We start from the raw sequence: 114,071 nt of genomic DNA on the forward strand, positions 1-114,071 counted from the left end.
CCGCGTCCCGGCTGCGCACGCTCCTCGCCCAGGCGTCCCGCAAACTCACCGCCGACCGCGTCTTCACCTGACCCCGTACGCGCCGCGCCCGGCCGAGCACACCGCCTCGGCCGGCCGCCACGTTGTCGACCCGACCCTCGCGGCGGGCGACACCGGCACCGCCCCGGCCCGCAGACCCGAGGCACTGGGCGACCCCGGCGGACCGGGTGCGCGTCGACGGCGGCGAGCGGCTGCCGCTGAAGGGCGATCCATCGATCAGCCGCGCCGGCGGCGCCCACTCCCTCCACACGGCCGCCCACGGCGCCGAGTGGGTCCGCCGCGACGCCGGCCTCTCCCTGGCCGACACCGCCGACCCCGAGCCGGGGCTGGACAAAGTGCTGGTCGGCGTCCGGCACGTCTCGCTGAACTCCGGGGAACTCCACTTCGACACGCTTCCCGACGCCGGTGTGGGCCGGGTGCACGGCTGGGACGCCTCCGGTGTCGTCCTGCGGCCCGCCGCCGACGGCACCGGTCACGGCGGGGCCTGGGCGCAGCGGCGTGCCGTGCCGGTCGCCGAACTCGCCCCGGTTCCAGGCGGCGTTGACCTCGCCGCGGCGGCGTCGGCTGGTTCGCCGTCCAGCTCGCCGCGCTGAGCGGAGCGCACGTCGTCGCGGCGAGCGCGCGGGGCGCGGGGCTCGCACGAGGTGGTCGCCGGGCTCGACGGCCTCGTCCGGGCCTGGGAACTCCTCGCCCCCGGCGGGGTCGTCCAGAGCGTCGGCTGGTCCTCGGGGGAATCCGCGACCCTGCCCCCGTACGCGAACGCCGGTGACACCACCCTGACGGCGTTCCGCATGGGCACCGGGGTCGGCACCGGCCCCGCCACGCTGCTAGGGCTGGTCGCCGACGGGCGGCTGAGCGTGGAGGTGAGCCGGCGGGGCGCTGCTCGGCCGCAGGGTCGGCGGCAAGGCGGTGCTCGACGTGGACTGAGCCGGGCGTGCCGTCGAACGGAAGCCAGGGGCAGCGGACCCTAGCCGGCCGTCTCCGCCGTCCGCCGTGTGGCCGGGCGTTCGCTGCCCCAGACGGCGAGGGGCTGGAGGGCGTCGTTGAGGCGGGTTCCGTCCTCGGTCAGGGAGTACTCGACGCGGGGCGGCACCTCGTCGTAGGAGACGCGGCGGACGACACCGTCGGCTTCCAGTTCGCGCAGGTGGGAGGCGAGGACCTTCTCGGTGATCCCGGGGAGCAGGCGGCGCAGTTCGCCGAAGCGGCGGGCGGGGTGTTCGTGGAGCGCCCAGAGGATCAGGACCTTCCACTTGCCGCCGATCACCTCCATCGCGGCGTCGATCCCGCAGACGTGTCCGTCCGGTGCGCCCGGTCTGTTCAGCGTCGTCATGCTCCGCCCTCCTGACGTGCTCGCTCACCCCGGGGTAACCACCCACCGCGAAGTGCGTACTTGATCATCTCCGGGCCTGCGACCAGCCTAATCGCCATGACCGACACCACAGTTGAGAAGACCCCCGTCACGCTGCTGGGCCTCGGCGCGATGGGTGCCGCGCTGGCCCGTGCCTGGCTCGCCGCCGGCCACCCCCTCACCGTCTGGAACCGCACCCCGGCCCGTGCTACGGCACTCACCGCCGACGGCGCGCGGGCCGCCCGGACCGCCGCCGAGGCGGTCGCGGCGAACCCCCTGATCGTCGTCTGCCTCCTGGACGACGCCTCCGTCGGCGAGGCCCTGGACGGCGCCGACCTCGCCGGCAAGGACCTGGTCGACCTGACCACCGGCACCCCCGCCCAGGCCCGCGCCCGCGCGGAGTGGGCCCACGAGCGCGGCGCCCGCTACCTGGACGGCGGCATCATGGCGATCCCGCCGATGATCGGCGTCCCGGAGGCCGGCGGATACGTCTTCTACAGCGGCTCGCGAGACCTGTTCGCCCAGCACCAGCAGACCCTGGCCGTCCCCGCCGGCACCACCTACGTCGGCGAGAACGCGGGCTTCGCGGCCCTGTACGACGTGGCCCTGCTCAGCGCCATGTACGGCATGTTCGCCGGGGTCACGCACGCCTTCGCCCTGATCCGCGAGGAGGACATCGACCCCGTGTCGTTCGCCCCGCTGCTGGCCGACTGGCTCGTCGCGATGGCCCCGGCCGTCCACCAGACCGCCGAGCACCTGCGCGCCGGCGGCCCCACCGAGGAGGACGTCTCCAGCCTCGCCATGCAGGTCGCCGGCATCCCCACCTTCCTCGGCACCGCCGAGCAGCAGGGCGTGAGCCCGGAACTCCTCAGCCCCTACTTCGCCCTGATGCGCCGCGGCCTGACCGAAAGCGAAAGCGGCGGCAAGGAGAGCCCGACAGACCTCGTCGACCTGCTCCTCCACTGACCCGGGGGCGGGCATCGGCCCCGTCGTCACACGGCCGGATCCAGCACGATCCGGAAACGCGACGCCCGCGCGGTGGGCGCCGCATGGCGGTTTCCCTGTGGGCGCGCCCATAGCTGTTGGTTACGCTCCAGCGATGTCCAACGGGATCGCCAAGTTGGAGGAACGGCTCGGCGACAAGCTGTTCGTGCGGTCACCGCGCGGGGTGACGCAGACGGCGTTCGGCGCCCGGATCCTGCCGCTGATCGAGCGGGCCCTGGTCGCGCTGGACGCGGTGACGGCGGAGGCGAGGCGGCTCACCGAGCCAGGTGAGCGGAGGATCCGCATGGGTCTGTCGCCGCTGATCGGCTCCTATCTCGTCTCGCGGTCGTTCACCGTGCTGCGCGAGGCGAACATGCGGGACCTGCGCGAGGGGCTGCTCGCCGGGGAACTCGACGTCATCCTGATCCCCGCCGTCGCCGCGATGCCGCGTTTCGAGCACCAGGTCGTCGACGTCCAGCCGATCGTCGTCGTCAGCCCCGACGCCGCCGGGAGTGCCCCGCTCGAACTGGCGGACGCCGGTGAGGAGGAGTACATCCTGGTGCCGGACACCTGCGGGCTGACGACGTTCACCACGCGGCTCGGGCTCGGCTCGGCGATGGTGCCACGTTCCAGACTCACCTCGCCCGACGTGCCGCACCGGCCGCTCGTCGACCGGGGGCGCGAGGTGCGGATCTCCTTCGAGGCGGTGTGGAGTGCCGACTCCCCGCTCGCCGCCGACGCCCTGCGCCTCGCGGACGGACTCGCCGCGGCCCGCCGAACCCCCCATCCGGCCATATACAACGCCTATGTCCGGATTCAGCGAGATCCCCTACCGGATCCCGTCCGGGATGCCTAACGCGGCAGCACGTCGCGGTACTCGCCGTACCGCACTCCCCCTGCCGACCGAGCGAGGCATAACCATGGCGTATCCAGGACCCCGTTCCCATACGCACCATCGGCCGGCACCTCGGCCACCAGGCCCACGTCGCCCACTTCATGATCCGCAACCTCACGGCCGCCGAGCCCAGCCCGGACCCGGAGCTGGACGGGCTGATGGACTCGGCGAACCCGGAGAGGTTCCGGGGCGCGCTGCCGACCGTCGAACGGCTGACCGCGTTCCGGGACACGGTCGCCGAACGCGTCCACGCCCGGATCGGCGACATCGCCGCCGGCCGGGTCGGCGCGCCCGCCCAACTGGCCGTCGTCGGCGTCCACTTGCCGACCGCGCTCATCAACCACGAGTACCAGCACGAAATGGGGTCTCCCCTGCTCGAACGCAGTTGAGAGCTTGGGGACGGATCGGAGAGGTGCGGGCCGACAGCCTCGGGCACGCGCTGCCGCCCGACCCTGCCTCCGACCGGCTCGATCTACGCCGTGTCGACGGCTACCTCGTTCTCAACCCCTACACCTGACGGGGTCTCAGCAGGTCCCACTTCGCCGGCCAGAAGGCCGTCGCGATCAGGTCGATATGGGCGCTCCAGGCGGTCGCCGCGACGCCGTCGTCCGCGTACTCGATGGCGAAGGCCGGGCTGCACGCGCTCACCCAGCACCTCGCGATGGAACTCACGCCGCACGGGCACCCCCGACGACGTCGCCGCCACCGTCGCCTTCCTCCTGTCCGACCGCACGGCCTGGGTCACGGGCACGGTGTGGGACGCCGGCCGCGGTGAGCCGTCAGGCCACGCCCGCCGCGTCGAGGAGGAGGGTCACGGTGGGGGTGATGAGGCCGGTGAGGTCGTCGGCGCCGATGCCGGCGCGGGCGCTGGCGCCGTCGAAGACGAGCATGAGCTGGCGTGCCAGCAGGGCGGGGTCGTTCGCGCCGCCCCGCTGGGCCTCCGTCCGCAGGAAGCCTGTGAGGTTGGATTTGATGCGGCGGGCCGCCTGGCTCGCGGGGTGGTTCTCGTCCTTCAGCTCGATCTGGACGGACAGGTAGCGGCAGCCCAGGAACTCGGGGGCGCCGGCCTGTGCCTCGACCTGTTCGAAGACGTGCAGGATGCGCCGGCGGGGCGCGCGGGGGTCGTCCGGCACGGGCAGGAGCGACGTCACGAACGTCTCGGCGCGCTGTTCGAGGCTCGCCGCGAGGAGGTCGTCCTTGCTGTCGAAGAGCTGGTACATGGAGCGTTTCGAGACGCCGGCCGCTTTGCAGAGCGCGTCGATGCCGATGCCGACTCCCTGCCGGTAGGTGAGTGTGGCCGCGGCCTCCAGGAGGCGTTCTCTGGGGGTGGGCTTCACTTCTGTGCTCATTCCGTGAGGGTAACTCGATCCAGGAGGATTGCAAACCGATCGGTTTCCGCAGGGTTCGGAAGGGGCCGGTGAGGCGGACGGTGACGCGGCGGGGCCCCTCGCTCGCGGAAGGGCCCCGTCCACGCGTCAGTGGGCGATGACAGGCTCACCCTCCGACGGCGCCAGCGGCCTGTTCGGCATCAGGAACACCATGAGCGCCGCGCCGACGGCGAAGATCCCGGCACCCCACGCCAGGGTCGCGGTGTAGCTCTCGACACCGGCGCGCGCGGCGGTCAGCGGGCCGGGCTCGTGCGAGGAGAGGTAGTCGGTGGCGGCCGAGGAGGCGACGGTGGTCAGCAGCGCCGTGCTGATCGAACCGCCCACCTGCTGACTGGTGTTGATGAGCGCCGACGCGACCCCCGTGTCCTCGTGGTGCACCCCGGCGGTCGCGCCCTGGAACGCGGTGGTCATCACCCCGCCGAGCCCGAGGCCCAGCAGGACCAGGCCGGGCATGATGTCGACGGCGTACTCGCTGCCCAGGTCGAGCCGGTTCAGCAGGACCATGCCGGTCGCGGCGACCAGGAAGCTCACGGTGACGACGGCCTTCGGGCCGACCCTGGGCAGCACCAGCGACGGCGTCGTGGTCGACGCCAGGACGATGCCCGCGACCATCGGCAGGAACGCGAGACCGGTCTTGATCGGCGAGTAGCCGAGGCTGGCCTCCAGGTAGTAGGTCAGGAACAGGAAGATCGAGAACATCCCCATCCCGACGACGAACACCGCGAGGAACGAGGCGCCCCGCGTCCGGTGCAGCACGAGCCGCAGCGGCAGCAGCGGGTGCGCGACCTTCGCCTCCACCCACACGAACACCCCGAGCAGCATCACGCCGCCGACCATGAAGCCGAGGGCGACCGGGTCCGTCCAGCTCGTGGACTCGACGTGCGCGAAGCCGTAGACGATCGCGAACAGCGCGGCACTGACCACGGCCGTGCCCGGGACGTCGATCCTGGGCCGCTCGGTGATCGCGGGCTTGGCCAGCAGCAGCACCGCGCCGGCCAGGGCGACGGCCGCGAAGGCGACGTTCACGTACATCACCCAGCGCCACGACGCCCACTCGGTGAGCATGCCGCCGAGCAGCAGCCCGATCGCGCCGCCCGCACCGCCGAGCGCGCTGAACACGCCGAACGCCTTCGCCCGCTCGGACGGCTCGGTGAAGGTCACGCTGAGCAGCGAGAGCGCCGCCGGCGCGAGCAGCGCGGCGAACAGGCCCTGGGCCACGCGGGCGCCGACGAGGACTTCGAAGTTGGTGGCCGCGCCGCCGACGACGGACGCCGCCGCGAAGCCGATCAGGCCGGTCACGAAGGTGGTCCGGCGTCCGAACAGGTCGCCCAGCCGGCCGCCGAGCAGCAGCAGGCTGCCGAACGCCAGGGCGTATCCGGTGATGACCCACTGCCGGCTGCCGTCGCTGAACCCGAGGTCGTGCTGGGCCGCCGGGAGCGCGATGTTCACGACGGTCGCGTCCAGCGTGACCATGAGCTGGGCCACGCCCAGCACGGCGAGCACCCACCAGCGCATGGCGTGTGAGCCGCGCAGGCCCGAGTCTTCTGTCCCGGAGGCGAGGGCCTCGCGGTCGAGGGTGGAAGTCACTGTTTCCCTTGTCGCTGTGCGTGGACCGGATCCCGCCGGCAGGCTGGCCGACTGACGGAAACCGATCGGTTTCCACCTAGAGAAACAGATCGGTTTCCTCGACGCAAGTCGCCGCCGCTGCTACCGCCTGGGCGGCCGTGCGAGAAAACGAGGAGGTGGTACCCGTGAACGTTTCGACATGGGTGCTCTCCTCCGGGGTCACGGTCGGGCGACGGGTCGTCCGGGAGCGCCGTTCCAGCGCACTCCCTTCCGGAAGGCACGACCATGCCCCTTCACTTCACCACCGAACAGCGCCTTGACGACGGCGTCCTCGAACGCGGCTTCTCCCTCGACGGGATCCCCGGCATCCTCTGGACGCCCGCACCCTCGTCCGCGCCGGCGCCGCTGATCCTCCTCGGCCACCCCCCGCTCGGGCTGCCGGCGATGCACCCCCGCCTGGCGGCGCGCGCCCGACTGGCCGCCGCGGACGGCTTCGCCTCGGCCACCATCGAGCTGCCCGGCAGCGGCGAACGGCCCCGCCTGGACGCCGTCGACCAGGCACGTTCCGCGCTGCGCCGGGCCCTGGCGGCCGGCGAACCCGTCAGCGACGAGATCATCGACGCCCTCGTCCTGCCGCTCGTCGACAAGGCCGTCCCGGAGTGGCGGGCCACCCTCGACGCCCTCCTGACGCTCCCCGAGATCACCGGCCCCGTCGGCTACTCGGGCGGCGTGATCTCCATCGGCGTGCGCCTCGCGGCGGTCGAGCCGCGCGTCGTGGCCGCCGTGCTCTACGCCGGGAGCTACATCCCCCGCGCCATCGTCGAGGAGGCCCGCACGGTCGGCATCCCGCTGCACGTCCTGCTCCAGTGGGACGACGAGGGCAACGACCGGCAGGCGGCCCTGGAACTGTTCGACGCCTTCGGCTCCCGGGAGAAGTGCCTGAACGCCAACATGGGCGGGCACACGGGCGTCCCGGCGCACGCGGGGGAGGCGGCGGGGCGGTTCCTGGCGCGCCATATGAGGTAGGGGGTCGCGCCGGTCCCGCGTAGTCGTCGGGGCCGGCGCTGCCCGGCCGTCAGCACCTCAGCAATCGGAACGCCCTATCCAGTTTCAGTGGTACGGTGGCCACAGCGAACCGGACAGGGCTATCCAGATACACCAACCGGATAGACCTTTCCGCATCCTGCTCCATCCAGGCACCCCCCGAAAGGCCCCCCATGCCCACCATCGCCATCATCGGAGCCGGCCCCCAGCTCGGCCGGGCCATCGCCCGCACCTTCGGCACCCAGGGCTTCGACGTCGCCCTGATCTCCCGCAGCCGCGCCAACCTCGACGCCCTCGTGAGCGGCCTGGCCGAGGAGGGCATCACCGCGGCCGGATTCCCCGCGGACGTCATGGACCGCGACGCACTCACCCAGGCCCTGAAGGCCGCCGCCGACAAGTTCGGCGGGATCGACGTCCTGGAGTACTCCCCCGTGGGCACGTCCGGCTCGACCGCGCTGACCACCCCCACCGAGACGGAGCCGGAACACGTCCAGGTCCAGATGGAGTTCCAGCTGTACGGCGCCATAGCCGCGACCAAGGCGGTCCTGCCGGCGATACGGGACGCCGGCGCGGGCACGCTCCTCTACACGACCGGCGCCGGCTCGATCGACCCCGTTCCGCAGGTCGGCAACGTGAACGCGGCGGCAGCGGCGCTGCGCAACTGGGCGGTCAACCTGCACAAGGAGCTGGCGGGTACGGGCGTCCAGGCCGCGCACGTCGGCATCGACGTGTCGATCGGCACCCCGGCGGTTCCCGGCTTCCCGACAGCCCAGCCGCACGAGATCTCCCCGGTCTACTGGGACCTCCACACCACCAAGCGCGACCTGGCGGAACTGGTCTTCGGGGTCTGAGCCGTTCCACTTCGGGGGCGTGGGCGGCCAGGCTCACGCCCCCGATGCCGCACTGATGGACGACCGCCGGTGGGTTCGCCTCAGATTGCCCGAAGGAGGTAACTGGTGCTGAGTCCACTGGTGGAGCAGACGACGGTGCTTGAGGTCGCGGTGTAAGTGAAGCCCCGTGGGACGGTGCAGGCCCATAGTCCTGTCCTGGGCTGCACTACGTTGTAGAGCGGGGCAAAGCCGCTGGTGGAGCAGGTCGTGGTGTTCGTGACCGAGGTGTAGGTATAGCCGGGCGGAACCGTACAGGACAGGTAGGCGGCGGACACGTCCGACGAAGGCGAGGCCGACGCTTCAGTCGCCGCAGGGAGCACGAACCCACAGGCCAGAGCGGCAACTGCCACCATGGCCCCGCGCAGCCGGGTCATCTGTAACCTCATCTGTTCTCCCTCCCGATGGCCGTCTCCGTGGCGGACGGCTACCAGGAAGAGCCTCCTTCACAGCAGGCACTCATGTCTTCGTCATCTCCAGTGAAAACCCCGCTTCACGGGGTATGACGTTTCACTCAGATTGACAAACGGCACGTACGCGATGCCGCACCGCCGCGCGGAGGGCGGCCAGGGCCGCGAACCGTTCGGCGAGGGGGTGAACTCCCTTTCCCCTGCCAGGAAATACGTGGTGCTCCGAGGGTTGACGGGGTGGGTGAGGGGCGGGAGCCTGTTTCGCATTGTGGAGAGGGTTTCGCTATGTGAGTGGTGCGGGCCGGAAAGGACGATGTATGACGAGGACGACGACGGCCGAGGAGAGTGTGCTGCGAAAACGGGGCGGAGAGGTGAGCGGGACGGATCCCGTCGTGTTCGGGGTGGCCGCCGCACTCACGCTCGCGTTCGTTGTGGTGGGGGCCGTGTCCACCAGAACGATGGAGCGGGTGTCCGGGGACATGCTCGGCGGGCTGATCGACAACGCGGGATGGGCGTTCGTGCTCACCGCGTCGGGGTTCGTGGTGTTCGCGCTGTGGCTGGCGGCGAGCAAATACGGACGGATCACGCTGGGCGCGGAGAACGAGCGGCCGGAGTTCCGGACCGTGTCGTGGATCGCGATGATGTTCAGCGCGGGGATGGGCATCGGCCTGATGTTCTACGGCGTCAGCGAACCCCTCTCCCACTTCGACTCACCCCCGCCCGGCACCTCCCCGGCGGACCGGGCGCAGGCCGTCGAGACCGCCATGGCGATGACGCTGTTCCACTGGACGCTGCACCCGTGGGCGATCTACGCGGTCGTCGGCCTCGCCATCGCCTACAGCACCTTCCGGCGCGGCCGGCGCCAGCTCATCAGCGCCGTGTTCACCCCGCTCATCGGCGCACGCCGGGCCGAGGGTTGGCAGGGGAAGGTCATCGACATCCTCGCCGTCTTCGCGACCCTCTTCGGTTCGGCGGCCTCCCTCGGGCTCGGCGCGCTGCAGATCCGCAGCGGGATCACCGAACTGGGGTGGATGGACAGCGTCGGGACCGGACTGCTGGTCGCGGTGATCGCGGTGCTGACCGTCGCGTTCGTGGCGTCGGCCGTCTCGGGGATCGCGCGTGGCATCCAGTGGCTGTCGAACATCAACATGGTGCTGGCGCTGGGCCTCGCGCTGTTCCTGTTCGTCGCCGGGCCGACCGTGTTCGTCCTCGATCTGCTGCCGACGTCGATCGGCGCGTACCTCGGGGACCTGCCGCAGATGGCGGGGCGGACGCAGGCGTCCAGCGGTGAGGGCGTGTCGCAGTGGCTGTCCGGGTGGACGATCTTCTACTGGGCGTGGTGGATCTCGTGGGCGCCGTTCGTGGGGATGTTCATCGCGCGCATCAGCCGCGGGCGGACGATCCGTCAGTTCGTCGGCGGGGTCATCCTGGTGCCGAGCACGGTCAGCCTGCTGTGGTTCGCGGTGTTCGGCGGTTCGGCGCTCAGGCTGCGCGAACAGGGGCGGCTCGGGGACGCGACGACGCCGGAGAGCCGGCTCTTCGGGGTGCTCCAGCAGTATCCGGCGGCCACGCTGACCTGCGTCGTCGTGATGGTGCTCGTCGGGATCTTCTTCGTCTCCGGCGCCGATGCCGCGTCCATCGTCATGGGGACGCTCTCGCAGCGGGGTTCGCTGGAGCCGGGGCAGGCCGTGGTCGTGTTCTGGGGTGTGCTGACCGGTGCGGTCGCCGCCGTGATGCTGCTGGTCGGCGGGGGTGGCGGGGACGCGCTCACCGGGTTGCAGAACCTGACCATCCTGGCGGCGGCGCCGTTCACGCTGGTGATGGTCGGGCTGTGCGTCGCCCTCACCCGCGATCTGCGGCACGACCCGCTGATCGTGCGGGGGCGCCGGGGCGAGAAGGCCATCGACACGGCCGTCATCGCGGGGCACGAACGCTACGACGGCGACTTCGAGCTGCGGATCGGGCCGCCGTCCTCGCCCTGAGACACCGTCGGACCCGCAGCAGCGGCGTCCAGGGCGTACATCAATAGGTATGTTGACATAGGTGTCTCGCCATAGCTAATCTGCCCGGGTGTCCGGAATCAGCGGGGCTCCCACAAGCCCGAGCAGCGTCGACCGTGTGGCCGAGGGCCTTGCGGGATGTCTGCCTGTGCTGGACCGGGCCGTGAAGGCGCACCTTGAGGGGCGGCTGCCGTTCCCGAGGCTGCCCGAACGGCAGTTGGCGTTGCTTCAGCACGTCGCCGGGCATGACGGGGTGACGGTGCAGAGCGCGGCGGACGCGCTCGGGATGATCCCGAACAACGTCAGCGCGCTGGTGACGCGGCTGACCACGGCGGGGCTGCTGGAACGGCGGCAGGACGAGGCCGACAAACGGGTGGCGCACCTGCGGGTGACCACCGAGGCCCGCCGGCGGATCGCCGAGGTGGACGGACTCGTCACGCGGCGGATCTCGGCCGCGCTGCACACCCTCACCGAGGGCGAACTGGGCGCCCTCGGTTCGGCGCTCGGCGCCCTCGTCGCACTCGGCGAAGCGCTGCGCGACCGCGCGCTCTGAATCGCCCGCCCCACCTTCCGCACGCCCCCAACCGGCGTGCCCCTCCCCCATGTTCACGCGGCGCCCTCGCACGCGCCGCTACGTCCTGAGGACTCCTCACCCATGTCTGTCTCCGCTGTCTCCACAGCACCCGCGCCGCCCGCCCGGGACCTGCGCGCCAACCCCTGGCTGACGCTGGTCGCCGTCGCGTTCGGCCTGTTCATGGTCGGTCTCGACGGCTCCGTCGTGTCGATCGCCAACGCCGAGATCGCCCGCGATCTCCAGGCCGACACCGCCGAGTTGCAGTGGGTCACCAACTCCTACCTCCTCGCCCTCGCCGCGACCCTGATCCTCGGCGGCAAGCTCGGTGACCGGCTCGGGCGCCGCACGCTGTACCTGGTCGGCGTCGTCGGGTTCACGGCGGCGTCCGTCGCGATCGGGCTCGTCGGCTCGATCGAGGGCGTCATCGCCTTCCGTGCCGTGCAGGGGCTGTTCGGGGCGATGCTGATGCCGAACACGCTCGCGCTGCTGCGGGCGGTGTTCCCGCCGAGGAAGTTCGGGATGGCCGTCGGGATCTGGGCGATGATCTCGTCCGTGTCCACCGCGCTCGGCCCGATCGTGGGCGGCCTCCTCGTCGAGCACGTCAACTGGGAGTCCGTGTTCTACATCAACGCCCCGATCGGGGTGATCGCGCTCGTGTTCGGCCTGGTCGTGCTGCCGCAGTCCCGCAACGACGCCGCCGCCGGCGAGCGGTTCGACGTCCCCGGTGTGGTGCTGCTCGCGGGCGGTCTGCTGGCGGTCGTGTTCGGGGTCGTCAAGGGCGAGACCTGGGGCTGGACCTCGGGCGGGACGCTCGGGGCGATCGGCGGCGGGATCGTCGTCCTCGTCCTGTTCGGGTGGTACGAGACGCGGGTCGCGCATCCGCTGCTGCCGATGCGGCTGTTCCGCAGTCCGGCGCTGACCGTCGGGGTGTTCGTCACCGCGCTGAACTTCTTCATCCTGCTCGGGGTGATCTTCTTCGTGATGCTGTACCTGCAGAATGTGCGGGGGTTCACGCCCGTCGAGTCGGGGGTGCGGACGCTGCCGCTGAGCATCGCCTCGATGCTGGCGTCGCCGCTCGGGGCGAAGCTCACCGAGCGGTTCGGGCCGCGGCTGACGATGCCGCTGGGGATGGTGCTCCAGGCGGGTGCCGCGTTCACGATGCTGGCGTGGAGCGCCGACTCGTCGTACGCCACGATGTGGCCGCCGTTCATCGCGCTCGGCCTCGGGGTCGGCATGGTGATGTCGGCGTCGTCCGACGCGATCGTGGGGAACGCGCCCGTGCGGGACGGCGGCGTGGCCGGTGGGCTCCAGGCGACATCGCTGCAGGTGGGCGGGGCGCTCGGGACGTCCGTCCTGGTGTCGATCATCAGCAGCCGGGTCGGGTCCACGCTCACCGGGAAGCTCACCGACGCGGGAGTCCCGCACGAGGTCGCGGACCGGCTCGGCGAGGCGAAGGACGCGGTGGCGATGGGCGTCGCGCCCGTGTCGGACACGATGCCGGGGCAGCTCAAGGCGGCTGTCGTGGAGGGCAGTCACGACGCGTTCATGGCCGGGGTGCACACCTCCGCCGTGGTGACCGGCGTCCTCGCGCTGTTCGGTGCGCTCCTCGCCGTGACGGTGCTGCGGGGGCGGACGGCCGTCGAGGTGGCGGCGCCGGCCGGGCTCGGTGTCACCGGGTACGTCCGGGGCGACGGGGACGTCCCGGTCGCCGGTGCCGCCGTCACGCTGATCTCGCTCGGCGGGCGTCAGGTGGGGCGGGTGGTCTCCGGGGACGACGGCGCCTACCGGGTGGAGGTGCCCGGCGCCGGGAGTTATGTGCTGGTCGCCTCCGCCGAGGGGTGCGCGCCGCAGGCGTCGACCGTGGTGGTCGGCGCGGAGCCGGTGACCTGCGATGTGCTCCTCGCCGGGACGAGCGCGCTGGCCGGGACGGTCCGGGCGGACGGCGGTGCGGTCGAGGGGGCGATGGTCGTGACGGCCGACGTGCGTGGCGAGGTGATCGCGGCCGGGGTGACCGGGGCCGACGGCGGGTTCGGGTTCACCGACCTCGTGCCGGGGCCGGTGACCGTCGCGGTGAGCGCGGAAGGGTACCGGCCGGTCGCGGTCCCGGTGGACATCGCCGTCCACGGCGTCACCCGGGCCGAGGTCGAACTGACCGCCGGAGCGCGGCTGCACGGTGTGGTCACGGCGTCGGGGCGGGCCCTGCACGACGCCCGGGTGACCCTGCTCGACCCGGCCGGCAACGTCGTCGCCTCGGCCGTCACCGACACGGACGGCGGGTACGCGTTCGCCGACCTCGACGGCGGGCGGTACACGCTCACGGCGGCCGGGTATCCGCCGGCGGTCGGGCAGGTGCGCGTGGGCGGGGCCGGGGTCGACGGGTACGACATCGAACTGTCGCACCCGGAGTCGTAGGAGGCGGGGCGGCCCCTCTGCGTCGAGGGCCGCCCCGCGTTCAGGGGTTCACCAGGCCAGCTCGCCGTGCCGGTCGCGGAAGGTTCCGGTCGGTCCGTCCGGACCGATGGTGGCGAGCGCGACGATCGCGTCGGTGCCCTCGGTGACGGTCTGCGGGCCACTGTGCCCGTTGAAGTCGGTCGCGGTGTAGCCCGGGTCGGCCGCGTTCACCTTCACGTCCGGCCAGGACTTCGCGTACTGCGTGGTCAGCATGGTCACCGCGGCCTTCGACGCCGTGTAGAGCGGCGCGAGGTTGCGCGACTCGACGCGCTCGGCGTCGTGGGTGACCGCGAACGACCCCATCCCGCTCGACACATTGACGATGACGGGGTGCGCGGACTTGCGCAGCAGCGGCAGGAACGCGTGCGTGACACGGACGACGCCCACGACATTGACGTCGAACACCTCGCCGGCGTCGGCGGCCGTGATCCGGTCGGCGGGGCTGTGCGTCCCGAAGACGCCGGCGTTGTTGATCAGGACGTCGATGCCGCCCTCGCTCGCCTCGACGTGGGCGGCGGCCGCGGCCACCGACGCGTCGTCGGTGACGTCGATCTGGACGAAACGGGCCCCGAGCGCGTCGGCGGCCGCCCGGCCGCGCTCCGGGTCGCGCGCGCCGATGAGGACGGTGTGCCCGGCCTCGATCAGGCGGCGGGCGGTCTCGTATCCGAGGGACTTGTTGGCTCCGGTGATGAAGGTGATCGTCATGCGTCCACCCTCGGCCCGCGGCGAGGGGACAACCAGTGCTCCGGGTGACGGTAGGACGGCCAGTACCAGGCACGACGAGGGCCCGGCGGAGACAATGGCCGGGTGGACGAGACCCTGGGCACGGCGCTGCACCGCTGGCGCGACCGGCTTTCTCCCGCCGACGTCGGACTGGCCTCGCGGCCCGGCCGGCGTGCGGTGGGGCTGCGCCGCGAGGAACTGGCCGAACTCGCGGGGCTGTCCGTCGACTACGTGGTCCGTCTGGAGCAGGGGCGCGCCACGAGCCCTTCGGCGCAGGTCGTCGCGAGCCTGGCCAGGGCACTGCAGTTGCAGCCCCTGGAGCGCGATCACGCCTACCGGCTGGCCGGCCTGCTGCCTCCACCGGAGGGGACGGTCTCCACGCACGTTCCGGCCGGGGTCCAGCGGATGCTGGCCCGCCTCGGGGAGTTCCCCGTCGGCGTGTTCAGCGCCGACTGGACCATGCTGTCCTGGACCCCCGGCTGGTCGGTCCTGATGGGCGACCCCGGCACACGGACACCCAAGGAACGCAACCTGGCGCGGGCGGTCTTCGCCGCAGGACCCACCGGGCTCGCGTCCTGGCCGGTGCTCCAGGAGGACGACTCCCTGAAACCCGCCCTCGTCGCCGACCTGCGCACCGCCCTCGTCGGCTACCCGCGCGACCACGGCCTGGCCGGCCTCGTCGAGGAGCTGCGGTCCACCAGCGCGGAGTTCGCCCGCCTGTGGGACGAAGGCGCGGTCGGGCCGCACGTCTCGGCCCGCAAGACCGTCGTGCACCCCCAGGTGGGTGAGGTGGTCTGCGACTGCGACGTGCTCACCGTCCCCGGCTGCGACATCCGCCTCGTCGTCTACACGGTGGCCGCGGGCTCCGCCGACGCGGAGAAGCTGGAGTTCCTGCGGGTCACCAACGGCGCTCACACCTCAAGGGCCTAGTCGCGGACACCGAACGGCCCTTCCCCGGGCCGGAGTTGCGTGTCAGTTGCGTGTTAGTTGCCTGGCCGCGCGCGCCTCGTCGCTGTCACCGTGCTGAGGCGTGCCATCCCTTCAGCAGAAAGAAGGAGACATGGACTACAAACGATCCGCAGCCGGGCTGCCGCGCCGGATGCTGGCGCGATTACTGTGCTGCGTCGCGGCAGGTGCGCTCCTGGTACTCCTGGGCACCCCCGCGCACGCGGCGATCGCCGACAAGCGCAACGACTACAACAGTGACGGCATCAGCGACATCGCCGGCGTCAACGGAACCTCGGGCTGTCTGTACCGCTGGCTCGGCAACGGCAGCGGCGGATTCGCCGCCGGGGTCCAGCTCGGCTGCGGCTGGGGGCCGTACCAGCAGTCGCTGTCCGGCCCCGGTGACCTCAACGGCGACGGCGTCGGGGACCTGGTCGCCGTCAACTCCGCCAGCAACTGCCTGTACCGCTGGTACGGCAACGGCAGCGGCGGATTCGGCGCCGGCACGCAGATCGGCTGCGGCTGGGCCCCGTACATCGCCTCGCTGGCCGGAGCGGGCGATCTGAACAACGACGGTGACGGGGACCTCGTCGCCGTCAACTCCGGCAACGGCTGTCTGTACCGCTGGCTCGGCAACGGCAGCGGGGGATTCGGCGCAGGCACGCAGATCGGCTGCGGCTGGGCACCGTACTCGGGCTATGTGAGCGGCGGCGGTGACATCAACGGCGACGGGAACGCCGATCTGGTCGCCATCAACTCCGGCAACGACTGCCTGTACCGCTGGTACGGCAACGGCGGCGGCGGGTTCGGCGCCGGTGCGCAGATCGGCTGCGGCTGGGCGCCGTACCAGTTGGCGAGCAGCTTCAGCGGTATGGGGAACATCGGCGGTGGCACCGCGGGGGACATCGTGGCCATCAACTCCGGCAACGGCTGCCTGTACCGCTGGCTCGGCAACGGCAGTGGCGGATACGGCGCGGGTACGCAGATCGGCTGCGGCTGGGCGCCTTACTGGCTCGCCGCCTGACCTCTTCACGGTCCGCCGGTCACCCGGCCGGCGGACCGCTCCGACCGCACGGCATCACCGACACAAACGGAGGCTTCATCAATGAGTACCGTCACCCGTCGTGCCGCCACGGTGGCCACGGGGTTCCTCCTCTCCCTGGTCACCGCGCTGGCCACGACCACCACCGCCTCTCCCGCCACGGCCGCGGCGGCGGCCTGCCCGGGACCGGGCGCCCGCGTCAAGGCGACGTCACCGTCCGTCTTCCTCGTGGACCCGGAAGGCTTTCTGCGCCACATCCCCAACGCGACGGTCTACAACCGGCTGTACGCCGGCTGGAGCGGCATCACCACGCTCACCGACAGCGCTCTCCACAGTTGCTGGCCGTACGACTATCCGGAGCAGTACCCGCTCACCGACGCGTACTTGGTGAAGACCAGCGGCAGTTCCAAGGTCTACATCTACGACTGGGGACGGGGCGGCTACCGCTGGATCGTCAACGCGTCCACGTTCGAGGACAAGTACCACTTCTCCTGGGCGGACGTCAGGACCCAGGTGCTCGACCCGGATTCCCTCCTTCCCTCCTGGCCCTGGGACTAGCGGCCGCGAAGATCCGGCCAATGAGGACGATCAGGTGGCGGTGGGCTGTTTCAGCGGACAGGGTGGGGTGACGGAACGGGCAGTTTTGACAGGGAGTGTGTTCCGTCCCTGGTGCCTTGTTCCGGCGTCCGGACGTCTTCCACTGACCCTGGAGTAGTCATGCGACACGCTGTCTCCCGCCCGCGCACCCGGGCCCTGGCCGTCGGACTCGCGCTCGCGGCGGCCACGCTCTTACCTTCTGGTTCCGCCGGGGCTGCGGACGAGTACGAGTGGGCCGCGCTCGGCGACTCGTTCACCGCCGGTGTCTTCGTCGGCGATCCGCAGCCCCCGCTGGGGGATCCGACGCAGGACGGCTGTGCCCGGACCAGCGGCTCCTACCCCAGCGTGGTCGCACGGGGGCTCGCCGCGTCCCCGCCGGGCAAGCAGGTCCGTCTGACGAACGTCGGCTGCAGCAGCGCCGTCATCGCGAACGTCGCCAAGGTGAAGCAGACGCCGATCAGCCCGCTGGAGACCCCGCCCGGCGGCTGGCCCGCGGTGGACACGCAGATCGAGCGGGCCGGGCTCGACGCCGGGACCGATGTCGTCACCGTCGCCATCGGCGGCAACAGCCTGCCCTTCGGCGACATCTTCCCCAAGTGTCTGGAGGGCTCGGTCGAGCAGTCGTGCCGCGAGTACTTCACCAACCCGCCGGCGGGGGTGGAGAGCATCCGTGAGCGGCTGGCCCGCGTGCACCGCGAGTACGTCGAGATGCTGGCCGCGGTGCACCGGGCCGCGCCCAACGCCAAGGTGATCAACATCGGCTACCCGGCGATCATGCCGGCCGACTCCCGCGCCTGTGACATCGGGTCCCAGACGGAACTCGGCGCGACCACCCACGCCGACATCGACTGGCTCCGTGACGGCGTCCTCAAGCCGCTGAACAGGACGCTCCAGCGGGCCTCGGCGTCCTTCGGCGACCGTTACGTCGACGTCTACCCCTCCAGCGAGGCCCACGACGTCTGTCAGCCCGAGGGCACCAAGTGGATGGAGGGGATCTGCGGTGACGCCGGGGACTACTGGCCCACCACGTTCCCCGGCACCGACGTGGACTGCGCCCCCATCGGCAAGCACGCCACGATGATCCACCCCAACGCCGCGGGCCACGCCAACACGGCGATCCACGTGGAGCGCGCGGTCCGCGCCGCCCTGCGCCACGCCTGACCCACCGCCCCCGGCGCCGAAGCCCGGCGCGCCGCTGTGCTCAGCCCGGCAGCAGCGCCTCGATACGGGCGACGACGTCGGGGGCGTCCGGCTTGACGCGGGACCCGATGCGGTGGACGACCGTGCCGCCGGGCGAGACGAGGAACTTCTCGAAGTTCCACTCGACGTCCCCGGCCACCCCGCGTTCGTCGGGGGCGGCGGTGAGGATCGTGTAGAGCGGGTGCCGGCGGGCACCGTTGACGTCCACCTTCTCGAAGAGGGGGAAGGTGACGTCGTACGTGGCCGAGCAGAACTCCTGGATCTCCTCGGCGGTGCCCGGTTCCTGCTGCCCGAACTGGTTGCAGGGGAAGCCCAGGACGGTGAACCCGCGGGGTCCGTAGCGCCGGTGCAGTTGTTCGAGCGCCGCGTACTGCGGGGTTCGCCCGCACTGCGAGGCCACGTTCACCACGAGGAGGACCTGGTCCCGGTAGGGGCTCAGGTCACCGGGCTTTCCGGCGAGTGTGCGGACGGGTATGTCGTACAGGGACATGGCGGCGCGTCGCTCCCCTTGTGTCGGTGGACCGTTCAGCCGTTTCCGGTGACGTCCTGGTGGCTCTTGCGGAGGGCGGTGACGACGGCGTCGACGTCCTCGTCGGTCATGGCGGCGCCCAGGCCGATGGTGACGGAGCGGCCGAGCAGTGCCTCGCTGGTCCGCAGGCGCGGGGGACGTTCCCACTCCACGCCCCAGGGTGTCCGGCCCTCGCGTACGGCGCGGTTGGCGGTGACCGGCTGCCCCTGGTAGAGGGTGTGCGCGGGGATGCCGGCGGCGTTCAGGTCGGCGACGAGGGCGCGTGCCTGGAGGCGGGAGTCGAGGAACAGGGTGAGGTCGCCGCCCGATCCCTCCTCGTCCGGCAGTCTGCGCCAGCGGATCGGCAGGTCGGCGGTGGCGGCGCGCACCTGCCGGGCCACGTCCCGCAGGCGCCGGCACATGGGGGCCAGCCGGGGGAGCTGCGCGGACAGGACGGCCGCGGTGAGTTCGGTCATGCGCTGGTTGACGCCGACGAACGGCGGGCTGTCGCCGGTGCCCCGGGTGGCGCCCTTGGAGGTGGTGAACTGGCCGCCCTGGTCCTGGTAGCGGGCGACCCGGTCGTACACGTCGGCGTCGGCGGTGGTGACCGCGCCGCCCTCGCCGGCGGTGATGTTCTTGTCGAGCTGGAAGCTGAACGCGCCCGCGTCGCCGAGGCCGCCGACGGGCCGCCCCCGGTAGTGGACGCCGGCGGCCTGGGCCGCGTCCTCGATCACCCGCAAGCCGTGCCGCCGGGCGACCTCCAGGATGGGGTCCATGTCCGCGGCGGCGTTGCCCAGGTGCACCGGCATGACGCCCCAGGTCCGCTCGGTGACGCGCTCTTCCAGCAGCGCGGGGTCCAGGGTCAGGGTGTCGTCGATCTCGGCGAAGACGGGGATGCCGCGGGCGGCGACGACGGCGCCGACGCTGCCGACGAAGGTCACGGCGGGCACGATCACCTCGGCGCCGGCCGGTATCCCGAGGCCGATCATCGCGGCGGTGAGGGCGGCGGTGCCGGACGACACGGCGACGGTGTGCGGGACTCCGGCCGTCTCGGCGAACGCCGTCTCGAACAGGTCGGTTCGGTGGCGCAGGTCCGGCCCGTAGTAGCGGAACAGGGACCGTGACCGGATCACCTCCAGGGCGGCGGCCTCCTCTTCCTCGCCCCACAGCGCGAGGGCCCGCCAGGTCTCGTACCGCATCCCCTGCTCGCCCGTCACGCGCCGGCCTCCGTCACCGTGTCGAGGTCCGTCGCGCTGTGCGCCACCAGGAAGTCCTCCAGGAAGAGGTAGTCGAGTTTGCTCGGTCCGAAGAAGGCCAGCGCCTGTTCGGGGGTCTCCACGATCGGCTCGCCGCGGTCGTTGAAGGAGGTGTTGAGCACCACGGGTACGGAGGTGAGTTCGCCGAAGCGTTCCACCAGGTCGTAGAAGGCGCCGTTCGCCTCCGGTGTCAGGGTCTGGACCCGCGCTGTTCCGTCGACGTGGGTGATGGCGGGGACTTCCTGGCGTCTGTTGTCGCGTACGGGTGCGACGAGCAGCATGTACGGCGACTCGATGTCGAGGTCGAAGTACTCGGCGGCCCGGTGGGCGAGGACGGCGGGGGCGAACGGGCGGAACGCCTCGCGGTGCTTGACCTTGCTGTTGAGGATGTCCTTCATCTCGGCGCGGCGGGGGTCGGCGAGGATGCTGCGGTGGCCGAGGGCGCGCGGCCCGAACTCGGAGCCGCCGGTGAACCAGCCGATGAGGGCGCCCTGCGGCAGGAGTCCCGCGGCCAGCCGGGCGGGGTGTTCCACGCGCCGGTGGGGCAGGCCCGAGGCGTCGAGGGCGCGCTGGATCTCCTCGGTGGTGTAGGGGCGGCCGAGGTAGGTGTGGTGCTGTGGCCGGGGGGCGGTGCGCGGGGCCTTGGGGCCGCGTGGGCGCGGCTGTTCGCCGAGGACGTGGTGGCCGTAGTAGGCGCAGCCGACGGCGCAGCCGTTGTCGCCGGCGGCGGGCTGGGCGAAGACGTCGGTGAACGGGGTGTCGCGCAGGATCTTGCCGTTGGCGACCGAGTTGAGGACGACACCGCCGGCCAGGCACAGGCGGGTGAGGCCGGTCTCGCGGTGCAGCCAGTGGGCGGCGTGCAGGACGGCGGTCTCCAGCAGGTCCTGGGCGGCCCAGGCGAGGTCGGCGCCGCGCGCGAAGCGCTCGTCCCCCTCGTATCCGTCCAGGGCGTGTTCGACGAAGTCCAGCAGGCCGCCGTCCTTCAGGTGCAGGGTGAACCGGCCCTGGGGCAGCAGGTCGAGGTGGCGGCGGAACTCGGCCCGGTAGCGGTCGGTCCCGTAGGGGGCCAGGCCCATGGTCTTGCCGTCCTCGGTCAGGTACCAGGGGCCCTCCTCGTAGAGGGTGAAGCCGATGGCCCTGCTGACGGCCTTGTACATGAAGCCGAGGGAGTGGTCGCTGTCGCCGGCCTGGTAGACGCGGGCCTCGCGCAGGCCGTCGGTGCTCCAGTTGGTGCCGTACACCTTGGAGATCTCGGTGATCTCTGTTCCGTTGCCGACGGACAGGGTCATGGTCTCGACGCCCTGGCCCTCGAAGAGGCTGCCGGCCCCGTCGACCACGAGGACGGCGGCCTCGGGGAAGGGCGAGGGGAGGAAGGCGCTGGCGGCGTGCGCCATGTGGTGGCGGATGAGGGTCGTCCTGCTGCGGAACGGGAAGTAGCAGCTGGGCAGCAGGGTGTCGTCCGCGACGATCGCGTCCACGTCGGCGATGCGGACGCCGTGTGTCGTCAGGCAGTATCGCCAGCACTGGTTCGCCAGTGAATTCACATTGACTGCGTATTTGCGGCGGGTCAGCCGCTCCTCTTCAATACCGACGGCGATCTCGCCGTTCTCGACGAGACAGGCAGAGAAGTCGTGGTTGGAACCGCCGAGCCCCAGAGCGAGCATACTGCCGTCCTTACTCCCGTTGCAGGTCTGCGGATTTGGCGAGTACGTGATGTGTCACGCTACCCGGTCGCAACGAGTCAGTCAGCAGGCGAGTATGAGCCATCCTCAGGCCGGATCGAGTCGAGTTCCGGTCGAACGGCAACGCCCTCAGCAGGCTTCATTGCCCCTGTCTTCGGGGTGAAGTTAGGATCGTCGCCCAACGGAAGAGTCGTGCGTGAATACCACCTGGGTGCGGTGATAGGCATGGCACTGAAGAGTCATTATCGCGATGCGATGTTCGCGCATCGCGACGGGCAGAACCGTCTCAAACTCCTGATGAACGACATGGTCATCGAGGAGCAGCTGTGCCAGATGCGGTGCTCCTACTGCCTCACCGAGGACTTCAACCTCCTGATGGCGGTCCCGGACGCCCGGCTGCGCCTGACCACCGACCGGCGGGCGGACTGGCACGAGATCCTGGACGCCTATCACCGTCAGGTGGACAGCCCCATCATGCGCCTGAGCGGCGGCGAGTTCTTCTGGCTGAAAGGCTCCACCGAGTTCGTCGCGGAGTGCAGCGAGAAGTACGAGGTCGTGCAGGTCATCACCAACGGCGCCTTCCTGACGCCGCCCCGCCTTGAGGCGCTGGCCGCGCTGGGCAACGTCCAACTGTGCCTCTCCCTCGACGGCCACACGCTGGAGCTGAACGGCCACCGGCTGCCGCCCAAGCAGCACCGGCTCTTCGACGTCATCATGCGCCACCTGGACCACGCGGTGGAGCTGGGCATCCCCATCGAGATCCAGTCGGTGATCAGCGACCTCAACGCGACCGCCCAGGCGGACTTCGCCGAGTTCCTGCTGACCCGGTACGGGCGCGGTGTGATGCTCTACTTCTTCCCGGTGCGCGGCGAGACCAGGACCACCCACGCACCGCCCCTCGGCGACCATTTCGCGCCACTTCTGGAGCGGTACGACGAACTGTCGGCGGTGCTTCCCCCGCGGGCTTTCGTGGAACACATCGGGAATCAACTGCGCACCGGCGTCCGTACTCTGCGGTGTTATGCGACGGCCACCATGGTGCAGCTCTTCGGACAGGGAGACGTCTCCTGCTGCCCGTACGCCTGGCTCAAACCCATGGGCAACATAAAGCGGGAACCCGAGCTCATCCACGAACAGTTCGGGAAACACCAGCACTACGACATGTTCATGCAGCCCCGGCCGCGTTTCCCGTATTGCAAGAGCTGCACCGGACCGATCGACGTGGTCAATCTCTACCTGTTCGGCAACATCTCCGAGCAGGAAATCGCGCGCTGTGCCCCGTACGCCGGACCCCGTGCTCTGGAACGGCTACGAGAATTGAAATCGGCGTTCACTCCGGTCTTCGAACCGGCCGAGGAGCCGTCACCCCGCTGAGGTCACGAGGAGCCGTAATGATTTCCGTGGACGGGATGTCCGACGACGATTTCGCGCAGGCCGGTCTGAAGCGGCTTCTCACACTCCCGCAGCACGATCTGCTGACGCTCGCCGGGGACTGGCTCGGTGAGCTGGCGCCGTGGCGCAACCCCGAGACCCTGGCGGCGATCTCCACCACCCTCGCCGCCGAGTCCGTCCTGTCCGCCCTGTTCGTCTTCGGGGAGCAGGTCGCGGAGTCCGACGTCCGCGCCGAGGTCCCCGGCCCCCTGCTCGACCTGCTGCTGCGCACCCGGGTGCTCCACGAGGAGTCGGGGAAGCTGTCGGCCGCCTACTGTCTGGTGCGCGGAGACGGCATGTCGCTGCTGGCGGCCTGGCGGGCGGCGGGCCGCGACACCGGCTCGTACGCGCCCTGGGTCGGCACCGACTCGATGACGCTCTCCCGGCTGGTGTCGGCGCGCCGCGGCGCGCGGTCGACCCTGGACCTGGGGTGCGGCACCGGCATCCTCGGGCTGTCGGCGGCCCGCAACGGCGCCGAGGTGCTGTCGGTCGACGTCAACCCGGAGTGCACGGCCGCCGCGACGGTCAACGCCCACATCAACGGGCTGGCGGACCGGCTGACCGCCGTCGAGGGCGACATCATGTCCCTGGCGCTGGACTCCCGGTTCGACCTGGTCGTCTCCAACCCGCCCTGTCTCCCGCTGCGCCGCGGCTCGCTCGGCTGGCTGGCCGGCGAAGCGGGGCTGGACGGCCTGGAGTTCTTCTGGGAACTCCTGCGCCAGACGCCCGCGCTCCTCACCCGGGAGGGCGAGGCGCTGCTGCAGGCCGCGGCCTACGGCGACGAGCGCGGGCCGTTCTTCATCGCGGAGCTGGAGGCCGAACTGCGGCGCCTGGGGGTCTTCGGACGGCTGCTGCTGCGACCCTCCACTCCCCCGCGCTGGCCGGCGTTCGCGCCCCGCGACGAGAATCAGCAGCTCACCGGCCCGCTCGGCGACGAGGTCCGGGAGTACGTGACCCGGATCGGCGCCACCCACTACTACGGGTTCGTCCTGTCGGTGCGGTGCGACGGCGAGGGCCTGGCGGTGGGCCGCTTCCGGTGACCCGGCAGCTAGGGTCTGTCGTCACATTCCCGTCGTCCGCCCGGAGGGCGGGCCGGGAGGGGTCATGGGGGCACCTCCCTGTTCGAGCGAAGCCGAGAACTCGGGGGAGCGTGCAGCTGCAAGGCGGAGGAGGGCGTCGACGCGGTGGGGGCACCTCCCGGCCGAAGGCTGGGGGACGTCGGCGACCGACGACAACGCCTGGGGGTACCCCCTGCTCGAAGAGCTTGGGGGAGCGCGTGCCAGACCCCTCCCGGCAGACGGGAATGTGACGACAGGCCCTAGGGCCGCGCCGGACCGCGGCGCCGCCCCCGGGTCACCCGGTGACCGTCGCCGCATCGGACGGTCCGAGCCAGCGCGCCCCGAGTTCGGCGCGTTCCAGGGCCGCGACCGCGTCGGCCACCTCCGGCAGCGTGAGGTGCGTGGTGTCGACCAGCCGGACGCCGGGTATGTCGGGGACCTCCGCGTCGAGGTGACGTTCCGCCAGCCGGCCCTCCACGAACAGCCGGCCGCCCGCGTCGTTCTCGATCCGGGTGGCCAGCGCCTGCGCGTCCGCCCGCAGACCGTAGTAGACGGCCCGCGCGCCCAGTTCCTCGAACACCTTCTGGAAGCGTTCGTAGGCGCGGCCCGCGAGGACCACCCCGGTGACGATCACGACGCGGGCCCCCCACTCCCGGTAGACGGGCAGGGCCGCGCGCACGGTCGCGGCCATCAGGTCGTACACCTCCTCGCCGCCGTTCCAGGGGTGGACGATGGGGTCGCAGTCCATGACGGCGGCCGGGACGCCGTAGCGCGTCACCAACTGGTGGCCCAGCCGGGTCTTACCGACGCCCGGGGCGCCGGTGATCACCACGGCGCGCATCAGCCGGCCTCCTCGCGGACCGTGCCGACCAGGCGGAAGCCCAGGTGGGGGATCTTCAGGAGTTTCGCGCCGGAGTCGATGTCGAGGAACTTCTGTTTCAGGACCGAGGTCACCTTGTTGACGTCCTCCCCGCCCGTGGCCTCGGTGAGTTCTTCGCGGGAGACGATCTGGCCGGGCCGGTCGGACAGCAGGCGCAGCAGCCCCGCCTCGGCGTCGGTCACGGGCAGCGACTTCGCGGCGGAGTTCAGCGAGCCGTTCGCGAGGGTGAGCACCTGGGTGTTCTCGGGCGGCGTGACCGTCTTGAGGTAGCTCAGGGTCTCCACGAGCCTGGGCCGCCGCAGCGGGCTGGCCAGGGTGAATCCGTAGCCGGCGGTGACCGCCGCCAGGACCTCGGTGGCGGACACGCTGTCCAGGACGGCGACGGCGTAACCGCCCCGGCGTTTGAGGTCGGCCACGGACAGGTCGTCCGGGCGGGCGGCTGCGACCCGGTGGAAGGAGACCAGCAGGGCGCCGGGCGGCGGGGCGTGACCGGTCGCGGGGTCGGTGACGTGCAGGGTGAGGCCCACCTCGGCACATGCCTCCGCAAGCACCTCCACGTCTTCCGGTGTCAGGGACTGAGCCAGTGCGTACATGGGGAACCCTTCGCAGGTCGGCGGGCCGCGGTCGCTTGTCGGGAGAGCGGGAAAGTCAGGGGCGCATCAGCCAGATCCGCTCGGCGGCCGGGAACCCGGCGCCCTCCGCCAGGCGCACGCCGTGCCGGTGGACGCGCCGGACGATGCCCTTGCGGACCTGGATGCGGTAGGCGCCCAGCGCCTCGCGCTTGGTGAGCGCCGCCTCGTCGTCGACGGGCAGCAGCTCGGGGCGCAGTGCGCCGAGTCCCTGCTCGGCCAGGCGTTCGCCGAGGTTCTTCGCGGTCTCCTCCGCCGGGGAGAACAGGGAGTAGGGCTGGTCCTCGTAGAAGGCGACGCGCGCCGTATCGAGCCGGCCGGTGCGGGCCAGTTCCAGCACCGCTTCCCGGCAGGCGACGTGGTCGACGTGGCCGCCGACGCCGAGCGGCGCGTAGACCGGGCCGGGGCCGTCCAGCAGGGGGGCGAGGCGTTCGGTGAGGGCGTCGAAGAGCCTCGGTTCCTCGCGGGCGGACGCGTCGGACCAGGCCGGGTCGGTGAAGAAGCGGTCCCGTCTGAGGTCGCGGTCGGCGGCGTCGACGAACCCCAGCAGCTCGACCCGGGCGCGCAGCACACGGGCGGCGACTCTCTCCTCGTCCAGCAGCAGGCGTCGGGTCAGTGCCGGGCGTTCGGCGTAGTAGGGGTCCTTGGTCCAGGTCTCGACGCTGAAGACGTCGAGGATCCGGGCGCTCTGCCGGGCCACCGTGGCGCCGAGGGCCAGGGCGGCGTCGTCCGGGTGCGGGGACACGATCACCGCGGATCCGGTGGCGGGCGGGGCGGGGGTGAGCGGGGGTGCCATGAGCAGCAGTCCGTGCCGGCGCCACCGGGCGATGGTCTCGCGGTCCGCGGCACAGAACCCGTCGAGGGGGCGGCTGCCGTCGCAGCGGGACAGCAGGGCGGCGTCGCGGTCCGGCAGGTGGGCGTGTCCCTCGACCTGACGCCCCATGAAACGGAGCTTCCCGTCCGCTGTTTCCACGTGCGGCAGGGCCGTCGGGGACCAAGTGCCAGGAATCTCCGTCATGTAACTCCGATAACTCCGAGCCCGCGGTGACGAATCACAGACGCCATATGGCCGGAGCATACAGATCGCCGCCGGGCGCGCCCAGAGCCCGTTCCGAAGCGGCAGAAAATGGGGGGACGGGTGGCCGAAAATACCTTGCCCGGGTGATCATCATTACCTTCGGGAAGCACCGGGACGATAGATTTCCGGTCATTCATTCCGGTTCCGAGATCATTTCCGGGAAGCCTCCTCCGGGCCCGGCGGCGGCCGGGTTCGCGCGGGCGCGGGATCGGCGAAGTTCCCATGTCAGAACCTCCATCTCCGGAGGTGCCGCGAGCGGCCCACCCCGGCCCGAACGGTGAACGTGATCAAGGCGCCGGCGTGGTCACACACGGACACAACGCAGGGAATTGGCCACGTCTACGGCCTGGTTTCGGACGCGCCATTGCGCCGGGGATCTTCTGCTGTAGCCTCAAAGTGCGATTTGACCTGTCGGACGACTTAGAGGACGAGGCAGGGGAATGGAGACTCGCGTACTGCTTGTTCAACAAGGAGTCTGGGGGAATTCCGCGGCCTCCATGCCCCTGGCGATCGGCTACCTCAAGGCATATGCCGAAGCGGACGACAGAATCCGCCGCCGCATGGACATCTCCATCCGGAACTATCCGGGTGACGCCGGCCTCAACGCCATGGCCCGGGACCTGATCCGGGACGGCTGTCCCGACATCCTCTGTTTCTCCGTCCTCGGCTGGAACTTCCGCGCTTTCGGAACCCTCGCGGAGACCTTCAAGCAGATGAACCCGCAGGGCTGGGTCGTCTTCGGCGGCAACCACGTCGCCTACCAGGCCGAGCGGGTCCTGCGCATGTTCCCCCAGGTCGACGTGGTGGTGAACGGCGAGGGGGAGCTGATCTTCCGGGACCTGCTGAACGGCTACCTCGACGGCGCCCAGCGCGGCGCACTGCACGAGATCGGCGGCATCTCCTTCCGCGAGGCCGACGGGAACCTGGTCACCACCCCCGAACGCGAGCGCATTCAGGACCTGGAGATCCTACCCTCCCCCATTCTCACCGGCGCGATACCGCTGGCCGGCGACAAGGGGGGTTTCCGCTACGACTACGCGTTGCTGGAGACGAACCGCGGCTGCCCCTACAAGTGCTCCTTCTGTTATTGGGGAGGTGCCACGGGGCAGAAGATACGGGCGTTCTCCCGGGAGCGGCTGCGCGAAGAACTCGAACTGCTGGGCCGGCACGGTGCGGAAATCCTGATGCTCGCCGACTCCAATTTCGGGCTCCTGCGCCAGGACGAGGAATTCCTGGACGATATGCTCCGGGTGCGCCGCAAATACGGTTTCCCGAAGCGGCTGGAGACTTCCTGGGCCAAGAACAAGTCGCCCGGTTTCTATCGCATCATGGAGAAGATGAAGCAGTCCGGGATGCACAGCGCCTTCATCCTGGCCCTGCAGACGATGGACGACTCCGTGCTGGATCTCATGCGCCGCCGGAACATGAAGCTGAACGACTGGGAAAGCCTCGTCGCCTGGCTGACCGAGCACGGCATCACCCCGTATCTGGAGTTGATCTGGGGAGCGCCGGGTGAAACGGTCGCCTCGTTCCTGGACGGTTATGACCGGGCGGCCCAGCACACGCCGTTCATCGCGGTCCATCCGCTGATGCTGCTGCCGAACACCGAATACCACGACAAGCGCGAACAGCACGGACTGGTGACCGTGCGCGGCGAGCAGGACGACTTCGACTACGTCCTCTCCCACAAGACGATGACGCTCGCGGACAACGAGCGCATGCTGCGCTTCATCTGCTGGAACCGGGTCCTGGCCCGGAGTCTGTTCCTGCACAACATCTGGGTCGCGCTGCGCGGGCTCGCCGGAATCCCCCAGTCGCAGGTGCTCCTCAGCTTCTCCGACTGGATCGAGAAGAGCGAGGACCACGAGGCGAGGGAACTGCACGCGGTGGCCAAGCCGGCGAGTTCCGCCAGTGAGCTCGTCGACCCGAACGTCTGGCGGCTGCTCACCAAGCGGCTGCTGCGGCGGTGGTGGGAGGAGGCCATGCGTCCCGTCCTGCCCGAGGACCTGCTGCCGGTCCTCGACGAGGTGTTCCGCTACGACCTGCTGTGCCAGCCGGTCCGCCTGCTGCGCGACGGGTCGGGTCCCGAGGAGGACCTGCCGGTCGTCACCAGGTACGACGAGAGCTGGTACCTGCGCGGCGACACGGAGTTCACCCACCCCGTGCCCCACCTGATCGCCGCGCTGCGGCGCGGGGAGACGGTGAGCACGGAGCCGGAGCGCCACACCGAGGACTTCTACTACCGGACCGGGTTCGGCGGAGACCTCCAGCACTACTTCCGCATGGACCGCTTCCGCGGGCTGACCGGGCAGCAGCTCGACGCACAGTTCACCAAGGTTTGACCGAGACCTTCACCACGGGAGACGAGAGACGATGGACCGCGCCGGGCTGATTCGCGAACTCCACGAGATAGCGGCGGGCATGACCAAGGGCGAGCACCGGCCGGCCCCCCAGGAGGGCGACGCCAGTCTCGTGGACCAGTACGGGTTCAGCTCCCTCGACGCCCTGGAGTACCTGCTGATCCTCGAGGAGAAGTTCGATGTCGTCTTCGAGGACGAGGACCTGACGGAGGAGACGCTGTTCTCCATCGAGGGCCTTGCGAGCTACATCCTCCAGCAGAAGGCCGGCGAAAGCCCCTCCCTGACGTGACGGCCACGACACCGGCGGCCGGGGAGGTCGCGGTCAGCGTGGTCGTCCCGACCCGTGACCGGACCACCCGGCTCCTGCTCACGCTGACGGCCCTGGGACACCAGACCCTGGGCCGTGAGCGGTTCGAGGTCGTCCTGGTCGACGACGCGCCGGAGCCCGGTGCGGTGGAGCAGGTGCTGTCCGCCCTCCCCGAGGCCCTTCCGGCAGGTCTGCCGGTGCGGCGGGCCGCCACGGGCGGGGGCGGGGTGGCCTGCGCCCGCAACACCGGGGCCCGTCTGGCGCGCGGGGAGCTGCTGCTCTTCCTCGACGACGACACCGTGGCCTCCCCGGAACTCCTGGAGGCGCACCTCGCGGCCCACCGGGGATCCGGTGCCACCGTGGTGCACGGCGCCGTCACCGACCTGTCCGCGTTCGCGCTGACCCCCGAACCCCGGCCCCTGCGAGGTCCCCTGCAAACGACTTTGACCGGTGCCCGGGGCCGCACGATCGAGCCCGCCGACATCGCCGGCCTCGCCTCGGCCGTCCCTCTGCTCGGCCCGCGCCGTTCGTTCATCGAGCGGACCGCCCGGCAGGTGACGCGGTCGCCCGCGTACGCCCCGCTGCGCTGGCTGAGCTGCGTCGGCACCAGTACCAGCGTCCGGCGCACGGTGTTCGAGGGGGTCGGCGGCTTCGACGAGCACTACGGGCAGTTGTGGGGCGGCGAGGACCTGGAACTGGGGCTGCGGCTGGCCGCCGAGGGCGCCTCCTTCGACCTGCTCGACGCGACCGCCTACCACCTGCCGACGGCCCGCCGGGACACCGGCGATCTCCTGCCGAGGTTCTGGCGGCGGGTCGCCGACCGGCACGGGGACCCGCGCCTCGCGGACGTCGGTCCCTTCCTCGCCGGCCGGCTCTCCCTCGACGAGCTGGCCGCGCGGCTCGGTGCCCTGGCCCCCGGGAGGGCGGTGTCATGACGCACCCGACGGCAGGCGCGGTGATCGTGGGCGGTACGGCGCCGCGGTCGCTGGAGGGCCTGCGTTCCCGGCGGGACCTGTCCGTCCTCGCCGCCGGAACGTCCCTGCCCGCCGCCTTCGTCGAGGTGCTGTCCGCGGCGCTTGACCGGCTGCCCGCCGCCCTGCGCGGCGGTGTCCCCGTGGTCATGGCGGCCACGGACTACTGCGTGTCGGCCACCTCCCAGTACGTCGGCCGGTGTGTGGAGGCGGAGGCGGGGGGCCGCAGGCTGCGGCCGTCCGAGGCCATGACCCCGGAGCCGGCGCAGTTGCTCCAGGAACTGGCGGAGGTCAGCGGCTGGACCGGGACGGGCCATGTGCTGATCAGCCCGCGCGCGGCCACCCTCCAGGCGGTGCGCTGGGCGTGGGGCGCCATCGCCGGAGGGCTGCACGAGGCGATGGTCGTGTGCGAAGTCGTCCGCGCCGCGCACGAGGACGGCTACCGGGTCGCGGCCGTCGCGGTGACCGCCGCCGACACCGCCCACGCTCCCCGTGGCGGCCCGCCCGGCGGATCGTCCGTGGTCGTCTCCGGCACCGGCCTCGTCACCGCCTTCGGCGACGGGGGCAGCGCGTTCTGGCAGGGCCTGCTGGACGGCCGGCGGGCGCTGTCCGAGGTGACCCGGTTCGACGCGTCCCGGTTCCGCAGCCGGACGGTGTGCCAGACGCCGGTGGAGGCGCCCCCCGGACGCCCGGCACGCCGTGCGCTGCTGGAGCGGGCGCGCGCGGAGGCGCTGCGGGAGGCGGGGCTCGACGCGCTGCCGGCCCGGACCCTGCTGGTGTCGGCCGGGGTGGTCCCGCACCTCCCGCAGGTCGCCGACGCCCCCCGCATCGACGAGATCGCGGTGGAGCCCGACTGGGACGCGGACGGAGCGGGCGTCGCCCCGGCGGACGCGGTGCTGATGGCCCACGCCTGCGCGTCGGGCGCCTTCGGGCTGGCCATGGCACGCGAATGGCTGCTGTGCGGGCTGGCGGACACGGCCGTCGTCACCGGGGTGTCGTCCCTCAACGCCTACGACTACGCCTGCCTCGACGTGCTGCGCGCGACGAGTACGACCGCCGCCCGCCCGTTCGACGAGGACCGCTGCGGCGTCACCGTCGGGGAGGGCGCCGGGGTGATCGTGCTGGAGACCGCCGAGCGCGCGGCGGCCCGTGGGCGGACGCCCCTGGCGACGCTCAGCGGGATCTCCTGCCGGGTGGCGGGGCAGGGCATCAGCCGGCTCAACGCGCACATCGGCGCCGCGTGCATGCGCGACGCGCTGGCCATGGCCGGCCTCACCGCCGTCGACTACGTCCACGGTCACGCCCCCGGTACCCGGCAGGGCGACGAGGCCGAGCTGCTGGCGCTGGACCAGGTCGGCGCCGAGCACGACTGGCGGGGCGTGCCGGTCAGTTCGTACAAGGGGGCGGCCGGTCATCTGCTGCACGCCTCGGTGTTCCCCGGCGTGGTGGCGGCGGTCCGTGCCCTGCGTCATCAGGTGCTTCCGGGAACCCCCGGGCTGCGCAAGCCCCTCGACGCGCGGCATGTGCGGGTGCTGCGCGAACCGGAGCCCTGTGACGGGATTCGTTCCGTGCTGGTGAACAACTTCGGGTTCGGCGGCAACAACGCCGCTCTCCTCCTGACGGGAGGCGCGGCCGGGCGCAGGGAGTGGGGTACGGATGGCTGACGCGGTGCTGATGACACCCCGGGAGATCCTGACCGGGTTCTCGAGTGTCAACAACCAGAACGTCCTGATCAACGACGAGGAGTACCTGCGCCTCGACCCGGCGATGCGCCTCTTCTACGAGAAGGTCCGGGAGAACCTGGGGGTGGCCTGCATCGCGGGCCACCTGAGGGGGTGCGGGTACTCGGTACGGGCGTTGAACCTGCACGGCCGCAACCCCAGCGACGAGGTGATCACCGACCTGATCCGGCGCGAGAAGCCCAAGTTCGTCGGCATCAGCATCATGTACGACCTGCACATCGTCGACGCCGTCCGGCTCCTGCGCTGCGTCCGGAAAGCCGACCCCTCGGTGTTCGTCGCGATCGGCGGCGCGTTCTGCACCTACAACGCCAAACTCATCGCCGAACGCATCCCGGAGGCGGACTGTGTGGCCTTCGGCGAGGGCGAGTTGACGGTCGAAGGGCTCATGGAGTGCCTGGCGGCCGGCCGTGACTGGCGCGGGGTACCCGGGCTGTGGTTCTGGCAGGAAGGCCGCGTCCGCAGCAGTGGCCCGCCCAAACTCCCCGACCTCACCCAGGAACCCTGGCCGGCCCGGGACCTGCTCGTCCACCACCGCGAGCACGGCATCCCCACGCCGGTGGCGTCGACGTACACGAGCCGGGGCTGCCACGCGAAGTGCACCTTCTGCTATGTGCCCCGGGCGCCGGGTGTCGTGACCGGCAACGCCTGGCGGGTCCGCTCGCCGATCGACGTCGTGGACGAGATCGAGTACCTGCAACGGGAGTTCGGCACCCGGTTCCTGTGGTTCAACGACGACAACTTCGGCGGCGCCTTCCAGGACGGCTACCACCACGCCGTCGGCTTCGCCGAGGAGATCCTGCGCCGTGGCCTGGACATCTCCTTCCACTGCGAGTTCCGCGTCGACACCGGCCTCGTCGACCGGGAGGCCCTGAACACCCTGCGCAGGGCCGGTATGGCCTCCGCTCTGCTCGGCATGGAGACCGGGGCTCCGGCGATGGCCAAGCGGTTCCGCAAGGGGACCATGGTGGAGTACAACTTCGACGCGGCCCGGCTGTTCAAGCAGGAGGGCATCGAGCTGGAACCCGGCTGGATCATGGTCGAGCCGGGGACGACGCTCGACGAGCTGTGGGAGAACCTGAAATTCATCGTGGCCGCCGACATCGCCGTCAGCGAGAACCCGTTCTCCTTCATCAGCCGCGCGATCGCGCTGCGCGGCACGGAGATGTACGACAAGATCGCCGACCCGACCCCGCCACGGCTCCCGGGCGTCGAGGGGCCGGCCAGGGACGTCCTGCTGGAGGCGCGCCGGGAGTACCGGATCCCGGATCCGCGGGTGGAGGACGTGTGGGCGGCCTGGAGCAAGGTGAGCGCGGAGGTCGCCGACCGCAAGGAGGAGCTGCCCTTCGTCGCCCAGCTCATCGTCGACGCGACCAGGGCGCGCAGGTCCCGGGGGGAGCAGGGGCTGCGTCCGCTGCTGAGCCGGCTGCGCGGGTGGGCGGACGGTCTGCCGGACCTGCTGGTGGCCTTCCTGAACGTCGGGCTGCTCCTCGCGGACGAGAACCCGCCGAGGCTCGCCGAGCGGCTCGAGGCCGAGTTGCGCACGCTGGTCGACGCCTACGACCGCAGGGCCCTGGGCGAGACCTACCAGGTGTTCGTGGACGAGACCAAGAGGCTGTGCGGAGAGCAGGTCATGGCCGGCTGACCCGGCCGGTGTCGGCACGCGCACGTGAAGACGAGAGAGGAGACCGGTCATGGCGGATGTGGTCCTGCTGACCCCCCGGGAGATCCCCACCGGCGCCGCGAGCCTGAACAACCAGAACGTCCTGATCAACGACGAGGAGTACCTGTCCCTCGACCCGGCGATGCGGCTGTTCTACAAGCGCGTCCGGGAGAACCTGGGGGTGGCCTGCATCGCGGGCCACCTGAGGGGGTGCGGGTATTCGGTACGGGCGTTGAACCTGCACGGCCGCAACCCCAGCGACGAGGTGATCACCGACCTGATCCGGCGCGAGCGGCCCAAGTTCGTCGGGATCAGCATCATGTACGACTTGCACATCGTCGACGCCGTCCGGCTGCTGCGCTGCGTCCGTGAGGCCGATCCGTCGGTGTTCGTGGCGATCGGCGGGGCGTTCTGCACGTACAACGCCAAGCTGATCGCCGAGCGCATCCCGGAGGCGGACTGCGTGGCCTTCGGCGAGGGCGAGTTGACGGTCGAGGGCCTGATGGAGTGCCTGGCGGCGGGCCGCGACTGGCGTGGGGTGCCGGGGCTGTGGTTCTGGCAGGAAGGCCGGGTCCGCAGCAGTGGCCCGCCCAAACTTCCCGACCTCGCCCAGGAGCCCTGGCCGGCCCGGGATCTCCTCGTCCACCACCGTAAGAACGGCATCCCCACGCCGCGCGCGTCCACGTACACGAGCCGGGGCTGCCACGCCAAGTGCACCTTCTGCTACGCGCCTCGGCAGCCCGGTGTGGTGGACGGGCCCTGGCGGGTGCGGCCGGTGGAGGACGCGGTCGACGAGATCGAGTACCTGCAACGGGAGTTCGGCACCCGGTTCCTGTGGTTCAACGACGACAACTTCGGCGGCGCCTTCCAGGACGGCTACCACCACGCCGTCGGCTTCGCCGAGGAGATCCTGCGCCGTGATCTGAAGCTCACCTTCCACTGCGAGTTCCGCGTCGACACCGGCCTCATCGACCGGGAGGCGCTGCGCACCCTGCGCAGGGCCGGCATGGACCTGGCGCTGCTCGGCATGGAGACCGGGTCGCCCGGCATGATGAAGCGGTTCCGCAAGGGGACCACCGTCGAGTACAACTTCGACGCCGCCCGGATGTTCAAGCAGGAGGGCATCGAACTCGAACCCGGCTGGATCATGATCGAACCGGGGACGACGCTCGACGAGCTGTGGGAGAACCTGAAGTTCATCGTGGCCGCCCGGGTGCACGAGAGCGAGAACCCGTTCTTCCTGATCAACCGGGCCATCGCGCTGCGCGGCACGGAGATCTACGAGAAGGCCACGCGGTACGAGGAGCCCGACATCCCCGGTGTGGAGGGCGTCGCCCGGGAGGTGCTGCGGCACGCCCGCCGTGACTACCGCGTCGAGGACGAGCGGGTGGAGCACCTGTGGACGGCCTGGAGCCGGGTCTCCTCGGAGATCAACGACCGCAAGGAGAACGAGGTCCCGTTCCTCGCACAGAGCATCGCGGACGCCGTCCGGGCCCGGCGCGGCACCGGCGCCGAGTCCCTGCGCCCGCTGCTGAGCCGACTGCGCCACTGGGACCAGGGGCTCGCCGGGCTGCTGATCGCCTTCCTCAACGCGGGGCTGCTGCTCGCGGACGAGAACCCGCCCTCTCTCGCCGACCGGCTGGAGGCCGAACTGCGCGCCATGATCACCGCGTACGACCGTGAACGCCTCGGCCACACCTTCCCGGACTTCGTCGCCGAGACGGCGCGGGCGTGCGGCGAGCACGCCCTGGCCCAGGTGAGGGGCTGAGGCGATGAAGCGCGTCCGGTACGCGGCCCTGGGCTGCGGCAGGGTCTTCCAGCGGTACCACCTGCCCTGCGCCGACGAGCGGGACTCCATGGAACTGGTGGCTCTGGCCGACACCGACGTCGAACGGGCCCGGTCGCTGACGGCGGACCGCCCGCAGGTGTGGACCGGCACGTCCGTCGACCGGCTCATCGAGGAGACGCGGCCGGACCTGATCAGTGTCTGCACGCCCAACGACGCCCACGCCGGGCCGGTGCTGGCGGCGCTGGACGCCGGCGTCGCGGTGCTGTGCGAGAAGCCCCTCGCGGCGACGGTGGAGGAGGCGCGGCGGATGGCGGCGCATCCGGCGGCCGGGAAGCTGCTGGGGGTGAACATGCCGTTCCGGTTCCATCCGCTGCTGGAGGCGTTCGCCGAGGTGGCCCGGACCGGCGCGCAGCGCGTCGACTTCGCCTTCGCGACCCCCGGCAACCGGGTGTGGCGGGCCTGCACGCCCTGGTACACCGACGCGCGGCGGGCCGGCGGCGGCGCGCTCCTGGACCTCGGGCCGCACGCCCTCGACCTTCTGATGACGGTCTTCGGGCCGCCGGAGGTGGAGGCGTGCGAGGTGGACGCGCCGGGCGTGGAGGAGCGGGTCCGTCTCGACCTGTCGTTCCAGGGCCTGCCGGCGACGCTGCGCATCGACCGGGCCGCACGCCGGCTGGAGACCTCGGTCACCGTCACCACGGCGGACGGCGACCACGTCCTGGACCTGCGCCGGGGCGAGCTGCGCCGCGCGGACGACACGGTCGAGTCGACCGGCGACCGGGCCGAACTCGCCGCGATCTCGGCCTACTTCGACCTGCTGACGGGCGCCCCGGCCGCGCATCCGAAAGTGACCGCCCAGGACGCCCTGGACGTCCAGCTCGTCGTGGAGTCGGCCTACCGGCGCGCCGAGACCGCGCCGGCGCCCCTGGCGCAGGGTGGGTGACGGGCGGTCAGCTCAGGAAGCGGGTCACTTCGGCGCAGAAGCGCTCCGGTTCGGTGCGGTGCACGTAGTGGCCGGCGTCGATGGCCAGCAGCCGTCCCCGGGGCACTGTTCCGGCGACCTCGGCCAGCAGGGAGCGGGGTACCGGGCTGGAGAGTCCGCCGCTGATCACCAGGGTCTCGGCGGTGACGTCGGCCAGGCGCCGCCACCATCCGGGGTCCGCCGTGCGCAGGCCGTCGATGACGGGGCGTACGGCGGCGGTGTCCAGTTCTCCGGCCCGGGTCAGCTTGAGGAAGTCCCGGTACAGCTCGATGACGTGCGCCTGTCCGTGGGCCGGGTCGGAGCGCGCCCGCAGTCGTGCCTCCGCCGCCGTGTTCCGGGGCGGCGGAGGCGTGTCCTCGATGACCAGCCTGCGGACCCGGGAGGGGTGGCGTTGGGCGATGAGCCAGGCGACGTGGCCGCCCATGGAGTGGCCCACCAGGTCCGTCTCGTCGAGGTGGTGGTGGTCCAGCAGGGCCAGCACGTCCCGGTACATCAGCTCGAAGGTGTAGGTGTCGGCCCGAGGGCTGCGCCCGTGTCCGCGCAGGTCCGGTACGAACAGCCGGCGTCCCCGGGGCAGCAGCGCGGCGGCGAGCCGGTCCCAGGTCCGGCCGGTGTTCCCCAGCGCGTGCAGCAGGACCGCCGGTCTGCCCGCCGGGTCGCCGGTGACCCGGCAGTTCAGCGTCAGCGGTGCCTCGCTCGTCGTCACGCGGCTCCCCGTCCTTCCGTCCTTCCGTCCTTTCGTCTGTCAGGAGCGTGAACTGGTCACGAGGTAGTCGACGATGGCCGTGACCGTCTGCTGGTGCCAGACCAGGTTGGCCGGCAGCTTGCGCTCCAGCAGCCGTTCCAGGCGGCGGCGGATGACGATGGCCATCACGGAGTCCAGGCCCGACTTCAGCAGCGACCGGTCGGGGTCGAGTTCGGCCGGGTCCAGCTTCATCTCGCTGACGATGACGGAGACGGTCTGCTCGTGCAGCAGGGCCCGCAGCTCCTCCTCCGACAGGTCCCCGGACGGCCGGGTCCCGGCCGCCGCCCCCTCCCCCGTCTCCCCCGCCGGGGTCTCGTCGTCGAGATCGCGCAGCAGGCCCGTGCGGCGGCCCCCGTCCGGGAGCGGCACGGTGCGCAGCACCGCGAGGGACGCGGCGCCGGTCCGCCCGGCGAGGTCCCAGGCGGCGCCTGCCTCGGGTGCCGTGATGTCGCCGACGCCGTGTGCCTGGAGTTCGGCGTCCACCGCCGCGTTGGCGGCCATGCCCAGGCCCCGCCAGGACGTCCACGCCAGGCTCATGGTGCCGGTGGCGCCGAGGGTGTGGGCGTATCCGGCGATGGCGTCGAGGAAGGCGTTGGCCGACGCGTAGGCGGCCTGGCCGGTGAGGCCCAGGTACTGTCCGCACGACGAGAAGTGGACGAGGAAGTCCAGTGTGCCCGGCGGGAACAGCCGGTGCAGGGTGAGGGCGCCGCCCGCCTTGGGCCGCATCACCGCCGCGAGCGCGTCGGCGTCGAGCCGGTCGACGAGCTGGTCCTGGAGCACGCCGGCCGCGTGCACCACCCCACGGACCGGGGGCATGCCCAGCGCGTCCGGGGTGAGTGCGGCGGCCGCCGCCTCGGTGTCGGCCAGGTCCAGGGACAGCACCCGCACGCTCACCCCGAGGGCTTCGAGCCCACGGACGGTCGCGACGCGGCGCGCCTGGACCGGGTCGGTGACGGCGTCCCACTCCGCGCGGGGCGGCAGGGCGCCGCGGCCGGCGAGCACGAGGCGGCGGGCGCCCCGCTCCACCAGCCACCGGGCGATCTCCCCGCCCAGGCTGCCCAGACCGCCGGTGACGAGATAGGTGCCGTCCGGCCGGCACCGCAGCGGCGGGCGCCGCGCGTCCGAACTCGCGGATCGCGCCAGCCGGTTCGCCCAGGCCCCGCCCGCGCGGACGGCGACGACGTCCTCGCCCGGGTTCGCGGCGAGCACGCGCAGCGCGGCGGCCAGGTCGCCCCGGGTGGGCCGTGGTCCGAGGTCGACCGTGCCGCCCCACAGCTCGGGGTGCTCGCCCCCGACGACCCGGCCGAGCCCCCACCGGGTCGCCTGGGCCACCGCCTCCAGCCGGTTGGCCTCGCGGACGCCGCACGTCAGCGACCACAGCCGTGCCGTGCCGGGCGGCCAGGTGCCCAGGCTCCGCGCCGCCGACGCGAGCTGCCACGCCTCGCGCACGGCACGGTCGGCCGCCTCGCTCTCGCCGGCCGGACGGTCCGTCAGGGGCAGCACGAGCACGTCCACGGGGCCGGGGGCCCGCGCGCGCAGGGCGTCGAGGCCGTCCGGATCCTCCGCCGCCAGGCAGGGGACGCCGCGGGCTTCGGCCGTGGCCCGCAGTGCCGCCGTCAGCTCGGTGTCCGCGCCGACCAGGACCAGGGGCCGGGAGGGGCGGGGGGTGTCGGAGTCGTCGAGCGGGAGGGGTTTCCACTCCGTGCGCCACAGGAGTTCCCCGGGCGGCGCCGCACGCGTCTCGGCTCCGCCGCCCGCGTACCGGACCCCGGTCAGCGCGGCGACGGTCCGGCCGCCTTGTGCCGTGATCCGCACGCTCATCGAGTTCCCGCCGTCGACGTATGCCTCAAGGCGGGCGCGGGACGGGGGTGCGCCCGTGGTCCAGACGCGGGCGGCGCCGGCCACCACCCGCAGTTCGGCGGGGCCGGGGAAGGCGACGGCCGCCATGGACAGGGCGGCGTCGAACAGCGGGGCCCAGGTGGACGCCGCCTCGTCGGGCGCGGCGATGTCCGCGCGCAGGCCGTCCGGGATCTGCTCCAGTCGGTCCATGCGCCAGGGGAAGGCCATGCTCGGCACGCCGACCGAGGCGAGGGCGGTGGTGATCCAGTCGGGAGGGAGCGGTGTCCCCGGTCCGGTCGCGGGCGGCCTGAGGGGTGGCGGTGTGGTTCCGCCGGGTACGGACGCCACGGCGTGGGTCAGTGAGGACCGTTCGTCCCCGTCCGGGGCGGGCTCCTTCGTGTCGGCGGTGCGGGACAGCAGGCGGATCACGCCGTCCTGCGCGATCACGTCGACGTCCTGGGCCGTGGACAGGGTCAGCGGCAGCTCGAAGGACACGTCGGACAACGCGCTCCCCGCAGCCGCGTCCAGGAAGGTCTGGAGGACCACGGCCGCCGGGACGATCTCCGCGCCGTGGATGGTGTGGCTGCCCGGGTAGGGCCGGGAGGCCAGGTCGACGCGGGTGCGCCAGAGGTCGAGCGGCGTGGCCGCGGCCAGCGTGGTGCGCGGGCCCAGCAGGGTGCGGCTCGCCGGGTCGTGGCGTCCCCGGTCGGCCCGGTGGACCGGCAGGTCGCGCCAGTAGCGCTGGCGCCGCCAGCTGCGGACCGGCAGCGACAGGGGCGGGACGTCCGGGGCGGCGGGCCAGTCGAGGGGGACGCCGTGGCAGTGCAGCAGCCCCGCGTTCAGCAGGAGGTGCCGCCGTTCCCCGGTGTCGCGGCGCAGGGAGGCGGCGAGGCAGTGCCGGTCGGCGCCGGCCTCGTCAAGCGTCTCCTGCACGGAGTGCCGGACCACCGGGTGGGCCGACACCTCCAGGAAGGTGCGCAGTCCGTCCTCGGCCGCCGCGGTCACGGCGCCGGTCAGCCGTACCGGGCTGCGCAGGTTGGCCGCCCAGTAGGCGCCGTCGCGGGCGGCGGGGTCGCGGGGGTCGTCCAGCGCGGTGCTGTAGACGGGGATGCGGGGGGCGTGCGCGGTGAGGTCGGCCGCGGCCTCGGCGAGCTCCTTCATCAGGGGCTCCATCTGCGGGCTGTGGAAGGCGACGTCGCTGTCGACGCGGCGCACCAGCAGGTCCGGGTCCGTGGCCAGCTCCCGGGCCAGGGTCTCGATCTCCGTGACCGGGCCGGCCAGCACGGTCGTGGTGGGCGAGGCGAGGACCGCCGGGACGACGCCGTCGGTGCCGGTGAGCCGTGCCGCGGCCTCGTCGGCGGGCAGGCCGACCATCAGCATGCCGCCGGCGCCGGCCACCCGCCGCAGCAGGACACTGCGCCGGCACACCAGGCGGGCGCCGTCCTCCAGCGACAGGATCCCCGCCGTCGCGGCGGCCGCGATCTCCCCCATGGAGTGGCCGATGACAGCGGCGGGCCGCACCCCGAGCGACGTCCAGACGGCGACGAGGCCCATCTGCACCGCGTAGATCATCGTCTGGGCCACGTCCACGCGGGTGACGTCGCCGGCCTCGATCAGCTCCCGGGCCGTCGCGCCGAACTCCTCGGCGAAGACCGGCCCGATCCTGTCGATCACCTCGGCGAACACGGTGTCCGTGGCCAGCAGTTCGCGGCCCATGCCCGGCCACTGGGCGCCGGTCCCGGAGAAGACCCACACCACGTCGGCCAGGCCCTCGTCCGTCACCGCCGCGTCGGCGATGCCGGGTGCCGGGTCGCCGGCGGCGAAGTGGCGCAGCCTGTCGGCCAGTTCCGTGTGGTCGGCGGCGACGACGGCGGCCCGGCGCTCCAGATGGCTGCGCCGGGTCGCCAGGTGCTGGGCGACGGAGGCGAGCGGCACGCCCGCGCCGGGTCCGTCCAGCCAGTCGGCGAGCTTGGCGGCGTCCTCCCTCAGGGCCGCTTCGGAGCGGGCGGAGAGGGGGAAGAGGCGGGGCGTCTCCTGGGTCGTGGTCAGCGGAGCGTTCTCAGGGGACGCCGGTGCTTCTTCCAGGACGACGTGGGCGATGGTGCCGCCGTAGCCGAAGCTGGAGACGCCCGCCCGGCGGGGGCGCTGCCCACGGGGCCACGGGGTGCGCTCCCGTGTCACCCGCAGCCGTGACCGCGCCCAGGGGATGCGGGGGTTGGGGGCGGAGAAGTGGACGCTGGGCGGGATCTCCTCATGGACGAGCGCGAGGATCGTCTTGATCATCCCGGCGATACCCGAACCGGCCTCCAGGTGCCCGATGTTGCCCTTCACCGAGCCGATGAGGCACGGGCTGCCGGCCGGCCGGCCCGCGCCGAAGACCGCGGCGAGGGCGCCGGCCTCCAGCGGGTCGCCCGCGACGGTTCCGGTGCCGTGGGCCTCGACGTAGTCGACGGTCCCGGGGGCGATGCCACACCGCGCGTATGTGCTGCGCAGCAGGTCCGCCTGGGCCTCGCCGTTGGGCGCCATGATCCCGGCGGTGCGGCCGTCCTGGCTCACCCCGCTGCCGCGGATCACCGCGAGGACCCGGTCCCCCGCCCGCTCGGCGTCCGCGAGGCGCTTCAGGACGAGGACGCCCGCTCCCTCGCCCCGGCCGTAGCCGTCGGCGTCGGCGTCGAAGGGTTTGCTGTGGCCGTCCGGTGAGGTGGCGCCCGCGCGGGCGAGGGTGACCGAGAGGCCGGGCGCGATCATGAGGTTCACGCCGGCGGCCAGCGCCACCTCGGACTCGCCGGAGAGCAGGCTGCGGCACGCCAGGTGGACGGCGACCAGGGAGGCGGAGCACGCGGTGTCCACGGCGAGGCTGGGGCCGCGCAGGTCGAGGCTGTGGGAGATCCGGTTGGCGGTGGCGCACAGGGCGGCGCCGATGCCGGTCCAGGGTTCGATGCGGGGCAGGTCCTCGAGGAGCCGGCGTCCGTAGTCGTCGGAGCCGACGCCCACGAAGACTCCGCAGTCGGTGCCGCCGAGGCCGAGCGGCGGGAGTCCGGCGTGTTCCAGGGCCTCCCAGGCCAGTTCGAGCAGGAGCCGCTGCTGGGGGTCCATCAGTTCGGCCTCGCGCGGCGCGATGCCGAAGAACTCCGCGTCGAAACCGGCGATGTCGGTGAGGAAGCCGCCCCGGGTCGGGGTCTCCCGTACGGCGTCCGCGTGCTCGTGCCCGGTGTCGGCGTACGGGGCCCAGCGTTTCGCGCCGTCGCCGATGCCGTCCCGGCCCTGGACGAGGAGGTCCCAGAAGGCGTCGGGCGAGTCGGCGTCGCCGGGGAACCGGCAGCTCAGTCCGACGACCGCGATGGGCTCCCCCGGCCCGTCCTTCGGGGCCGTCACACGAGGCTCCCCTCAGCGCCGGTGGCATGCCAGGCAGGGGGTTCCAGGACCGTGACCACGGCCGCGGTGATCATGATTCCGGGGCCGGCGCTCATGAGCAGGAGGTGGTCGCCGGCGTTCAGCTGTCCGTCCTCGACGAGGTGGTTGAGCTGCAGTCCGACGTCGGCGGCGCCCGCGTGGCCGATGTCGCGGAAGAAGTCGACGGCGCCCAGCGAGGCGTCCAGGCCCATCGGCCGCAGGTGGCTGTCGAGGAAGTCGGTGGTGCCCGCCCCGAGGTGGAGGACCTTCGAGAGGTCCGCGACGGTGATGCCGGCCTCGCTCGTCACCTGCTCGACCAGTTTGGCGCCGCTCGTGCCGTACTCCTGGCCGATCTCGGACGCCTTGGGGCCCAGTTCCTCGACCATCGCCTCCAGGTGCTCGTTCATGTCGAGCGGGCGCCCGGTGGTGACCGCCGGAGGGAAGATCGGCTCGTGTCCGCGGTTCAGGATCTCGAAGTGGGGCAGCGACACCGACTCGACGGAGCGCAGCGCGGCCCAGCCGGTCTGCTTCGACAGGACGACCGCCGTGGCCGCGTCGGCGAGCACCGCGTCGCGGTGGGCGTACCACCGGTCGACCGAGGGGGCGCCGAAGTTGTCCGCGCCGCTCACCACGGCGCCGGTGCGCGACGGCGCGCACAGCAGGTACTGGGTGGCCATCTCCAGGGCGGCGAGGAACGCGTTGCAGCCCTGTTCCACCGTCAGTGCCGGGACGGGTGAGCCGAGGGTGGAGCGCAGGATGTAGTGGGGGGCCGACCAGCCGTCGGGACCCTGGTGGTAGGCGCAGGAGTGGACGAGGATGTCGATGTCCTCGGGGCCGAGGCCCGAGCGGTCCACGGCCTGCCGCACGGCCGCCACCGCCATGTCGGGCGCGGAGGTGCCGTCGGCGACGGCGATGTTCCGCCAGCCGCAGGACTCCATGCGCTCGCGGTCGTAGGCGCCGCGCCGGACGGCTTCCGCGACGCTCACCCTCGGCGGGACGAACGCCCCGGTCCCGGCCAGGAAGATGTTCTCTGTTCTCACTCTCACATGTCCTCACTGACCGGTCCGGGGCCTGATGACCTTCCCGGTCTCGGTGGTCGGCAGTTCCGCCCTGGAGGCGAAGACGTGGGGGATCCAGGACGGCGACAGCCGTTCCCGGCAGAAGCGCTCCAGCTTGTCGAGGTCGACCGTCTCCGGCGTCACCGTCGCGCTGATGCGCTGTCCGAGGACAGGATCGTCCACCCCGGACACCAGACAGGCGGCGACATCCGGGAAGGCGAGCAGGACGGCTTCGATCTCCTCGGGGCTGATCTTGGCGCCCGCGACGTTGATGCTGGTGGACAGGCGCCCGGCGAGGACGAGGTCCGGTCCTTCCCAGCGGGCCAGGTCGCCGGTGGTGAACCCGCCGCGCAGCGGGGTCGCGTCGACGGCGTCGCCGGTGGCGTACCCGAGCATCATCGACGGCGATGTGACGGTGACCAGTCCCGTCGCGGCACTGTCCTGCCCGGGAACCGGGGAGAGTTCGACCCGGACGCCGGGCAGGAGGGGGCCGGGCCCGCGGGCGCCGGGTTGCCGGGGGGCCGGGCGGCTCACGCAGATCGGGCCGGTCTCGGTGGTGCCGTAGACCTGGCCGACGTGTCCGCCGAGCCGGGTGGCGACCAGTTCGGCGGTGTGCGCGTCCAGGGCCATGCCGGCGGAGAGGTACCCGATCGCTGGGCCGTCGTGCGGGCGGGTGCGGGCGGCCTTGGCGAGCAGCCGCAGCATGGGGGGCACGCCGATGAACAACGTGACGTCCCCGGCGGCGAGTTGGCGCAGCAGCAGGCGCGGTTTGTCCGGGGTGGTGTAGCGGACGGGTGCGCCGGCCAGGGGCGCGGCGAGGGTGCACAGGCCGAAGCCGTACGCGTGCTGGAGGGGGACGGGGCACAGCAGCCGGCTCTGCGGGCCCAGTCCCAGGGCCGTCCGGTAGTGCTCGGCCTCGGCCAGCAGGGCGGCGGCGGAGCGCAGCGCGACCTGGGGGTGGCCGGTGGTGCCCGAGGTGATCTGGGCCGTCGCCGCGTCCGCGAAGGCGGCCTTGGGGGCGGCCCTTTCCCGGGTGGCGCTCAGTGTCCTTCCGCCCCAGGTCGCGGCCGTGACCGGGAGGGCCGGGGCCGTGTGCGGGGCCGAGAGGAGGTCGAGCGGGCAGCGTTCCTGGATCCGCTGGAGTTCCCACGGTGTCAGCCGGCGCGAGAGCGGTACCGCGACCGCGCCGGTGGCGATGGTCGCGAACACGTCGCAGGCGAACTCGGCGGCGGGCCAGGCGACGGTTCCCACCAGGGTGCCCGGCCCGGCGCCGGCCTCGCGCAGGGCACGGGCCCGGACGTCGACGCGCTCGGCCAACTCCGTGGCGCTGGTGGTCCCGTGGTCGTCGCTGATCAGCGGCGCGTCCCCGGCGCGGGCGCCCTGGGCGCGCAGCAGGGTGAGGAGTTGTGCGCGGGCGGCCGTCATCCGAGTTCGGTCAGCGCGCGTCGCAGCGCCCCTGCCGCCTTGTCGAGGATGTCCCCGGTGTGCGCGGTGCTCAGGAACCACGGCTCCAGCGCGTTCGGGTGGAAGTAGACGCCCTCCCGCTGGGCGAGGGCCTGGAAGCGGCGGTGCCGGGAGAAGTCGACGGCCTCGGCGAGGTCGCGCAGGCTGTCGCCCTTCTCCAGCGGTTTCCTCAGCAGGGCCACGCCCATCAGGGAGCCGACCCGGCTGATGTGCACGGGCCGCTTCTCCACGGCGAAGACCTCGCGCACGGCGTCCTCCGCGCCGGCGCCGATGGCCTCCAGTTCGTCGTAGAGGCCGGGCAGGGCGCGGATCTTGGTCAGGACGGTGACGACCGCGCGCAGGGCCGCGTGGTTCCCGGCGTAGACGCCCGCGTGGTGCGCCTCGTTCGTGGCGAGCATCCGCATCGCCGTCTTCCGCCCGCCGAACGCGGCGACCGGGAACCCGCCGCCCATCACCTTGGACAGGACGGTGAGGTCGGGCTCGACGCCGTACAACTCCTGCGCCCCGCCCCGGGCGACCCGGAAGCCGGTGATGACCTCGTCGAAGATCAGCATCGCGCCGCTGCGCGCGGTCAGGTCGCGCAGCAGCTGGAGGAAGCCGGGTAACGGGGGGATCACCCCGGCGTTGACCAGGACCGGTTCCAGGATGACGGCCGCGATGCGGTCGCCGTCGCGCGCGAAGAGCTCTTCGACGGCCTCGGCGTCGTTCCACGGCAGTTGCGCGGTGTGGGCCAGGGCCTCGGGGATCATGCCGGGCGCGCCCGGGACGACGTCCGTGGGCCGGGTGCCCTGGATCTGGAGTGTGGTCTTGCCCGCGCGCAGGACGGTCTCGCTCCAGCCGTGGTAGTGGCCCTCGAAGGTGACCACCAGGGAGCGGCCCGTGGTGGCGCGGGCCAGCCGCAGTGCGGAAGTGACCGCCTCGGTGCCGGAGTTGGCGAACCTGATCTGTTCCACGCCCGGCACCAGTTCGGCCACCAGGGCGCCGGCCTCGGCGTCCAATTCGTGCGGCAGGCCGGTCATATGGCCCCGGGTGAACTGGTCGGCGAGAGCGCCGGCCACGTCGGGGTCGGCATAGCCGAAGAGATTCGGACCGTAGCCCATGTTGAAGTCCACGATCTCACCCTCTTCGACATCGCGGATCAGGCAGCCTTCGGCGCGTCGTACGACCAGGGGGACGGGGACGGCCGCAGCCCTCATGCTGCTGCTGACGCCACCGGCGATGACTTCTTTGATGTCCTCCAGGCAATCAGCGTTCGTCCGACGTTTGGCGTCCATGGCACCCACTGAAATCCTCCAGCTTCGTCGGCCTGATCCGGCCTCACAGAATGCCGCAGGGATTTCGGGGCCGAAAGCGGTCGGTGCCGGTTTGGCCGGATCACGGGGGTGATCGGCCTGTCTTGGCTGGCAGTATCGGACGGGTTGATCGGCGTGTGTCACGGAGGGGGAATGTGATGTCTTCTCGGGCCGTCGCCGTGGTCACCGGGGCGGGATCGGGCCTCGGATCCGCGATCGCCGTCCGGCTGGCCGAGACCCATGACCTGGTGCTGTCCCATCTGACCTCGGACGCCGGGCTCGCCGAAACCGCCGGCCGGGTGTCGGCGGCCGGCGCGGACGTCGTCGCCACCGTGGCCGGGGACCTCACGCGCGAGGAGACCGTGGACCGTCTCGGCCGGGCCATGGACTCCTGCGGGCCGCGCCTGGACGTCCTGGTCTGCAACGCCGGGGCGTACACGTACACCCCCTGGCAGGAGACCACGTGGGACGACGTGCGCGCGGCCGTGGACGTCAATCTGCTGGCGCACATCGCCTGCGTCCGGGCCGCCACGCCCCATCTGGTGGCGCGCGCGTCCGGCCGGATCGTGGCCGTTTCCACGGTGCTCACGCGGATCGGGCGCGTGGAACTCGCCCCGTACATCGCGGCGAAAGGAGGATTGGAGGCATTCGTGCGCGCGCTGGCCCGGGAACTCGGTCCGCACGGCATTACAGTGAATTCCGTCCGCCCGGGCTCTATCGAACTGAGTTCCGAGCAGCGGTCCCATCCGGATTATCTTTCCTGGAGGCAGCGGGAATTCACCCGGCAATGCATCAAACGCCATGGGCGCCCCGAGGACGTGGCCGCGGCCGTTGCGTTTCTTACTTCTCCCGGAGCCGGTTTCATCACGGGCCAGAGTCTGACCGTCGACGGCGGCTGGGATCTCCACTGACCTGCGCGCGCAGGCCGATCCGAGGAACCATGACGCGAATGTCGCACGAACAGGAACCGCACTCCACGACCCGGGTACTGCTGGTTCGGCACGGCCAGTCGCACGCCAGCGTGAAGAAGCTGATCGCCGGGGTCCGTACCTGTCCCGGTCTCACCGAGCAGGGGCGTGAACAGGCCGCCCGGCTCGCGGCACGGCTGACGGCCGAACCGGCGCGGCCGCACGCGCTGCTGACCAGCCCGGTGCGCAGAGCCCGCGAGACCGCCGAGATCCTGGCGGACGGGCTGGGGTCCGGGACGCCGGTCGTCGAGCCGGAGGCGCGGGAACTCGACTTCGGGGCGGCGGACGGGCTGTCCATCGCCGAGTACGAGCGGGTGCACGGGGCGTTCGACATGACCGCGTATCCCGACCGTCCGTTCGCGCCCGGCGGTGAGACGTGGAACCGGTTCCGGACGCGGGCCGGCCGTGTCGTCGACGGGCTTCTCTCCCGGCACCGGGGTCAGACGGTGCTTGTGGTGTGTCACGCGGGGTTCATCGTGGCGGCGATGTCCGCGTTGGTGGACGCTCTGCCGCCGGTGCTGTTCACGGATTCGACGCCTGCCGCGACCTCGGTCAACGAGTTCGTCCACGACGGGTCGGGGTGGCGGCTGGCCCGGTTCGACGACGCGCGCCACCTCGAACCGGCCGTGTGAGGCGGGCGGGGCGGATTCACTGCTGCGGGCCGCGCTTGCGTTCCATCATGTGGCGGCCCAGCGCCTTCTTCCGCTTCCAGCTCCGCAGGAGTTCCGCGTTCAGCCGCGCGTCGCTCCGGGCGGCGATCCGCTCGTTCTCGCGGAGCAGCTTGTGGTAGTTCTCCAGCCGCCGCAGGGGCAGTTCGCCCTCCTCGACGGCCGCGAGCACCGCGCATCCGGGCTCGGCACCGTGCGAGCAGTCGGGGAAACGACAGTCCCGGGCAAGGGACTCCACGTCGGTGAATGCCTGGGCGACGCCGTGGTCCGCCTCCCACAGGCCCACTCCGCGCAGTCCCGGGGTGTCGATCAGGACACCGCCGCCCGGCAACGGCAACAGGTCGCGGGTCGTCGTCGTGTGCCGTCCCTTGCCGTCGCTGTCCCGCGTGGCGTCGACCCGCTGCGCGTCGGCTCCCGTGAGCGCGTTGGCGAGGGTCGACTTGCCGGCGCCGGACACGCCGAGGAGGGCCGCGGTGCCGTCGAGGAGGGCCGCGAGGGCGTCCATGCCCTGTCCCGTGGCCGCGCTGACGGCCAGCACGCGTGCTCCGGGGGCCGCCCGCTCCGTGTCCTCGACGAGGTAGGACCGTGTCACCGGGTCGGGCACCAGGTCGGCCTTCGTGAGGACCACCACCGGCTGCCCGCCGCTCTCCCACGCCAGGGCGAGGAACCGCTCGACCCGCCCGAGGTCCAGCTCGTCCGCGAGCGAGACGGCGATGAGCACCTGGTCGATGTTGGCCGCCAGGACCTGACCGTCGGAGCGCTGCGAGGAGACCGCCCTCACGAACGCCGTGCGCCGCGGCAGCAGCACCCGGACGACCCCCTGCTCCGCGTCGAGCGCCACCCAGTCCCCGGTACAGGGGGCGAGCAAGGGATCGGCGGAGGCCACGGGCCCGACGCCCGCCCTCCCGATCACCACCCGCCCGTCCTCGGCCGTCGTGACGATCTCGCAGCTCCCCCGGTCGACCCGCACCACCCTGCCGGGCCGAAGTCCGCCGGCCTCATGCGGAGCGAAGTCGGCGGCCCACACGTCGGTCCAGCCGTACCGGCCGAGCGGATGAGAGGCAGTGGACGCGGTCAAGCTCGCCCCTCCAGAGGGGTGTTGAGGGCAGCGGAACCGGCAAAGGGTGTGCACCGGCGTCGGGGGCGCAGTCTAGTCCCCGCGCGCCGGGCATACGACGGGGCGAGGGGCCCCGCGAGGGCCGTCTGCGAGGGTGCGGCGGCGGTCTCCGGCCACCGTGTCCCACACGGACAGGTCGCACCTCTCCACAGGGTCACGGTTCAGGTCGCCCGGGTCAGGCGCCGGGCTGGACCGGGCCGATGAGGGTGCCGGTGGCGACCCTGAAGGTGCCATGGGCGAAGGAGGTGCCGGGAATGACACCGTCGGGAGTCCTCAGAGTGAACGACGCCTCGTCCGCCGGTACGGTCTGACCGAAGTTGGGGACCTGGATGTCGAAGTGGACGGGGCGGCCAGGGCCGAACGTCACGCTGGCAGTCTGGTCGCCGTAGCGGCCGGCAGTGATCGCCAGAGGCGTGCCGTGGTCGGAGAAACGTACGTCCGTGGGAGAGCCGGCCAGGGTGCAGGGCGCGTACCCGCGAGGAGCGGTCAGGGTCACCCGGAAGTGGATGTGCCCCGCGCTGGACTGGTCCTGGGCGATCTTCGCCAGGTGGTTCGCGGGTCGGCAGGCCGACGGTGCGGTGGATGTGTGGGGTGCGGCCTGAGCAGTGCCGATGGCGCCGGCGGTCAGCAGGGCGGTGGCCGCTGCGGTGACAAACTTGCGGTTCATGTTCATGCCGGACTCCTCGCTACGGTGTCGTGGTGCCCTACACGTACCCGGCGCCGTGGAGGGCAGTGTCTCAAGACCGTCACGAGCGGGTATTTCCCGGCAAAGCACCGCTATTGCCGGTGGCCGCGGCCATCGCCACGCAAGGTTCCCGGGGCATGAGGCGTGGCGTGCCATCGTGCGGCGCCGGCCGGAGACGACAGGCGTCAGACTTCGGTCGGCGTTCCTCCTGCGAAGCAACGGACTGGAAGGTGGTGCGACCCGCCCTGACCGCGCCCCGTCCGAGGACAAATGGCCGTACTCATTCGGTGCTGGGCTGCACCACAGAGCAGGTCCTCTTCAAGAATGCCTCCAGGGCCCGTGCCGGGGCTTCCAGAAGTGCCTCGCCCTCCGGGGAGCTGAGGGTGACGCAGACGACGCCTCGGCCGTTGCGCAAGGACGGCCACACACGGACGTCACCGGCACCGGTGCGCCGGCGCAGCCCGGCGGCGAGGACATCCCGGGAGAACACCCCTTCGACGGTCTCTTCGGCTCCGGTGCGGAAGGTGGCCTGCACGGCGTAAGAATCGGCCGTGCCGTACCTCAGCACCGCCGGTACCGGCAAGGAAGACTCGACGGAGACGACCGGACGCCAGTGCAGTTCGCAACTCACTCTCCTCGGCGTCGGCGCGGATGGAAGGGCCCGATGCCGTCGTGCGGTCCAAGTTCACCGCTCACCACTCCCTTCGTCGAAGTGGTCCGTCGTGGCCGCCCCCGCCCTGCGGAGCTTGCCGCGCTGCTTGCTGCTGCGCCTCTCCACTGCCTCGGCCATGAGGCCCACGCTCTCGGCCGCCTCCCGCTCGGTGTAGCCGAGCGCCCGCAGTCCCATCGCCTCTTTGAGCTTCGGGTCCTGGATGCCGGCAAGGGCTCTGGAAGCCTCGTCACGTACGACGGCCCTATGACACGGATCAGCGGTACGAGGGTCGGGAAGCTGGATCAGGGTCTCACCCCTGTCGCGGGGTACTCGCGCCGGTCGGCGGCAGAAGACCTTGGTGCAGATCATCGGGCGGGTCCGGTTCCGGCGGGATGCCGGGTTCGGCTGCGCCCGCGGCCTGCTCCCGCCCGCGATCCGTCGGCAGGCCGACACGCCACGAGATCGAGGGAGGGCCCGGGACGCAGGAGCGGCAGTGGATCACCGCTCAGGAGAACGTGGCCGGCGGTTGGTCCCACGGTCAAAGGAGCCGGATCGCCATCAGACCCGCGCGGGCCTTCACCCAGAGCAGACCGTGCGAGGGCAGGAAGCCCAGCACAAGGGAGTCGGAGCCGGTGTCGACATCGGTACAGCGGTCCCGGTCCAGGTCGAAAATCCGAACAACCCCGTCGGTCAGCGCGACGATCACGTACAGGCGGCCGTCCCAGCGGCCGACCGCCACGTCCACTCGGCTTGGCGCCTCCCGGTCCGCTGCCCAGGACCAGAGGAGGTCCCCGGTCCCAGGGTCCCAGACCCCGACGCTGCCGTTGACCGCGACGACCACGACGATCCGCCGCCCCTGCCAGGTACCCCATACAATCCGGTCGGACCAGGCGTACTCACCATAGGCACGGTCCAGGAATGCGTCCCCGACGAGCACTACCCCCATGCGGCCGGCGCCGTCGGCAAGCCGGGTCACCACGCGTGAGCCCCTGCCCTCAGCCGGGACCCGACCCCAGACGGTGAAACCGTCGTCGACCCGGTACATACGGCGCCCGTCGAGCTCCCACGCCCTGGTCAGGCGGTCCAGCACGACCGGCTCGCTGCCCGGGGCTCCCGTGTCCGCCAGCAACTGGTGCGGCTCGCCTGCGAACCGGTAGACCCGGCGGCTGCCAGCACGCCACACGTAGCCTTCGCCCCAGCGGTCGCCGACGACGACGGCCGGCCGCCCACCCCACTCGGTCGCGTGCAGGTGCTGGACTCTGGGGGCCGCCCCGGTCAGAGGAAATGTGAAGGGCCACCCGCCGAGAACGCTGCCGGTACGAGCGTCCCGCAGCCAGACTCCGCTGGTCCAGGCCCGCGCGGTGAACACGTACGGCTCGCCGCCCGCGGTCGTGACCGCCATCAGGTCGTCCGGCGCGCTGAGAGGGACGGCCGCACGGTACCGCTGCGCCAGGGCGCGGGGTCTGAGACGGATGGCCGCACGGTACCGCTGCACCAGGGCACGGGCTCGGGGGCGGTCGGCTGCAAAGCCTATGAGCACGCCCAGGTCCCACGCCCGAACTGCGCCCTCGCTGTCGGCGACGAGGAGCATGCTGCTGTCCTCGGTGGCGTGGACGACCATGAACGCCCGGCACAGGCGGATCGGCCCGATCCTGGCGAGTGACTTTCCCGATCCGCCATCGAGTATGTCGATCCGGTCGTCGGAGCTGCCGCGCACCACCACAGTCCCGTCCCGGTAGGGCCCGGCGGTCAGAGCAAACGTCTCGGGCCTCCACGGATTCTCGAAATGGAGGCCCGGGCCGAACAGCCGTACCGGGTTTCCGTCGGCGAGATCCCAGGCGTCCACTGTCCCGGCGGGCCCGCTGGCCAGTATGGTCTGACGGCCCTTCACCTCGGCGACCGAGACGCTGGTCAGTCTTCGGCCGGTCCTCAGCGGGCCGATCACCTGTACCCCCGTCTCCAAGGAGCAGACTCTGATCTCGTCCCCGTACGAAACCACCGCCACCGGCGTCCCCTCCCGGACGGCGGCGGCCGTGGCTTCTATCACCTTGTTCGCAGGGCCGGGCACCCGCACCATGCGCACGTCGTCCGGGTCGGTCACGGAGCAGACGGACAGCCAATGCCGTCCCCTCAGTGCGACCATCCACGCCGTGGCACCCCGGACCAGCAGCGCGACAGCTCGGTGAGGGACGGTGGACGACGGCCGGGGGCCGGGCAGTTCTTCACCCGTGGCCAGGTCCCACCGGCGGACCCTGCCCAGGAGATCGCACGCCACCACCACCGGCCTGCCGTCCACCGGCACGACCCCGACGGCAGCAGCCGGGGCACCGAGGCGACCGAGTTCGCGCGACGGATATGAGGTCTCCCACTGCGTCCAGGGCACGGTCCACGGCCGGTCCACAGGCACCCGCTCGACCGCGCCGTTGAGCCAGTCCATCCCCCGTTGGCGAGCAGCCATCTGCAGATAGCTCAGCCGGTCCGGGACGGGGGCAGCGGCCATCCGTGCCTCAACCTGCTGGAAGGCGTGCACCGTCTCCCAGCCGCGCTTCGACCGGACGAGGTGCAGCACCGACGCGATGCGTACGTGATCGGCGCAGGCCAAGAAGCCGGGCTCGACCATCACCCCGTCCAGCCGACCGCCCCGGGCGGCGTGTGCGGCCAGGTTCCGCAGTACATATGGGTGGGCGGCCGACCATTCGGCGCCCTCTTCCGGGCCAGAAGCCGGGACCAGCGCGCGCAGGCAGTCCGCGATCGCCCGCTGGTCGGCTACCGCGTCCCGGCCGAGGCGAAGGTAGTCCGCGAATGCCTGGTGGTAGAGCCGGTAGACGGACCGGCCCGCCTCCAGCGCCTCGATCACGTAGCTGCCGCCCGCCGACAGCAACCACCTGATGTCGTCGTCCGTGTAGGTTCGGCCGGAGACGGCTGAGGCCAGCGGAGCCCATAGCCCTTCCCAGGGCAACCCGGCCCCCTCGGCATAGGCCAGTGGCCGCAGCAGGTCACGGGCCCGTTCGGTGTCGGGCCCGAGCCGCTCGATGTCCGCCCGCAGCACATCGTGCAGTTGGCCGGGCCTGGCCCACTCGTCGCCGGTGACGTCCACCGGTGTGGCCGAGGCCGCGAACAGCCGTGCGTAGACGTACGCGATGAGGAAAGTACGGTCGGCCCGCACCGCCACCGCGCGGGCCGCCTCGGCCGCCGCCACCGGGTCGGCCCGGTAGGGCGAGCCGGGCTCCGCGCGCACATACTGCTCCACGTAGTCCGCCACGTCGTCGCCGGAGAAGTAGCTGTCGCTGTCGAGGTCCACATCGGTGCGCGGGACACTCTCCCCGAACAGCGACCGCAGGTGCGGCCGCCCGCCGACGACCAGCCGGACGTCGGACCGGCCCCCGAGCACGGCCAACTGGATCAGCAGGCCGCCGGTGATCTCCGAGGGCTCCGCGGCTTCATCCAACGCGTCCACGACGACCGTGAGCCGCTCCCGCCGCTCCCGCAACACCGATAACAATGCGGCCGCGTCCGTCATCTGGGTCCCCACGGCCTCGGCCATCTCGGCCACGACGTCCGGCAACGTCTTACCCCGCGCATGCACGGCGACGTCGACCACCCCCACCGGCAGCATGCCCGCCTCCGCGCGGAAGCGGGCCGACGTGCTCCGGCGCATCAGCGGGTCCGAGAGCGTGACGATCCTTCCCAGAAGGGCCGATTTCCCCGAGCCCGGGCCACCGGTGACGAAGACGAAGCCCCGCGGGACCTCGGCGGCGGTGAGGTGGCCGACGACGGCCGCGGTCGCGGCGTCCCGTCCGGTGAAGTACCAGCCGTCACCCCTCTCAGCGCCGCCGCGGGCCTTGGCCATCCAGTGCTCGGGGTCGGCGACGAACCGGCGTTGCTCCTCGACGGTCAACTCGTTCGGCAAGCCGGGTACGTACCGCGGGTTGGGCAGAGCCGGGCAGGGGCCACCGACCCCGACGACGTGCAGCCGGGCCCGCTGGGCGTGTCCCGCCGCGGCCAGCCGAGCGTTGACCGCCTCTACCAGCGCCTCGCTGAACAGGTACCGCTGCCGGGGGCCGCCGAGGGCCTCGTCCCCCAGCGCCGCGCCCAGCGCGGCTGTGAAGGCGCCTTCGTCGGCCTCCTCCACCCGGCGCGAGGCGGAGATGAGCCAGAGCCCGGACAATCCGTCGGTGGACGTCCCGACCGCCGCCGAACCCGCCGCCCGAAGCACGGCGAGCAGCGAGTCGTCGGCCCCGTGCTCGCCGTAGCAGGCGTCCAGCACGACCATGGCGGTGGTCACCGGCGAGGCCACGATCAGCCGGGCCAGGTCCTCGGTCGGCACCGCGGTGGTCAGGAACCGGCCCGGATCCGTCTCCCGGGTGCACAGGTAGTGCCGCCCGTCTTCGGCGCTGGTTCCGTGGCCGGAGAAGTAGAGCACGAGGACGTCCTCACTCGTGCGAGTCCCGTCCTTCAGCCATCCCTCCAACTGCCCGAGCAACCGGGCCCGGGTGACATCAAGGCCATCGCTCACGGCTGGTTCGCTGCCCAGTCCACCGAAGAGTTCTCGTACGCTTTTCAGGTCGTCCGGCACCGAAGGGAGCTTCGACAGATGCTCGTACTCCTCGACGCCGACCGCGAACAGAAAGCGTCGGCGCCCATCTGTCGGGTCAGTCGACCGCGTCGGCGACCGCACGCCCTACCTCCGCCGAGGCCAGATACCGCGTCACGTCATGCGCCCGCAGGCCGTTGCGTATGACGTGGTCCTCCACGCGCCGTCCGAAGACCGGGGCAAGGTCCTTGACCAAAGCCACCGTGTCCTCCAGACCTGCCACGTTGACCCAGCGCCGTACGGCGGCCGGCCAGACTCCTTGGCCAGCCTCGGACGGCGGCTCAAGGCGGTCGAGGACCAGATGCGGGATGCCGAGCGGCGAACCGACCGTGAGGAGCAGTTCGGTCGTCGCCCCGTCGACGTTATGCAAAGCCTCGTAGGCCACGACCGAACCGAGGGAATGCCCGATCACGATCCGAGTGTCCGGACCGAGCGCAGCGACGATCCGGGCCTGGACGCGCTTCCGTATGCCTGGGACGTACAGGTATCTGCGCAGGTCCTTGAGAGCGGCGATGATCACGCGGCGGGGCACGGCAGACCAGAATGTGGACCGGGACAGGGACGCCAGCGCCCGCTGTACGAGCTGCGGTGAGTAGATTTTGGTGAGGGAGTCCGGGCCCGGGACGCGGTCGGGTTCGTACGCTGCCGCAGCGCGCCACCACAGCGTCAACAGTTCCTGTTCGAAGCCCGGTTCGATGTCCGCGGGGCCGTATGCCGGGACCATGCCCGCGTCCTTGCCGCCCGGGCGGAGCTCATCGGCGTAGTACACGCAGTCCAGGTCGACACGCTCCAGATCCACCAGGCCGACGGCGCCCGCCCGCGTCAACCCTTCGCGTAGCGCGGGCAGCCACGTTTCGCGCAGCCGCCCGGCACTGGATCCGTACTGCCCGATGCCGTGCACCGCCACAATCTCGGCCACGTTTCCCCCATACCGGTCTCAGTCGGCATCAAGCCTCGCCAGGAAGTCCAGTGCCACGGCCGAGGTCACCTCGGCGGCACGGCCGTCGTAGCCCTGCGGGTCCGGGTCAGTGTAGACGTGCCCCTCACACCTGTGACGGTGGATTCCCATGTCCGCCTTGCGCATCCGCAGGCATCATCCGATTCATCCACCAACGGCACCGGCGGCGCGCACGTCAGCTGATACCGGCTGCCATTTATGACCTCTACCCAACTACGAGACGTCGTCGAGCGGTTGATCCAGGCCCAGCAGTGGCAGACCAGTGATCCACTCTCGGGCAGCCGTCACTGACGAGCGTGCGCGGAAACCCAACTGTTGGACTCGGCACCCCACACATGCCGCGAGAAGCTGCTGTCCGGTGGGTTGTCGTCTTCGTCAAGGTCTTCCAGGAGTTCGGGCCGCTCCTCCTCGTTCATCACCTCGTAAACGGAGGAAAAGTGCCGATCCACCCGGGTGGGGTCGAAGACCTAACCGATGCCGACGCCTCAGTTCTGGTGGACGTCGCGCGCCGGAAAGGTGCTGGTGTCGATCGTCACGCGCTCCCCGGTGGCCAGGGTGAAGGAGACCGGGTGGCCGTAGGGAATCTCCACAGCCCGTCCATACCCGTTGGAGTGCGGCTCGGTCATGAGGGTGACCGCCTTCTTGAAGGGGTCGGCGAGCAGATAGACATCGATGCCGTAACGTCCGTACTTGCGGACGTTACGCACGTAGTCCTTCTCGTCGTCCGGCTCGGAGGCCACTTCGACGACCGCGAGCACGTCGAGGCAGGAGTAGCTGTTCTTCCGGCGATCGGCGTCGAGTCCGATGACGGTCAGGTCAGGGGCCGCGTCGTTCTCTCCGGGGAAAGTGATGAGGACGTCCCCGAAGACCCGCTCGCGGGCGATGCCGGCGCTCTTGACCGCGTCCTTCACATCGGAGACAGTCCAGTCCTGTTCCGGACTCTGCGGCGTCATGATCACTCTTCCGTCGAAAATCTCGACCTTGTACCCCTCCGGGACAGCACCCCGCTCGATCAAGTCATTCATGACGCTCACGGCGGCCTCACCTCCTGCGGGCATTATGACCGACGCGGCGGGAAGAAACAGATGTTCTACACGGCATGCCCTGGCCTCGGCTGCGTCCCCCGCTCCCTCGGGGAGACCTGTCGCGCGCCTGCCCGTGCTGAACGCCACGCAAAGTCGCCGCACATACGTCTGACCATGCCGTGTTACGCATTCGAGATATCCAGCTGATTCGACGCTGCTCTACAGCCCTTTACCGGTCCTCAGCAGGCCCACGAAGCGTGCACCGTCGGGACCCTGTTGCATGCCTCGCTCACCCCGTCGGGCGGACCCTAGCGTTCGAACAGGCCGATCCCGTTGGGTACCGGGCGTTCCGCTCCTCCTGAGGGATGGTTCAAGACCGTTGTCGTGGTGTGGCCCGGCTGTCTGAGGACCATCGTCGTGGAGCCGCCGCCGTCGAGGCTGAAGCCGTCGCGTGCGCCTAAGTCCCGTAGGAGGGAGGCGAGTTCGGCGATCGTGAGGCCGGTGCGGTAGTGCGGGCTTCCGTCCAGGGCGAGCAGCAGGACGCGGCGGCCTCCGTTCGAGACGCCGATCGCTGTGCGGACAGCGCGGGCGGTGTCGTTCAGGCCCGGGAGGGGGTGGCCGCGGGTCAGGATCGGGTAGCCGCCGAGGGCGAAGCGGTAGGAGGGGTGGCGGACGGCGAGGGAGTAGCGGATCTTCAAGTGCCGGCCCGGGGTCAGGGCGCGGAGTCGGCGGGCGCCCGCTTCGCGGCCCAGCAGGACGGTCGTGTCCGGGGGGATGGGTCCGGAGCCCGGGGTCGGCGAGGTGGCGGTGACCCGGCCCGCGCGGACCGTCACCTCGAAGGTGTCGCTCGTGCAGGGGGCCGCCCGGTCCGTGTCGGAGCCGCAGGCGGCCCGTGTGCGCGGAAGGTCGCCCCAGCGCGAGGTGTACGCGCCCGCGGAGTTCTCCGGCAGGGCGTACTGGTTGAGGCCCGACAGCGCGAGGCCGGTGTCCGTGGTGGCGCTGAAGTCCAGGGTGTCCAGGCGGACCCGTCCGTCGAGGCCCACGCCGACGACGGCCCGGCCGCTGGTGCCCGGCGGGAGCGCGGGGCCGAAGCGCTGGGCGTCGGGGACCGCGCCCTTGAGGAACTCGCCGTCCGCGACGGCCGGGCCGGCGCTCGCGCCCGTCGCGGGGACGCCGGGATGCTGGGTCTCGGTGATGTGGAAGAAGTCCCCGTTCACCCCGGCCAGGGCGCGCTGGGCGTCGGCGAGCCGGGAGACCGGCGCCCGCGCCGCGACCGCCCCCGGGTACAGCAGGCCGAGCCGTACCCGCGGGCCGGTCAAGTCGACGCTCAGGACGTGGGCGCGGGCCGGGCCCGCCGCGCCCCGGACGTCGTACACGCGGTAGGTCACCCCCGGCGCCACGGCGGCGCCCGCCGGATCGGCGTTCGTGAGCGACGCGCCGGTCAGCGCGGCGCAGACCGTCAGGACAGTGATCGGACGCCTCACGCATCGCCTCCCGCTCGCCCGCCGCACGCATCCTGTTACGGCGGCGGCGCGTTCACCGGCGGAACGGGAGACGGCCCACGCGAACGGGTGAGGAGGAGACGCCTGTACGGGCCGTCCGGCACACTCCGGCGAACGGCGTGCGGCGTCTCGACGGCAGCCCCTGTCGCCCCCGGGAGGACGGTGGCGCGAAGGCCGGGTCCGGTGTGCGTACCGCGGCGTTCGGCCCGCTCGTCAGTCGGGCGGCTCCAGATCGCGCAGCCGCAGGTGCAGTTCCGTCAGGAACCGCGTCTGCGCGTCGCGCGGGTCGAATCCGCTGACCTCTCTGATGCGCTGGAGGCGGTAGCGGAAGGTGTTGGGGTGCAGGTGCAGTTGCGCGGCGGCGGCGTTGGTGTCGCCGAAGTGGTCGAGGTAGCAGCGGAGGGTGGCCAGGAGTTGGGTGTGCTGGTGCCGGTCGTGGTGTTCGAGTGCCGAGACGGCGCCGCCCAGGCTCTCGCCGTCCTGGCGGAGGGCGCCGCGCAGCCGGGAGAGGGCGTACAGCAGTTGGACGTCCTCGAAGGCGGCGACGCGGGGGGCCGTCGGGTACTGCTGTTGCAGGGCGGTGATGCGGTCGGCGTGGGAGCGGGCGGACGGGATCCGGCCGGGTTGTGTGACGGTGGTGCTCACGGCCAGGACGACGCGCTCGCGGAGCGCCGCGCGGTCCCACAGGTCCCGGGCGATGGCCGCCGAGCGGGCCTTGGCGTCGGCGTCGTCCGTGGACGTGGGCCAGGGCAGCACCGCGTAGGTGACGCGGTCGTGCCGGACGACGAGGGCGCGGGGGTGTGCGGTCGTCAGGTACAGGCGCAGCATGTCGGAGGGGACCGTCTCGTGCGCCGGCCGGCTCTGCGCGGCGGCCAGGACGGTGACCTTGGCGGCGGACAGTCCGAGGCGGGCGGCGGCCTGTTCGGCGTCCGGTGTGCCGAACAGGAGGGCCTTGAGGTCGTCCTGTTCGGTGGTGCCCTGTCCGTCGCGGCTCATGCGGACGGCGATCGTCTGCGCGGCGGCGCGGAAGTGCGCCGCCCGCTGCGGGTCGAACGGGGTCCGGGTGCTGGCCCACAGGTAGCCGAGGTGCGGGCCGTCGTGCTGGACCCGGCAGGCCATCCGGGGTTTGGCCCGGTCGGAGGCCGGATCGAGGAAGACGGGGTCCGGGGAGGCGATCAGGCGGGCGATGTCCCCCCGGGAGCGCAGGACCTCGACGAGCCAGGGCTGGGCCTGCCGTTCCAGGATTCCGGACACGCGTTCGTCGTCCGCGGTGTGCTGGCCTTTCGACCAGGCGAGCACCCGGAACTCGGTGTCCTCCAGGACGATCGGGACGTCGAGGAGTTCCCCGGCGGCGTCGATGACCGAGAACAGGTCTTCGCGCCGGCCGGCCGCGCTGTCCGGGCCCAGTCGGGACATCTCCCCCACCTCCGCAGGTCCGGCAGCCATCGTAGGCGTCCTGGGCGCGGGCCCGGCACTCAGCCGGCGAGCCCGAGGAAGCGTGCGGCGTTGCCCCTGCGGATCGCCGTCCTCTCCTCGTCGGAGAGGAAGTCGCTCTCGTGCACGACCCGGCCCGCGGGCCGTTCGCCCAGCGGGTAGGGGTAGTCGCTGCCGACCATGACCTGGCCCGCGCCGTAGGTGTCCACCAGCAGGCGCAGGGCGCGGGGGTCGAAGACGACGGAGTCGACGTGGAAGCGGCCGATGTAGTGCGACGGCGGGTGCGCGGAGGTGCCCACCACGTCGGGGCGGCCCCGCCAGGCGTTGTCCATGCGGCCGAGCCAGAGGGCGAAGGAGCCTCCGCCGTGCGCGAAGCAGATCTTCAGCCGGTCGTCGACGCGGTCGAAGACCCCGCCGAGGGTCATCGCCAGGAGCGACAGGTGGGTCTCGGCGGGCATGGCGGTCAGCCACCGCGCCATCCAGCGGCGCAGCCGGGGCGAGTCGTCCATGTCCCAGGGGTGGACGAAGACCGGGACCTCCAGGAGGGCGCAGTGCTGGAGGAAGGTGACGACGCCCGCGCTGTCCAGGTCGTCGTCGCCGACGTGGTTGCCGATCTCGACTCCCCGGTGTCCGTTGGCCAGGCAGCGTTCCAGTTCGCGGCAGGCCGCGTCGGGGTCCTGGAGCGGCACCTGGCAGAAGGGGACGAGGCGGTCGGGGGCGGGGGCGACGATGTCCAGGGCCAGGTCGTTGAAGATGCGGGCGATGCGGGCCGCTTGGGCGCCGCTGCGGCCGTAGTGGAAGAACGCCGGTGTGGGGGAGACGACTTGTGTGCGGATGCCGTCGGCGTCCATGTCCTTCAGGCGGGCCGACGCGTCCCAGCACTCGGCGCCGATCTTCCGGAACTCCCGGGACCCGAGCATGATCATCGCGTCGGTCTCCGACTCGATGCGCAGCCAGGGCGGCCGGGGTCCGGCGTCGGCGCGCAGGTCGGGCCAGCCGCGGGGGACGTAGTGGGTGTGGACGTCGATGATGTCGGGCACGGGGTCATCCCTTCCCGGGGTGTTCGGCCCCGCAGGAGCCGCAGGTGCGGGCCTGCCGGTCGGCGTAGAAGGCGGCGAAGACCGGGGGCAGGTCGGCCACGATGTCGGTGACCTGGAGTTCCACCTCGTGGAGGAGGGCGTGGCAGGCGGGGCAGTACCACTGGAACCTCTCCAGCGTGCCCGGTTCGCGGACGCGTTCGATGACGAGGCCGATGCTGCCGGCTTCCGGGCGCTGCGGGGAGTGCGGCACGTTCCCGGGCAGCAGCCACGTCTCGCCCTCCCGGACGTGCACGGACCGGGGCCCGTCCTCGGTCATGACGTCGACGTACATGGAGCCGCGCAGCTGGTGGAACCACTCCTCGTACGGGTCGACGTGGTAGTCGGTGCGCTCGTTGGGGCCGCCGACGACCTGGACGACGAAGTCCGCGCCCAGGGCCATGGTGTGGTTGCCCACGGGCGGCTTGAGCAGGTGGGCGTGGTCGTCGATCCACTGCTGGAAGTGGATGACCTCGGGGAGGGCGGTCATGACGTGGCTCCTTGCAGGACGGCGACGGCCTGGATCTCGATGAGCAGGTGCGGGTGGGGCAGTTGGTGGACGGCGACGGTCGTGCGGGTGGGGCCGTCGGTGTCGAAGTACTCGGCGTAGACGTCGTTGTAGCCGCCGAAGTCGTTCATGTTCACGAGGTAGGTGGTGACCTGGGCGATGTCCTCCAGGCCGGCGCCGACCGACCGCAGGATGGCGCGCAGGTTCTCGATGACGGCGCGGGTCTGGGCCCGGATGTCGAGGGTGGTGGTGCCCAGGGCGTCGGCCTCGGCGCCCGCGAAGGTGTTGTCCGGTCTGCGGGAACTGGTGCCGGAGACGAAGACGAGGTCACCGACGACCTTGACGTGCGGGAACCGTCCCCGGGGCGCGGCCTGCCCGGCGACGACGCGTGCGGTGTCCATCAGCGGCCCTTCAGGGTCACGGTGCCGAGTCCCGCGATGTCGCAGGAGGTGACGCCGGGGGTGAGCGGCAGGGCCGCGGTGGCGGCGCCGGCCAGGACGATCTGCCCGGCGGCGAGGGGGATGCGGCGCCTGCGGCAGATGCCGAGCAGGGCGTGCAGGGCGTGCAGGGGCGCTCCGAGGATCGCCGCGGTGGATCCGACGGCCTCCGCCTGCGGGGTGCGCAGCCGCACCGCCTTGTTCGCGACGTCGGTGAGCGGCCGCCAGGGGCCGACGGCGTACCCGGCGGCCGAGGTGTTGTCGGCGACGACGTCGGTGACGGTGAAGCGGAAGTCCTGGTAGCGGGAGTCGATGATCTCGATGGCCGGTGCGACCGCGTCCACGCACGCGGCGATGTCGGTCGCGGGGTCGTCGGGGTCGACCGGGCGGCTCAGCCGGAACGCGACTTCGGGTTCGGCCCGGGGGTGGATGAAGCCGGACAGGTCGACCTCGGCGCCGTCGCCGACGCGCATGGCGTCGGTCAGGCGTCCCACGATGATCTCGCAGACGCCCATCTGCGCCATCTTGGCCTTGCTGGTGAAGCCCAGTTTCACGCCGGTGAGCCGTTCTCCCCCGGCCTGCCGCAGGCCGAGCAGGGCTTCCTGGACGGCGTAGGCGTCGTCGAGGTCGAGGGAGTGGGTGTCGGCGAGGCTGGGAACGGGGGTACGCAGGTGAGCGGCCGTGCGCAGGCTCAGGGCCAGTTCCAGGCGGTCGGGGGTGCTCATGCTGTTCCTCCTGCCTGGGCGGGCGTGCGGGCCAGGTCCAGGGCGATGTCGGTGAGAAGGTCCTCCTGGCCGCCCACCAGTCCGCGCCGGCCGGCTTCCTGGAGCAGCAGGCGGGAGTCGAGCCCGTGCCGTGCGGCCACGCGGGCCGCGTGCAGCAGGAAGCTGGAGTAGACGCCCGCGCTGCCGAGGGTCAGGGTGTCGCGGTCGACCTGGACGGGCCGCTCCCGCAGGGGCCGGACCAGGTCCTCGGCGGCGTCCTGGAGGGCGAACAGGTCGCAGCGGTGGTCCCAGCCGAGCAGGTCCGCCACGGCGACGAACGGCTCGGCGGGGCAGTTCCCGGCGCCCGCCCCTTGTCCGGCGAGCGCGACGTCCACGCGCAGTGCCCCGTACTCGACGGCGGTGACGCTGTTGGCGACGGACAGCGACAGGTTCTCGTGCGCGTGGATGCCGATCTGGGTGTCGTCGGCGAGGACCTGGCGCAGGGCGTCGACGCGTTCGGCGACGTCGGTCATGGTCAGCCGGCCGGCGGAGTCGGTGACGTAGACGCAGTGGGCTCCGTAGGACTCCATCAGCCGTGCCTGTTCGGCGAGTCGGGCCGGGGCGGCCATGTGGCTCATCATCAGGAACCCGGCGACGTCCATGCCGTTGTCGCGGGCCCAGGCGATGTGCTGCGCGCTGATGTCGGCCTCGGTGCAGTGGGTGGCCACGCGCACGCTGCCCACGCCGAGCGCTCGGGCCCGGCGCAGGTCGGCGATGGTGCCGATGCCGGGCAGCAACAGGGTGGTGAGGACGGCGTTGTCGATGACCTCGGCCGCCGCCTCGAGCCATTCGTCGTCGGTGTGGGCCCCGAAGCCGTAGGCGGCGCTGGAGCCGCCGAGGCCGTCGCCGTGGGCGACCTCGATGGCGTCCACGCCGGCCCGGTCGAGCGCGGCCACGATGGCGCGGACCTGGTCGGTGGTGTAGCGGTGTCCGACGGCGTGCATGCCGTCCCGCAGGGTCACGTCCTGGACGTAGAGGTTCACTCGCTGCTCACCCATCCTCGGAGTTCGGCCATGCGCTCGGCCGTCCGCAGGGCGGCGGAGGTCATGATGTCGAGATTGCCGGCGTACTCCGGCAGGTAGTGGCCGGCGCCGAGGACCTGGAGGAAGCAGGTGACCTGCGTGCCCGTCACGTGCCGGCCGAGGTGCGGGATCCACACCTCCCGCAGGGCGTCGAACTGCACGTCCTGCACGAGTTCGTAGCCGGGCACGTACTCCTGGACGTCCCGGACCGCCTGCCGCACCGAGTCCTCGACGGCCCGCAGCGTGCCGGCCGAGGTGTCCTCGACGACGCAGTAGACGGTGTTGCGCATGGCCACCGGCGGGTCGGCCGGGTTGAGCACGATGACGGCCTTGGCGGTGGCCGCGCCCGCGACCTCGCGCAGCGCCCGCGCGGTGGTCTCGGTGAACTCGTCGATGTTGGCGCGGGTGCCGGGCCCGGCGGACCGGGAGGAGAGGGAGGCCACGATCTCGGCGTAGGCCACCGGGGTCACCCGGGAGACGGCCGCGGCGACGGGGACGGTGGCCTGCCCGCCGCAGGTGACCATGTTGACGTCGTCGGCGCCGAGGTGCTTCTCCAGGTTCACCGAGGGGACGGTGAGCGGCCCCGACGCGGCCGGTGTGAGGTCGACGAGCAGCTTGCCGTGGGCGCGGCAGACGTCGGCGTGCCGGGCGTGGGCGCCGGCCGAGGTCGCGTCGAACACGATCCGGACGTCGGCGAACGCGTCCATCGCCAGGAGACCGTCGATGCCCTCGGACGTAGTGGCCACGTGCAGGCGCTCGGCGCGGGCCAGGCCCTCGGACGCCGGGTCGATGCCCACCAGGGCCGCCATGCTCAGGGTCTGCGACTGCCGGATGACCTTGATCATCAGGTCGGTTCCGATGTTCCCCGAGCCGAGGACGGCGACCTTGACGCCGTCGTCCCGGGTGGTGCTTGCGGTGCTCATGCGCGGTCCTCCGTGCGGGGCTCGATCAGGGCCTCGACCGTGCCGAGGCCGTCCAGTTCCAGGCGGTAGCGGCCACCGCCGGTGATCTCCGCCATCGGTCCCAGGGCGCCGGACATCACCACGTCGCCGGCGCACAGGGGCCGGCCCCGGCGGGCCAGTTCGCGCGCCAGCCAGGTGACGGCGACGACCGGGGAGCCGAGGCAGGCGTGCCCCGCGCCGAAGGAGACGGGCTCGTCGTCGCGGTACAGCGTCATCCCGACCCGGGCCAGGTCGAGCCCGGCCAGGGTGTGCGGGACGGTGCCGAGGACGACGGCTCCGCTGGAGGCGTTGTCGGCGACGGTGTCGGTGATGGTCAGGTCCCATCCGGCGATGCGGGAGTCCACGATCTCGACGGCCGGCAGGACGAAGGCGGTGGCCCGCAGGACGTCCGCGACGGTGGCGCCGGGCCGGTCGAGGTCACGGTCGAGGACGAAGGCGATCTCCCCCTCGGCGCGCGGCTGGATGAGGCGGTCCAGGGCGAGGGGTTCGCCGTGGGCGAGGACCATGTCGTCGAAGAGCGTCCCGAAGTCGGGTTCGAAGACGCCGAACTGCTCCTGCACGGCGGGCGCGGTCAGGCCGATCTTGGCGCCGACCCTGCGCGCTCCGGCGGCGAGCCGTGCGGAGGCGAGGCGGCTCTGCACCTCGTACGCGGTGTCGACGCCGGTGGCGCCGAGCAGGTCACGGACGGGCGCGCAGGGCGTCCGGGTGGCGGCGGCGCGGGTCAGGCGGGTGACGGCGGCCTCGACGGCGTCGTCTCCGGGCGGCGGGGTGGGGATGGCCGGCTCGGTGCCGGTGTCGGTCGTCATAGCTGCACGCACACGTTCGTGGGTTCGGTGTAGAAGTGGAGGGAGGAGGCGCCGCCCTCCCGGCCGATGCCGGAGAGCCCCGCGCCGCCGAAGGGCGAGCGCAGATCGCGCAGGAACCAGGTGTTGACCCAGGCCATGCCGACGTCCATGTGCTGGGCGACGCGGTGGCCGCGGCGCAGGTCGTTGGTCCACACGGCGGCGGCGAGGCCGTAGTCGGTGTCGTTGGCCAGCGCGATGGCCTCCTCCTCGGTGTCGAAGGGGACGAGCGCGGCGACGGGGCCGAAGATCTCCTCGCGCACGGGCCGGTCGGCGTTGGTCAGCCCGGTCCACAGGGTGGGTTCGATCCAGGCGCCGCCGTCGAGGTCCGGGCCGAGGTCCGGGGTGCCGCCTCCGGTGACGGCCTTGGCGCCGGCCTGTTCGGCGAGGTCGTAGTAGCGCAGGACCTTGCGCCGGTGCTCCTGGGAGATCAGCGGGCCGGTGGTGGTGTGCTCGCTGTAGGGGTCGCCGAGCCGTAGCCGCGCGGCCCGTTCGGCGAGGCCGTCGACGATGTCCGCGAACACGGACCGCTGGACGTAGACCCGCTCGGTGCACAGGCACACCTGGCCGGTGTTGGTGAACACCGACCGGGACAGCCCGTCGAGCGCTTCGACGACGTCGACGTCGTCGAAGACGATCGCGGCGTTCTTGCCGCCGAGTTCGAAGGAGACCGGGCGTACTCCGGGCGCCGCCGCCCGCATGACCTGGGTGCCGGTGGCCGACGATCCCGTGAACGTGATCCCGTCGACGCCCGGGTGGGTCACCAGGAACTCGCCCGCCGAGCCGGGGCCGAAGCCGTGCACGACGTTGTAGGCGCCGGCGGGCAGGCCGGCGTCGGCCAGCACGTCGGCCAGCAGGGACGCGGTGGCCGGGGTCTCCTCGCTGGGTTTGACGACCACCGCGTTGCCGCAGGCGAGCGCGGGGGCGACCTTCCAGGTGAGCAGGAGCAGCGGCAGGTTCCAGGGCACGATCACGGCGACCACGCCGAGCGGTTTGCGCACCGCGTAGTTGAGGGCCCGGCGCCCGTCCGGCAGGTCGGTGAGGTAGGAGTCCTGGCCGGCCGCGGCGACGATGTCGGCGAACGTGCGGAAGTTGGCGATCGCGCGGGCGACGTCGAGTTCGCGGGCCTGGGTCACGGGTTTGCCGGTGTCGCCGACCTCGGCGGTGACGAACTCCTCGAAGCGCTGCTCGATCAGGTCGGCCGCCCGGCGCAGCAGCGCGCAGCGTTCCCGTACGGGGGTGTGCGCCCAGCCCTCGGCGAGGGCGCCGCGCGCCGAGCCGACCGCGCGGTCGACCAGGGCGCGGTCCGCCTCGTGGACCCGGGAGAGGGGGGTGCCGGTGGCCGGGTCGGTCTTCGTGAAGCAGCGTTCCTCGTCGGGTTCGACGAAGGTGCCGCCGACGAAGTTGCGGATGACGGGCAGGGGGTCAGTGGACACGGGGTGCCTCCTGAGGGTCGGGGTCGCGCGGCGCGGCGGGCGCGTCCCGGCGCATCACGTGGCGGACCTTGAGGGCGTAGACCAGGAGCAGGGCGAGGGTGAAGCCGGAGCCGACCCAGGCGGCCCGCGCCATCACGGGCACCACCGCGGCGGTCGAGGCCACCGCCAGCACCCCGGCGATGCCCGCCCAGGCCGTCCAGGCGCCGCCCCACACCGGCAGGTCCCGCTGTGCGGCCGGTGGGGCCGCGCGGCGGAACACGAGGTAGGACGCGAGGATCAGCAGCCACACCAGCAGGACGGAGAAGATGGCGACGGAGACCAGGAGGTCGAAGACGCCGGCGACCTCGAAAGCGGCCAGCAGGGCCGCCGCGACGATGCCGGCGGCGGAGACCACCAGGGCCCGCACCGGGACCCCGCGGCGGCTGAGCCGGGCCACGGCGGCGGGGGCGCACCGGTCGTGGCCCAGGGAGTGCAGGAAGCGGCTGGCCGCGTACAGCTGCGCGTTGGCCGAGGAGACCGCCGCGATCAGCACGATCGCGTTGGTCAGCGAGGCGGCGGCCGGGATGCCGACCTGGGTGAAGACGTGGACGAACGGGCTGCTGTCGACGCTCCCGTCACCGCCTGCGACGTCCCGCCACGGCACGAGGGTGACGATGAGTCCGATGGCCAGGACGTAGAACAGGCCCAGGCGCCAGACGAGCGCGCGCATCGCGGTGCGGACGGCCCGCGCGGGGTCGGCCGTCTCCGCCGCCGAGATGGAGACGGTCTCGAATCCCACGAAGGCGAACATCACGACGGACAGCGCGGTCCAGACGGACGTGAGCCCGTTGGGCAGGAAACCGCCGCCGGGGGTGAGATGCCCCAGGCCCGTGGCCGGGGTGTGCGGGAGGCCGACGAACACCAGCAGCAGTCCGGCCGCGATGAACACCACCACCGCGGTGACCTTCACGCTCGACAGCCAGAACTCCGCGAAGCCGAAGGAGCCGACGCTGACCAGGTTGACGCCCAGCACCAGGGCGGCGACGGCGGCGATGAGCAGGGCCATCGGGGCCTGCGGCCACCAGTGGCGGAGGTAGATCGCCGCGGCCACCACCTCGCCGCCGATGGCGACCGTCGTCCCGGCCCAGAACAGCCACCGGACGACGAAGCCCGCCCACGGGCCGAGATAGAGGTGGGCGATGGTCCCGAAGGTGCCGCGCACGGGGTGGGCGATGGTCATCGCCCCCAGCACCCGGGCGATGACGGCGACGAGGACCGCGCCCGCGAGGTAGGAGAGGATCACGGCGGGGCCCGCTGTGCCGATGGCCGAACCCGATCCGAGGAAGAGGCCGGTGCCCAGGGCGCAGCCGAGGCCGATCATGGTGGTCTGGCGGTGGGTGAGCGAGCGGACGAGTTCGCCCGCGGCGGCCGGCGGTTGTGGCGGAAGGGGTGTCGCGTTGTCCGTCTGGGTCACCTGGCCTCCGGTACGGCGTGGGCCAGCGCCTCGGCGGCCCGCCAGCAGTCGTGGAAGGTGGAGTAGAGCGGTACCGGTGCCAGCCGGATGATGTCCGGTTCGCGGGCGTCGGCGATGACACCGTGCTCGTGGCGCAGTGTGCGGGCGAGGTCGGCCGCGCCTGTGCCGCCGACGCGCAGGGACAGTTGGGCGCCCCGGCGCCGGGGGTCTCTGGGGGTGATCAGCGTCAGCGGGCGGGTGGGGGTGAGCGCGTCGAGCAGCCCTTCCAGGTATCCGGTCAGCTTCTCGCTGCGGGCCCGCAGGGCCGTCATGCCGACGGTGTCGAACAGTTCCAGCGAGGTGCGCACCGGGCCCATGGCGAGGATCGGCGGGTTGGAGATGGCCCACGCGTCGGCGGTGGCCGGTGGCCGGGAGACCGGTTCCATCCGGAACCGGGTGGCGGCGTCGGTGCTCCACCACCCTTCCAGGCGCTGGACATCGCGGTCGGTGACGTGGCGCTGGTGGATGAAGACCCCCGCGAGCGCGCCGGGGCCGGAGTTGAGGTACTTGTAGGAGCACCAGGCGGCGAAGTCGACGTCCCAGTCGTGCAGATGAAGGGGGACGTTGCCCGCCGCGTGGGCGAGGTCCCAGCCGACCGTCGCGCCCGCGGTGTGCCCGGCCTCGGTGAGGGCGGGGATGTCCATCAGCTCGCCGGTGAGGTAGTTGACGCCGCCCAGCAGCATCAGGGCCACGGTGTGTCCCTGCCGGTCGAGGAAGTCGACGACGTCCTCCGTGCGCAGGCAGTCCTCCCCGGCGCGCGGGCGCAGCCGGACGACCGTCCGGTCCGGGTCGAGGCCCCGGAAGCGCGCGTGGCTGCGGACCGCGTAGCTGTCGGAGGGGAAGGCGCTGTCCTCGATCACGATCCGGGTCCGCTCGCCCTGGGGGCGGTAGAACGAGGCCATCAGCAGGTGCAGGTTCACCGTCAGGGAGTTCATGACGACGGTCTCGTCGGGCAGTGCTCCGACCAGGCGCGCGGCCGGTTCGGTCAGCAGGCGGTGGTAGCCGAACCAGGGGCGTGCGGCGTCGTGGTGGCCTTCGACGCCGTAGCGGCTCCAGTCGGCGAGGTCCTGCGTGAGGTCCGCGAGGGTCGTCTTGGGCTGCAGGCCGAGGGAGTTGCCCGCGAAGTACGCGGTGTGGGTGTGCCTGCCGCCGTCGGCGGGCGGTATGTGGAACAGCTCGCGGTGCCCCGGGAGGGCGTCGTCGAGCTGCTGGGCCTCGGTTTCGGAGGCGGTGGGTCGCGCGAGCAAGGCAGTGCCCTTCTGGGAGTGGTGCCGGAGGGCCGGCGCGGGGCGGAGGCGGCGCGCGTGGGGCCGGAGACGGTCGTGAACGGGCGCGGCGAGTTCCACGGGAGAGTCGGCCGAGGGGGTCAGCGGCAGCGGACCGCGGTCACCCGTGCTGTCACGGCAGCAGCCGGTCGGTGGTCTCCTCGCGGGACTTCTTCAGGAAGGCGACGAAGTCGCTGCCGCCGGTTCCCCTGGCGGTCTCCTGGTCGCGCTGGAACCGGGTGATGTAGCGGCCGGTGATGCCGATGTGCTGGGCCCGGAGGCGGGCGAGGGCGTCGACCGCCGCGTTGTACGCGTCGCCGAGCGAAGGGTGGGTGGCGCGGTGGTCCTCGACGTAGGCGCGGACCGACGGGCCGGCCTCCAGGTCCTCCAGGAAGCGGCGGTGCGGCGCGGGCATGTAGGCGCGCATGCCGGTCAGGAATCCCGCCGTCGCCTGGTGCGGGTGCGGGATGTCGAGTCCGGCGTCGAACGCCTGGATGAGGGAGCTCTGCGCGGCGCTCCCGCCGGCCAGCACCAGCGGTTCCCGGTCCACGCCCTCGAAGCGCAGCCCCGGCGCGGACCAGCCGGTGAGGAAGGGCCGGACGCGGTGGTAGAAGACGTGGTGGTCGCACCAGCGCTCGACGTCGAGGAACGCGCCGGTCACCTGGTCGACGACCGCGCGGACGCCGAGCAGCGCCTCGGTGAGCGCGGCCGGGTCCTCGTCCGCCGCCGCGTGCTGGGCCCGCACGAGGAGGGGCAGCCCGGGGGCGCCGGCGAGTTCGACGCCCACCGTGGCCAGGTAGAACCACTTCTCGTCGACGCCGCCGAGGAACGTCACCTGGGTGTCGATGTTCGACATGCTGAGCGGTTCGTCCGCGTCGATGCGCCGCCAGTTGTTCAGGACGACGGAGGCGTGGGAGATGATCGGCGCCCGGTCCAGGGTTTCGGCGAGCGTGTGGAGCGGTCGCGCCACCGGTGCCGGGAGCGTGTCCGCGGGGGTGTCGGTGGCCCACACGTAGGCGTTCGCGAGCGAGCACAGCAGCAGCATGGCCCGCTCCCGCTCCCCGCCGGCGCGCAGCCGGTCCGGCGCGAGGAGGGGCAGCGACTCGACCGCCGTGCGCATCCGGCCCGTCATGATCAGGGCCGCGATGTTCCGCCCCAGCCGCTCCCACGGCGCGTAGTACGCCGGCAGCTCGTCCACCGGGTCCTCGGCGGGCACGAACCCGTGCACGGCGTCGATGGCGTACTCGCCCAGCGCGGCCACCCGGGGCCGGATGCGCGTCGTCTCAGGGATCACTGCGGTTCCTCCTCGTGCTTGTCCACGAGGTTGCCCGTCCCGCGGGGCGGGGCATATGGGCGGCGGCACGAACTCGGCGCCCTCTGATTGGGCTCCGGCACCATGACGCCGCGACGGCCCCGCCCCTCAGGGCGCTCTGCGCGCCCCGCGTCCGCGGCTCATGCCGGTTCCGGCACCACCGCGACGGCGCAGGCGGCGTGGTGGAGCGCGGTGTGGGCGACGCGTCCGAGCTGGAGGCCGAGGTGTCCCGGGTGGCGGTGGGCGCCGACGACCAGCAGGTCGGCGCCGTGCGAGGCGGTCAGCAGGACCGTGCGCGCGGGGCCTTCGGCGGTGTGCCGGGTGAGGGTCAGGTCCTCGGGCATGTCCTTCAGCGACTGGTCCAGCACCTCGGACGCGTGCTGCTCGTGCAGCCGCGCGGGTTCCCCGGCGAGCAGCGGGTGGTCGGTCGACTCGCGGGCCGGGCAGCGCCAGGCGCGCACGGCGTCCAGGGTGGCGTGGCGCAGCCGCGCTTCCCTGACGGCGAAGTCGAGGGCCGCCGAGTCGGGGCCCCGGTCGCCGATGCCGACGACGACCCGGCCCGGCCCGTCGGACACGGCCCGCTCGCCGCGCACCACGATCACCGGGCAGCCGGCGCGGGCGGCGACGGTCAGGCTGACCGAGCCGAGCAGCAGTTCCGCCAGTCCGCCGCGCCCCCGGGTGCCGAGCACCAGCAGGGCCGCCTCACGGCCTTCGCGGACGAGCGCGTGCTCGGGTTCCTCGGGCAGGACGTCGACGGAGATCTCGACGCCGGGCCGGCGCAGCGCCGCGCGCCGCTCGGCCGTGCGCAGGACGTCCTCGGCCGTGACCGTCCCGCCGGGGCCGGCGTGATCGCGGGCGAGGGCGGAGCCCTCGTAGCGCTCCCAGAGGCAGGCGTGGACCAGGCGCAGCGGGGCGCCGCGCAGGGCCGCTTCGTCGGCCGCCAGGTCGACGGCCCGCAGGGCGGGCTCGGAGCCGTCCACGCCGACGACGACCGGGGGTGCCATCGCCCTCACCTCCCCGCGCCCAGGTCGAACACGATCCGGGCCCTGACCTCGCCGCGCAGCACCTCGCCGATGGCGTCGTTGACGGCGTCGAGGGGGCGGGTCTCGTAGATGACCTCGGTGCGGCCGTCCGCGTGCAGCCGGAAGACCTCGGCGAGGTCCTGGCGGGTGCCGACGATGGAGCCGATCACGCTCGTGCCGTTCAGGACGGTGTCGAAGACCGGCAGCCGGACCGTGCCGTGCGCGGGCAGGGCGACCATGACGAGCTTTCCGCCGCGCCGCAGTCCGGCGTTCACGGCCTCGAAGGCCGCGTCGTCCACCGCGAGGGCGATCGCCGCGTGGGCGCCGCCGTGCTGTTTCAGCGTCTTGCCGACGTCCTGTTTGCGGGCGTCGATGACGAGGTCGGCGCCGAGGCGGGCGGCGAGGTCGAGCTTGTCGTCGGTGACGTCGATCGCGGCGACGGTGGCTCCGGCGATCTTGGCGTACTGCACGGCGAGGTGGCCGAGCCCGCCGATGCCGGACACCGCGACGAGCTGGGCGGGCCGTACTCCGGCGACCTTGAGGGCCTTGTACGTGGTGACGCCGGCGCAGGTCAGCGGGGCGGCGTCGAACGGGGAGACGCCCGTGGGGACGGGCTGGGCGAAGTCGGCGTGGGCGAGCATCTTCTCGGCGTGGCCGCCGTCGCAGCCGTACCCGGTGTTGACCTGCTGCTCGCACAGCGTCTCCCAGCCGGACAGGCAGTGCTCGCACCGTCCGCAGGCGTGCCCCAGCCAGGGCACGGCGACCCGCTGTCCGACGGCGAGCGAGGTGACGCCCTCGCCCAGCGCCTCGACCAGGCCGACGCCCTCGTGCCCGGGGACGAACGGCGGGGCCGGCTTGACGGGCCAGTCGCCGTGCGCGGCGTGGATGTCGGTGTGGCACAGCCCGGACGCCTCGACCCGCACGCGGACCTGGCCGGGGCCGGGCTGCGGGTCGGGGCGTTCCTCGATGACCAGGGGCTCGCCGAAGGCTCGTACGACCGCTGCCTTCATGGGGGTTCCTCTTCTCGGGGTGTCAGTCGTGGGGGACGACGGCGACGGGGGCGGGGCAGTGGTGGAGGGCCGCGTGGGTGACGTGGCCGATGTGGGTGCCGAGGGGGTTGTGGCGGGTGCGGCGTCCGACGACGAGCAGGGACGCGTCGCGGGCGGCGGCCACGACCTGGACGGCGGGGTTGCCGTAGCGGACCTGGTCGGCGACCCGGACGCCGGGGAAGTCGTGCCGCCAGGGCCGCAGGATCTCGGCCAGCTTCTCGGAGTCGGCGCGCAGGAGGGTTTCGTGCAGCTGCGGGTCGGCGGGGGTGCCGTAGGCGACGTACGGGGGCGGGTTCCAGGCGTGCATGACGCGCAGGGCGCCGCCTCGGCGGGCGGCGGCCTCGAAGGCGAAGTCGATGAGGGAGCGGTCGGGGCGGTCGGTGTCCAGGCCCAGGACGACGGGGCCGGTGGCGGGCGGCGTGTCCTTCACGGCCTTGACGGACACCACGGGCCGCTCGGCGTGGGCGATGACGGACAGGCCGACGGAGCCGGCCAGGAAGCCGCCGAGTCCGCCGAGCCCGCGTGAGCCGAGGACGAGCAGTTCGGCGTCGCTCGCGGCCTTGATCAGGGCGTCGGCGGGGTTGCCGGTGACCTGCTCGGTGCTCACCTCGATGCCGGGGTGGCGTTCGCGGACGGTCCGCGCGGCGTCCCGGGGGATGCGGTCGGTCCAGTGCTGGTGGGTCTCGGGGCCGAGCAGGGGGGCCTGCGCCATCGGCGCGGGGACCGGTTCCCAGACCTGGACGAGCTTCAGCGGCAGACCGAGCAACCCTGCCTCACCGGCGGCCCATTCGGCGGCGGCGAGGCTTTCGGGGGAACCGTCGAGACCGACGATGACGCTACGGGACATGACGTCCGCCTCCTTGTGGGCGCGGTGGGCCGGGAGAGGGCGCCCACCGCGCGGTCCGGTGTCCGGCGCGGCCGTCCTGTGCGGACGGGCGTTGCCTGCGCCTCTCACTCTTCTCGTCCTGCTCGGGGTGCGCCGGATGCCGAACGTCCGCGGGCGGGGGCCTAACGGCCCTGTCCGCCGGGGCCGTTCGGCGCGCGCGTGCGGCCGTACCGAGGCGGATCATGAGCAGCGTCCGGCGGAAGGCGGGCGATGCTCCAGGACACGCGCGTCCCCCGATGGCTCCGGCCGGCGCCCGGTCTCGTCACTCTGCGGGGCTACCGGCGCGCGTGGCTCGGCGGGGACCTGCTCGCCGGGGTGACGGTGGCCGCGGATCTCGTGCCGCAGGTCATGGCGTACGCGGGGGTGGCGGGGCCGGCGCCGGTCGCGGGGCTGTGGGGGATCCTGCCGGCGCTCGCGCTGTCCGCCGTGTTCGGCACCTCGCGGCTGCTGTCGGTGGGGCCCGAGTCGACGACCGCGCTGATGACGGCCACCGTGGTGGCGCCGCTCGCGGCCGGTGACCCGGCGCGGTACGCGTCGCCGGCGGCGGCTCTCGCGGTGACGGTCGGGCCGCTGTGCCTGGCCGCGCGGGCGGTCCGGCTGGGTTTCCTCGCGGACCTGCTGTCGCGCCCGGTCCTGGTCGGCTGTCTGACCGGCGTCGCGCTGATCATGATCGTGGACCAGTTGCCGAAGCTGACCGGGGTGCGCGCCTCCGGCACGGAGTTCTTCCCTCAGCTGTGGTCCTTCGTGCGCCGGGTGGCGGACGTCCACCCGGCCACCGCCGTCCTGTCCGCCGTCGCGCTGGCGTTCCTGTTCCTGGCGGCCCGCGGCGCGCGGCCGGTGCCGGGGCCCTTGTTGACGGTCGCGCTGGCCACGGCCGCCGTGGCGCTCTTCGGTCTGGACGAGCGGTACGGCCTGGCGGTGATCGGTGAGGTTCCGTCCGGTCTGCCGGCCCCGGCCGTCCCCGCGCTGGGCGAGCTGCCGCACCTGGTGCTGCCCGCGCTAGGTGTGCTGCTGGTCGCCTACACGGACTTCGTGCTCACCGCGCGGGCGTTCAGCGACGGGCCCGGCATCGATGCCGACCAGGAGTTCCTGGCGCTGGGCGCGGTCAACCTCGGCGCGGGCGCGCTGCACGGGTTCCCGGTGTCCAGCAGCGCGAGCCGTACCGCGCTCGCATCCTCGGCGGGCGCCCGCAGCCAGGCGTACTCGCTGGTCGCGGGGGTGGTGGTGCTGGCCGTCCTGCTGTTCCTCGGTCCGCTGCTGACCCGGATGCCCTCGGCGGTGCTCGGGGCGCTCGTCGTGTACGCGGCGGTCCGGATGATCGACCTGGCGGGTTTCCGGCGGCTGGCCTCCTTCCGCCGCCGTGAGCTGCTCCTGGCGCTGGGGTGTCTGGCCGGGGTGCTGGTCCTGGACATCCTGTACGGGGTGCTCGTGGCCGTGGGGATGTCGGTGGCCGAGCTGCTGAGCCGGGTGGCGCGTCCGCACGACGCCGTCGAGGGGCTGGTGCCCGGGGTGGCCGGCATGCACGACGTCGACGACTATCCGCAGGCGCGCACGGTCCCCGGGCTGCTGGTGTACCGCTACGACTCGCCGCTGTTCTTCGCGAACGCGGAGGACTTCCGGCGCCGGGCGCTGGCCGCGGTGGACGAGGAGAGCGGGCCGGTGCGCTGGTTCGTCCTCAACACGGAGGCCAATGTCGAGGTGGACATCACCGCGCTGGACGCCGTCGACGAGCTGCGCCGTGAACTCGGCCGCCGGGGCGTGGTGTTCGCGCTCGCGCGGGTCAAGCAGGATCTGCTGGCCGGCCTGCGGGCGTACGGGCTGGCGGAGTCGGTCGGCGAGGAGCGGATCTTTCCGACGCTGCCGACGGCGGTGGCCGCCTACCGTGCCTGGGAGGCGGCTCAGTAGGCGGGCACGCCGTGCTCCCGGAAGCGGTCGCGGACGCGTTCGGTCAGCTCCGGGGACGGGGGCGGGGTGTCGCGCAGCGGGAAGGGGATGCCGAGGGCGTCGTACTTGTGGGCGCCGAGCTTGTGGAAGGGCAGGACGTCGACGCGGTCGACGCGGGTGAGGCCGGCGACGAAACGGGCCAGGCCCTCGACGGCGTGCGGGTCGTCGGTCCAGCCGGGGACGAGGACGTAGCGGATCCACATCGGGACGCCGAGGCGGTCCAGGCGGGTCGCGAAGGTGAGGGTGGGGGCGAGCCGGCCGCCGGTCAAGCGCCGGTACGCCGTGCCGTCGAAGGACTTGACGTCCAGCAGGACGAGGTCGGTGCGGGCGAGGAGGGTGTCGTCGGCGCGGGCGCCGAGGAAGCCGGAGGTGTCGAGGGCGGTGTGCAGTCCCAGGGCCTTGCAGCGGCGCAGGATCTCACCGGTGAAGCCGAGCTGGAGGAGGGGTTCGCCGCCGGTGAGGGTGACGCCGCCGCCGGCGGCGGTCAGGAAGGCGCGATGCTCCTCGATCCGCGCCATCACCTCGTCGGCGGTCGTCTCCCGGCCGTCCCGCAGGTGCCAGGTGTCGGGGTTGGCGCAGTACAGACAGCGCAGAGGACACCCGGAGAGGAAGAGGACGAACCGGGTCCCGGGACCGTCGACGCCGGTCGACAGGTCCCAGGAGTGGATCCGGCCGGTCGTGTTCACAGCGACCCGTGGAAGGTGCGGCTGATCACGTCGAGTTGCTGCTCGCGGGTCAGGCGGACGAAGTGGACGGCGTATCCGGAGACCCGGATGGTGAGATCCGGGTACTTCTCCGGGTGGGCCATGGCGTCCCGCAGGGTGGCCCGGTCCAGGACGTTGACGTTCATGTGGAAGCCGCCGGCCGCCGTGTAGGCGTCGAGGATGCCGACGAGGTTCCCGGCGCGTTCGGCCGGGTTGTGGCCCAGGGACTCGGGGGTGACCGTCGTGGTGAGGGAGATGCCGTCGCGGGCCTGCTCGTAGGGGAGTTTCGCCACCGAGAGCGCGGAGGCGGCGACGCCGTGCCGGTCGCGGCCGTTCATGGGGTTGGCGCCCGGCGCGAAGGGCTGTCCGGCGCGGCGGCCGTCGGGGGTGTTGCCGGTGTGTTTGCCGTAGACGACGTTCGAGGTGATCGTCAGGACGGACTGGGTGTGCTCGGCGTCCCGGTGGGTGGGGTGGCGGCGCACCTTCGCCATGAACGACTCGACCAGGCCGACGGCGATGTCGTCCGCGCGGTCGTCGTTGTTGCCGTACGCGGGGAAGTCGCCCTCGGTGCGGAAGTCGACGGCGAGGCCGGTGTCGTCGCGGAACACCTTCACGCGCGCGTGCTTGACGGCCGACAGGCTGTCCGCGGCGACCGAGAGACCGGCGATGCCGCAGGCCATGAAGCGGTGCACGGGGTGGTCGTGCAGGGCCATCTCCAGGCGTTCGTAGGCGTACTTGTCGTGCATGTGGTGGATGACGTTCAGGGTGTTCACGTACGTCCCCGCCAGCCAGTCGAGGACCTTGTCGTAGGCCGCCGCCAGTTCCTCGTACTCCAGGTACTCCCCCGTCAGCGGCGGCGCCGGGGGCGCGACCTGTTCGCCGGTCATCTCGTCGCGGCCGCCGTTGACGGCGTACAGGAGGGCCTTGGCGAGGTTGACGCGGGCGCCGAAGAACTGCATCTGCCGGCCCACCGTCATGGCGGAGACGCAGCAGGCGATCGCGGTGTCGTCGCCGGTGTGCGGGCGGGTGAGTTCGTCGGACTCGTACTGGACGGCGCTGGTGTCGAGGGAGACGCGGGCGCAGAACTCCTTGAAGGCGGCGGGCAGCCGGGGTGACCACAGGACGGTCAGGTTGGGTTCCGGGGCGGGGCCGAGGTTGTGGAGGGTCCGCAGGAAGCGGAAGGAGGTGCGGGTGACCAGGGTGCGTCCGTCGGTGCCCATGCCGCCGATCGACTCCGTCACCCAGGTCGGGTCGCCGGAGAAGAGGTCGTCGTACTCGGGGGTGCGCAGGAAGCGGACGATCCGCAGCTTGATGACGAAGTCGTCGATGAGTTCCTGGGCGCCGCTCTCGTCGAGGACGCCGTCCGTCAGGTCCCGCTGGAGGTAGACGTCGAGGAAGGTGGAGGTGCGGCCCAGGGACATCGCCGCGCCGTTCTGCTCCTTCACGGCGGCGAGGTAGCCGAGGTAGAGCCACTGCACGGCCTCGCGGGCGGTGGCGGCGGGGCGGGTGACGTCGCAGCCGTAGCTCGCGGCCATCTGGGTCAGCTCGGCCAGTGCCTTGATCTGTTCGGCGAGTTCCTCCCGGTCGCGGATGACGTCGGGGCTGGAGGGGCGGGCGTCCAGCAGGGCCCGTTCCGCCTTCTTCGCCCCGGTCAGCCGGTGCGTGCCGTACAGGGCCACGCGCCGGTAGTCGCCGATGATCCGTCCGCGTCCGTAGGCGTCCGGCAGGCCGGTGATGACGCCGGCCCGGCGCGCGGCGCGCATCTCGGGCGTGTACGCGTCGAAGACGCCGTCGTTGTGGGTCTTGCGGTAGGTCCCGAAGACCTTCGTGACGAACGGGTCGGGGGTGTAGCCGTACGCCTTCAGGGCGCTCTCGACCATGCGCAGGCCGCCGGCCGGCATGATCGCGCGCTTGAGGGGGGCGTCGGTCTGGAGGCCCACGATCAGCTCGCGGTCGCGGTCGATCCAGCCGGGCGCGTGGGAGGTGATCGTCGAGGGGGTGGCGGTGTCCACGTCCAGGACGCCGCGGGCCCGCTCCTCGGGGAACAGCGCGCTCACCTTCTCCCAGACGGCGCGGGTGCGGTCGGTGGGGCCGGTCAGGAAGGCCGCGTCGCCCTCGTAGGGGGTGTAGTTGGCCTGGATGAAGTCGCGTACGTCGATCCTCTCCCGCCAGCCTCTGCCCGCGAAGCCCCGCCAGGCCGTCCGGTTCTCGTCCGCCGTGGTCACGGTCATCGCCGTTCCTCTCCTCGTGCCCGGTGTTCCCGGCTGCTCCTCGATGCTCGCCGGTCGCGATCAGCGCGGGGAGTGCCGGACAGGGTGCGGAGGGGGGCCGTTCGGCCCCGACTGCGCATGTGACCCATGCCACATGCGGTTTCTGTCAGGGATCGGGGCGCTGTCCCGCTCAAGTCACCGGGAACAAGCGAACCGACAGGAGCGAGTCATGACACACCGCATCGTCGTCCTCGGGGCCGGCTACGCCGGGGTCCACGTGGCCGGCACCCTGGCCCGCCGGCTGTCCCCGGCGGACACCGAGATCACCGTGGTCAACGCCGAGCCCGACTTCGTCCAGCGGATGCGGCTGCACCAGCTCGCGGCGGGTCGGCGGATCAAGGCGCCGAGGCTGGCCGACGTCTTCGCGGGCACGGGGACGCGGCTGCGCCTGGCGCGGGTCACCGGCGTCGACCCCGAGCAGCGGGTCGTCGCCCTGGCCGACGGGGGCGAACTCGGCTACGACACGCTGGTCCACGCGCTCGGCAGCCACGGCGACGTCGAAGGCGTCCCCGGTGCGGCCGAGTACGCCTTCGACGTCGCCGCCCGGCCCTCGGCGCTGCGGCTGCGCGAGCGTCTGGACAGCCTGGAGCGGCGGGGCGGAGCCGGGCACGTGGTGGTCGTCGGGGACGGGCTGACCGGCATCGAGACCGCCACCGAGGTCGCCGAGTCCCGGCCCGGTCTGTCGGTGGTGCTGATCGCGCGCGGGGAGCTTGGTGCCCGGCTCTCCGCCGGGGCCCGCGGCCATCTGCGCCGGGTCTGCGACCGGTTGGGCATCGCCGTCGTGGAGCACGTTCGCGTCGAGAGCGTCGAGGCGACCCGGGTGCGGTGCGCCGACGGCACCCTCCTGCCGTCCGACGCGACCGTGTGGGCGGCCGGATTCGCGGCCGGCACCGTCGCCGCGGCCGGCGGGCTGACGGTCTCCGAGAACGGGCGGATCCTCGTCGACCGCACCATGCGGTCGGTCTCGCACCCGGACGTCTACGCCGTCGGCGACAGCGCCTACGCCCTCGGCGACAACGGCCGGCCGCTGCCGATGTCCTGCGCGTCGGCCGGTTACACCGGACGGCAGGCCGTGGCCTCGATCGTGGGGCACCTGACCGGCCGCGAGATCCCGCACACCACACTGGGGTACCTGGGCAATCACATCAGCCTCGGACGACGGGACGGGATCCTCCAGATGGTCGACGACGAAGGGCAGGCGACGCCGACGTACGTGGGCGGCCGCAAGGCGGCGCGGGTCAAGGCGGGCATCCTCTCCCTGTCGCTGTGGGCCGGCGCGCACCCGACCTTCGGCCTGCCCCGGCGCAGGCACCGCGTGGCCGTCGCCTCCGCCGTCGAGACGTTCGCGTAAGCACCTGGAGTGGTTCGTGTGAACAGCGCCATGACCGATCTCTTCGAGGCCGGCCGCACCCGGCTGGCCTCGCTGGCCTACCGGCTGCTGGGGTCCGCCGCCGACGCCGAGGACGTCGTCCAGGACGCGTTCCTGCACTGGCAGGCCGCCGACCGGGAGCGGATCGAGGTGCCGGAAGCCTGGCTGACCAGGGTCGTCACCAACCTGTGCCTCGACCGGCTGCGTTCGGCGCGGGCCCGGCGTGAGCGCGCCGTGGGTGTCTGGCTGCCCGAACCACTCCTCGCCGGTGATCCGATGCTCGGTCCCGCCGACACGTTCGAGCAGCGTGAGTCGGTCTCCCTGGCCGTGCTGACGCTCATGGAACGTCTCTCCCTCCTCGAACGGGCCGTCTACGTCCTGCGCGAGGCGTTCTCCTACCGGCACGCCGAGATCGCCGGGATCCTCGGCATCACCGAGTCGGCGAGCCAGCAGCACCTCCACCGGGCCCGCGCCCGCGTCGGCGCCGCACGTCGTGGCGCGGACGCCGTCGACCCGGCGTCCGCCCGCAGGATCGTCGAGGAGTTCTTCACCGCCGCCGCCTCGGGCCGCACCGAACGGCTGGTGGCCCTGCTCACCGACGACGCGACCGCGATCTCCGACGGCGCCGGACTGGCCGGGAAGCTGCTGCGCTTCGACTCCGCACGGCGCGTCGCCGCCGTCGCGCGGGCCGGTTTCACCTCCACCGCCGCGAAGCGGCGCCTCGTCGGCGGTCCGTCCGCCGTCCACTACGCCCTCGTCAACGGTGCCCCCGCCCTCCTCTTCGTCCCCGGCGACCGGGTCGTCGGCGCCGTGACGTTCGACCTCGCGGACGGCCGGATCACCACCATGCGCGGCATCGCCGCCCCCGCCCGCCTCGCCCGGCTCTCCGAGTTCTGGCGGCAGCACGTACCGGACACGCCGCTCGTCGCGCGGTGGTGATCCGGCGCCGGCCGCCGTCGATGCCAGGCTCCGGCGGGAGAGCGCCGCACCCGTCTTCGGCAGTCCGGCGCTCGGCGTGTCGTCGGCGTCGAGACGGTCGGGAGCCTCCAGCAGGGCTCGTGTCTCGTCCAAGGTCAAGCCGAGCGGTTTCCTGCGGTGGATCACCATCAGGCGGGCCCCGGCGAGCACCCCGCGTCCCGCAGGGGAGACGCGTGCGCGAGTCCATGGTGCCCGGCGCCGCCGTCCGTCCGCCGTGATGCTTCGCCCTCGACCAGAGCCCCGGCCTGACGCAGGGGTGTGCCCGACCACGACAGGTGACGCTTCCTTGTCCTCGTCTGCCGTCCCCCGCCGTCCTCGTCTGCCGTCCCCCGCCGCCCGGCTGCGGACCTCTGGCCGGCGAGATCACCGTCATGGCGGTCACCGTCGCGTGCGTCGTCGCCGCCCACAACCTCGCCGTCGGCGTCGTCTGACTCGGCGGACACGCCGGCCCGGGGGCGGGCTCAGTCGCGGGGCGTCTGTGCCCGGCGTGGCGTCTGGGGTGACATCGCGGCCGCCGCCTCCGCCTTGGCGTCGTTCACCGCGGCGGCGGCTTGTTGCTCGGCGCGGTCGGCGGCCGCTGCGGCGTCGAGCGAGACCGCCGGGCCCGGGTCCAGTTCGGGCACCCGGCTTTCGGGCGACGTGCCGGCCGCCTCGGCGGTGGCCGCTTCCTCAGATCGTGCGGCCGTCGGCTCGTCGCCGAACGCGCGGGTGACGGTCCGCACCGCCTCCGTCAGCTCTCCCGGGATCACCCAGAACGTGTTGTTGTCGCTGCGCGCCAGGTGCGGAAGCGTTTCGAGGTACTTGTAGGCCAGGACCTTCGGGTCGGCGTTGTTGCGGTGGACGGCCTGGAAGACGAGCTCCACCGCCTTGGCCTCGCCGTCCGCCTGAAGGATCATGGCCTGCTGCCTGCCCTGCGCCTCCAGGATGTCCTTCTGCTTCGTGCCCTCCGCCGTGAGGATCTTGGCCTGCCGCTCCCCCTCGGCGTGCAGGATCGCCGCGCGCTTGTCGCGCTCGGCCCGCATCTGCTTCTCCATCGCCTCCTTGATGGTGGCCGGTGGGTCGATGGCCTTGATCTCCACACGGTTGACCCGGATGCCCCATTTGCCGGTGGCGTCGTCGAGGACCGCGCGGAGCCGGGAGTTGATCTCCTCGCGCGAGGTCAGCGTCTCCTCCAGGTCCATGCTGCCGATGACGTTGCGCAGCGTGGTCACGGTGAGCTGGTCGATCGCCTGCAGGTAGTCGGCGACCTCGTACGCCGCCGCCCGCGGGTCCGTGATCTGGTAGTAGAGCACGGTGTCGATGTTCACCACGAGGTTGTCCTCGGTGATCACCGGCCGGGGATCGGAGGAGTAGACCTGCTCGCGCACGTCCAGTTTGGTGTTGATGCGGTCCGCCACCGGCACCACGAAGTTCAGGCCGGGTTGCAGCGTCCGGCGGTACCGGCCGAACCGCTCGATGTTGTAGCGGCGCGCCTGCGGGACGATCCGCACCGTGGAGGCCGCGAAGAAGGCGACGACGACGGCCGCCACAAGGGCCAGGACGACAAAGGGGTCCACAGTGCCTCCGTTTGCTGTGTGCTCAGCCGTTCACGGAAGGAGCTCGCGGGGGTAGACGACGGCTGTGGCGCCGTCGATCTCCATGACCTCCACCACCGCTCCGACGGGTATCACCAGGCTCTCGTCGAGGGCGCGGGCGGACCACTCCTCGCCGGAGAGCCTGATCAGGCCGCGGGTGGCGGTGACCTCCCGCACGACCTCGGCCCGCTTGCCGATCAGCGCGTCACTGCCCTCGCGTGTGAGGGGTTGCTGTGCCATGTACCGCAGTCCGATGGGGCGGACGACGACGAGACCCGCCGCCGCTGCCACCCCGAACGCGACGAACTGGCCGAGAACGCCGATGCCCACGCCCGCGACCACTGCGGCGACCAGCGCGGCGCCCGCCAGCAGCCCGAGGACCAGTGTCAGGGCGAAGAACTCCGCGACACCCAGTACCCCGGCGGCGAGCAGCCACACGAACCACGGCATCAGAGCGCCCTCCTCACAGGAGCGGGCCTTCCCCTCCAAGCTACCTGCCGTGACGCCGGGCAGAACAGTGCAGAACCGTCACGGGTGCCGTGGGCGTCACGTTCGGCGCGGCCCCGCCCAGCTCAGCTCAGTTCGGCGAAGGTCTCCACCGCGTGGGTCTTGCCGGTGACCACGATGACGTCGCCCTTCTGGACGACCGTCTCGGCCGTGGCGTAGGTGAAGTCCTCGCCGGGGCGTTTGATGCCGACCACGGTGACGCCGTACTTGGTGCGGACCCGGCTCTGGCCCAGCGGGATGCCGGTGGCGATGTCCGGGGCGAGGGTCTTCACCAGGGCGTAGTCGTCGTCGAACTCGATGAAGTCGAGCATCCGGCCGGTGACCAGGTGGGCGACGCGTTCGCCCATCTCGTGTTCGGGCAGCACGACGTGGTGGACGCCGAGGCGTTCGAGGATCTGGCCGTGCTGACGGCTGATGGCCTTGGCCCAGATGTTGGGCACCTCGGCTTCCAGCAGGTTGGAGGCGATGAGGATGCTGGCCTCGATATCGGTGCCGATGCCGACGACGGCGCTGGTGAACTCGTGGACGCCGAGCTGGTGCAGTACCTCGGGTTCGGTGCAGTCGGCGATCGCCGAGTGGGTCAGGCCGTCGCTCATCCGCTGGACGAGGCGGGCGTCGGTGTCGATGCCGAGGACGTCCCAGCCGCGCCGCATCAGCTCGTTGGCGAGGGAGGAGCCGAAGCGGCCCAGGCCGATGACCGCGACCCGCTGGTCGCCGGCGGTCTGGGCGTGCTGGTCGGCCAGGCGCTTGCCGCGGCGCCGTCGCAGGGAGTGCAGGTGATTAACCAATGACGGGTCGCTCCTCGGGAAGTTCGTAGCGGCGTTTGCGCTCACGCAGGGCCAGCGACGACACCAGGGTGACCGGGCCCAGGCGGCCGATGAACATCAGCAGGATCAGGATGAGCTGACCGGCGGCCGGGAGGTCGGCGGTGATGCCGGTGGACAGGCCGACGGTGGCGAAGGCGGAGACCACTTCGAAGAGGACCTGTTCGAAGGGCAGGGACGTGGTGCTCAGCAGGGCGAGCGTGGCGGTCATGACCAGCCCGACGCCGAGCAGCGCCACGGTCAGGGCCTGGCGCAGGACGTGTGGGGCGAGACGGCGGCCGAGCACCGAGGAGGTGGGCTCGCCCCGCACCTCGGCGATGATCGCGACGGCCAGCACCGCGAACGTGGTGACCTTGATGCCGCCGGCGGTGCCCGCGCTGCCGCCGCCGACGAACATCAGCATGCAGGTCAGCAGGAGCGTGGAGGCGTGCATCGCCCCGATGTCCAAGGAGTTGAAGCCCGCGGTCCTGGTCATCGTGGAGTGGAAGAACCCGTTCAGCAGCTTCTCGGGCCAGTCGTAGGCGCCCAGGGTGCGGGAGTTGGTCCACTCCGGCAGGCAGGTGAACACCGTGCCGACGACGAGCAGGACGACGGTGGCGGCCAGCGTCAGCTTCGTGTGCAGGGTCCAGTTGCGGCGGCCGGTGGTGCGGCGGCGGTTGCGGTGCCGCAGCAGCTCCAGCAGGACGGGGAAGCCGAGACCGCCGAGAATCACGGCGACAGCGACGGGCAGGGTGACCCACGGGTCATCGGCATAACCGGTGAGGCTGTCGGCGTGCAGGCCGAACCCGGCGTTGTTGAAGGCCGACACGGCGTGGAAGTAGCCGAGATACACGGCGTCGCCGATGGAGTTGCCGTAACCGAAGCGCAGGCGCAGGGAGAGGGCCGCGCCGGTCGCGAGTTCCACGATCAGCGTCGTGCCGGCCACCCCGAGCAACACCCGGCGTACGTCGCCGATGTCCAGGCTTTTGGTCTCCGCCTGCGCGGTGAGCTGCAGCCGCAGCCGCAGCTTCCCGGAGACCAGCAGGGCGAGCAGCGAGGCCATGGTCATGATCCCGAAGCCGCCGACCTGGATCAGCGCGAGGATCACGCCTTCGCCGAAGCCGCTCCAGTACGTGCCCGTGTCCACCACCGCCAGACCGGTCACGCACACGGCCGAGGTGGAGGTGAACAGCGCGGTCACCACACCGGTGGCCGTACCGTCCTCGGCGGCGACCGGCAACGCGAGCAGACCGGTCCCGAGCACGATGACAGCGGCGAAAGCCAGCACGACCGTACGGGCGGGGTGTGCCGCGAGCAGCGGCCGGCGCACACGCGCGGAACGTCCTGCCACCGGCTGCCTTCCTCTGTACGCCCAGTCCGTCAAGGGTTGGTATGGACTTCGTACGGAGCCCGTCAAACCCCGCGCGGCCGTCACCCTACCCTGCGGTGGCGCACCCGGACCGGCCGGCCGAGGCGCGCTCTCGCCGTCGTCCGGGTTCAGCTCGTGCCCTCGGCGCCGGCGGGGTCGGAGGCGGTGCGCTGGTAGATGTCGGGGATGCCGTCGGCGTCCTCGTCGCGGGTCTCCGCCTCCCACAGGCGGCGGTAGATCCCGTTGCGGCGTTTGATCAGCAGCGTCGCGACGCCTGTGGCGATCAGTGAGCCGAGCAGGACGGCGGCCTTGATGTACTCGACGTCGGCGGGGGTGGTGAAGGCGAGCTCACCGATCAGCAGGGCGACGGTGAAGCCGATGCCGGCCAGGACCGCCAGGGCGAACACGTCCGCCCAGGCCAGGTCCGGATTGAGGCGGGCCCGGGTGAAACGGGCCGCCAGGTAGGTGCCGGCGAAGATCCCCACCGTCTTGCCCACGACCAGGCCCAGCACCACGCCCAGCGGCTCCGGGCGGGTGAAGACCTCGCCCAGAGCCTCGGCCGACACATTCACCCCGGCGGCGAACAGCGCGAACAGCGGCACCGCCACGCCGGCCGACACCGGCCGCAGCAGATGCTCGGTCCGCTCCCCGGGTGAGGTGTCCTCGGTCTCGTCCGGTGTGGTCCGCAGGATCAGGCCCATGGCCACACCGGCGACCGTCGCGTGCACGCCACCGTTGTACATCAGCGCCCAGATCACCACGCCGAGCGGTACGTACCACCACCAGCCACGCACCCGGAGGCGCTGCAGCAGATAGAAGACGACCAGTCCGGCCACGGCTCCGGCGAGGGCGGCGGGGTTCAGGTCACTGGTGAAGAAGACGGCGATGACCAGGATCGCGCCGAGGTCGTCGACCACCGCCAGGGTCAGCAGGAAGGCACGCAGGGCGGACGGCAGATGGGTGGAGAGCACCGCGAGAACCGCGAGCGCGAAGGCGATGTCGGTGGCCATCGGCACCGCCCAGCCCTGACCGCCGCCCCCGCCGATCCCGGTGGTGGCCAGATAGACGCCGGCGGGAACCGCCATGCCGCACAGGGCCGCGACCACGGGCAGGGCCGCGGTGGCCGGGGTCCGCAGCTCGCCCACGACCAGCTCGCGCTTCAGCTCGATCCCGGCGACCAGGAAGAAGACGGCCAGGAGCCCGTCCGCCGTCCAGTGCTCCACCGAGAGGTCCAGGCCGAGCGCGGGTATGCCGAAGTGGAAGTCGCGGATCTCCTCGTAGGCGCCGCTCCACGGGGTGTTGGCCCACACCAGTGCCACCACGGCCGCTGCCAGGAGCACCAGGCCGCCGACCGTCTCCGTGCGCAGGGCGCGGGCCACCCGGGCCCGTTCCGGCCAGGGCAGCAGGCCGAGGAACACTGAACGCTCACGCCGGCCGTCGCGCATTCGGGGAGACCTCCACAGCATCGGGTTTCAGGCACACGTGTCCCTCGACGCCGACCAGACTTCCCGGCACACCCCGCGCCGCTTGACGCGTTCTTCACACCCTGTCCACGGCCCGCCGCGGATATGCGGATCAGACGCCTCCGGACCCCGCACCTCGCCGTGATCATCGTCACGGCATCGATCAGGTTTCGCCGGCCGGTCCACCAGCCCGGCCCCGATCACCGCGGTCCGGCCGCATCGCCGTCTCACGCGAGCCCGGGCGGTCGCGGGACCGCCCGGGCTTTCTCTCTCCGACGCCGACGCCGGTGTCAGCCTCAGCCTCAGCCGGTGATCTCGACCTTCCCGTTGGCCTCAGCGGGCGTCGTCGGCGCGGGCTGCGCGCCGCCGGCCTGCCCGGTGATGCCCTTCAGCAGCTCGGCGAGGTCGACTCCGGTGGTGGACCCGAGCAGTTCGAGGCCCTGGGCCACGTTGTCGGCGACCGCACGGGGCAGCCGGCCGGCACCGTCGGTGGAGATCACCGTCATCTTGTCGATCGCGCTGAGCGGCTCGGACGCCTTGGCGACCACCTGCGGCAGCACCTCCACCAGCATCTGCAGCACGGCCGCGTCGCCGTACTGGGCGAACGCGTCGGCCTTCTTCCGCATCGCCTCGGCCTCGGCGGCCCCCTTCGCACCGATGGCGGCGGCCTCCGCCTCGCCCTCGATGCGTACCGCCGCGGCGAGCGCGGCGCGCCGCGCCTTCTCGCCCTCACCCGTCAGCCTCGCCCGCTCAGCGGTTGCCTCGGCCTCCTTGACCAGCGCGACACGGCGGGCCTCCGCCTCCTGCTCGGCCTGGTAGCGGGCGGCGTCGGCGGGCTTGCGGACCTTGGTGTCCAACTCGCGGTCGGTCAGCGCCGCCTGGCGTTCGGCGACCTTCTCCTGCTCGCTGAGCACTTCCTGCCGACGGGCGGCCTCGGCCAGCGGGCCGGCGGCGGCCGCACGGGCCGCGGCCTCGTCGGTCTCGGCCTTGATCTCGGCCTGCTTCAGCGCGAAGGTCCGCTGGGCGACGGCGATCTCCTCCTCGGCCTTCAGCCGGGCCTGCTCGGCCGCCCGCCGGGCGACGGCCTCGGCGATGTCGGCCTCCTGCCGGGCGCGCGCCGCCTCCGGGCGCCCCAGGTCCTCCAGGTAGGAGCCCTCGGTGGTGATGTCCTGGATCTGGAAGGCGTCCAGCACCAGTCCCTGCCCGGACAGGCTCGCCTCCGCCTCCTCCGCGACCTGCCCGGCGAACGCGGCCCGGTCACGGATGATGTCCTCCACCGACATCCGGCCCACGATGGCCCGCAGCGCTCCGGAAAGCACCTCCTGGGTGAAGCCGACGATGCCGTCCTGCTGCATCAGGAACCGCTGCGCGGCGGCCCGGATCGAGTCCTCGGTGCCGCCCACCTTGACGATGGCGACACCCTCCAGGTGCGCCTTGACACCGCGCAGGGTGACCGCGCCCCGGACCGCGATCGGGATGTGCCGGGAGGACAGGTCGAGGGTGAACTTCTGCTGCACGAACGGCACGACGAACACCCCGCCGCCGACCACGACCTTCTGTCCGCTGTTGTCGGTGAAGACGTGGCCGGTCTCCGGGTCGGTGGCCTTCTTGCCGCGCCGGCCGGTGACGATGAACGCCTCGCTGGGGCCCGCCACCTTGTAACGGGTGACCACGACGAGGCCGAGCAGGACAAGGAGTACGAGGACTCCTGTCACGGCGATGACCACTGCACTCATGTTGTCTTTCCCCTCAGCCCTCCCAGGGGACGGCAGATCGATATGGGTTCGTCGGATGCGAGAGCGCCGGTGTATCGGCTGTTGCGGCGCTCGGTGTGCGGCACGGTGTGGTGGGTCAGCGTTCGACCGGGCGTACGGAGACCGCCGTCTGCGACAGCGTCCGCTCCTCCCAGATCTCGGCGCCTCGCGGCACCGGGGCCGGACTCCTGGCCGCGAGCTTCACCGGTTGCCCGGCCAGGCGGACCAGCACCTCGCCGTAGCCGTCGGCCGGAATGGCCGTCACCACGCAGCCCGCGGCGCCGATCAGGTCGTCGTCGCGCGGTGCGGCACCGGCCCGGTCGTTCAGCAGCGTGCGGCTGAGGCGGTACGCGAGCCAGCCCGTGACCGCCCCGGCAGGCACGCCGACCGCCGTGGCACCGACCGCGCCGAGCCCGGTGGTGCCCATGACGATCGCGCCGCAGAAGCCGAGCATGGACACGAAGCCGGCGATGACCGGGAGCGACAGCCAGCCGTCGAAGAGGCCGTCAAGAACACCGTCGAGAACGAGGGACAAGACCAGGAGTACGACTCCTGCCATGCCGAGACCCAGAAACCAGGTCATCCGCATTCACCGCCTCTCTCCCGTTGTCACCGTGCCGGTGACCGCATGCTCACACAGGGGCGAGGCCAAAACATTGCCTGGTTCCGGCAATCTTTACGCTCGCTTGATGCCGGTCTCCGCACAGCTTCCGTGAACCGCCACGGCTCGGTTGAGGACTCGCCGTCACGCGGTGCGGACGGCCGCCCTGCGGGCGGTGTCGTCCACAGTCCCCCTCCAAGAGCCCCCGTCAGCAGATGCGCGGCAGTTGCTCCCCGAGCGGCATGTCGACGATGCGGCGGGCGCCGACCAGGGTGCGCAGGGTGACCCGGCCGGCGGGCCCGTCCGGCAGGACCTCGCCGACGCGGACGGCCTGTGCGCCCTCCGGGAGGGAGCGCAGGGCGGTCAGCGCGTCCTCGGCGGCGTCGGGGGCGACGAAGGCGGTGAGGCAGCCCTCGTTGGCGACGACGAGGGGGTCGAGGCCGAGGAGGTCGCAGGCGGAGGCGACCGGCCCGGGGACGGGGACGGCCCGTTCGTCGATCTCGACGGCGACCGAGGAGGCGTGGGCGATCTCGTTCAGGGCGGCGGCCAGGCCGCCCCGGGTGGGGTCGCGCAGGGTGTGGACCGCGGGTCCCAGCGGGGCCAGGGCGGCCACCAGGCGGTGCAGGGGGCGGGTGTCGGAGGCGATGTCGCTCTCGAAGCCGAGCCCTTCGCGGGTGCTGAGGACGGTCGTGCCGTGCAGTCCGACGGGCCCGGAGAGCAGGACGGCGTCGCCGGGGCGGGCCAGGGCGGCGGAGGGGTGCAGCGCGCTGTGCCGGCGGCCGACGCCGGTGGTGGTGACGAACAGCTTGTCGGCGGCGCCCCGGCCCACGACCTTGGTGTCCCCGGTGACCACGGGGACGCCCACGTCACGGGCCGCCTTCCCCAGCGACTGCATGACGGCCCGCAGGTCGGCCAGCGGCAGCCCCTCCTCGATGACGAGGGAGACGGTCAGCGCGAGGGGCTGGGCGCCGCGCATGGCGAGGTCGTTGACGGTGCCGTGGACGGCGAGGCAGCCGATGTCCCCGCCGGGGAAGAACAGCGGGCTGACGACGAAGCCGTCCGTGCTGATCACCAGGTCGCGGTGGTCCGGCAGGAGCGCGGCGTCCTCCAGGGGACCGTGGCCGCCGCCGGTCGCGGGCAGGATCAGCCGGTCGAGGAGTTCGGCGGTGAGGCGTCCGCCGGCGCCGTGGCCGAGGAGGACGACCTCGTCCTCGTGGCGGGGCGCCGGGCACTCGATGGTCATGGCTGGCTCCTGACGCGTCCGGCCGCGTGGTAGGCGGCGCAGGTGCCCTCGGACGACACCATGGGCGCGCCGAGGGGGTGGCGGGGGGTGCAGCGGGTGCCGTAGGCGGCGCAGTCCGTGGGCAGGCGGGCGCCGGTGAGGATGGCGCCCGCGATGCAGGACGGGTCCTCGGCCGGGCTCAGGTCGCGCACGGCGAAGCGGCGGGCCGCGTCGAACCGGGTGTACTCCTCGGTGAGTTCGAGCCCGCTGGCGGGCAGGGTGCCGATGCCGCGCCAGGCCCGGTCGGTGACCTGGAAGACGGTGCGGACGGCGTCCTGGGCGGCGGTGTTGCCGGTGCGGCGCACGGCGCGCGCGTACTGGTTGGCGACCTCGTGGCGGCCGGACTCCAGCTGGGTCACGGCCATCAGGACGCCTTCCAGCAGGTCCAGCGGTTCGAAGCCGGTGACGACGATCGGCACCCGGTAGCGGGCGGCGATCGGCTCGTACGCGCGCCAGCCGGTCACCGCGCACACGTGTCCGGCGGCGAGGAACGCCTGCACCTCGCAGTCGGGGTCGTCGAGCAGCGTGGTCATCGCCGGGGGCACGAGGACGTGGCTGACCAGCATCGAGAAGTTCGTGAGGCCGAGGCGGGCGGCGTGCAGGACGGCCGTCGCGTTGGCCGGGGCGGTCGTCTCGAAGCCGACGGCGAGGAACACCACCTCGCGGTCGGGGTGGCGGGCGGCGAGGCGGACGGCGTCCATGGGGGCGTAGACGACCCGGACGTCGGCGCCGCGGGCCCGCAGGGACAGCAGGTCGGTGCCGGTGCCGGGGACGCGCAGCATGTCGCCGAAGCTGGTGAGGGTCACGCCGGGGCGGGCCGCGATCGCCATGGCCCGGTCCAGGGTCTCCAGCGGGGTGACGCAGACCGGGCAGCCGGGGCCGTGGATCATCCGCATGCCGGCGGGCAGGAGTTCGTCGATGCCCTGGCGGACCAGGGTGTGGGTCTGGCCGCCGCACACCTCCATGATCCGCCAGGGGCGGGTGGCGGTGGCCCGCAGCTCGTCCAGCAGGTGCCGGGCGAGGGCGGGGTCGCGGTACTCGTCGAGGTACTTCATCCGTGTCCCCCAAGGGGCGGGGCGCCGTCCGTCGAGGTGCGCACGATCCTCAGGTCGAGGAAGTGGGTGGAGCAGGAGATGCAGGGGTCGTGGTTGCGGATCGCCCGCTCGCACAGGTCCGTCAGCTCCTCGTCGCCGGGGTCGTGTTCGCTGACGGCGCGCTGGGCGACGCGGCGCAGGTCGGCCTCGATCGCGCCCTGGTTCTGCGCGGTGGGCGGGATCATGCGGGCGTCGGTGACGATGCCGCGGGCGTCGAGTGCGTAGCGGTGGTAGAGGAGGCCGCGCGGGGCCTCGGTGGCGCCGTGCCCGGTGCCCGCGACGGGCGGGACCTCGGTGGCGGGGTGGGCGGGAGGCTCGTACGCGGTGATGATCCGCAGGGCCTCCTCCAGGGCGTACACGACCTCCACGGCCCGGACCAGGATGGAGCGGTAGGGGTTGCGGCACACCGCGCCCTCCCGGGGGTCGCCGAGGCCCGCCGCGACGGCCGCCTGCCGGGCCAGGGGTGACAGGAGGTGCCCGCTGACGGCGAACCTGGCGAGGCTGCCGGTGAGGTGGGTACGTCCGTCGAGGCGGGAGTGCAGGGCGGTCGAGTGCGGCACGTGGGTCTCGCGGACGCGCTGGGTGAAGTCGCGCAGCGGGAAGGAGCCGGTGGTGCCGTCGGCGCGCAGGACGGTCGGGGTGCCGGTCTCGATGGCGTAGGTGCCGGAGGCGGCCAGGGCGAGGAGGTCGGCGTCGGTGCGGGCGTCGGGGAAGTCGAAGCCCGCCACCCAGCGGACGATGTCCAGGGCATCGTCGAGAGCGCGTTTCAGCTCGGGTTCCAGTGCGCGGAGTTCGCCGGGGGCCGGGGCGCGGTGGAAACCGCCGAGGCGGACGTTGACGGGGTGGATCGCGCGTCCGCCGAGCAGTTCCATGAGGGAGTTGCCCGCCTTCTTCACCCTGAGGCCGCGCTCGACCTCGGTCCGGTGGGTGCGGGCGAGGTCGACGGCGCCCGCCCGGCCGAGGAAGTCGGGGGCGTGCAGCAGGTGGATGTGCAGGGTCTGGCTCTCGATCCACTCGCCGCAGTACAGCAGTCTGCGCAGGGCGCTGATCCGCGGGTCGACGCGCACCCCGCAGGCGTCCTCGACGGCCGCGCACGCGCTCATCTGGTAGGCGACCGGGCAGATCCCGCACACGCGGGCGGTGATGTCGGGAGGTTCGGTGTAGGAGCGGCCCCGCAGGAACGCCTCGAAGAAGCGGGGCGGTTCGTAGATCTCCAGGCGTGCCTCGGTGACCGTGCCGTCGTGGACGCGCAGGCTCAGCGCGCCCTCGCCCTCGACCCGGGACAGGGCGCCCACGTGCAGGACACGCGATCCTCGGTGTGTCACGGCTTCAGCTCCTTGTCGAAGGCGGCGGCGTTGAAGGTGTGCAGGAAGCGTCCGACGGCGTCCTCGTCGAGTCCGTCGCGGCGCAGCAGCGGGATCAGCGCGGGCAGGTTCACCGTCGCGGCGGGTCCGAAGCAGCCGAAGCAGCCGCGCCGGTAGGCGGGGCACAGCGCGCCGCACCCGGCGTGGGTGACGGGGCCGAGGCAGGGGGTGCCGTCGGCGACGGTGACGCAGACCGTGCCGCGCCGCTTGCACTCGAAGCAGACGCTGTGGCCGGGGATGTCGGGTTTTCGTCCGGCGAGGTACGCGGTGATCACTTCGAGGAGCTGGCGGCGGTCGATGGGGCAGCCGCGCAGTTCGAAGTCGACGGGCACGTGGGCCGAGACGGGTGTGGAGGTGGCCAGGGTGGCGACGTACTCGGGGTGGGCGTAGACGACGCGCCGGTAGTCGTCGACGTCGGCGAAGTTCCTGAGGGCCTGGACGCCGCCGGCGGTCGCGCAGGCGCCGATGGTCACGAGCCGGCGGGAGGCGGCGCGGATCGTGTGGATCCGTTCGGCGTCCTCGGGTGTGGTGATCGAGCCCTCGACGAGGGTCAGGTCGTAGGGGCCCGGTTCGACGGCGCTGCTCGCCTCCAGGAAGTGGGCGACCTTCACCTCTCCGGCGAGGGCGAGGAGTTCGTCCTCGCAGTTGAGGAGGGTGAGCTGGCAGCCGTCGCAGGAGGCCAGTTTGAAGACGGCGAGCGTGGGTGTGCGGCGTGTGGTCATGTCACAGCTCCCTCACCGACAGCAGGGGTTCGGCCCGGTCCCAGCCGACGACGGGGCCGTCGCGGCAGATCAGCAGGGGGCCGAGCTGGCAGTGGCCGCAGTGGCCGGTGGCGCAGCGCATGTTGCGCTCCAGGGAGACGCGTACGCGGTGCGGGGGCACGCCGAGGCGGGCGAGGTCGCGGGCGGTGGCGCGGATCATCGGTTCGGGGCCGCAGACGAACGCCCAGGTGCGCTCGGGGGCGAAGGGGGCCCGGTCCAGGAGCCGGGTGACGACGCCGACGTCGCCGTCCCAGTGCGCGTCGGGCCGGTCGACGGTCACCGCGGTGTACGCGGTCCGCCAGCGCGCCAGGTCGTCGCGGGCGATCAGGTCGCCCGGGGTGCGGGCTCCGACGAGGACGCTGATCCGGCCGTACCCGCCGGGGTCGGCGAGCGCTTCGAGGACCAGGGGGCGCAGCGGGGCGAGGCCGATGCCGCCGGCCACCACGAGGACGTCCCGGCCGCGCGCCCGTTCCAGTTCCCAGCCGGTGCCGTAGGGGCCGTGCACGCCGAGGACGTCTCCGACGCGGGCCGCGCACAGTCCGGCGGAGACCGCCCCGACGGCGCGGACGGTGTGGGCGAGTCCGCCGGTGGACTGGACGGAGCTGACCGAGAGGGGGATCTCGCCCCGGCCGAAAGAGTGCACCATCGCGAACTGGCCCGGCGTGAACTCCGCGAGGGCCGCGCCGACGGGTTCGAGCCGGAGCGTGACCGTGTCCGCCGTCTCGACGCGCCGGTCGGTCACCAGGTGCGGCACGGGCAGGCCGCTCATGGTGTGCCCCCGGTGTTCGGCGGGCGGCGCCCCGCTCGCGTGCCCGGTCATCGCCGTGTCTCCGTCCCGGACTCGGCGTGCAGCGCGGCGACTTCCTCGGTGAGGTCGATGCCGGCCGGGCACCAGGCGACGCACCGGCCGCAGCCGACGCAGCCGGAGCTGTCGAACTGGTCGTGCCAGGTGGACAGTTTGTGGGTGAGCCACTGCCGGTAGCGGGCCCTCGGCGAGGCCCGGACGGGCCCCTCGTGCAGGTGGGAGAAGTCCAGGTCGAAGCAGGAGTCCCAGCGCTGCCAGCGCTCGGTGTGGTCGCCGGTGAGGTCGGTGACCTCCTCGGTGGTGACGCAGAAGCAGGTGGGGCAGACCATGGTGCAGTTGCCGCAGGTCAGACAACGGTCGGCGACGTCGTCCCAGCGGTCGGCCGCCAGGCTCCCGCCCAGTAGGGTGCGCAGGTCGACCGGGGGCAGGGCGCGGCCCATGCGGTCGCGGGCGGCGTCCACGGCGCCGCGGGCACTGGCCTCGGTGACGAAGTCGGCCCTGCGGTGCGGCAGGGCGTCCAGCAGCCGGGCGCCCTCCTCGCTGCCGGCGCGCACCAGGAAGCGGTGCCCGTCGTCGTCCACGATCTCGGTCAGCGCGAGGTCGTAGCCGGGGTCGGCGGCGGGGCCGCCGCCGGTGGAGACGCAGAAGCAGGTCGCGCCGGGCTCGGTGCACTCGGCCGCGATCAGCAGGGCCCGGCGCCTGCGCCGGCCGTACCCGGTGTCCGGGTGCCGGCCGCCGGTCAGGACCCAGTCCTGGATGGCGATGGCCCGCAGGTCGCAGGGGCGTACCCCGAGGAAGGCGTACGCCGGGGCCTCGGGTTCGGCGGCGGTGAAGGTCACGTCGCCCTCGGGGGTGCGGTCGGCGCTCCACAGGCGTTCGCGGGCCGGGTGCAGCCAGGACTTCCAGGACTGCGGTCCCGCGCTGTGCGCGAAGACGGCGCGGTCCTCGCGGCGCACGAGGCGGTAGCGGCCGGCGTCGAGGTCGACGCCCCAGCCGTAGGGGAGCGCGGCGGAGGAGGTCAGTTCGGCGAGCACGATCGCGCCGTCGCGGACGGTGGGGCCGACGACCGTGCGGCCTTGTGCGACCAGGGTCGCGACGAGCACGCCGAGACCGTCCTCGTCGATCACGGCGGGGGGCGCGGTGGCGGTCATGTCGGTCCCTTCCTTTCGTCGTCCGAGTGGTTTCCCGCGTCCCAGGCCGGTACGCGGGCGGGTGTCTTCGGGAGGGGCCGACCGGCCCCGGCGGGCGGCAGGGGTTCCCCCAGTTCGCCCTCCACCGCCCCCGCCATGGCGCGCAGCACGTCGAGCGTGCGGTGCGCCTCGGCCTCGTCGACGAGGGTGATCGCGAAGCCGACGTGGACGACGACGTACGCGCCGACCTCGGCGTCGGGGACGCAGCTCAGGCACGCCTCGCGGCGGACGCCGCCGAAGTCGACGGTGGCCATGCGCAGTCCGGCGTCGTCGTGGATCTCCAGGACGCGCCCCGGGATGCCCAGGCACACGGGTCCTCACCTCCTTCCGGTGAGCCGGGCGGCGGCGATCGCCGCCTGGCCGTAGCTGATGCCGCCGTCCCCGACCGGGACCTGGGAGCCGACCAGGACCCGCAGGCCCTGGGCGCGCAGCCGGCGCCGTACGCCGGTCAGCAGCAGGCGGTTGACGAAGCAGCCGCCGCCCAGGCACACCGTGCGCGGTGCCCCGTCCGCGACGGCCCGCGCGACGAGGTCTACGGTGACGGCGGCGAGGGTCAGGTGGAACGCGGCGGCCAGGCGGGGTACGGGTTCGCCGTCCAGGCGCCGGCGCAGCAGGTCGGTGAGGGTGGCGGTGGAGTCGTACACCCACAGGCCGCCCGCGCGTACGACGCGGTGGGCGAGCGGCAGCGCGTGCTCGTCGCCGGCCGCCGTCTCCAGCAGGGCGGCGGCCTCGCCCTCGTAGCCGGCCGTGTCGGCGAGGCCGAGCAGGCAGGCGACGGTGTCGAAGAGCCGTCCGGCGCTGGAGGCGCGCGGGCAGTTGACGTCCCGGGCGACCATGGCGCGCACGCCGGCGGCCTCCCGGGGGTCGAGGCGACCGGTGAAGGCGGCGGTGAGGGGGGCGTCGGGCAGTGGTGTGCCCAGTGCCTCGGCGCCGAGCAGGTGGCCGAGCGCGGTGCGGGTGGGGTGGCGGACCGCGGCGTCGCCGCCGGGCAGGGGCGCGGTCGCGAACCGGCCGGCGCGGTGGTAGCCGGTCAGGTCGGCGACCAGGATCTCGCCGCCCCACAGGGTGCCGTCGTCGCCCAGTCCCAGGCCGTCGTAGGCGACGCCGAGGAAGGGGCCGCGCACGTGGTGTTCGGCGGCGCAGGCGGCGATGTGGGCGTGGTGGTGCTGCACCGGGGTGCGGGGCAGCGGTTGCCGCAGCGCCCACTGGGTGGAGAGGTAGCCGGGGTGCAGGTCGTGGGCCAGGAGGCGGGGCTGGACGCCGGTGAGGCGGCGCAGGTGGTCGTACGACGTCAGGAACGCCTCGTAGGTCTCCGGGCCGCTGAGGTCGCCGGTGTGCGGGCCGAGGTGGGCGCGGCCGTCGGCGGCGAGGGTGAACGTGTGCTTGAGGTGGGCGCCGGCGCCGGCCACCGGTGGGCTCGCGGGGAGCGGCAGCGGGGCGGGGGCGAGGCCCCGGGCGCGGCGCAGGGTGATCCGGGTGCGGCCGGTGAACTGGACCACGGAGTCGTCGTGGCGGGAGCGGATGGGCCGGTCGTGGGTGAGGAAGCCGTCGGCGAGCGCGTCCAGGGTGCGGCGGGCCTCGGCGTCGTCGACGGCGATGGGGGCGTCGCCGAGGTTGCCGCTGGTGACCACGAGGGGGCGGGCCAGTTCGTCGAGGAGGAGGTGGTGCAGGCCGGTGGTGGGCAGGAACAGGCCGATCCGGTCCAGGCCGGGGTGCACCCCGGGGGCCAGGGGCGGCGGGCCGTGCGGGCGGCGCCGGGCGAGCAGGACGACGGGGCGCTCCGGGGAGGTCAGGGCCTGCCGTTCGCCGGCGCCGACGCGTGCCAGCCGGGTCGCGGCCCCCAGGTCCCCCACCAGCACCGCGAACGGTTTCGCCGGGCGGTGCTTGCGGCGGCGCAGCGCGGTCACGGACCGCTGGTCGCCCGCGTCGCACACCAGCTGGTAGCCGCCGAGTCCCTTGAGGGCGACGATCCCGCCGTCGCCGATCGTCCGCACCGCCGCGTGCAGCGCCTCCTCGCCGCGCAGCGCCTCCCAGGCCAGGCGCGGGCCGCAGGCGGGGCAGGCGACGGGTTCGGCGTGGAAGCGGCGGTCGGTGGGGTCGGCGTACTCGGCCGCGCAGTCCGGGCACATCGGAAAGCGCCGCATGGTGGTGCGGATCCGGTCGTAGGGCAGGTCCTCGATGATCGTGGCGCGGGGGCCGCAGTCGGTGCAGTTGACGAACGGGTAGCGGTGGCGGCGGTCGGCGGGGTTCCTGAGGTCGTCCAGGCAGGCGGCGCAGATCGCCGCGTCGGGCGGGATCTCGCGGGTGGTGGTGCCGGGGCGGGCGGGCGTGCTGCGGCGCACCTCGAAGCCGGGGGCGGGCGCCGGGCGGCGGGCGCTCTCCGTCAGCAGGACCTTGCGGACCCGGGCGAGCGGCGGGGCCTCGTGGCGCAGGCGGGCGGCGAACCGCCGCACGGCGTCCGGTGGTCCGGTGACCTCGCCCTCCACGTGGCCGTCGACGTTGGCGACCCAGCCGTCGAGGCCGAGTGCGGCGGCGGTGCGGTGGACGAAGGGGCGGAAGCCCACGCCCTGGACGGTGCCCTCGACGTGGAAGCGGCGTACGGTCATGGCCGCCGCCTCGCGACCTCGTGCGCGATCGCCTCGACGAGGGCGGGGACGGCGGCCTCGACGGCGGGTGACAGGCCCCTGCCGAAGGAGCCGTCGGCGCCCTCCACCGCGTACACGACCAGGTGGAGCGGGAGCCGGTCCAGGATCCGGGCGAGTTCGACGGCCTCGCCGAGGCCCAGCCCGTGCGAGCTGGTGGCCGTGGGCGGGGCCAGCCGGCCGCGGTCGAGGGCGATGCGGTGCACGCGGCCGGGGGTGCCTGGGTGGGCGTGGGCGGCGTCGACGACCACGGCGAGGGCGGCGTCCTCCCACAGGCCCATCAGCCGTGCGGGGTCGCCGTCGCAGGTGGCGAGGACGGTTCCCGGGGGCAGTGGCCGCACGCCGGCCCGCTGGCGCAGCCGGGCGACGACGGCCCCGCCCACTCCGTCGTCGCGGCGGAAGTCGTTCCCCACGCCGATCACGACGGCGGGTCGGGTCTTCGTCATGGCTCCCACGGTGGGCGCCGCCGCGTGGGCCCGGCAGGGGCCGAACGGCCCGGGGGCGGTGGCCGGTGGTCCTGTGCGGTGCGGTGTCCGGGAAGGCGGACGTGCGCCTTCCGGCCGTCCGGGGGCCGAGGGCCGTACGGCCCTCCCGAACGCGCCGGTCGGCTCTCGCACACCGGGCGGGCCGCGCCGAGGCTGGGGACGGACCGAGGGCGCGGCGGTGTCGTCGACGCGGGCGCCCGCCGCCGGAGCAGGCCGACGATCCGCGGGCCTGTCTCCACGGGCCGCACGCCGTGCCGCGGCCGCGTTTCGCGCAGGAGGAAGAGAGCCACGTCTCGCTCGCGTCTTGAGGAGATCTCATGAACGTCCCTGTGCTCGACTGCTCCGGCCTGGTGCGGCGCTTCGGCGGACGCGCCGTCGTCGACGGTGTGAGCCTGAGCGTCGCGCCCGGTGAGACGTACGGGCTGCTCGGGCCGAACGGCGCCGGGAAGACGACCACGATCAGAATGGTGTGCGGGCTGCTGCGTCCCGACGCGGGGACCGTGCACGTGGCGGGCCGGCCGGTGACCACGGCCGCGGGGCCCGCGAAACGGCTCATCGGCTTCGTCCCCCAGGACGTGGCCCTGTACCCGGACCTCAGTGTCCGGGAGAACCTCCGCTTCTTCGGCCGCCTGTACCGGCTGCCGCGCCGGGTCCGGGAACGGCGCGTCGACGAGGTCCTGGACCTCGTCGAACTGCGTGAGCGGGCCGGTGACCGGGTCGACTCGCTCTCCGGCGGCATGCGCAGACGGCTCAACATCGGCGCCGGGCTGGTGCACGCGCCGACGCTGCTGGTGCTGGACGAACCGACGGTCGGCGTCGATCCGCAGAGCCGGCACGCGATCATGGAGAGTGTCACCCGGTTCGGGCAGCAGGGCATGGCCGTCCTCTACACCACGCACTACATGGAGGAGGCCGAACGCCTCTGCGACCGCGTCGGCATCATCGACCGGGGCCGCCTCGTCGTGGAGGGCGCTCCACGCGAGTTGGTGTCGCTGGTGGCCGAGCGGGACCGGGTGCGGCTGACGGCCGTGGGGGACCTGGCGGCGTACACCGAGGCGTGCCGCGCGTTCGCGCGCGTCGGGGGCGTGGCCCGCACCGGTGAGCGCGGCGAGGTCGTGGAGCTGGTCGTGGAGGACGCCCGCAGTCTGCTGCCCGGCCTCATCGCGCTGGCCCACGACAACGGCGTCGACATCCGCGGTGTGGAGATCGACGAACCCGATCTGGAGACGGTCTTCCTCCATCTGACCGGCACCGCCCTGAGGGAGTGAGCGCTCGTGCGTGTCGTGTTCGCCATCACGGCCAAGGACCTGCGCCAGCGGCTGCGTGACAGGTCGGCCTGGGTGATCGTGTTCCTGGCCCCGGTGCTGATCTCCGCGCTGATGGCCCTGGCCTTCCAGCACAACTCCGAGTTCCGCGCGGACCTCGGAGTTGTGGACCTGGACCGGGGTCCGGCCGCGGCCGGGCTCGCCCGAGCGCTCGGCGGTCCGCAGCTCGCCGGTACGGTCCGGGTGCGCCGGTACGACGACGCGGGCGCGGCGCGGCGGGCGGTGGACGCGGGGCGGGTGCACGCGGCGATCGTGGTGCCCGAGGGGTTCACGGCCTCGGTGCGCGGTGGCGGCGCGTCGCCCGTGACGGTGTTCGACAGCGTCGACTTCGGTCTCCAGGCGCAGCTCGCGCGCGCGGTCACCGAGTCGTATGTCGCGCAGGTCGACGCCGACCGGCTGTCCGTGGCGACGGCGGTGGCGGCGGGTGCGCCGTCCCGGGACGTCGCGCGGCTGGCCGCCGAGGCCGCCCGGCTGCGGCTGCCGGAACAGGCCCGGCCGCGGGGGCTGTCCGACGATCCGCTGAAGGTCATCAGCTACTTCGGGCCGAGCATGGGCATGTTCTTCGTGCTGTTCACGGTCGGGTTCGGGGCACGCGGCTATTTCGTCGAGCGGGATCAGGGCACGCTCGACCGGATCGCGGCGGCGCCCGTCGGGCGTGGCGTGCTGCTGGTCGGCAAGTCGCTGTCGGCCTTCGTGTACAGCCTGGCGGGCCTCGTGAGCGTGACGGTCGTGTCGTGGCTGGCCTTCGGTGCCCGCTGGGCCGACCCGTTCGGGGTGGCGGTCCTCGGTGTGGCCATGGCGGTGGCGGTGGTGTGCCTGACCGCGCTCGTGATCGCGCTCGCCCGGTCCGAGCGGCAGGCCGAGGGGCTCGCGTCGATCACGGTGTTCGCGCTCGCCCTGCTCGGCGGGAACTTCGTCTTCGCCGCGAGCAGCACGCCCGCGATACGCCGTCTCGCGCTGTTCACGCCCAACGGGTGGGCCCTGCGCGGGTTCACCGACCTGGGCACCGGGGTGCGCGGCTGGGCCGCGGTCGGGGCTCCGCTGCTCGGCATCGCCGCGTTCTGCGGGGCCGTCGTGGCCGTGACGGCCGTGCTGCTGCGTCTGAGGAGGCCGCGATGACCGCGTTCGCCGTGACCTGGGCCACCGTGCTGCGGACGGTGCGCGACCGCACGGCCCTGTTCTTCATGGTGCTGCTCCCGGTGGCGATCATCGTCGTGCTCGGGGTCACGATCCGCGGGTTCGACGAGTTCCGGGTGGGGCTGGTCCCGGCCGGGCGACCGGGTCCCCTCGCCCAGGAGCTCACCTCGGACCTGGAGCGGGCGCCTGGCCTGCGGACCCGGGGGTACGCGGACGCCGCGGACGCGCGCACCGCGTTGCGACGGGCCGAACTGGACGCGGTGGTGCTGGTGCCCGCGGCTCTGGACGAGGAGGTCCGGGCCGGCCGCGAGGTCACCGTCACCGTGCTCGTCGAGCCCTCCGGCAGCACCGGGCACGCCGCCGTCTCCTCCGTGTCGGCCGTCGTCGCCGCGCACGCCGCGCGGCTGCAGGCCGCGCGCTTCGCGACCGAACAGGCCGGCGGCACCTTCGACGGGAATCTCGCCGTGGCCCGCCGTACCGGACACACCTCCGTCCCCGTCACCGTGCGTACCCGGACGGTCGACGGGCAGAGCGAATTCCTGCCGCTGGGCTACAGCTACAGCACGCCCACCATGCTGGTGCTGTTCGTGTTCATCAACGCCCTGGGGGGCGGCGCGGCCATCGTCGGGACCCGGGGGACGGGCGTGTACGCCCGTGCCCTCGCGGCTCCGGTGCCCACCGGTGCCCTGGTGCTCGGCGAGACGGTCGCGCATCTGCTGCTGGCGCTGGTCCAGTCCGTGGTGATCGTGGGGGTCGGTGCGGTCGCCTTCGGCGTCGGCTGGGGCGACCCGCTCGCCGCCGCGGTCCTCGTGGCCTTGTGGGCGCTGGTCGGCACGGGGGCGGGTGTGCTGGCCGGGGCGCTGGCGCGGACTCCGGAGCAGGTGCACGCGGTCGGTCCGGCGTCGGGGATCGTGCTGGGCATGCTGGGGGGCTGTATGTGGCCCCTGGTGCTCGTCCCCGGCTGGCTGAGCACGGCCGGTCACGCGGTGCCGCACGCCTGGGCGGTGGACGCGTGGACGACGCTGCTCTCCCATGACGGGGACCTGGCGGCGATCCTGCCCGACCTGGGTGTCCTCGCCGCCTTCGCGGCGGCGCTCCTCTCGCTCGCGGCACTGGCGCTGAGGCGCCGTCTGACCTCGGTGCCGGCGAGGTGACCGGCCGTATCCCGCCCGGCGTGCGCGAGGCCGCCGGGTCTTCTCGTCAGGAGGCACATGTCATGCAACGCGTGGTCGTCGTCGGTGTGGACCGGTCCCTGCGTGCCCGTGACGCCGCCGGCTGGGCGGCCGGTGAGGCGGTCCGGCGCTCGCTGCCCCTGCGGGTGGTGCATGTGACGCCCCCGGGCGGGCCCGAGGGGGCGGACGGGTGGCCGCACCACCCGGAACAGGCGGTGGCTCTTGTCGCGGCCGAGCTCACCGCGCGGCATCCGGGTCTGGCGGTCGAATGCCGGTGGCCGACGGGTGTCGCCGCCCACGTCATCGGCGCGCACGCCGCGGCATCGGACCTGATCGTGCTCGGTCTGCGCGGTGAGGGCGGCCGGGCCGGGCTGGCCCTGGGGTCGACGGCGTCGGCCGTGGCCGCGACGGCCCGCTGTCCGGTGGTGCTGGTGCCGAGCCGGCCCGGCGACGCGGAGCCACCCCGTCGTCAGAGCCGGATCACCGCCGCTGTCGATGCCCGTGATCCGGCGGAAGGGGCCCTCGGTTTCGCCTTCGACAGCGCACGGCTGCACGGAGCCTGGCTGCACACCCTGCACGCCGAGGCGGGCCCGGGCGGGAAGAGGGAGCGTGTCGCGTACGCCGACCGTTCGTCCCGCAAGGGCAGGCTCCTGGCGCACACGGTGCGCCCCTGGCAGGAGAAGTACCCGGATGTGCGGGTCTGGGAGGACGTGGCGCTGTGCGGCCCGGTGACCGCTCTGGCCGACGCCTCGCGGGGCACCGGACTGCTGGTGCTGGGGAGGCGGGCCGGCGCCCGCGGGCTGGGCCCGGTCGCGGACGCCGTCGCGCGGCGCACGAGGTGTCCGCTCGCGGTGGTGCCCGGGTGACGTCCGTCGCGGGCGGGCCGGCTGTTCCCGTCGCCGTGCGGGGAGGCGGCGACGGTCGCGGCCGGACGGGAGCGGCGCCGGAGGACGGGCAGCACCGGCCGTGAGAGGGCCGTTCGCCCCGCGGAACAGTCCGATCGGCCCTGCCGGGCAACCCCGTGTCGTGGTGATGGTGGGTGGGAAGCCGCCTTCCGGCGCGTGCGGCGCCGATGTCCGAGGGGTCCCGGTCGTGCGGACCGACCGAGCCGCTGGTTCCTCACCGCTCGGGGTGCGGCGGCACGTCCGTGCGTTCGTGCACCACGACTTCTCCCGAAGGGAGCGCGCACCATGACCGAGCACACCTCGCAGGCGTCACCGCCCCCGGTCCGACCGGTCCATCCGGTCCAGGTCAGCGCCGTGCCCGAGCCCGGGCTTTCGCGCTGGCTGTGGCTGGTCAAGTGGCTGCTGGCCCTCCCCCACTACGTCGTCCTGGTCCTGCTGTGGACGGCGTGCGTCGTCGTGGGCGTGGTGGCGTTCTTCGCCGTCCTGTTCACCGGCCGCTATCCACGTCCCCTGTTCGACTTCACCACCGGGGTGCTGCGCTGGAGCTGGCGGGTGGGCTACTACGCCTACGGCGCCCTGGGCACCGACCGCTACCCGCCCTTCACGCTCGCCGACGTCCCCGACTACCCCGCCCGGCTGGACGTGGCCTACCCGAAGCACCTCTCACGCGGCCTGGTCCTGGTGAAGTGGTGGCTCCTGGCCCTCCCCCACTACCTGGTCCTGGGCCTGCTGTGCGGAGGACCGCGCCCGGCCTGGATCCCGGGCGGCCTCCTGTCGCTCCTGGTGCTCTTCGCCGGGGCCGCCCTGCTGTTCACCGGGGTGTATCCACGCGGCATCTTCGATCTGGTCATCGGCCTCAACCGGTGGGCGGTCCGGGTCGTGGCCTATGCCGCGCTGCTCACCGACGTCTACCCGCCGTTCCGCCTGGACCAGGGTGCAGCCGAACCGCGGACCCACGCGGCATCCCCCGGGTGAGCCCGCCCGGCGAGCACCGTCCGACCCGAGTGCCGGGCCCGTGCTCCGTCCGAGGGCCGACCACGACGACGGTGTCCTCGACCGGTCTCGCACGGGCCCGGCACCGGGGCGGGACCACCTGCCCGCCCCTCTTACCGGATGCCGCCGCAACGGCCTGCGCCGGTCCCTGTGCCGGCGCCGTCCCACGGAACGCTTCCCCTTCCCGCTCCGTCGCACCGACCGGCCCGGGGCGAGGAACGCGGTGGGAGGGTCCTCCCTGGTGCGGAGCCTCGTCGCCGCCCGTCTCGCGGGATCGTCCCTCACTCTCGCGCCGCGGACACCACCGCACAAAGATGCCGACCGGCTCTCTCCCCCTGGGCCGACAGGCCCCACCCGCACGGGCCTGTCGGCCCAGGCGGGAGGGCCCTCGGACGCCACAGGTGTCGCGACCAGGGGCGACGTGTCATGCGCGGCCGGTGGCGGCCCGGACGACGGCCGTCGTCACCTCCGCCGTGCGCGGCCGCCGGGCCTGCTCGCGCGGGAACACGGCGGCCAGGGTCTCGGCGGGCCGGCGGCGTGGGGTGGGCCATGCCTGCGAGGTGTGACCGAGCCGGAGGATCAGCTGGGGGATCTGGTCCCCTGTCAGCCGCTCCTGCACCTCCGCGCGCCGGGCGGGGAATTCCAGCGGCTGGGTGTGGAAGGCGGCCATGACCCCGTGGACCGCCGCGCACAGCAGGACCCGCTGAAGCGCCTGTCCCGCCCGCAGCCATTCCGCGCGGGTGTCGTGGACGGTGGACAGGACGACGACCGTGCCGGAGCGTTCGCTCCAGCGCCGCACCCCGTTGTCGCACTCGACCCGGCGGCCGGCGTAGTCGCGCCCGGAGAGGAGTGTGCGGTCCGGGTCGGTACGGCACGCCTCGTAGGGCACTCGTTCCCGCCACGGCCGCCGGGCGGGGCCGGCCTCCCCCGACACCTCGGCCACGTGTCCGGGGGCCGCGCGGTGCGCGGACTCCGCGTCCCGCACCGCACGGGCGAGGATCCTCAGCCTCGCCGGGTCGTCGATCGTCTGCAGCAGGGCGCCTTCCGCACGGGCCTGGTCGCGCAGTTCTTCGACGAAGGGCCACGGCAGGGGCTCGGGACCGAAGGGCCCGCGGTGTGTGTGGCGGAGGGTCATCGCCCGTTCCCACGCGGTCACCTCGCGGGTCACCGCCGCGTGTGCGCCCCAGCGCACGCGGGCCAGGAAGTCCGGGCGCGTGAGGTCCGGAAACGGGGTCACGACGGGCTGGAAGCCCAGGTGCCGTGCGGCGACCCGCACGTTGAACAGGGCCGCTCCGCAGCTGATGACCATCTGCCGGCCTCCCGGATCGGTCAGGGGAAGCCGCCGTCCGGGATCGGCGTGCAGTTCGAAACCGTGGTCCCCGCCCTCGTCGACGAAGGACCAGGGCTGCGTGTTGTGGACCGAGGGCGCGCTGCCGGCGGCGCGGGCCAGGTGGAAGGCCGCGTGACCGGGGCTCGTGAGGGCAGGGGCTTCGTACGGCGCTGACATGACGTGCCACCCTTCCGTTGACCGTCTCCAGCGTCCCGGCCCGCCGGGTCTGCCGGGTAGGGCCGAGCGGCCCGGTGTCAGGGCCCTCGCGGTCCCGCCCGTGCGACCGGGCGGCTGTACGGCCGGGCCTTCTCTCCGGTCCGGCTTCCGAACCGCACGGCATCGCGGCGGCCCGGTCCCACCGGCGCGCGGTCCCGTCGAGCACATGGGGCGGGCGTCCTTCTCGGGGCCGTCACCTCGGCGAGGCCGGCTCAGGCGTGCGGGACGACGGCGACGGGGCATCCCGCGTGGTGCAGGACCGCGTGGGTGACCGCGCCCAGGCAGGGCCCTCCGCGGCCGTCCCCGGTCCGCCGGCCGACGACGAGCAGGGCGGCGCCGGCCGCGGCGCGCACGAGTTCCGCCGCGGCGTCCGCCTCGACGACCGTCTCGGTCACGGGCACCGTCGGGAACTTCTCGCGCCACGGCCGCAGCGCCGCGGCCACGGCCCCCTCCTCACGGGCGCCCGGATCCGCGGGCGCCGGACCCGCGAGGCCGCGCGCGGTGTGCCTTCCCGCGCGCCAGTACGTGTGGACGACCCGCAGCCCGGTCCCCCGGCGCCGGGCGGACGCGAAGGCGAACTCGACCGGTTCGCCCCCGGGGCACGGCAGGTCCAGCCCGAGCACGACGTCCCGGTACGGCAGCCCGGGTATCTCCTCCGGCGAGACCCCGTCCGTCGCCGGGAGGTGTTCGGCGGCGAACGTCGTCCCCGCGCGGACGAGCACCACGGGAGCCGTCGACCGGGCCAGGACCCGGTGGGAGACCGACCCGACGACGAACCCCCTCAGGCCGCTCAGCCCACGGGAGCCGAGCACCAGCAGATCCGCCTGGCGCGCTTCCGCGACCAGGGTGTCGACCGCGGCGTCCGGCACCAGCCGTTCGACGATCCGCAACCGGGGGTGCGTGGTCCGGATGCCCGAGGCGACCCGGTCGACGGTGCGGTCGGCCCGCTCACGCCCGGCGCCGGAGCCGGCCGGGTTCAGGGGGCGCGGCCACACGTGGACGACCCTCAGCCCGACGCCCCGGCGCAGGGCTTCCCTGGCCGCCCAGTGTGCGGCGGCCAGGCTCTCGGCCGATCCGTCTACTCCCACGGTCACGTGACGAGGCATGGCGGGCACCTCCTGGCCCGTTCTCCGGCCGTGCGCCGGGGCTCTCCGGCCGTACGCCGGGCGTGGACCCCGGCGCCCCCGGCGACTGCCGGGCTCGCGCGGCGCACTCCCGGCGGCGTCGCAGGTCCAGCGCGTCCCGCAGGACGCTCAGCGTGAAGGCGACGCCCGCGGAGGTCACCGCGAGCAGCCCGTACCGCCTGCGGCACACCGGCCACGGTGGTCCGTGCACGGCGCTCCTCCTCTCGGCCGGCTCTCTCCAGACGACCACGGACCCGGGCCGCACCACAGGGGGCCGCCCGGTCCACCCCTGGTGCCGGACGGCCCCTGCCCCGCCCGGCGGGGGAACAGCACACTGGGCACAGTCCGCTTCCCAGGCCCACCGGCTCCGTGGCGCGGGGCGGGGAGGAGTACCGATGTGGTCCGCAGCGCTCAGTGTCCCGGCGGCACAGTCCCTGGTCTCGGCGGCCGTGACGGCGCCGTCCCTGCACAACACCCAGCCCTGGCGGTTCCGGCTCTCCCCTGACGGCACGGCGTTCGATGTGCGGGCCGAGGCCCACCGCGGGCTGCGGCACATCGACCCGACGGGCCGTGCCCTGCACCTCTCCGTCGGCTGCGCGGTGCTCAACCTGCGGGTGGCCGTGGCACGCGTCGGCCGGGTGCCGGTGACCCGGCTGCTTCCCTCGCCCGGCGAACCCGATCTGCTCGCCACCGTCCGGCTCGGCGGACCGGTGCGGGGCATGGTGGCCGCGCGGCTGTACGAGGCGCTGTGGCACCGGCACAGCAGCAGGCTCCCGTTCTTCGACGTGCCGATCCCCACGGCGGTCCTGACCGAACTCGCCGAGGCCGCGCACAGCGAAGGGGCCATGCTGAGCCGTCCCGGCCCGCGCGACACGGACCGGCTGCTGCGGCTCACCTGGGACGCCGAGCGCCGCAACACCGCCGACGCCGACCGTGCCGTCGAGAGCCGCCGCTGGGTGCACGGACCGGACGGGGGGAGCCTCGGCCTGCCGCCCGGCGTGCTCGGGCCGCAGGACTTCCGGGAGCGGATTCCCCTGCGCGACTTCGGCGCCCACCGGCACCCGGCGGACCTCGCCGCCCGCCCCTTCGAGAAGTGCCCGTCGCTCGCCGTGCTGTCGACCGCCCACGACCGGCGGGCCGACTGGCTGCGGGCCGGTCAGGCCCTGGAACGCGTCCTGCTGACGGCCACCGCCCACGGGCTGCGCGCCTCTCTGCTGCACCAGGCCCTCGAATGGCCCGACCTGCGTGAACAGCTCCTTCCCGGCACGGACGGCCACAGGGCCCACGCGCAGATGGTGATCCGGCTCGGCTACGGTCCGCAGGGCGCCGCGACTCCGCGTCGTCCGGCCGGGCGGGCCCTGGACTCCGGCGTTCTGGCGGTCGCCCGCTGAGCCGCCTCGTCCGGCCCGCGCCGCCCCGGATCGCCCGCCGCCGTCCGGTTCCCGGGCTCGCGCGCCGTCCGCGGGTCGCGCGTGCGTACACCGGTGGCCGCGCTCACGCCGGCGCCTCGATGCCGAGGGTGGCGAGGAGGCCGCGGATCCGCCGCTCGATCTCGTCCCGGACGGGCCGGACCGCCTGGACGTCCCGCCCGGCGGGGTCGTCCAGCTTCCAGTCCAGGTAGCGCTTGCCCGGGAAGCAGGGGCAGGCGTCCCCGCAGCCCATCGTGATGACCACGGCGGGGTGCACCGCGCCGGCGGGCGCGGAGCCGGCCGAGCGGACCTCGGCCTCGTTCCCGGCGAGGTGGGTGAGGAAGGCGGCGGCCATCTGGGACCGGCCGGCGTTGTGGACGCGGACGAACAGCACGGACGGGACGGCGGGAGTATTCATGGGGCAACAGCGTTTTCTTCGTCGGGTCGGGCGGATTCGGCGGGCCGCTGCTCGCCGTGCGGAGTGGCGACCTCGTCCCCGGTCGCGGACGCCATGGGCCCGAAGGCGACGGCGAACAGGACCGGGCCGGTGCCGCCACCGGCGCCACGTGCGTCCGGCCGCCCGGACGGGCCCGGAGACCGGCCAGGCCGGTCCTGCGGCAGCGCCCGGTTCGCCCCCGCGGTTGTCCGGCGGAACGATCGTGCGCCGACCACCGCACAGCACTCGGACCGACACGGCGTTCGTGAGGGCAGCGCCACCGATGGCCCCCGGTGATCCGGGCGGGCATGTATGCGGCCACCTCTCGCGGGCCGGGACCGCCGGCTGCGGGGCGGCCGGGGGGCCAGGGGCGGGTGTCGCGGCAGGGTTGAGGCGCGCCCCTGGAGATGAGGCCGGGCAGGGGCGGCCGGGCACAGTGGCCGGTGAGTCGGCCGGCCGTCGCAGACCGATGTCGCGGCTCGCTCGGTGGCCCGGGTCCCGGCGCCGGCCGCCACGCCCGTGACACCGGGATCACGCGGGTTCCCTCGTGGGCACGGCAGGGGTCCGCAGCAGGGCGCAGAGCTTGGCCAGGGTACCGGGGAGCACCCAGTGGTACACCCAGGTGCAGCACCTTCAGGTGGTGGGAGAGGGTCGGCTGGGAGACGTCCAACGGGCCGATCAGGTCGCACACGCACGCCGCCCCGAACGCCTGCTGCGGCACCACGGGGTGCTGAACTCCGGGGAACAGGCCCTCTCCCTTCGGACCCTCCCGTCACGCCGGAAAGGCGGCAGAATCCCCTGTACGCCTTCGGAATGCCGGCGTTGCCCGTGACCCCGTCCTTGCGGCCTCTCGTCAGCCGCCCGGTGGACGGGACGAACTCACCGCACATGAAAGCCGTGGGCCGCAGGCACCCGCTGCCCCCGGCCCACGGGGCCGGCGTGAGTCGCCGCCGGCCGTCGGTCACCGCTGGATGCGCAGCGGCACCGTGTCCTCGATCACCGGCCGTCCGTCCTTCGGGGAGTTCCAGTACGCGGTGAGCTTCCCGGCGCCGGAGCGGGTGGCCTTGTAGGGGACCGTCACGTCGAACGTGCCGCGTGTGCCGGTGCCGGAGGTGGCCGTGACCAGGACGTCGGCCGCGGTGCGCTTGGCCGCGTCGGTGAGCTTCAGCCTGAGTGTCGCCTCGAAGGTGTTGGCGCTCCCCCGGATCCGCAGCGGTGTGCGGACGGTGTCACCGATCAACGGCGACTCGACGAGGATGAGCGGCGCCAGGTCCTCGAAGTCGGCGCGGCCCACGGGGTGGTCGAGGACGATGCCCTCGCCGCCGAAGGCCGTCACCGGTTCGCCGTCCAGTTCGAAGCTGACTTTCCGGATCGTGGGGAAGCGGGTCGCGGTGAAGACGACCTGGGCGAGGCGGGCCCGCATGGAGAGCGTTCCGCCGCCGTCGTCGTAGCGGCCGGAGAGGTCGATCGTGGCCACGTGTCCGCGCACCGCGATCGAACGGAGCCGGGTGCCCGCCGGGATGGAGGTGGTGCGTCCGTGGTCGCGTTCGTAGCGGTCGGGGCCGGCGAGGAGCGCGCGCAGGGAGCCGGCCGCGGTGGCGGGCGTGGAAACGGTGCGCGGGGCGGGTGAGACCTGTTCACCGTGCAGGAAGTACACCGAGGTGCGCACCCGGCGCTGGGCCGCTTCGGGGGGTGCCGGCGTGGCGGGGCCGCCTGGCGTCCCGGTGGCACCGGGACATGCCGGTCCGCTCCGGCGGGGCGCGGTGCCCGCGTTCCCGGACGTTCCCCCGGTGACACCGTCCGTGCTCCCGGAGGACGTGCTCGCGGTGCTGTCGCCGCACGCCGTCGCCAGGGACGCCACCAGTACGGTGGCCGTGGCGAGGAGCAGTGGGCGGCGTGTCCGGCGTGGCGGACACGCGGTCGGGCGCGTGACGCTCATGGCAGCCTCCTCCCTGCCTCTCCAGCCAACACCGCCCGCGGGGCGTGTCCCCAGTGCCGCACGGGCAGCGGAGGCTGGGCCGTACGGCCTCTCTCGTGAGGACCCGTCGCAGGGCGGGAGGGCCGTACGCCCCGTACCGGGTCACGGCGGTGCGGGCCCAGGATCGGCACAGCGGCACACCGCGGCTCGTTCAGCCGCGTACACAGATGTCGAGGTGAGGACATGGACGTGCTGGTGGGATACGCGACCGCGCACGGCTCCACGCGGGAGATCGCCGAGCGGATCGCGTCCGGAATCCGCTCGGCGGGCCTGAGCTCCGAGGCCCGGCCGCTGGAGACCGTGGACGACGCGGACGCGTACCGGGCGTTCGTCCTCGGCAGCGCCGTGCACAACCAGGCGTGGCTGGTGCCCGCCCGGGATTTCACGTTCGACAATCTCGATCTGCTCACCGCCCGCCCGGTATGGCTGTTCAGCGTCGGGATGCCGGACGCGCTGCGCGGACCGTGGCGGGGGCTGGGGCCCAAGGAGACACCGATGATTCTCGCGGCGCTGCCCGGCGATCTGTCCTGCGCGGAACACCGGCTGTTCACCGGCGTCGTGGCGCGTACCCAGTTCCCGCGCACCGGGCGGCTGCTGTTCCGGCTGATGGGCGGCCGGTTCCGGGACTACCGGGACTGGGCCGCCGTCGACGCCTGGGCTTCGGAGATCGCCCGGGAACTGGTGCGAGGACCGGCGCGGGGATGAGGGCGGCGGGGGGCGCAGTGGACGGCCGTGTCCCCCCGGGGAGGCGGCACGCACCGTACGGGGAGGGTCCATGACGGAGAACCGGCCGATCGAGCTGGCAGGCATGATCACCGCGCTGCGCCGGTCCCTGGAGGAGGCGCAGCGGGACGGGGAGCGAACCGGCGGGCCCCGCTTCCGTGTGGAGGGGATCGATCTGGAGACGACCGTGCAGGTCACCAGGGACGCCAAGGCTGTGGGCGGGGTGAGGTTCTGGGTGGCCGGCGCGGAGGCGGGCGCCGGCCGGAGCGACTGCGCGACCCAGCGGATGACGATCCGGCTGAGCATGGCGGACCCCGCCCTGATCTCCGGTCCGGACGGTGGGTTCCATGACCTCCCCTGAGCTGCGGCGGGTCGCGGTCGTACGGGCGGAGCAACGGCAGTCCACCGGTTACCTGGTCGCACCGGGGCTGGTGCTCACCGCCGCGCACTGTGTCGGCCGGATCGGCACCTGGGCCGAGGTACGGGTGCTGCGGCCCGGCACCCTGCCGGGCGGTCTGCAGGCGAGCGCGGCCGCGCGGTTCCGTGTCATCGCGCTCAGCGACGGCTTCCGCGGCACCGGGGTGGACGGGTTCGCCCTGCTGGGCGCCGAGAAGGAGGACCCCTTCAGGCTGGGCAGGACTCCGCCGGTCCGGTGGGGCCGGCTCACCGGCGACGAACCGCTCACGGCACAGGCGTACGCCTTCCCGGTACTGGCCGTCGAGGATCACCGGCAGAACCTGGAACACGCGTGGGGGCGCCTGATCCCCGGCTCGGGCACGGTGACCGGGCCGAGCCGGCCCGGCTGGTACCACGTCTTCCAGGTCACCAGTGGCTCCTTCGCCGGCGAACGGTGGCACGGGGCGTCGGGAGCCGCCGTCTTCAGCGAAGGCAGGCTGCTCGGCCTGCTCGGCGCGTGCGTGCCCGAGGAGCGTGGGCGGCTCAAGGTGATCCCCGTCCAGTTGCTGAGCGGGCAGGACACGTTCCTGCGCGCGCTGGCGGAGGGTGGTGCCGAGCACGTGGTGTTCGAACCGGTCTGGAGGGGGCAGCAGGTGCTGGAGCATCCCTATGACCCGTTGCCCGACGACCCGTCGGCAGCGGATCTTCTGCTTCCCCGCTACAGCGTGGTGGACTTCTGCGGACGCGAGGAAGAACTGCGTGAGCTGACGGAGTGGTGCACGGCCCCGGCCCCGCACGCGGTGTCGGTACGGCTCGTCACCGGTGACCGCTCGATCGGCAAGACCCGCCTGGCGCGGGAGCTGTGCGGCCGGATGACCGGCCTGGGCTGGGTCGCGGGGCTGCTGAAGCCGCTCGAGGAGCGTGTCCTTCGCCTGATGGGCCTGGACGAGGATCTGCTGGTCGTGGTCGACGACGCCGACGCCAAGGTCGGCCAGCTCGACGCCCTGCTGCGGCACAGGGGCGGGGGCAAGCAGGTGCGGCTGTTGGCGACCGCCCGGCACGAGGGCCACTGGTGGGCCGACTTCCGGCGCCGCTACGGCGATGTGGCGGAGGAGGAGCCGTACCGCCTCCGCTCGCCCGACGCCGGGGAACGCCAGGACATCTACGAGCGCGCGTGCCGGGCCTTCCTGCTCAGGGACGCCCGGTGGCACGAGGGCGACGGCCTGCCGCACGCGTCCGAGGACCTTTCCGCCCCGGACTTCGCCGGCTGTCTGTTCGTCCTCATCCTCGCCATGACGGACGCACGGCGTTTCCTCGACCCCTCGTGGGGCCTGGAGAGCGCGGCGCTGTCTCACGCGAAGACCCTCTACGCGCAGGTGCTCGATCTGGAGCGGGAGGACTGGCTCAAGAACGCCGCGCGGGCAGGTCTGCCGGCGGACCCGGTCCTGCTCGAAAGGGTGGTGGCGGTGTCCAGCATGGCCTTCGCCGGCGGGACCACAGCGGGCGAGCAGGAGAGCCAGGCCGCCGAGCGCCTGCGGATGGTGCCGGATCTGCGGGACGCCTCGGAGGAGCACCGCCGCCGGTTCGTCCGCTACTTCCAGGAACGCATCGACGGATACGGCGCGCTGCGCCCGCTGCGCCCCGCGCGGCTCGCGCAGTACCTGGTGGCGAACACGGTCCGCGCCTTTCCGGATCTGCTGTCCCAGGCGCTGGACGTGGACCCGCTCCACCAGCCCGAGGTGTGGGCCAGGCAGGCGCTGGCCACCCTCCAGGTGATCAGCCCCGCGGCGTTCGCCGACGATGCGCGGGAGCCGTCGGACACCACGCTCCGTGAAGCGCTGCGCGTCGCGGTCGAGAAACACGCGCCCGCGCTGGTCGGCCTGGTCCGTGCCACCCAGGAGACCCCCGACGGCACCACCACCAGGTCGCTGGCGGCCGCCCTGGAGACGATCTTCCGGAACCTGCCCGCCGGAGAGTTCACCGCCGCCGCCGCTCAGGAGCTGGAGGAATCGTGCCCGGACGCCCTCCAGTCGCTGGCGATCGTCCTTCGGCGGAAAGCGGTCGAGTTCTACTCG

Annotated in this window: 101 protein-coding genes and 2 pseudogenes (2 of these 103 only partly in view); 40 read left to right on the plus strand and 63 right to left on the minus strand. The window is 72.7% G+C overall.

Annotation, left to right across the window (positions count from 1 at the left end):
* The 3 genes from IAG44_RS01010 to IAG44_RS43120 form a co-directional block, all read left to right on the plus strand.
* On the plus strand, positions 1–71 hold the 3' end of the coding sequence (locus IAG44_RS01010; protein ID WP_187745226.1) for an NADPH-dependent F420 reductase. Its footprint begins 706 nt before the window's first position; 71 of the gene's 777 nt are visible here — the last part of the coding sequence; its start codon lies off the left edge, out of view; its stop codon occupies positions 69–71.
* Between the two features lie 135 nt (positions 72–206).
* Positions 207–632: an MDR/zinc-dependent alcohol dehydrogenase-like family protein gene (locus IAG44_RS43115; protein ID WP_246561350.1), complete on the plus strand. Its 426-nt coding sequence runs from the start codon at positions 207–209 to the stop codon at positions 630–632.
* Between the two features lie 51 nt (positions 633–683).
* Positions 684–1,010: an MDR/zinc-dependent alcohol dehydrogenase-like family protein gene (locus tag IAG44_RS43120; RefSeq protein ID WP_246561352.1), complete on the plus strand. Its 327-nt coding sequence runs from the start codon at positions 684–686 to the stop codon at positions 1,008–1,010.
* On the opposite strand, the gene IAG44_RS01020 is transcribed toward IAG44_RS43120, so the two are convergent.
* On the minus strand, positions 1,007–1,369 hold the full coding sequence (locus IAG44_RS01020; protein ID WP_187745227.1) for a winged helix-turn-helix transcriptional regulator: 363 nt from the start codon (positions 1,367–1,369) through the stop codon (positions 1,007–1,009). The genes IAG44_RS43120 and IAG44_RS01020 overlap by 4 nt on opposite strands.
* Positions 1,370–1,465: 96 nt before the next feature.
* Here IAG44_RS01020 and IAG44_RS01025 point away from each other — a divergent pair, with 96 nt between their 5' ends.
* The 3 genes from IAG44_RS01025 to IAG44_RS43125 all read left to right on the plus strand — a co-directional run bounded on the left by IAG44_RS01025 (position 1,466) and on the right by IAG44_RS43125 (position 3,655).
* Entirely contained in the window at positions 1,466–2,353 is an 888-nt protein-coding gene (locus IAG44_RS01025; protein ID WP_187745228.1) for an NAD(P)-dependent oxidoreductase, read from the plus strand.
* Positions 2,354–2,486: 133 nt separating this feature from the next.
* A complete protein-coding gene (locus IAG44_RS01030) occupies positions 2,487–3,227 on the plus strand; it encodes a LysR family transcriptional regulator (protein ID WP_187745229.1) in 741 nt (246 codons plus the stop codon).
* 140 nt (positions 3,228–3,367) lie between these two features.
* Positions 3,368–3,655 carry a hypothetical protein gene (locus IAG44_RS43125; RefSeq protein WP_246561354.1) on the plus strand — a complete coding sequence of 96 codons (288 nt, stop codon included), beginning with the start codon at positions 3,368–3,370 and terminating at the stop codon, positions 3,653–3,655.
* Between the two features lie 118 nt (positions 3,656–3,773).
* Here IAG44_RS43125 and IAG44_RS44655 read toward each other — a convergent pair whose 3' ends face one another.
* From IAG44_RS44655 to IAG44_RS01050, 3 genes are all read right to left on the minus strand, one after another.
* Complete coding sequence (locus IAG44_RS44655; RefSeq protein ID WP_187745230.1) at positions 3,774–3,914, minus strand: hypothetical protein; 141 nt, start codon at positions 3,912–3,914, stop codon at positions 3,774–3,776.
* Between the two features lie 131 nt (positions 3,915–4,045).
* The gene (locus IAG44_RS01045) at positions 4,046–4,615 is read right to left on the minus strand and encodes a TetR/AcrR family transcriptional regulator (RefSeq protein WP_187745231.1); all 570 of its coding nucleotides are present in this window, start codon (positions 4,613–4,615) and stop codon (positions 4,046–4,048) included.
* Between the two features lie 126 nt (positions 4,616–4,741).
* Complete coding sequence (locus IAG44_RS01050) at positions 4,742–6,169, minus strand: MFS transporter (RefSeq protein ID WP_187752440.1); 1,428 nt, start codon at positions 6,167–6,169, stop codon at positions 4,742–4,744.
* Positions 6,170–6,505: 336 nt separating this feature from the next.
* On the opposite strand from IAG44_RS01050, the gene IAG44_RS01055 reads away from it, so the two are divergent.
* The 6 genes and pseudogenes from IAG44_RS01055 to IAG44_RS43130 all read left to right on the plus strand — a co-directional run bounded on the left by IAG44_RS01055 (position 6,506) and on the right by IAG44_RS43130 (position 13,547).
* Positions 6,506–7,246 carry a dienelactone hydrolase family protein gene (locus tag IAG44_RS01055; RefSeq protein WP_187745232.1) on the plus strand — a complete coding sequence of 247 codons (741 nt, stop codon included), beginning with the start codon at positions 6,506–6,508 and terminating at the stop codon, positions 7,244–7,246.
* 191 nt (positions 7,247–7,437) lie between these two features.
* Complete coding sequence (locus IAG44_RS01060; RefSeq protein ID WP_187745233.1) at positions 7,438–8,115, plus strand: SDR family NAD(P)-dependent oxidoreductase; 678 nt, start codon at positions 7,438–7,440, stop codon at positions 8,113–8,115.
* Between the two features lie 763 nt (positions 8,116–8,878).
* Positions 8,879–10,543 (plus strand): BCCT family transporter, encoded by a 1,665-nt coding sequence (locus IAG44_RS01065; protein WP_187745234.1) that lies wholly within the window; start codon positions 8,879–8,881, stop codon positions 10,541–10,543.
* A gap of 136 nt (positions 10,544–10,679) precedes the next feature.
* On the plus strand, positions 10,680–11,114 hold the full coding sequence (locus IAG44_RS01070) for a MarR family winged helix-turn-helix transcriptional regulator (protein WP_187745235.1): 435 nt from the start codon (positions 10,680–10,682) through the stop codon (positions 11,112–11,114).
* A gap of 102 nt (positions 11,115–11,216) precedes the next feature.
* A pseudogene (locus IAG44_RS01075) lies at positions 11,217–12,773 on the plus strand (MFS transporter); the annotation flags it as partial.
* A 6-nt stretch (positions 12,774–12,779) separates the two neighbouring features.
* Entirely contained in the window at positions 12,780–13,547 is a 768-nt protein-coding gene (locus IAG44_RS43130) for an MSCRAMM family protein (protein ID WP_246563477.1), read from the plus strand.
* 48 nt (positions 13,548–13,595) lie between these two features.
* Here IAG44_RS43130 and IAG44_RS01080 read toward each other — a convergent pair whose 3' ends face one another.
* Positions 13,596–14,291 (minus strand): SDR family NAD(P)-dependent oxidoreductase, encoded by a 696-nt coding sequence (locus IAG44_RS01080; protein WP_187745237.1) that lies wholly within the window; start codon positions 14,289–14,291, stop codon positions 13,596–13,598.
* A 102-nt stretch (positions 14,292–14,393) separates the two neighbouring features.
* Here IAG44_RS01080 and IAG44_RS01085 point away from each other — a divergent pair, with 102 nt between their 5' ends.
* From IAG44_RS01085 to IAG44_RS01100, 4 genes are all read left to right on the plus strand, one after another.
* Positions 14,394–15,239 (plus strand): helix-turn-helix transcriptional regulator, encoded by an 846-nt coding sequence (locus IAG44_RS01085; RefSeq protein ID WP_187745238.1) that lies wholly within the window; start codon positions 14,394–14,396, stop codon positions 15,237–15,239.
* Between the two features lie 130 nt (positions 15,240–15,369).
* On the plus strand, positions 15,370–16,278 hold the full coding sequence (locus tag IAG44_RS01090) for an FG-GAP repeat domain-containing protein (RefSeq protein WP_187745239.1): 909 nt from the start codon (positions 15,370–15,372) through the stop codon (positions 16,276–16,278).
* Positions 16,279–16,359: 81 nt separating this feature from the next.
* A complete protein-coding gene (locus IAG44_RS01095) occupies positions 16,360–16,854 on the plus strand; it encodes a hypothetical protein (RefSeq protein WP_187745240.1) in 495 nt (164 codons plus the stop codon).
* A 159-nt stretch (positions 16,855–17,013) separates the two neighbouring features.
* Entirely contained in the window at positions 17,014–18,054 is a 1,041-nt protein-coding gene (locus tag IAG44_RS01100; protein WP_187745241.1) for an SGNH/GDSL hydrolase family protein, read from the plus strand.
* 40 nt (positions 18,055–18,094) lie between these two features.
* Here IAG44_RS01100 and IAG44_RS01105 read toward each other — a convergent pair whose 3' ends face one another.
* From IAG44_RS01105 to IAG44_RS01115, 3 genes are read right to left on the minus strand one after another with little or no spacing between them, the layout of a single operon-like run.
* Positions 18,095–18,583, minus strand: a complete 489-nt coding sequence (locus IAG44_RS01105; protein WP_187745242.1) for a glutathione peroxidase — start codon at positions 18,581–18,583, stop codon at positions 18,095–18,097.
* Positions 18,584–18,618: 35 nt separating this feature from the next.
* A complete protein-coding gene (locus IAG44_RS01110; RefSeq protein WP_187745243.1) occupies positions 18,619–19,818 on the minus strand; it encodes a DegT/DnrJ/EryC1/StrS family aminotransferase in 1,200 nt (399 codons plus the stop codon).
* Positions 19,815–21,521 carry a carbamoyltransferase family protein gene (locus tag IAG44_RS01115; RefSeq protein WP_187745244.1) on the minus strand — a complete coding sequence of 569 codons (1,707 nt, stop codon included), beginning with the start codon at positions 21,519–21,521 and terminating at the stop codon, positions 19,815–19,817. Before IAG44_RS01115 ends, IAG44_RS01110 begins: the two co-directional genes overlap by 4 nt.
* A 273-nt stretch (positions 21,522–21,794) precedes the next feature.
* On the opposite strand from IAG44_RS01115, the gene IAG44_RS01120 reads away from it, so the two are divergent.
* On the plus strand, positions 21,795–22,913 hold the full coding sequence (locus IAG44_RS01120; protein ID WP_187745245.1) for a radical SAM protein: 1,119 nt from the start codon (positions 21,795–21,797) through the stop codon (positions 22,911–22,913).
* Between the two features lie 35 nt (positions 22,914–22,948).
* A complete protein-coding gene (locus tag IAG44_RS01125) occupies positions 22,949–24,010 on the plus strand; it encodes a methyltransferase (RefSeq protein ID WP_187745246.1) in 1,062 nt (353 codons plus the stop codon).
* A gap of 313 nt (positions 24,011–24,323) precedes the next feature.
* Here IAG44_RS01125 and IAG44_RS01130 read toward each other — a convergent pair whose 3' ends face one another.
* The 3 genes from IAG44_RS01130 to IAG44_RS01140 are packed head-to-tail and all read right to left on the minus strand — an operon-like array spanning position 24,324 to position 26,480.
* A complete protein-coding gene (locus IAG44_RS01130) occupies positions 24,324–24,869 on the minus strand; it encodes an ATP-binding protein (protein ID WP_187745247.1) in 546 nt (181 codons plus the stop codon).
* Positions 24,869–25,501: a winged helix-turn-helix domain-containing protein gene (locus tag IAG44_RS01135; protein WP_187745248.1), complete on the minus strand. Its 633-nt coding sequence runs from the start codon at positions 25,499–25,501 to the stop codon at positions 24,869–24,871. Before IAG44_RS01135 ends, IAG44_RS01130 begins: the two co-directional genes overlap by 1 nt.
* Positions 25,502–25,556: 55 nt before the next feature.
* Positions 25,557–26,480 (minus strand): PIG-L deacetylase family protein, encoded by a 924-nt coding sequence (locus tag IAG44_RS01140; protein ID WP_187745249.1) that lies wholly within the window; start codon positions 26,478–26,480, stop codon positions 25,557–25,559.
* A gap of 575 nt (positions 26,481–27,055) precedes the next feature.
* Between IAG44_RS01140 and IAG44_RS01145 the strand changes: the two genes are divergently transcribed.
* From IAG44_RS01145 to IAG44_RS01175, 7 genes are read left to right on the plus strand one after another with little or no spacing between them, the layout of a single operon-like run.
* A complete protein-coding gene (locus tag IAG44_RS01145) occupies positions 27,056–28,957 on the plus strand; it encodes a KedN5 family methylcobalamin-dependent radical SAM C-methyltransferase (protein WP_187745250.1) in 1,902 nt (633 codons plus the stop codon).
* A 31-nt stretch (positions 28,958–28,988) separates the two neighbouring features.
* Entirely contained in the window at positions 28,989–29,264 is a 276-nt protein-coding gene (locus IAG44_RS01150; protein WP_010360135.1) for an acyl carrier protein, read from the plus strand.
* Positions 29,261–30,217, plus strand: coding sequence for a glycosyltransferase family 2 protein (locus IAG44_RS01155; protein ID WP_187745251.1), 957 nt, complete (start codon positions 29,261–29,263; stop codon positions 30,215–30,217). Before IAG44_RS01150 ends, IAG44_RS01155 begins: the two co-directional genes overlap by 4 nt.
* Positions 30,214–31,917, plus strand: coding sequence for a beta-ketoacyl synthase N-terminal-like domain-containing protein (locus IAG44_RS01160; protein WP_187745252.1), 1,704 nt, complete (start codon positions 30,214–30,216; stop codon positions 31,915–31,917). Before IAG44_RS01155 ends, IAG44_RS01160 begins: the two co-directional genes overlap by 4 nt.
* Positions 31,910–33,637, plus strand: a complete 1,728-nt coding sequence (locus tag IAG44_RS01165; RefSeq protein WP_187745253.1) for a B12-binding domain-containing radical SAM protein — start codon at positions 31,910–31,912, stop codon at positions 33,635–33,637. Before IAG44_RS01160 ends, IAG44_RS01165 begins: the two co-directional genes overlap by 8 nt.
* Before the next feature lie 49 nt (positions 33,638–33,686).
* Positions 33,687–35,423 carry a B12-binding domain-containing radical SAM protein gene (locus tag IAG44_RS01170; RefSeq protein WP_187745254.1) on the plus strand — a complete coding sequence of 579 codons (1,737 nt, stop codon included), beginning with the start codon at positions 33,687–33,689 and terminating at the stop codon, positions 35,421–35,423.
* A 4-nt stretch (positions 35,424–35,427) separates the two neighbouring features.
* On the plus strand, positions 35,428–36,387 hold the full coding sequence (locus IAG44_RS01175) for a Gfo/Idh/MocA family protein (protein WP_187745255.1): 960 nt from the start codon (positions 35,428–35,430) through the stop codon (positions 36,385–36,387).
* Positions 36,388–36,394: 7 nt separating this feature from the next.
* On the opposite strand, the gene IAG44_RS01180 is transcribed toward IAG44_RS01175, so the two are convergent.
* Genes IAG44_RS01180 through IAG44_RS01200 form a run of 5 tightly spaced genes read right to left on the minus strand, consistent with a single transcriptional unit; the run spans position 36,395 to position 46,199 of the window.
* Positions 36,395–37,132 carry an alpha/beta fold hydrolase gene (locus IAG44_RS01180; protein WP_246561358.1) on the minus strand — a complete coding sequence of 246 codons (738 nt, stop codon included), beginning with the start codon at positions 37,130–37,132 and terminating at the stop codon, positions 36,395–36,397.
* A 39-nt stretch (positions 37,133–37,171) separates the two neighbouring features.
* Positions 37,172–42,385, minus strand: a complete 5,214-nt coding sequence (locus IAG44_RS01185) for a type I polyketide synthase (protein ID WP_187745256.1) — start codon at positions 42,383–42,385, stop codon at positions 37,172–37,174.
* Positions 42,382–43,443 carry a ketoacyl-ACP synthase III family protein gene (locus tag IAG44_RS01190; protein WP_187745257.1) on the minus strand — a complete coding sequence of 354 codons (1,062 nt, stop codon included), beginning with the start codon at positions 43,441–43,443 and terminating at the stop codon, positions 42,382–42,384. Before IAG44_RS01190 ends, IAG44_RS01185 begins: the two co-directional genes overlap by 4 nt.
* Positions 43,444–43,455: 12 nt before the next feature.
* Positions 43,456–44,886: a class I adenylate-forming enzyme family protein gene (locus tag IAG44_RS01195; RefSeq protein ID WP_187745258.1), complete on the minus strand. Its 1,431-nt coding sequence runs from the start codon at positions 44,884–44,886 to the stop codon at positions 43,456–43,458.
* Complete coding sequence (locus IAG44_RS01200; protein WP_187745259.1) at positions 44,883–46,199, minus strand: aspartate aminotransferase family protein; 1,317 nt, start codon at positions 46,197–46,199, stop codon at positions 44,883–44,885. Before IAG44_RS01200 ends, IAG44_RS01195 begins: the two co-directional genes overlap by 4 nt.
* A 197-nt stretch (positions 46,200–46,396) precedes the next feature.
* On the opposite strand from IAG44_RS01200, the gene IAG44_RS01205 reads away from it, so the two are divergent.
* The gene (locus IAG44_RS01205) at positions 46,397–47,128 is read left to right on the plus strand and encodes an SDR family NAD(P)-dependent oxidoreductase (RefSeq protein ID WP_246561360.1); all 732 of its coding nucleotides are present in this window, start codon (positions 46,397–46,399) and stop codon (positions 47,126–47,128) included.
* Positions 47,129–47,166: 38 nt separating this feature from the next.
* Positions 47,167–47,817 carry a histidine phosphatase family protein gene (locus tag IAG44_RS01210; RefSeq protein ID WP_187745261.1) on the plus strand — a complete coding sequence of 217 codons (651 nt, stop codon included), beginning with the start codon at positions 47,167–47,169 and terminating at the stop codon, positions 47,815–47,817.
* A 16-nt stretch (positions 47,818–47,833) separates the two neighbouring features.
* On the opposite strand, the gene rsgA is transcribed toward IAG44_RS01210, so the two are convergent.
* The 24 genes from rsgA to IAG44_RS01330 form a co-directional block, all read right to left on the minus strand.
* Complete coding sequence (rsgA, locus tag IAG44_RS01215) at positions 47,834–48,931, minus strand: ribosome small subunit-dependent GTPase A (RefSeq protein ID WP_187745262.1); 1,098 nt, start codon at positions 48,929–48,931, stop codon at positions 47,834–47,836.
* A gap of 214 nt (positions 48,932–49,145) precedes the next feature.
* Positions 49,146–49,643, minus strand: a complete 498-nt coding sequence (locus IAG44_RS01220) for a DUF4232 domain-containing protein (protein ID WP_187745263.1) — start codon at positions 49,641–49,643, stop codon at positions 49,146–49,148.
* Positions 49,644–49,935: 292 nt separating this feature from the next.
* The gene (locus tag IAG44_RS01225) at positions 49,936–50,286 is read right to left on the minus strand and encodes an SsgA family sporulation/cell division regulator (protein WP_187745264.1); all 351 of its coding nucleotides are present in this window, start codon (positions 50,284–50,286) and stop codon (positions 49,936–49,938) included.
* A gap of 54 nt (positions 50,287–50,340) precedes the next feature.
* Positions 50,341–50,502: a hypothetical protein gene (locus tag IAG44_RS01230; protein WP_187745265.1), complete on the minus strand. Its 162-nt coding sequence runs from the start codon at positions 50,500–50,502 to the stop codon at positions 50,341–50,343.
* A 343-nt stretch (positions 50,503–50,845) separates the two neighbouring features.
* Complete coding sequence (locus tag IAG44_RS01235; protein ID WP_187745266.1) at positions 50,846–54,985, minus strand: caspase family protein; 4,140 nt, start codon at positions 54,983–54,985, stop codon at positions 50,846–50,848.
* A complete protein-coding gene (locus IAG44_RS01240) occupies positions 54,960–55,820 on the minus strand; it encodes a hypothetical protein (protein ID WP_187745267.1) in 861 nt (286 codons plus the stop codon). The genes IAG44_RS01235 and IAG44_RS01240 overlap by 26 nt, the downstream gene beginning before the upstream one ends.
* Positions 55,821–55,838: 18 nt before the next feature.
* Positions 55,839–55,985, minus strand: a complete 147-nt coding sequence (locus IAG44_RS01245; protein WP_187745268.1) for a hypothetical protein — start codon at positions 55,983–55,985, stop codon at positions 55,839–55,841.
* A gap of 359 nt (positions 55,986–56,344) precedes the next feature.
* A complete protein-coding gene (locus tag IAG44_RS01250; protein ID WP_246563501.1) occupies positions 56,345–56,884 on the minus strand; it encodes a Uma2 family endonuclease in 540 nt (179 codons plus the stop codon).
* 308 nt (positions 56,885–57,192) lie between these two features.
* Positions 57,193–58,368 carry a phosphodiester glycosidase family protein gene (locus tag IAG44_RS01255; protein ID WP_187745270.1) on the minus strand — a complete coding sequence of 392 codons (1,176 nt, stop codon included), beginning with the start codon at positions 58,366–58,368 and terminating at the stop codon, positions 57,193–57,195.
* A 231-nt stretch (positions 58,369–58,599) separates the two neighbouring features.
* The gene (locus IAG44_RS01260; protein ID WP_187745271.1) at positions 58,600–59,802 is read right to left on the minus strand and encodes a PucR family transcriptional regulator; all 1,203 of its coding nucleotides are present in this window, start codon (positions 59,800–59,802) and stop codon (positions 58,600–58,602) included.
* Between the two features lie 59 nt (positions 59,803–59,861).
* Entirely contained in the window at positions 59,862–60,860 is a 999-nt protein-coding gene (locus tag IAG44_RS01265; protein WP_187745272.1) for an amidohydrolase family protein, read from the minus strand.
* Between the two features lie 4 nt (positions 60,861–60,864).
* Positions 60,865–61,386, minus strand: coding sequence for a 3-hydroxyanthranilate 3,4-dioxygenase (locus tag IAG44_RS01270; RefSeq protein ID WP_187745273.1), 522 nt, complete (start codon positions 61,384–61,386; stop codon positions 60,865–60,867).
* On the minus strand, positions 61,383–61,805 hold the full coding sequence (locus IAG44_RS01275; RefSeq protein WP_187745274.1) for a RidA family protein: 423 nt from the start codon (positions 61,803–61,805) through the stop codon (positions 61,383–61,385). Before IAG44_RS01275 ends, IAG44_RS01270 begins: the two co-directional genes overlap by 4 nt.
* The gene (locus IAG44_RS01280) at positions 61,805–62,566 is read right to left on the minus strand and encodes a 2-keto-4-pentenoate hydratase (RefSeq protein WP_187745275.1); all 762 of its coding nucleotides are present in this window, start codon (positions 62,564–62,566) and stop codon (positions 61,805–61,807) included. Before IAG44_RS01280 ends, IAG44_RS01275 begins: the two co-directional genes overlap by 1 nt.
* On the minus strand, positions 62,563–63,603 hold the full coding sequence (gene dmpG, locus IAG44_RS01285; protein ID WP_187745276.1) for a 4-hydroxy-2-oxovalerate aldolase: 1,041 nt from the start codon (positions 63,601–63,603) through the stop codon (positions 62,563–62,565). The genes IAG44_RS01280 and dmpG overlap by 4 nt, the downstream gene beginning before the upstream one ends.
* Complete coding sequence (locus tag IAG44_RS01290; protein WP_187745277.1) at positions 63,585–64,550, minus strand: acetaldehyde dehydrogenase (acetylating); 966 nt, start codon at positions 64,548–64,550, stop codon at positions 63,585–63,587. Before IAG44_RS01290 ends, dmpG begins: the two co-directional genes overlap by 19 nt.
* On the minus strand, positions 64,547–65,395 hold the full coding sequence (locus tag IAG44_RS01295; RefSeq protein WP_187745278.1) for a 2-keto-4-pentenoate hydratase: 849 nt from the start codon (positions 65,393–65,395) through the stop codon (positions 64,547–64,549). Before IAG44_RS01295 ends, IAG44_RS01290 begins: the two co-directional genes overlap by 4 nt.
* On the minus strand, positions 65,392–66,867 hold the full coding sequence (locus tag IAG44_RS01300; RefSeq protein ID WP_187745279.1) for a 2-hydroxymuconic semialdehyde dehydrogenase: 1,476 nt from the start codon (positions 66,865–66,867) through the stop codon (positions 65,392–65,394). The genes IAG44_RS01295 and IAG44_RS01300 overlap by 4 nt, the downstream gene beginning before the upstream one ends.
* Positions 66,857–68,320: an amino acid permease gene (locus IAG44_RS01305; protein WP_187745280.1), complete on the minus strand. Its 1,464-nt coding sequence runs from the start codon at positions 68,318–68,320 to the stop codon at positions 66,857–66,859. Before IAG44_RS01305 ends, IAG44_RS01300 begins: the two co-directional genes overlap by 11 nt.
* A complete protein-coding gene (gene kynU, locus IAG44_RS01310) occupies positions 68,317–69,606 on the minus strand; it encodes a kynureninase (protein ID WP_187745281.1) in 1,290 nt (429 codons plus the stop codon). Before kynU ends, IAG44_RS01305 begins: the two co-directional genes overlap by 4 nt.
* A 151-nt stretch (positions 69,607–69,757) precedes the next feature.
* Positions 69,758–70,918 (minus strand): indoleamine 2,3-dioxygenase, encoded by a 1,161-nt coding sequence (locus IAG44_RS01315; RefSeq protein WP_187745282.1) that lies wholly within the window; start codon positions 70,916–70,918, stop codon positions 69,758–69,760.
* 158 nt (positions 70,919–71,076) lie between these two features.
* Positions 71,077–71,940, minus strand: a complete 864-nt coding sequence (locus IAG44_RS01320) for a universal stress protein (RefSeq protein WP_187745283.1) — start codon at positions 71,938–71,940, stop codon at positions 71,077–71,079.
* Positions 71,941–71,945: 5 nt separating this feature from the next.
* On the minus strand, positions 71,946–72,968 hold the full coding sequence (locus IAG44_RS01325) for a zinc-dependent alcohol dehydrogenase (RefSeq protein ID WP_187745284.1): 1,023 nt from the start codon (positions 72,966–72,968) through the stop codon (positions 71,946–71,948).
* A 22-nt stretch (positions 72,969–72,990) separates the two neighbouring features.
* Positions 72,991–73,854 (minus strand): universal stress protein, encoded by an 864-nt coding sequence (locus tag IAG44_RS01330; protein ID WP_187745285.1) that lies wholly within the window; start codon positions 73,852–73,854, stop codon positions 72,991–72,993.
* A 249-nt stretch (positions 73,855–74,103) separates the two neighbouring features.
* Between IAG44_RS01330 and IAG44_RS01335 the strand changes: the two genes are divergently transcribed.
* Complete coding sequence (locus tag IAG44_RS01335; protein WP_187745286.1) at positions 74,104–75,798, plus strand: SulP family inorganic anion transporter; 1,695 nt, start codon at positions 74,104–74,106, stop codon at positions 75,796–75,798.
* On the opposite strand, the gene pflA is transcribed toward IAG44_RS01335, so the two are convergent.
* Both pflA and pflB read right to left on the minus strand, forming a co-directional pair.
* A complete protein-coding gene (pflA, locus tag IAG44_RS01340) occupies positions 75,792–76,523 on the minus strand; it encodes a pyruvate formate-lyase-activating protein (protein WP_187745287.1) in 732 nt (243 codons plus the stop codon). The two genes, IAG44_RS01335 and pflA, sit on opposite strands and share 7 nt — an antisense overlap.
* Positions 76,520–78,772, minus strand: coding sequence for a formate C-acetyltransferase (pflB, locus tag IAG44_RS01345; protein ID WP_187745288.1), 2,253 nt, complete (start codon positions 78,770–78,772; stop codon positions 76,520–76,522). The genes pflA and pflB overlap by 4 nt, the downstream gene beginning before the upstream one ends.
* 208 nt (positions 78,773–78,980) lie before the next feature.
* Here pflB and IAG44_RS01350 point away from each other — a divergent pair, with 208 nt between their 5' ends.
* The 3 genes from IAG44_RS01350 (at position 78,981) to IAG44_RS01360 (ending at position 81,589) form a co-directional block, all read left to right on the plus strand.
* Entirely contained in the window at positions 78,981–80,162 is a 1,182-nt protein-coding gene (locus IAG44_RS01350) for an NAD(P)/FAD-dependent oxidoreductase (RefSeq protein WP_187745289.1), read from the plus strand.
* 30 nt (positions 80,163–80,192) lie between these two features.
* Complete coding sequence (locus IAG44_RS01355) at positions 80,193–81,119, plus strand: sigma-70 family RNA polymerase sigma factor (RefSeq protein ID WP_187752442.1); 927 nt, start codon at positions 80,193–80,195, stop codon at positions 81,117–81,119.
* A 314-nt stretch (positions 81,120–81,433) separates the two neighbouring features.
* A complete protein-coding gene (locus IAG44_RS01360) occupies positions 81,434–81,589 on the plus strand; it encodes a hypothetical protein (RefSeq protein ID WP_187753136.1) in 156 nt (51 codons plus the stop codon).
* A 30-nt stretch (positions 81,590–81,619) separates the two neighbouring features.
* Here IAG44_RS01360 and IAG44_RS01365 read toward each other — a convergent pair whose 3' ends face one another.
* From IAG44_RS01365 to IAG44_RS01440, 16 genes are all read right to left on the minus strand, one after another.
* Positions 81,620–82,714, minus strand: a complete 1,095-nt coding sequence (locus IAG44_RS01365; protein WP_187745290.1) for an SPFH domain-containing protein — start codon at positions 82,712–82,714, stop codon at positions 81,620–81,622.
* A gap of 30 nt (positions 82,715–82,744) precedes the next feature.
* The gene (locus tag IAG44_RS01370; protein WP_187745291.1) at positions 82,745–83,182 is read right to left on the minus strand and encodes an NfeD family protein; all 438 of its coding nucleotides are present in this window, start codon (positions 83,180–83,182) and stop codon (positions 82,745–82,747) included.
* Positions 83,183–83,304: 122 nt separating this feature from the next.
* The gene (locus IAG44_RS01375; protein ID WP_187745292.1) at positions 83,305–84,027 is read right to left on the minus strand and encodes a potassium channel family protein; all 723 of its coding nucleotides are present in this window, start codon (positions 84,025–84,027) and stop codon (positions 83,305–83,307) included.
* Complete coding sequence (locus tag IAG44_RS01380) at positions 84,020–85,393, minus strand: TrkH family potassium uptake protein (protein ID WP_187745293.1); 1,374 nt, start codon at positions 85,391–85,393, stop codon at positions 84,020–84,022. The genes IAG44_RS01375 and IAG44_RS01380 overlap by 8 nt, the downstream gene beginning before the upstream one ends.
* 146 nt (positions 85,394–85,539) lie before the next feature.
* Entirely contained in the window at positions 85,540–86,856 is a 1,317-nt protein-coding gene (gene nhaA / locus IAG44_RS01385) for a Na+/H+ antiporter NhaA (protein WP_187745294.1), read from the minus strand.
* A 320-nt stretch (positions 86,857–87,176) separates the two neighbouring features.
* The gene (locus IAG44_RS01390) at positions 87,177–88,610 is read right to left on the minus strand and encodes a flotillin family protein (RefSeq protein WP_187745295.1); all 1,434 of its coding nucleotides are present in this window, start codon (positions 88,608–88,610) and stop codon (positions 87,177–87,179) included.
* A 115-nt stretch (positions 88,611–88,725) separates the two neighbouring features.
* A complete protein-coding gene (locus IAG44_RS01395) occupies positions 88,726–89,211 on the minus strand; it encodes a hypothetical protein (RefSeq protein ID WP_187745296.1) in 486 nt (161 codons plus the stop codon).
* A 226-nt stretch (positions 89,212–89,437) separates the two neighbouring features.
* Positions 89,438–90,472: a hydrogenase expression/formation protein HypE gene (gene hypE / locus IAG44_RS01400; RefSeq protein WP_187745297.1), complete on the minus strand. Its 1,035-nt coding sequence runs from the start codon at positions 90,470–90,472 to the stop codon at positions 89,438–89,440.
* Positions 90,469–91,566, minus strand: a complete 1,098-nt coding sequence (gene hypD, locus IAG44_RS01405) for a hydrogenase formation protein HypD (protein WP_187745298.1) — start codon at positions 91,564–91,566, stop codon at positions 90,469–90,471. Before hypD ends, hypE begins: the two co-directional genes overlap by 4 nt.
* Positions 91,563–92,930, minus strand: coding sequence for a Ni/Fe hydrogenase subunit alpha (locus IAG44_RS01410; RefSeq protein WP_187745299.1), 1,368 nt, complete (start codon positions 92,928–92,930; stop codon positions 91,563–91,565). Before IAG44_RS01410 ends, hypD begins: the two co-directional genes overlap by 4 nt.
* A complete protein-coding gene (locus IAG44_RS01415; protein ID WP_187745300.1) occupies positions 92,927–93,691 on the minus strand; it encodes an NADH-quinone oxidoreductase subunit B family protein in 765 nt (254 codons plus the stop codon). The genes IAG44_RS01410 and IAG44_RS01415 overlap by 4 nt, the downstream gene beginning before the upstream one ends.
* Position 93,692: 1 nt before the next feature.
* Positions 93,693–94,499, minus strand: a complete 807-nt coding sequence (locus tag IAG44_RS01420) for an FAD/NAD(P)-binding protein (RefSeq protein WP_187752443.1) — start codon at positions 94,497–94,499, stop codon at positions 93,693–93,695.
* Positions 94,500–94,546: 47 nt separating this feature from the next.
* Positions 94,547–95,686: a 4Fe-4S dicluster domain-containing protein gene (locus tag IAG44_RS01425; RefSeq protein WP_187745301.1), complete on the minus strand. Its 1,140-nt coding sequence runs from the start codon at positions 95,684–95,686 to the stop codon at positions 94,547–94,549.
* Positions 95,683–96,036, minus strand: coding sequence for a HypC/HybG/HupF family hydrogenase formation chaperone (locus tag IAG44_RS01430; protein ID WP_187745302.1), 354 nt, complete (start codon positions 96,034–96,036; stop codon positions 95,683–95,685). The genes IAG44_RS01425 and IAG44_RS01430 overlap by 4 nt, the downstream gene beginning before the upstream one ends.
* Positions 96,037–96,042: 6 nt before the next feature.
* On the minus strand, positions 96,043–98,331 hold the full coding sequence (gene hypF, locus IAG44_RS01435; protein WP_187745303.1) for a carbamoyltransferase HypF: 2,289 nt from the start codon (positions 98,329–98,331) through the stop codon (positions 96,043–96,045).
* Positions 98,328–98,813 carry a hydrogenase maturation protease gene (locus IAG44_RS01440; RefSeq protein WP_187745304.1) on the minus strand — a complete coding sequence of 162 codons (486 nt, stop codon included), beginning with the start codon at positions 98,811–98,813 and terminating at the stop codon, positions 98,328–98,330. The genes hypF and IAG44_RS01440 overlap by 4 nt, the downstream gene beginning before the upstream one ends.
* 356 nt (positions 98,814–99,169) lie before the next feature.
* On the opposite strand from IAG44_RS01440, the gene IAG44_RS01445 reads away from it, so the two are divergent.
* The 5 genes from IAG44_RS01445 to IAG44_RS01465 all read left to right on the plus strand — a co-directional run bounded on the left by IAG44_RS01445 (position 99,170) and on the right by IAG44_RS01465 (position 104,366).
* Positions 99,170–100,120, plus strand: a complete 951-nt coding sequence (locus tag IAG44_RS01445; protein WP_187745305.1) for an ABC transporter ATP-binding protein — start codon at positions 99,170–99,172, stop codon at positions 100,118–100,120.
* Between the two features lie 6 nt (positions 100,121–100,126).
* Positions 100,127–101,296, plus strand: coding sequence for an ABC transporter permease (locus IAG44_RS01450; RefSeq protein ID WP_187745306.1), 1,170 nt, complete (start codon positions 100,127–100,129; stop codon positions 101,294–101,296).
* Entirely contained in the window at positions 101,293–102,468 is a 1,176-nt protein-coding gene (locus IAG44_RS01455; RefSeq protein WP_187745307.1) for an ABC transporter permease, read from the plus strand. Before IAG44_RS01450 ends, IAG44_RS01455 begins: the two co-directional genes overlap by 4 nt.
* Before the next feature lie 62 nt (positions 102,469–102,530).
* Positions 102,531–103,352: a universal stress protein gene (locus tag IAG44_RS01460; protein ID WP_187745308.1), complete on the plus strand. Its 822-nt coding sequence runs from the start codon at positions 102,531–102,533 to the stop codon at positions 103,350–103,352.
* A 324-nt stretch (positions 103,353–103,676) separates the two neighbouring features.
* Entirely contained in the window at positions 103,677–104,366 is a 690-nt protein-coding gene (locus tag IAG44_RS01465; protein ID WP_187745309.1) for a DUF4389 domain-containing protein, read from the plus strand.
* Between the two features lie 442 nt (positions 104,367–104,808).
* Here IAG44_RS01465 and IAG44_RS01470 read toward each other — a convergent pair whose 3' ends face one another.
* Together IAG44_RS01470 and IAG44_RS01475 are read right to left on the minus strand one after the other, a co-directional pair.
* Positions 104,809–105,891, minus strand: coding sequence for an Acg family FMN-binding oxidoreductase (locus tag IAG44_RS01470; RefSeq protein ID WP_187745310.1), 1,083 nt, complete (start codon positions 105,889–105,891; stop codon positions 104,809–104,811).
* 251 nt (positions 105,892–106,142) lie between these two features.
* Positions 106,143–107,036 carry a universal stress protein gene (locus IAG44_RS01475; protein ID WP_187745311.1) on the minus strand — a complete coding sequence of 298 codons (894 nt, stop codon included), beginning with the start codon at positions 107,034–107,036 and terminating at the stop codon, positions 106,143–106,145.
* Between the two features lie 413 nt (positions 107,037–107,449).
* Between IAG44_RS01475 and IAG44_RS01480 the strand changes: the two genes are divergently transcribed.
* Positions 107,450–108,445 (plus strand): Acg family FMN-binding oxidoreductase, encoded by a 996-nt coding sequence (locus IAG44_RS01480; protein ID WP_187745312.1) that lies wholly within the window; start codon positions 107,450–107,452, stop codon positions 108,443–108,445.
* A 103-nt stretch (positions 108,446–108,548) separates the two neighbouring features.
* Here the strand turns inward: IAG44_RS01480 and IAG44_RS01485 are convergent, their stop codons facing one another.
* From IAG44_RS01485 to IAG44_RS01495, 3 genes and pseudogenes are all read right to left on the minus strand, one after another.
* Positions 108,549–108,881, minus strand: coding sequence for an arsenate reductase/protein-tyrosine-phosphatase family protein (locus tag IAG44_RS01485; protein ID WP_187745313.1), 333 nt, complete (start codon positions 108,879–108,881; stop codon positions 108,549–108,551).
* Between the two features lie 673 nt (positions 108,882–109,554).
* A pseudogene (locus IAG44_RS44660) lies at positions 109,555–109,623 on the minus strand (transcriptional regulator); the annotation flags it as partial.
* Positions 109,624–109,860: 237 nt separating this feature from the next.
* Positions 109,861–110,838 carry a GerMN domain-containing protein gene (locus IAG44_RS01495; RefSeq protein WP_187745314.1) on the minus strand — a complete coding sequence of 326 codons (978 nt, stop codon included), beginning with the start codon at positions 110,836–110,838 and terminating at the stop codon, positions 109,861–109,863.
* Positions 110,839–111,060: 222 nt separating this feature from the next.
* Between IAG44_RS01495 and IAG44_RS01500 the strand changes: the two genes are divergently transcribed.
* From IAG44_RS01500 to IAG44_RS01510, 3 genes are all read left to right on the plus strand, one after another.
* Positions 111,061–111,582 (plus strand): flavodoxin domain-containing protein, encoded by a 522-nt coding sequence (locus tag IAG44_RS01500; protein ID WP_187745315.1) that lies wholly within the window; start codon positions 111,061–111,063, stop codon positions 111,580–111,582.
* Between the two features lie 70 nt (positions 111,583–111,652).
* Positions 111,653–111,961, plus strand: a complete 309-nt coding sequence (locus IAG44_RS01505; RefSeq protein ID WP_187745316.1) for a trypco2 family protein — start codon at positions 111,653–111,655, stop codon at positions 111,959–111,961.
* Positions 111,948–114,071: the 5' portion of a hypothetical protein gene (locus tag IAG44_RS01510; protein ID WP_187745317.1), read on the plus strand. It continues 1,077 nt past the right edge of the window; only the first 2,124 of its 3,201 coding nucleotides appear in the window; its start codon is at positions 111,948–111,950; its stop codon lies beyond the right edge, outside the window. The genes IAG44_RS01505 and IAG44_RS01510 overlap by 14 nt, the downstream gene beginning before the upstream one ends.

It is taken from the genome of Streptomyces roseirectus (assembly GCF_014489635.1).
GTDB classification, from domain to species: Bacteria; Actinomycetota; Actinomycetes; order Streptomycetales; family Streptomycetaceae; genus Streptomyces; species Streptomyces roseirectus.

Bases quoted from the DNA above. Each gene is read 5' to 3' on its own strand.
- IAG44_RS01020 (WP_187745227.1), bottom strand. From the start codon at position 1,369: ATGACGACGCTGAACAGACCGGGCGCACCGGACGGACACGTCTGCGGG.
- IAG44_RS01025 (WP_187745228.1), top strand. From the start codon at position 1,466: ATGACCGACACCACAGTTGAGAAGACCCCCGTCACGCTGCTGGGCCTC.
- IAG44_RS01030 (WP_187745229.1), top strand. From the start codon at position 2,487: ATGTCCAACGGGATCGCCAAGTTGGAGGAACGGCTCGGCGACAAGCTG.
- IAG44_RS43125 (WP_246561354.1), top strand. From the start codon at position 3,368: ATGATCCGCAACCTCACGGCCGCCGAGCCCAGCCCGGACCCGGAGCTG.
- IAG44_RS01045 (WP_187745231.1), bottom strand. From the start codon at position 4,615: ATGAGCACAGAAGTGAAGCCCACCCCCAGAGAACGCCTCCTGGAGGCC.
- IAG44_RS01050 (WP_187752440.1), bottom strand. From the start codon at position 6,169: ATGCGCTGGTGGGTGCTCGCCGTGCTGGGCGTGGCCCAGCTCATGGTC.
- IAG44_RS01055 (WP_187745232.1), top strand. From the start codon at position 6,506: ATGCCCCTTCACTTCACCACCGAACAGCGCCTTGACGACGGCGTCCTC.
- IAG44_RS01060 (WP_187745233.1), top strand. From the start codon at position 7,438: ATGCCCACCATCGCCATCATCGGAGCCGGCCCCCAGCTCGGCCGGGCC.
- IAG44_RS01065 (WP_187745234.1), top strand. From the start codon at position 8,879: ATGACGAGGACGACGACGGCCGAGGAGAGTGTGCTGCGAAAACGGGGC.
- IAG44_RS01080 (WP_187745237.1), bottom strand. From the start codon at position 14,291: ATGACGATCACCTTCATCACCGGAGCCAACAAGTCCCTCGGATACGAG.
- IAG44_RS01090 (WP_187745239.1), top strand. From the start codon at position 15,370: ATGGACTACAAACGATCCGCAGCCGGGCTGCCGCGCCGGATGCTGGCG.
- IAG44_RS01095 (WP_187745240.1), top strand. From the start codon at position 16,360: ATGAGTACCGTCACCCGTCGTGCCGCCACGGTGGCCACGGGGTTCCTC.
- IAG44_RS01100 (WP_187745241.1), top strand. From the start codon at position 17,014: ATGCGACACGCTGTCTCCCGCCCGCGCACCCGGGCCCTGGCCGTCGGA.
- IAG44_RS01105 (WP_187745242.1), bottom strand. From the start codon at position 18,583: ATGTCCCTGTACGACATACCCGTCCGCACACTCGCCGGAAAGCCCGGT.
- IAG44_RS01115 (WP_187745244.1), bottom strand. From the start codon at position 21,521: ATGCTCGCTCTGGGGCTCGGCGGTTCCAACCACGACTTCTCTGCCTGT.
- IAG44_RS01120 (WP_187745245.1), top strand. From the start codon at position 21,795: ATGTTCGCGCATCGCGACGGGCAGAACCGTCTCAAACTCCTGATGAAC.
- IAG44_RS01125 (WP_187745246.1), top strand. From the start codon at position 22,949: ATGTCCGACGACGATTTCGCGCAGGCCGGTCTGAAGCGGCTTCTCACA.
- IAG44_RS01130 (WP_187745247.1), bottom strand. From the start codon at position 24,869: ATGCGCGCCGTGGTGATCACCGGCGCCCCGGGCGTCGGTAAGACCCGG.
- IAG44_RS01135 (WP_187745248.1), bottom strand. From the start codon at position 25,501: ATGTACGCACTGGCTCAGTCCCTGACACCGGAAGACGTGGAGGTGCTT.
- IAG44_RS01140 (WP_187745249.1), bottom strand. From the start codon at position 26,480: ATGGGGCGTCAGGTCGAGGGACACGCCCACCTGCCGGACCGCGACGCC.
- IAG44_RS01145 (WP_187745250.1), top strand. From the start codon at position 27,056: ATGGAGACTCGCGTACTGCTTGTTCAACAAGGAGTCTGGGGGAATTCC.
- IAG44_RS01150 (WP_010360135.1), top strand. From the start codon at position 28,989: ATGGACCGCGCCGGGCTGATTCGCGAACTCCACGAGATAGCGGCGGGC.
- IAG44_RS01160 (WP_187745252.1), top strand. From the start codon at position 30,214: ATGACGCACCCGACGGCAGGCGCGGTGATCGTGGGCGGTACGGCGCCG.
- IAG44_RS01165 (WP_187745253.1), top strand. From the start codon at position 31,910: ATGGCTGACGCGGTGCTGATGACACCCCGGGAGATCCTGACCGGGTTC.
- IAG44_RS01170 (WP_187745254.1), top strand. From the start codon at position 33,687: ATGGCGGATGTGGTCCTGCTGACCCCCCGGGAGATCCCCACCGGCGCC.
- IAG44_RS01175 (WP_187745255.1), top strand. From the start codon at position 35,428: ATGAAGCGCGTCCGGTACGCGGCCCTGGGCTGCGGCAGGGTCTTCCAG.
- IAG44_RS01195 (WP_187745258.1), bottom strand. From the start codon at position 44,886: ATGACGGCCGCCCGCGCACAACTCCTCACCCTGCTGCGCGCCCAGGGC.
- IAG44_RS01200 (WP_187745259.1), bottom strand. From the start codon at position 46,199: ATGGACGCCAAACGTCGGACGAACGCTGATTGCCTGGAGGACATCAAA.
- IAG44_RS01210 (WP_187745261.1), top strand. From the start codon at position 47,167: ATGTCGCACGAACAGGAACCGCACTCCACGACCCGGGTACTGCTGGTT.
- IAG44_RS01220 (WP_187745263.1), bottom strand. From the start codon at position 49,643: ATGAACATGAACCGCAAGTTTGTCACCGCAGCGGCCACCGCCCTGCTG.
- IAG44_RS01230 (WP_187745265.1), bottom strand. From the start codon at position 50,502: ATGGGACTGCGGGCGCTCGGCTACACCGAGCGGGAGGCGGCCGAGAGC.
- IAG44_RS01245 (WP_187745268.1), bottom strand. From the start codon at position 55,985: ATGCGCAAGGCGGACATGGGAATCCACCGTCACAGGTGTGAGGGGCAC.
- IAG44_RS01250 (WP_246563501.1), bottom strand. From the start codon at position 56,884: ATGAATGACTTGATCGAGCGGGGTGCTGTCCCGGAGGGGTACAAGGTC.
- IAG44_RS01260 (WP_187745271.1), bottom strand. From the start codon at position 59,802: ATGTCCCGACTGGGCCCGGACAGCGCGGCCGGCCGGCGCGAAGACCTG.
- IAG44_RS01270 (WP_187745273.1), bottom strand. From the start codon at position 61,386: ATGACCGCCCTCCCCGAGGTCATCCACTTCCAGCAGTGGATCGACGAC.
- IAG44_RS01275 (WP_187745274.1), bottom strand. From the start codon at position 61,805: ATGGACACCGCACGCGTCGTCGCCGGGCAGGCCGCGCCCCGGGGACGG.
- IAG44_RS01280 (WP_187745275.1), bottom strand. From the start codon at position 62,566: ATGAGCACCCCCGACCGCCTGGAACTGGCCCTGAGCCTGCGCACGGCC.
- dmpG (WP_187745276.1), bottom strand. From the start codon at position 63,603: ATGGGTGAGCAGCGAGTGAACCTCTACGTCCAGGACGTGACCCTGCGG.
- IAG44_RS01290 (WP_187745277.1), bottom strand. From the start codon at position 64,550: ATGAGCACCGCAAGCACCACCCGGGACGACGGCGTCAAGGTCGCCGTC.
- IAG44_RS01295 (WP_187745278.1), bottom strand. From the start codon at position 65,395: ATGACGACCGACACCGGCACCGAGCCGGCCATCCCCACCCCGCCGCCC.
- IAG44_RS01320 (WP_187745283.1), bottom strand. From the start codon at position 71,940: ATGGCACCCCCGGTCGTCGTCGGCGTGGACGGCTCCGAGCCCGCCCTG.
- IAG44_RS01325 (WP_187745284.1), bottom strand. From the start codon at position 72,968: ATGAAGGCAGCGGTCGTACGAGCCTTCGGCGAGCCCCTGGTCATCGAG.
- IAG44_RS01330 (WP_187745285.1), bottom strand. From the start codon at position 73,854: ATGTCCCGTAGCGTCATCGTCGGTCTCGACGGTTCCCCCGAAAGCCTC.
- IAG44_RS01335 (WP_187745286.1), top strand. From the start codon at position 74,104: ATGCTCCAGGACACGCGCGTCCCCCGATGGCTCCGGCCGGCGCCCGGT.
- pflB (WP_187745288.1), bottom strand. From the start codon at position 78,772: ATGACCGTGACCACGGCGGACGAGAACCGGACGGCCTGGCGGGGCTTC.
- IAG44_RS01350 (WP_187745289.1), top strand. From the start codon at position 78,981: ATGACACACCGCATCGTCGTCCTCGGGGCCGGCTACGCCGGGGTCCAC.
- IAG44_RS01355 (WP_187752442.1), top strand. From the start codon at position 80,193: ATGACCGATCTCTTCGAGGCCGGCCGCACCCGGCTGGCCTCGCTGGCC.
- IAG44_RS01370 (WP_187745291.1), bottom strand. From the start codon at position 83,182: ATGCCGTGGTTCGTGTGGCTGCTCGCCGCCGGGGTACTGGGTGTCGCG.
- nhaA (WP_187745294.1), bottom strand. From the start codon at position 86,856: ATGCGCGACGGCCGGCGTGAGCGTTCAGTGTTCCTCGGCCTGCTGCCC.
- IAG44_RS01390 (WP_187745295.1), bottom strand. From the start codon at position 88,610: ATGAGTGCAGTGGTCATCGCCGTGACAGGAGTCCTCGTACTCCTTGTC.
- IAG44_RS01395 (WP_187745296.1), bottom strand. From the start codon at position 89,211: ATGACCTGGTTTCTGGGTCTCGGCATGGCAGGAGTCGTACTCCTGGTC.
- hypE (WP_187745297.1), bottom strand. From the start codon at position 90,472: ATGACCATCGAGTGCCCGGCGCCCCGCCACGAGGACGAGGTCGTCCTC.
- hypD (WP_187745298.1), bottom strand. From the start codon at position 91,566: ATGAAGTACCTCGACGAGTACCGCGACCCCGCCCTCGCCCGGCACCTG.
- IAG44_RS01415 (WP_187745300.1), bottom strand. From the start codon at position 93,691: ATGACCACACGCCGCACACCCACGCTCGCCGTCTTCAAACTGGCCTCC.
- IAG44_RS01420 (WP_187752443.1), bottom strand. From the start codon at position 94,499: ATGAGCGGCCTGCCCGTGCCGCACCTGGTGACCGACCGGCGCGTCGAG.
- IAG44_RS01425 (WP_187745301.1), bottom strand. From the start codon at position 95,686: ATGACCGCCACCGCGCCCCCCGCCGTGATCGACGAGGACGGTCTCGGC.
- hypF (WP_187745303.1), bottom strand. From the start codon at position 98,331: ATGACCGTACGCCGCTTCCACGTCGAGGGCACCGTCCAGGGCGTGGGC.
- IAG44_RS01440 (WP_187745304.1), bottom strand. From the start codon at position 98,813: ATGACGAAGACCCGACCCGCCGTCGTGATCGGCGTGGGGAACGACTTC.
- IAG44_RS01445 (WP_187745305.1), top strand. From the start codon at position 99,170: ATGAACGTCCCTGTGCTCGACTGCTCCGGCCTGGTGCGGCGCTTCGGC.
- IAG44_RS01455 (WP_187745307.1), top strand. From the start codon at position 101,293: ATGACCGCGTTCGCCGTGACCTGGGCCACCGTGCTGCGGACGGTGCGC.
- IAG44_RS01460 (WP_187745308.1), top strand. From the start codon at position 102,531: ATGCAACGCGTGGTCGTCGTCGGTGTGGACCGGTCCCTGCGTGCCCGT.
- IAG44_RS01465 (WP_187745309.1), top strand. From the start codon at position 103,677: ATGACCGAGCACACCTCGCAGGCGTCACCGCCCCCGGTCCGACCGGTC.
- IAG44_RS01470 (WP_187745310.1), bottom strand. From the start codon at position 105,891: ATGTCAGCGCCGTACGAAGCCCCTGCCCTCACGAGCCCCGGTCACGCG.
- IAG44_RS01475 (WP_187745311.1), bottom strand. From the start codon at position 107,036: ATGCCTCGTCACGTGACCGTGGGAGTAGACGGATCGGCCGAGAGCCTG.
- IAG44_RS01480 (WP_187745312.1), top strand. From the start codon at position 107,450: ATGTGGTCCGCAGCGCTCAGTGTCCCGGCGGCACAGTCCCTGGTCTCG.
- IAG44_RS01485 (WP_187745313.1), bottom strand. From the start codon at position 108,881: ATGAATACTCCCGCCGTCCCGTCCGTGCTGTTCGTCCGCGTCCACAAC.
- IAG44_RS01495 (WP_187745314.1), bottom strand. From the start codon at position 110,838: ATGAGCGTCACGCGCCCGACCGCGTGTCCGCCACGCCGGACACGCCGC.
- IAG44_RS01500 (WP_187745315.1), top strand. From the start codon at position 111,061: ATGGACGTGCTGGTGGGATACGCGACCGCGCACGGCTCCACGCGGGAG.
- IAG44_RS01505 (WP_187745316.1), top strand. From the start codon at position 111,653: ATGACGGAGAACCGGCCGATCGAGCTGGCAGGCATGATCACCGCGCTG.